This window comes from Mycobacterium asiaticum (genome assembly GCF_001673365.1).
Classification (GTDB): Bacteria; Actinomycetota; Actinomycetes; order Mycobacteriales; family Mycobacteriaceae; genus Mycobacterium; species Mycobacterium asiaticum_A.
The window spans coordinates 1-93257 of sequence record NZ_LZLS01000220.1 but is presented as its reverse complement, the minus strand read 5'-3'; the positions used below and the strand labels follow the sequence as shown (position 1 = coordinate 93257).

85 protein-coding genes and 3 pseudogenes are annotated in these 93257 nt (G+C 65.9%); 30 read left to right on the top strand and 58 right to left on the bottom strand.

Annotated elements, in window-relative coordinates:
- Positions 1–548 (top strand): annotated as a pseudogene (locus A5634_RS27825) (AMP-binding enzyme); the annotation flags it as partial.
- A gap of 17 nt (positions 549–565) precedes the next feature.
- Here A5634_RS27825 and A5634_RS29760 read toward each other — a convergent pair.
- From A5634_RS29760 to A5634_RS26395, 5 genes and pseudogenes are all read right to left on the bottom strand, one after another.
- Positions 566–1573: pseudogene (locus A5634_RS29760) on the bottom strand (AMP-binding protein); the annotation flags it as partial.
- 64 nt (positions 1574–1637) lie between these two features.
- On the bottom strand, positions 1638–2645 hold the full coding sequence (locus tag A5634_RS26410) for a zinc-dependent alcohol dehydrogenase (RefSeq protein ID WP_065146971.1): 1008 nt from the start codon (positions 2643–2645) through the stop codon (positions 1638–1640).
- Positions 2642–3826 carry a sulfotransferase family protein gene (locus A5634_RS26405; protein ID WP_065146970.1) on the bottom strand — a complete coding sequence of 395 codons (1185 nt, stop codon included), beginning with the start codon at positions 3824–3826 and terminating at the stop codon, positions 2642–2644. The genes A5634_RS26410 and A5634_RS26405 overlap by 4 nt, the downstream gene beginning before the upstream one ends.
- A gap of 3 nt (positions 3827–3829) precedes the next feature.
- Positions 3830–4576 carry an SDR family NAD(P)-dependent oxidoreductase gene (locus tag A5634_RS26400; RefSeq protein ID WP_065146969.1) on the bottom strand — a complete coding sequence of 249 codons (747 nt, stop codon included), beginning with the start codon at positions 4574–4576 and terminating at the stop codon, positions 3830–3832.
- Complete coding sequence (locus A5634_RS26395) at positions 4573–5817, bottom strand: alkyl sulfatase dimerization domain-containing protein (protein WP_065146968.1); 1245 nt, start codon at positions 5815–5817, stop codon at positions 4573–4575. The genes A5634_RS26400 and A5634_RS26395 overlap by 4 nt, the downstream gene beginning before the upstream one ends.
- A gap of 91 nt (positions 5818–5908) precedes the next feature.
- Between A5634_RS26395 and A5634_RS26390 the strand changes: the two genes are divergently transcribed.
- Both A5634_RS26390 and A5634_RS26385 read left to right on the top strand, forming a co-directional pair.
- Entirely contained in the window at positions 5909–6523 is a 615-nt protein-coding gene (locus A5634_RS26390) for a TetR/AcrR family transcriptional regulator (protein ID WP_065146967.1), read from the top strand.
- Positions 6524–6611: 88 nt separating this feature from the next.
- Positions 6612–6860: a hypothetical protein gene (locus A5634_RS26385; RefSeq protein ID WP_065146966.1), complete on the top strand. Its 249-nt coding sequence runs from the start codon at positions 6612–6614 to the stop codon at positions 6858–6860.
- A 9-nt stretch (positions 6861–6869) separates the two neighbouring features.
- On the opposite strand, the gene A5634_RS26380 is transcribed toward A5634_RS26385, so the two are convergent.
- A complete protein-coding gene (locus tag A5634_RS26380) occupies positions 6870–7745 on the bottom strand; it encodes a 3-hydroxyacyl-CoA dehydrogenase family protein (protein WP_065146965.1) in 876 nt (291 codons plus the stop codon).
- Between the two features lie 39 nt (positions 7746–7784).
- Entirely contained in the window at positions 7785–8543 is a 759-nt protein-coding gene (locus A5634_RS26375; RefSeq protein ID WP_065146964.1) for an SOS response-associated peptidase, read from the bottom strand.
- Positions 8544–8606: 63 nt separating this feature from the next.
- Between A5634_RS26375 and aroA the strand changes: the two genes are divergently transcribed.
- Positions 8607–9884: a 3-phosphoshikimate 1-carboxyvinyltransferase gene (aroA, locus tag A5634_RS26370; protein WP_065146963.1), complete on the top strand. Its 1278-nt coding sequence runs from the start codon at positions 8607–8609 to the stop codon at positions 9882–9884.
- Positions 9881–10861 carry a ribosome small subunit-dependent GTPase A gene (rsgA, locus tag A5634_RS26365; RefSeq protein ID WP_065146983.1) on the top strand — a complete coding sequence of 327 codons (981 nt, stop codon included), beginning with the start codon at positions 9881–9883 and terminating at the stop codon, positions 10859–10861. The genes aroA and rsgA overlap by 4 nt, the downstream gene beginning before the upstream one ends.
- 130 nt (positions 10862–10991) lie before the next feature.
- On the opposite strand, the gene A5634_RS26360 is transcribed toward rsgA, so the two are convergent.
- On the bottom strand, positions 10992–11462 hold the full coding sequence (locus A5634_RS26360; RefSeq protein ID WP_065146982.1) for a winged helix-turn-helix transcriptional regulator: 471 nt from the start codon (positions 11460–11462) through the stop codon (positions 10992–10994).
- An 89-nt stretch (positions 11463–11551) separates the two neighbouring features.
- On the opposite strand from A5634_RS26360, the gene A5634_RS26355 reads away from it, so the two are divergent.
- Genes A5634_RS26355 through A5634_RS26345 form a run of 3 tightly spaced genes read left to right on the top strand, consistent with a single transcriptional unit; the run spans position 11552 to position 14219 of the window.
- The gene (locus A5634_RS26355; RefSeq protein ID WP_065146962.1) at positions 11552–12727 is read left to right on the top strand and encodes a thiolase family protein; all 1176 of its coding nucleotides are present in this window, start codon (positions 11552–11554) and stop codon (positions 12725–12727) included.
- 45 nt (positions 12728–12772) lie between these two features.
- Positions 12773–13735, top strand: a complete 963-nt coding sequence (locus A5634_RS26350; RefSeq protein ID WP_065146961.1) for a carbon-nitrogen hydrolase family protein — start codon at positions 12773–12775, stop codon at positions 13733–13735.
- A complete protein-coding gene (locus A5634_RS26345; protein WP_065146960.1) occupies positions 13722–14219 on the top strand; it encodes a DUF302 domain-containing protein in 498 nt (165 codons plus the stop codon). The genes A5634_RS26350 and A5634_RS26345 overlap by 14 nt, the downstream gene beginning before the upstream one ends.
- Before the next feature lie 22 nt (positions 14220–14241).
- Here A5634_RS26345 and A5634_RS28830 read toward each other — a convergent pair whose 3' ends face one another.
- The 11 genes from A5634_RS28830 to A5634_RS29005 form a co-directional block, all read right to left on the bottom strand.
- Positions 14242–14832 carry a hypothetical protein gene (locus A5634_RS28830; RefSeq protein WP_216638766.1) on the bottom strand — a complete coding sequence of 197 codons (591 nt, stop codon included), beginning with the start codon at positions 14830–14832 and terminating at the stop codon, positions 14242–14244.
- Positions 14829–15707: a 3-keto-5-aminohexanoate cleavage protein gene (locus A5634_RS26335; RefSeq protein ID WP_065146959.1), complete on the bottom strand. Its 879-nt coding sequence runs from the start codon at positions 15705–15707 to the stop codon at positions 14829–14831. Before A5634_RS26335 ends, A5634_RS28830 begins: the two co-directional genes overlap by 4 nt.
- 4 nt (positions 15708–15711) lie before the next feature.
- On the bottom strand, positions 15712–16248 hold the full coding sequence (locus A5634_RS26330; protein ID WP_065146958.1) for a hypothetical protein: 537 nt from the start codon (positions 16246–16248) through the stop codon (positions 15712–15714).
- A 1-nt stretch (position 16249) separates the two neighbouring features.
- Complete coding sequence (locus A5634_RS26325) at positions 16250–17983, bottom strand: GMC oxidoreductase (protein WP_065146957.1); 1734 nt, start codon at positions 17981–17983, stop codon at positions 16250–16252.
- A complete protein-coding gene (locus A5634_RS26320) occupies positions 17980–19497 on the bottom strand; it encodes a flavin-containing monooxygenase (RefSeq protein ID WP_065146956.1) in 1518 nt (505 codons plus the stop codon). Before A5634_RS26320 ends, A5634_RS26325 begins: the two co-directional genes overlap by 4 nt.
- A 71-nt stretch (positions 19498–19568) precedes the next feature.
- Positions 19569–20642, bottom strand: a complete 1074-nt coding sequence (locus A5634_RS26315) for an AraC family transcriptional regulator (protein WP_081290674.1) — start codon at positions 20640–20642, stop codon at positions 19569–19571.
- Between the two features lie 29 nt (positions 20643–20671).
- A complete protein-coding gene (locus A5634_RS26310; RefSeq protein ID WP_065146955.1) occupies positions 20672–21958 on the bottom strand; it encodes a fatty acid desaturase family protein in 1287 nt (428 codons plus the stop codon).
- An 89-nt stretch (positions 21959–22047) separates the two neighbouring features.
- Positions 22048–23196: a ferredoxin reductase gene (locus tag A5634_RS26305; RefSeq protein ID WP_065146954.1), complete on the bottom strand. Its 1149-nt coding sequence runs from the start codon at positions 23194–23196 to the stop codon at positions 22048–22050.
- An 83-nt stretch (positions 23197–23279) separates the two neighbouring features.
- A complete protein-coding gene (locus tag A5634_RS26300; RefSeq protein WP_065146953.1) occupies positions 23280–23801 on the bottom strand; it encodes a DUF6912 family protein in 522 nt (173 codons plus the stop codon).
- A complete protein-coding gene (gene ppk2 / locus A5634_RS26295) occupies positions 23798–24625 on the bottom strand; it encodes a polyphosphate kinase 2 (protein WP_216638765.1) in 828 nt (275 codons plus the stop codon). Before ppk2 ends, A5634_RS26300 begins: the two co-directional genes overlap by 4 nt.
- A 31-nt stretch (positions 24626–24656) precedes the next feature.
- On the bottom strand, positions 24657–26066 hold the full coding sequence (locus tag A5634_RS29005; protein WP_065146951.1) for a WS/DGAT/MGAT family O-acyltransferase: 1410 nt from the start codon (positions 26064–26066) through the stop codon (positions 24657–24659).
- Between the two features lie 118 nt (positions 26067–26184).
- Between A5634_RS29005 and A5634_RS26285 the strand changes: the two genes are divergently transcribed.
- Positions 26185–26721: an Rv3235 family protein gene (locus A5634_RS26285; protein ID WP_437340014.1), complete on the top strand. Its 537-nt coding sequence runs from the start codon at positions 26185–26187 to the stop codon at positions 26719–26721.
- 66 nt (positions 26722–26787) lie between these two features.
- On the opposite strand, the gene mddA is transcribed toward A5634_RS26285, so the two are convergent.
- The 6 genes from mddA to A5634_RS26255 form a co-directional block, all read right to left on the bottom strand.
- Entirely contained in the window at positions 26788–27555 is a 768-nt protein-coding gene (gene mddA, locus A5634_RS26280) for a methanethiol S-methyltransferase (protein WP_065146979.1), read from the bottom strand.
- Between the two features lie 74 nt (positions 27556–27629).
- Complete coding sequence (locus A5634_RS26275; protein WP_065146978.1) at positions 27630–29192, bottom strand: HD domain-containing phosphohydrolase; 1563 nt, start codon at positions 29190–29192, stop codon at positions 27630–27632.
- 32 nt (positions 29193–29224) lie between these two features.
- Positions 29225–29971 (bottom strand): hypothetical protein, encoded by a 747-nt coding sequence (locus A5634_RS26270; RefSeq protein ID WP_065146949.1) that lies wholly within the window; start codon positions 29969–29971, stop codon positions 29225–29227.
- Between the two features lie 117 nt (positions 29972–30088).
- Positions 30089–32947, bottom strand: a complete 2859-nt coding sequence (gene secA / locus A5634_RS26265; protein ID WP_065146948.1) for a preprotein translocase subunit SecA — start codon at positions 32945–32947, stop codon at positions 30089–30091.
- A gap of 80 nt (positions 32948–33027) precedes the next feature.
- On the bottom strand, positions 33028–33675 hold the full coding sequence (gene hpf / locus A5634_RS26260) for a ribosome hibernation-promoting factor, HPF/YfiA family (protein WP_253861920.1): 648 nt from the start codon (positions 33673–33675) through the stop codon (positions 33028–33030).
- A 405-nt stretch (positions 33676–34080) separates the two neighbouring features.
- Positions 34081–34713, bottom strand: coding sequence for a ComF family protein (locus A5634_RS26255; protein WP_065146946.1), 633 nt, complete (start codon positions 34711–34713; stop codon positions 34081–34083).
- 163 nt (positions 34714–34876) lie between these two features.
- Here A5634_RS26255 and A5634_RS26250 point away from each other — a divergent pair, with 163 nt between their 5' ends.
- Positions 34877–35767 (top strand): L,D-transpeptidase, encoded by an 891-nt coding sequence (locus tag A5634_RS26250; protein ID WP_081290673.1) that lies wholly within the window; start codon positions 34877–34879, stop codon positions 35765–35767.
- Between the two features lie 26 nt (positions 35768–35793).
- Here the strand turns inward: A5634_RS26250 and A5634_RS26245 are convergent, their stop codons facing one another.
- The 12 genes from A5634_RS26245 to A5634_RS26195 all read right to left on the bottom strand — a co-directional run bounded on the left by A5634_RS26245 (position 35794) and on the right by A5634_RS26195 (position 48047).
- The gene (locus A5634_RS26245) at positions 35794–36198 is read right to left on the bottom strand and encodes a hypothetical protein (protein ID WP_253861917.1); all 405 of its coding nucleotides are present in this window, start codon (positions 36196–36198) and stop codon (positions 35794–35796) included.
- A gap of 439 nt (positions 36199–36637) precedes the next feature.
- Positions 36638–37480, bottom strand: coding sequence for a hypothetical protein (locus A5634_RS26240; protein WP_065146944.1), 843 nt, complete (start codon positions 37478–37480; stop codon positions 36638–36640).
- 79 nt (positions 37481–37559) lie between these two features.
- Positions 37560–39320 (bottom strand): MtrAB system accessory lipoprotein LpqB, encoded by a 1761-nt coding sequence (lpqB, locus tag A5634_RS26235; protein WP_065146943.1) that lies wholly within the window; start codon positions 39318–39320, stop codon positions 37560–37562.
- Positions 39320–41050: an MtrAB system histidine kinase MtrB gene (gene mtrB, locus A5634_RS26230; protein WP_065146942.1), complete on the bottom strand. Its 1731-nt coding sequence runs from the start codon at positions 41048–41050 to the stop codon at positions 39320–39322. The genes lpqB and mtrB overlap by 1 nt, the downstream gene beginning before the upstream one ends.
- 28 nt (positions 41051–41078) lie before the next feature.
- Positions 41079–41765, bottom strand: coding sequence for a two-component system response regulator MtrA (gene mtrA, locus A5634_RS26225; protein ID WP_065146941.1), 687 nt, complete (start codon positions 41763–41765; stop codon positions 41079–41081).
- An 80-nt stretch (positions 41766–41845) separates the two neighbouring features.
- Positions 41846–42478: a dTMP kinase gene (locus tag A5634_RS26220; protein ID WP_065146940.1), complete on the bottom strand. Its 633-nt coding sequence runs from the start codon at positions 42476–42478 to the stop codon at positions 41846–41848.
- A 97-nt stretch (positions 42479–42575) separates the two neighbouring features.
- Positions 42576–44048 carry an adenosylhomocysteinase gene (gene ahcY, locus A5634_RS26215; RefSeq protein ID WP_065146939.1) on the bottom strand — a complete coding sequence of 491 codons (1473 nt, stop codon included), beginning with the start codon at positions 44046–44048 and terminating at the stop codon, positions 42576–42578.
- A gap of 104 nt (positions 44049–44152) precedes the next feature.
- The gene (alkX, locus tag A5634_RS26210) at positions 44153–44758 is read right to left on the bottom strand and encodes a TetR family transcriptional regulator AlkX (protein ID WP_065146977.1); all 606 of its coding nucleotides are present in this window, start codon (positions 44756–44758) and stop codon (positions 44153–44155) included.
- 41 nt (positions 44759–44799) lie between these two features.
- Complete coding sequence (locus A5634_RS26205; RefSeq protein WP_036353246.1) at positions 44800–44982, bottom strand: rubredoxin; 183 nt, start codon at positions 44980–44982, stop codon at positions 44800–44802.
- A gap of 20 nt (positions 44983–45002) precedes the next feature.
- Positions 45003–45167, bottom strand: a complete 165-nt coding sequence (locus tag A5634_RS27820) for a rubredoxin (RefSeq protein WP_081290670.1) — start codon at positions 45165–45167, stop codon at positions 45003–45005.
- Entirely contained in the window at positions 45164–46423 is a 1260-nt protein-coding gene (locus tag A5634_RS26200; RefSeq protein WP_065146938.1) for an alkane 1-monooxygenase, read from the bottom strand. The genes A5634_RS27820 and A5634_RS26200 overlap by 4 nt, the downstream gene beginning before the upstream one ends.
- Before the next feature lie 112 nt (positions 46424–46535).
- Complete coding sequence (locus A5634_RS26195) at positions 46536–48047, bottom strand: APC family permease (protein WP_065146937.1); 1512 nt, start codon at positions 48045–48047, stop codon at positions 46536–46538.
- A gap of 67 nt (positions 48048–48114) precedes the next feature.
- Between A5634_RS26195 and A5634_RS26190 the strand changes: the two genes are divergently transcribed.
- Positions 48115–49539: an FAD-dependent oxidoreductase gene (locus A5634_RS26190; RefSeq protein WP_065146936.1), complete on the top strand. Its 1425-nt coding sequence runs from the start codon at positions 48115–48117 to the stop codon at positions 49537–49539.
- On the opposite strand, the gene manA is transcribed toward A5634_RS26190, so the two are convergent.
- From manA to A5634_RS26170, 4 genes are read right to left on the bottom strand one after another with little or no spacing between them, the layout of a single operon-like run.
- Positions 49523–50770, bottom strand: a complete 1248-nt coding sequence (gene manA, locus A5634_RS26185) for a mannose-6-phosphate isomerase, class I (protein ID WP_065146935.1) — start codon at positions 50768–50770, stop codon at positions 49523–49525. The genes A5634_RS26190 and manA overlap by 17 nt on opposite strands.
- A gap of 7 nt (positions 50771–50777) precedes the next feature.
- The gene (locus tag A5634_RS26180) at positions 50778–51848 is read right to left on the bottom strand and encodes a TobH protein (RefSeq protein ID WP_065146934.1); all 1071 of its coding nucleotides are present in this window, start codon (positions 51846–51848) and stop codon (positions 50778–50780) included.
- A complete protein-coding gene (locus tag A5634_RS26175) occupies positions 51845–53242 on the bottom strand; it encodes a phosphomannomutase/phosphoglucomutase (RefSeq protein WP_065146933.1) in 1398 nt (465 codons plus the stop codon). The genes A5634_RS26180 and A5634_RS26175 overlap by 4 nt, the downstream gene beginning before the upstream one ends.
- Before the next feature lie 57 nt (positions 53243–53299).
- The gene (locus tag A5634_RS26170; RefSeq protein ID WP_216638764.1) at positions 53300–53788 is read right to left on the bottom strand and encodes a DUF3499 domain-containing protein; all 489 of its coding nucleotides are present in this window, start codon (positions 53786–53788) and stop codon (positions 53300–53302) included.
- Between the two features lie 146 nt (positions 53789–53934).
- On the opposite strand from A5634_RS26170, the gene A5634_RS26165 reads away from it, so the two are divergent.
- A complete protein-coding gene (locus A5634_RS26165) occupies positions 53935–54354 on the top strand; it encodes a metallopeptidase family protein (protein WP_065146931.1) in 420 nt (139 codons plus the stop codon).
- Between the two features lie 14 nt (positions 54355–54368).
- Here the strand turns inward: A5634_RS26165 and A5634_RS26160 are convergent, their stop codons facing one another.
- Positions 54369–54716, bottom strand: a complete 348-nt coding sequence (locus tag A5634_RS26160; RefSeq protein WP_065146976.1) for a WhiB family transcriptional regulator — start codon at positions 54714–54716, stop codon at positions 54369–54371.
- Between the two features lie 369 nt (positions 54717–55085).
- On the opposite strand from A5634_RS26160, the gene cofD reads away from it, so the two are divergent.
- The 4 genes from cofD to A5634_RS26140 are packed head-to-tail and all read left to right on the top strand — an operon-like array spanning position 55086 to position 59552.
- Positions 55086–56078, top strand: a complete 993-nt coding sequence (gene cofD, locus A5634_RS26155) for a 2-phospho-L-lactate transferase (RefSeq protein ID WP_065146930.1) — start codon at positions 55086–55088, stop codon at positions 56076–56078.
- A gap of 11 nt (positions 56079–56089) precedes the next feature.
- A complete protein-coding gene (locus tag A5634_RS26150; RefSeq protein WP_172831799.1) occupies positions 56090–57439 on the top strand; it encodes a coenzyme F420-0:L-glutamate ligase in 1350 nt (449 codons plus the stop codon).
- Complete coding sequence (locus tag A5634_RS26145; protein WP_065146928.1) at positions 57436–59016, top strand: class I SAM-dependent methyltransferase; 1581 nt, start codon at positions 57436–57438, stop codon at positions 59014–59016. Before A5634_RS26150 ends, A5634_RS26145 begins: the two co-directional genes overlap by 4 nt.
- Positions 59013–59552 carry an NUDIX hydrolase gene (locus A5634_RS26140; RefSeq protein ID WP_065146927.1) on the top strand — a complete coding sequence of 180 codons (540 nt, stop codon included), beginning with the start codon at positions 59013–59015 and terminating at the stop codon, positions 59550–59552. The genes A5634_RS26145 and A5634_RS26140 overlap by 4 nt, the downstream gene beginning before the upstream one ends.
- Here A5634_RS26140 and A5634_RS26135 read toward each other — a convergent pair.
- The 3 genes from A5634_RS26135 to rfbD are packed head-to-tail and all read right to left on the bottom strand — an operon-like array spanning position 59549 to position 62460.
- Positions 59549–60628 (bottom strand): sugar phosphate nucleotidyltransferase, encoded by a 1080-nt coding sequence (locus A5634_RS26135; protein WP_065146926.1) that lies wholly within the window; start codon positions 60626–60628, stop codon positions 59549–59551. The genes A5634_RS26140 and A5634_RS26135 overlap by 4 nt on opposite strands.
- A gap of 1 nt (position 60629) precedes the next feature.
- Complete coding sequence (locus A5634_RS26130; protein ID WP_065146925.1) at positions 60630–61559, bottom strand: glycosyltransferase family 2 protein; 930 nt, start codon at positions 61557–61559, stop codon at positions 60630–60632.
- Entirely contained in the window at positions 61552–62460 is a 909-nt protein-coding gene (gene rfbD, locus A5634_RS26125; protein ID WP_065146924.1) for a dTDP-4-dehydrorhamnose reductase, read from the bottom strand. The genes A5634_RS26130 and rfbD overlap by 8 nt, the downstream gene beginning before the upstream one ends.
- 64 nt (positions 62461–62524) lie before the next feature.
- On the opposite strand from rfbD, the gene A5634_RS26120 reads away from it, so the two are divergent.
- Positions 62525–64003, top strand: coding sequence for an LCP family protein (locus A5634_RS26120; protein ID WP_437340013.1), 1479 nt, complete (start codon positions 62525–62527; stop codon positions 64001–64003).
- Positions 63991–64707, top strand: coding sequence for a TIGR03089 family protein (locus A5634_RS26115; RefSeq protein WP_216638763.1), 717 nt, complete (start codon positions 63991–63993; stop codon positions 64705–64707). Before A5634_RS26120 ends, A5634_RS26115 begins: the two co-directional genes overlap by 13 nt.
- 23 nt (positions 64708–64730) lie before the next feature.
- Here the strand turns inward: A5634_RS26115 and A5634_RS26110 are convergent, their stop codons facing one another.
- Together A5634_RS26110 and A5634_RS26105 are read right to left on the bottom strand one after the other, a co-directional pair.
- Entirely contained in the window at positions 64731–66092 is a 1362-nt protein-coding gene (locus tag A5634_RS26110; protein ID WP_065146922.1) for a PPE family protein, read from the bottom strand.
- A gap of 49 nt (positions 66093–66141) precedes the next feature.
- A complete protein-coding gene (locus tag A5634_RS26105; protein WP_065146921.1) occupies positions 66142–67518 on the bottom strand; it encodes a PPE family protein, SVP subgroup in 1377 nt (458 codons plus the stop codon).
- Positions 67519–67880: 362 nt separating this feature from the next.
- Between A5634_RS26105 and A5634_RS26100 the strand changes: the two genes are divergently transcribed.
- Complete coding sequence (locus A5634_RS26100) at positions 67881–68162, top strand: DUF1490 family protein (RefSeq protein WP_065146973.1); 282 nt, start codon at positions 67881–67883, stop codon at positions 68160–68162.
- Between the two features lie 4 nt (positions 68163–68166).
- Entirely contained in the window at positions 68167–70317 is a 2151-nt protein-coding gene (ctpC, locus tag A5634_RS26095; RefSeq protein ID WP_065146974.1) for a manganese-exporting P-type ATPase CtpC, read from the top strand.
- Here ctpC and A5634_RS26090 read toward each other — a convergent pair.
- On the bottom strand, positions 70314–70976 hold the full coding sequence (locus A5634_RS26090; RefSeq protein ID WP_065146920.1) for a cation transporter: 663 nt from the start codon (positions 70974–70976) through the stop codon (positions 70314–70316). The genes ctpC and A5634_RS26090 overlap by 4 nt on opposite strands.
- A 115-nt stretch (positions 70977–71091) precedes the next feature.
- On the opposite strand from A5634_RS26090, the gene A5634_RS26085 reads away from it, so the two are divergent.
- The 3 genes from A5634_RS26085 to A5634_RS26075 all read left to right on the top strand — a co-directional run bounded on the left by A5634_RS26085 (position 71092) and on the right by A5634_RS26075 (position 75745).
- The gene (locus A5634_RS26085; RefSeq protein ID WP_065146919.1) at positions 71092–72018 is read left to right on the top strand and encodes an SAM-dependent methyltransferase; all 927 of its coding nucleotides are present in this window, start codon (positions 71092–71094) and stop codon (positions 72016–72018) included.
- 13 nt (positions 72019–72031) lie between these two features.
- Positions 72032–73213: a CoA transferase gene (locus A5634_RS26080; protein WP_065146918.1), complete on the top strand. Its 1182-nt coding sequence runs from the start codon at positions 72032–72034 to the stop codon at positions 73211–73213.
- A 237-nt stretch (positions 73214–73450) separates the two neighbouring features.
- Positions 73451–75745 carry a SulP family inorganic anion transporter gene (locus A5634_RS26075; protein WP_065146917.1) on the top strand — a complete coding sequence of 765 codons (2295 nt, stop codon included), beginning with the start codon at positions 73451–73453 and terminating at the stop codon, positions 75743–75745.
- A gap of 11 nt (positions 75746–75756) precedes the next feature.
- Here A5634_RS26075 and A5634_RS26070 read toward each other — a convergent pair whose 3' ends face one another.
- The 6 genes from A5634_RS26070 to A5634_RS26045 all read right to left on the bottom strand — a co-directional run bounded on the left by A5634_RS26070 (position 75757) and on the right by A5634_RS26045 (position 82215).
- A complete protein-coding gene (locus tag A5634_RS26070; RefSeq protein WP_065146916.1) occupies positions 75757–76197 on the bottom strand; it encodes a response regulator in 441 nt (146 codons plus the stop codon).
- Positions 76181–77725 (bottom strand): sensor histidine kinase, encoded by a 1545-nt coding sequence (locus A5634_RS26065; RefSeq protein ID WP_081290680.1) that lies wholly within the window; start codon positions 77723–77725, stop codon positions 76181–76183. Before A5634_RS26065 ends, A5634_RS26070 begins: the two co-directional genes overlap by 17 nt.
- Positions 77726–77799: 74 nt before the next feature.
- A complete protein-coding gene (locus tag A5634_RS26060; protein WP_081290679.1) occupies positions 77800–78957 on the bottom strand; it encodes a PP2C family protein-serine/threonine phosphatase in 1158 nt (385 codons plus the stop codon).
- Between the two features lie 301 nt (positions 78958–79258).
- Entirely contained in the window at positions 79259–80428 is a 1170-nt protein-coding gene (locus A5634_RS26055; RefSeq protein WP_065146914.1) for an acyl-CoA dehydrogenase, read from the bottom strand.
- A 13-nt stretch (positions 80429–80441) separates the two neighbouring features.
- Positions 80442–80966 carry a 5-(carboxyamino)imidazole ribonucleotide mutase gene (gene purE, locus A5634_RS26050; protein ID WP_065146913.1) on the bottom strand — a complete coding sequence of 175 codons (525 nt, stop codon included), beginning with the start codon at positions 80964–80966 and terminating at the stop codon, positions 80442–80444.
- Between the two features lie 34 nt (positions 80967–81000).
- Complete coding sequence (locus A5634_RS26045) at positions 81001–82215, bottom strand: 5-(carboxyamino)imidazole ribonucleotide synthase (RefSeq protein ID WP_065146972.1); 1215 nt, start codon at positions 82213–82215, stop codon at positions 81001–81003.
- A 99-nt stretch (positions 82216–82314) separates the two neighbouring features.
- Here A5634_RS26045 and A5634_RS26040 point away from each other — a divergent pair, with 99 nt between their 5' ends.
- Positions 82315–82980, top strand: coding sequence for a GtrA family protein (locus A5634_RS26040; protein WP_065146912.1), 666 nt, complete (start codon positions 82315–82317; stop codon positions 82978–82980).
- Here A5634_RS26040 and A5634_RS26035 read toward each other — a convergent pair.
- From A5634_RS26035 to A5634_RS26025, 3 genes are all read right to left on the bottom strand, one after another.
- Entirely contained in the window at positions 82935–83453 is a 519-nt protein-coding gene (locus A5634_RS26035; protein ID WP_065146911.1) for a PH domain-containing protein, read from the bottom strand. The two genes, A5634_RS26040 and A5634_RS26035, sit on opposite strands and share 46 nt — an antisense overlap.
- 32 nt (positions 83454–83485) lie before the next feature.
- Positions 83486–84304 carry a biotin--[acetyl-CoA-carboxylase] ligase gene (locus A5634_RS26030; RefSeq protein WP_065146910.1) on the bottom strand — a complete coding sequence of 273 codons (819 nt, stop codon included), beginning with the start codon at positions 84302–84304 and terminating at the stop codon, positions 83486–83488.
- A 205-nt stretch (positions 84305–84509) separates the two neighbouring features.
- Complete coding sequence (locus tag A5634_RS26025) at positions 84510–86072, bottom strand: FAD-binding protein (RefSeq protein ID WP_065146909.1); 1563 nt, start codon at positions 86070–86072, stop codon at positions 84510–84512.
- Between the two features lie 64 nt (positions 86073–86136).
- On the opposite strand from A5634_RS26025, the gene A5634_RS26020 reads away from it, so the two are divergent.
- The 6 genes and pseudogenes from A5634_RS26020 (at position 86137) to A5634_RS25995 (ending at position 92003) form a co-directional block, all read left to right on the top strand.
- The gene (locus tag A5634_RS26020; RefSeq protein ID WP_065146908.1) at positions 86137–87777 is read left to right on the top strand and encodes an acyl-CoA carboxylase subunit beta; all 1641 of its coding nucleotides are present in this window, start codon (positions 86137–86139) and stop codon (positions 87775–87777) included.
- Positions 87778–87800: 23 nt separating this feature from the next.
- Positions 87801–88025, top strand: a pseudogene (locus A5634_RS26015) (acyl-CoA carboxylase subunit epsilon); the annotation flags it as partial.
- Positions 88022–88678, top strand: coding sequence for a Maf family protein (locus A5634_RS26010; protein ID WP_065146906.1), 657 nt, complete (start codon positions 88022–88024; stop codon positions 88676–88678). The pseudogene A5634_RS26015 and the gene A5634_RS26010, both read left to right, overlap by 4 nt.
- 101 nt (positions 88679–88779) lie before the next feature.
- Positions 88780–89670: a sulfurtransferase gene (locus A5634_RS26005; RefSeq protein WP_065146905.1), complete on the top strand. Its 891-nt coding sequence runs from the start codon at positions 88780–88782 to the stop codon at positions 89668–89670.
- Positions 89670–90089, top strand: a complete 420-nt coding sequence (locus A5634_RS26000; RefSeq protein WP_065146904.1) for a SufE family protein — start codon at positions 89670–89672, stop codon at positions 90087–90089. Before A5634_RS26005 ends, A5634_RS26000 begins: the two co-directional genes overlap by 1 nt.
- A gap of 120 nt (positions 90090–90209) precedes the next feature.
- Positions 90210–92003: an acetyl-CoA carboxylase biotin carboxylase subunit gene (locus A5634_RS25995; RefSeq protein ID WP_065146903.1), complete on the top strand. Its 1794-nt coding sequence runs from the start codon at positions 90210–90212 to the stop codon at positions 92001–92003.
- A 680-nt stretch (positions 92004–92683) separates the two neighbouring features.
- Here A5634_RS25995 and A5634_RS25990 read toward each other — a convergent pair.
- A partial coding sequence (locus A5634_RS25990) for a SigB/SigF/SigG family RNA polymerase sigma factor (RefSeq protein ID WP_065144203.1) occupies positions 92684–93257 on the bottom strand: 574 nt, incomplete at its 5' end.

Sequence of the window (93257 nt, the reverse complement as noted above, 5' to 3'; positions counted from 1 at the left end):
TCCATCCTGACCGGCCGCGTAAGGCGGGCTCTATCGGCACCCCGGTCGAGGGCGTCGAAATGCGCGTAGTCGATGGCAACGGCGCCGAGGTGGCCCAGGGTGAGCCGGGTGAGATTCAGATCCGAGGCCACAATGTCATGAAGGGTTACTGGAATCTGCCCGATGCCACCAAAGCCACCGTCTCCGAGGACGGTTGGCTGTCGACCGGCGATGTCGGACGCGTTGACGAGGACGGCTACTTCTTCATCGTCGACCGCACCAAGGACATGATCATCCGCGGCGGCTACAACGTCTATCCCCGTGAGATCGAGGAAGTGCTCTACGAGCATCCGGCGGTGGCCGAAGCCGCGGTCGTCGGTGTGCCGCACGACGAACTCGGCGAAGAGGTGGGTGCCGCCGTCGCACTCAAGAAGGGCGCGAGCGTCGGTACCGACGAGCTTCGCGACTACGTCAAGGCCCGTGTGGCCGCCTACAAGTACCCGCGTCGAATCTGGTTCGTCGATGCCCTGCCGAAAGGCCCGACCGGCAAGGTGCTCAAGCGGGAAATCAAACCTTCCGACCAGCCATCGACTACGCGCATTTCGACGCCCTCGACCGGGGTGCCGATAGAGCCCGCCTTACGCGGCCGGTCAGGATGGTTGAACGACGCAACCGGTGAGGTCTCCGATAGGCCGTACCCCTCCAAAATCACACAGCCATAAGCCTTTTCGAAGTCACTCAGCACCTGCACGGGCAGCGAAGCGCCACCGGAGGTGCAGGCCCGCAGACTGTCCGTGGCACCAGGGTTGGCTTCATCGGCCAGGGCGAGTATCGCCGCATACATCGTGGGCACGCCCTGAAATACCGTGACGGCATCGCGTTCGATCACTTCCAGCGCTTTGCGCGGATCGAACCGGGGAATCAACGTCAGCGTCGCACCGGCCAGGATCGAACTGTTGAGGCCGCAGGTCAGGCCGAAGACGTGGAACAACGGCAGACAGCCCATCACCACGTCGTCGGGGCCGGTGTGCATCAGCGTCTGGACGCAGACATCGGCGTTGCGCCGCAAATTGCCATGAGTCAGCATGGCGCCCTTGGGCTTTCCGGTCGTCCCGGAGGTGTGCAGGATGACGGCGACATCGTCGTCGGCACGGTCCATTGGTGCGTCCTGGGCGGGCAGGCCGTCGATCAAATCGTCTAATCCGGCATCGTCTACCAGCCAGCACTGAGCACCCACCTCCTCGGCGCCCGCGTTGGCCTCGTCGGCGAACAACGGTGTGGCGAACAACGCTTTGGCGCCGCTGTTGGACAGGTAGTAGGCGACTTCGCGCGATTTGAGCAGCGGGTTCATCGGGACCGCGACCGCGCCGCGGTAGATGATGCCGAAATAGGCGATGACGAAGGCGGGCGTGTTCGGCAACATGATTCCCACCCGGTCGCCGGGCTCGATACCGGCCCGCTCCAGCAACGTCGCGACCCGGGCGGCGGCGAGGTGCAATTCGGTGAAGGTCAGCTGCAGATCGTCGCAGCGCAACGCAACTCGGTCGGCATGGCGGTCTTTGGAGTCGATGAGGTTGGCGCTCAGAGCGGTCACTGTCTGCTCCAAATCGTGGGGTGATGTTGCGCCCAGCCTAACGCCACCGCCGAGGCCCGCGAGCCTAGAAGGTGACCACGACCTTGTCGGCGGCACCGGGAGTGCCGGCCAGCTCCAACGCCTCGTCGACTCTGTCGAACGGAACGGTGTGGCTGACGATCAGCGCGTACTTCTCCCAATTCGCCACGAGATCCTTTGTCACTTCGAAGAACTCGTCGGGGTAACCGATGGATCCGACAATGGTGATCTCGTTGCTCATCACGTTGACGAACTCGACCGGTACCGGTTCTTTGTGCACGCCGACGATGGCCAGCGTGGCGCCCTTCTTCGCCGCCGCGAGCGCGGTATTGACCACGGCCGCAACGCCGGCAGCATCGAGGTAGATGTCGGTGCCGGCCTTGCCGGGAAACAAGCTCTCGCCTTGGCCGTGCAACTGGACAAGCCGCTCGATCACGTCCTCTTCCGCGGAGTTGATTACGGCATCGGCGCCGATCTGCAAGGCCTTATCCAGCCGGCTCGAAATCACGTCCACCACAACCACATGCCCCACACCAGCGGACTTGAACGCCAACGTGGCGCCTAGGCCGATCGGTCCGGCACCGAAAACCACCACCTTGTCTGAGGGTTTCGGCCGGCACTGGTTTACGCCGTGACGCGCCACCGCCATCGGTTCGTTGAGGGCAGCCACCTGCCAGGGGATGTGCTGTGGAATGACTTCCAAATTCGTTGCACGCACCGCATTTTCGATCAATAGATAGTCGGCCAACGCCCCAGCCGGCCCGCCGTTGCCGATGATGCCGCTCGGGCTTGCCATCGGGTTGATGACGACGTGGTCGCCGACCGTGATACCCGATACGTCGACGCCCACATCGACCACTTCGCCCGCAGGTTCGTGCCCCAGCGGGGTGCAGCCCTGCCGCGGCGGCACACCGCCGATGGCGATGTAGAACGCGTCGGAACCGCATATCCCGCAGGCACGCATCCGCACCAGCACGTCAGCGGGCCCTGCCGTCGGTCGTTCGGTGTCCACCACTTCCGCTTTGCCCGGCGCGGTCACCATCGTCGCCTTCACGGCGTGCCCTCTGGTTCGATCGCAAAGGTATCGAGATATTCGGCGAAGACTGGTTGGAGTTGCTCCACGGTGAGGTTGTACTCATCGAGGCGGTAAGCGTTGGGTGCGAACCGGTCTTGGGGATTCTCGGCGAGCCAATTGCGCATCCGCACTTCGGTTTCGGGGGTCAGCGGGTCGCCCGCCCAGTCGTAGAGACGGCGCATCACATCCATCGGGTCACGCATCATCTCGTGGTAGTACATGTGGAAGAACCGGTCATCGCCGATGCGCTCCCGGGCGCGCAGCGGGCGCTCTACGTGATAGCTCATCTGCCACATGGCATCTCGGCCCATCGCCGCCAAGTCGATGGCGTCGGGAACATGAGTCATGCCCTTCGGCAACTTCCAGAGGTTGGCCAGTGATCCGGTGGCCTTGTAGGGGTCACGGTGCGCCCACACCAGTCGGGCATCGGGGAAGACGTCCAGCAACGCCTCGATATGCACCGAATGCGACGGCATTTTCAGGCTCCAGGCGCCCGGCGCGGTGGACTGGAGCACTTGCAGGTACCGCTTCTGGTACTCGTATGTGCTGCGCATGTCGGCTTCGTCGAACAGCCACTCGGCATAGCGCCGCGTCGACAGGAACGAGTCCCAGGACAAGCCCTTGAAGTCCTGGTTATGGATGAACATGTCCTCGGTGGGACCGTCGGCGTCCTCCCAGTGCGGCAGCGCAACATTGGCCGCCTTGACCATCTGCAAAATATTGCTCTGCTCGGCCAGCAGAGCCAGGCACCGCGGATCGGTGCGCAGCGTCTCGGCACTGGCCGGGGGAATCGGGTGCACGCACTGCCAGTGCAGCAGCGAGCGCCGGGCCGGATCCTGGTCGAGCAGGTAGCTGATCACCGTGGTCCCGGTGCGGGGCATGCCAAGCACGATCAGCGGTCGCTCGATCGGTGCGTCCAGCACCTCGGGATGGGCCTGGATGTAGTCGTGGATCTGCAAGCGACGGCCCAGCGCGTTCGTGGCGTCATTGAGGATGCGGTCGCGACCAAACGGGCTGAAGGCCGACGAGGTGTTCAGCTCATCGATCATGATCGCCAAACCCGGTCGCCACGAATCGGATTCGACTTCCGCGAGCCCGGTGCGCTGGGCGGCCAGTTTCAGAACGTCGTCGGGGCCGGTGACGTTGTCGTAGTCGCCCATTGTTCAGACCGTCAGGTATCCGCCGTCGACGGCGATGGTGCTGCCGGTGATATATGACGCCGCATCGGTACACAGGAACAGTGCCGCACCCGCACAGTCCTGCGGAGTGCCGGGCCTGCCCAGCGGTGTGTGGAAGCCGATTTCGACGTCCGTGATCGCCGGGATGCTCATGGCCGGATGTGTCATCGGGGTGTCGATCAGCCCGGGAGCGATGGCGTTGACCCGGATTCCGTCAGCTGCCCAGCGTCGGGAGAGGTTCATGGTCAAAGAGAGCAACCCCATTTTCGACGAGCCATACCCCGGCACGAATACCGCCGAGCGGAACGCGGACATCGACACGACGTTGACCACGCTCGCCCCGCCGGCCGCCGCGCTCGACTTGAGGCGCTCGTAGCAGTGCATGGTGAGCCGCATCGGGCCGAACATGTTCTGCGCCACCGACGCGACGTATCCGTCGGGATCGTATTCGTCGCCGGCGGGGTAGGGTCCGCCCGCGTTGTTGATCAGGATGTCCAGCTCGCCCAGTGAGTTCACCAGGGCGTCAACGGAATCGGCATCCTGAATCAGACACTGCCGGTAAGCGAGCCCCGTGAGGTCGATGTCGTAATCACTTGCCGCCGAGCGGGTTCCGGTGATGGTCACATCAGCTCCGGCATCGGCGAAGGCGGTGGCGATACCGTTGCCGATGCCGCTGGTGCCCCCGGTTACCAGCACGTTGGCGCCGGTGAAGTCGAAACGCAACGTGTTCATTGGGCCGTCCTCAATTCGTTGATTTCCTTGGTGAGCCAGGCCTTTTCCCAGAAATTGTCGGCGTCGCCCAACAGCAGTTCATGCGCTTCGGCGGCCAGGGCGCGCGCCTGCGGGTGGCCCGGGTCGGCGGTCAGGACCAGATCGGTCAGATGCAATGCCTGTACCGGCCGGCCGAACGCGATGTGCGACCGAGCCGCCTCGACGAGCGCATCGGCTCCGGCGGCTGCGACCACATCGCTTGCCACGGATTCTGGTGGCACGCCGTAGAGTTCGGTGGTGGAACGATGCCGGAACCAACCGGTGTACATCTCCCAGATGGCGCGCACGTTCCACGCTGTCTTGCCGTAACCTTCGCCGATATCCAGCTGCTCGGGCACCTTCACTTCACGCATGGCGGTGTGCAGATCGGTGCCGGCATTCATGAACTCGAGAGTGCGGTCATGTACGGCCCGCATCGCGTCGCGCATCGCGGTGACCTCTTCGGCGATGAGTTCCGCGCCCTCGATCGGAGCGAAGTGGCCGGTGATGAGTTTGTCGGGCCGGTACGCCAACACCACGTCCAACGCCTCGATGTAGTGGATCGGGTCGCGATACCGGTCACCGCGGATCGTCATCAGGTTTGGCACGTGCCCGAACAGTGGCCCAAACAGGTTGCCGGTGAATAGGATCCGATCCTCCGGCAGCCATACCACCAGCGCGTCGGTGGTCTCCCCGCCTGGCGTCCAGGTCAGTTCGAAGGCGCGTCCCCCGGCGGTGAACTGGTGCTGCCGGTCAAAGGTGGTGGTGGGTTCGGGAAAGGACAAGTCGATGGTGGCGGGGTCGACCGTCTTGAAATGTTCGAGCATCGCCTGAGTGAATTTTTCGAATGCGAACGACGTTTTGGGTACCCGGTAGCCCATCAAGCGCTCGTTGTCGTCGCGCCAGTACCGGTAGTTGCGATGCATGATGACGTCTGTTTGGTCATCACGCAGCGAGTTGACGCCACCCCAGTGGTCGGCATGCCCCTGGGTGATGACGACGGCGCGCGTCGGCCCCGGCACCTCCTCGAATGCTTTCTTGTGCAGTGCCCCCTCGAACACCACGCCGGTGTTGACGATGACCCGCCCGTCGTCGGTGGCGATCGCGTAGGAGTTGGATACCCCGGGTGACATCCAGATGTCGTCTCCAAGCGGTGTCGCGGGAGCGCCCGTCGCCGCCGCGAGGTCGGCAGCGCCTGGACGCTCGCGATGAATCCCAGCCATGGCAAGTGATCCTCTATATTTCTAGAGTTAAAGTCAATGCTTTCTGGCCGGCACAAGGGAGCGCGGATGGTACGGCGCGGGTGGACCGTCAATGACGGCTAACCAATCCCGCAAACGCGACGGCGATGAGCGGCGCCGCGAATTGTGCGACGCCGCAATCGAAGTGCTGGCCGAACTCGGATCGCGCGGACTCACCCACGGCCAGGTTGACCGCTGCGCCGGAGTCCCCGACGGCACTACGTCGTACTACTACCGAACCCGAGCCGCGCTGCTGCGCGGCGTCGGCAAGCGGGTCGCCCAGATCGACGAGGCCAACCTGCGATCGGTAATCGAACGACCGCTCGACCCCGACTCCCCCTTCGCGCACCTCGCCGAACTCACTCTGCTGCAGGCCGAGGGCGCCGGGTTGATGCTCAACCGGGCCCGCCACGAACTGCTGTTGGCAGCTGCGCGCGACCCCGAACTGGCCGCGATGTCCCAGGAGTTCGGCACCCGCGTGATCCTGTTGGCCCGCGAGGCGCTGGCTCACCTGCAACCGGACACCGACGACGCCGAACTGCTCGCCGCGCAGACTACGGCCGTCACGACCTTTATCGCCGGAGTGTTTACCCGACAGGTCAATGGCGACCGCGCGATCAACGATGCCGATCAACTCGCCCGTTTGCTCGAGGTCATAGCCCGGGCAGTTTCGCTGCACCGCGTTTAGTTTCTCGAAAAAAGCTCTGTTGAGTCGACCAAAGAGAAACTAACGTCATTGCCGGAACTCCACGCAGGAGCACCAAGGATTGGAGAAAATGATGCGCTCGATTGTGAAATCTGTTTTCGCGGGTGTGCTGGCTTTTGCGGCGTTGATGACCACCGGTGTGGGCATCAGCAGCGCCGGGACACTGCAGACCGAGGGAACGTACCCGACTCGAGACGCTTGTCAGAATGCCGGGCCGGGCGTGAAAGCAACCACCCCGCCATTTGACTGGAACAACTTCTGGTGTGTTCCCGATCCGCAGAATCCGGGTAACTGGCGCTTAGTTTTGAGCAACGGTTAAGTCCACGGCTCAGGTCCCCGAGTACTTATAGAAGCCTTCGCCGGACTTGAGCCCGAGCTTGCCCGCATCGACATAGGACTGCAATAAATCCCGTACGCTCGCCGGTAGGTACGGAAACTCTTGCGCGTAATGGTTTTCGATGTCGAGCACCACGTCCAGACCGACAATGTCCATCATTTGAAACGGGCCGGCCGGAACCCCCCAATTCACCTTGAACATGCCGTCCACATCCTCCGGACGGGCCACGCCTTCGGCGACGACGGCCAGCGACTCACGTTTGATCGCGGCCCATACCCGATTGAAAATGAACCCTGTGCACTCCTTGCGAGCTTCGAAAGGGTGCACCCCGAACTCGGGCAGCACGGCCAGCAGCGTATCGAGTAGGGCGCGGTCGGTCTGCCCGTCCGACATCAGGTCGAGGGCATTGAACTGCGGCGGCATATAGAAGTGCGTGTTGCACAACCGCGTTTTGTCCCAGACGTTTTCGGCCATCAAGCGGGACGGGAAAGACGACGAGTTGGTGGCGAAGATGGTGTCCGGCGGTGCGGCTTGGTCGATTTCACCCCACAGCGGGATTTTGACGTCGAGCCGTTCCGGGACGGATTCAATGGCAAGCCAGGCGCCGTCCAGTGCCTCCTCGAGCGACGCCGCACCGATTACGGTGCCCACTTCGCCAAATCCTCTGCCCTGGATCAGGTTTGGCAGATTTTCGGTTACGTACTTGACGGCTTCGGTGCGTTGTTCGGCGCGCCGCGCGTAGATCCGCACGGTGCCCCCTCGGCTGGCGAGCATCAGCGCGATCCGCGGGCCCAGCGTTCCCGCACCGATCACCGCGACGGGGCGGTCTTGGATGTCTTCGAAGGTGTAGCTGTACTTGCCGGTCACCCCTGGCATGCTAGGCGGCGCCGGCACTGGCAGCCCGCGTTAGAGCAGGGTGATCTGCTCGGGCTCCGGCTTGGCCGGCTCGAGTAACTCGGGTCCGTTGTTGCGGATGCTGTTGACCAGTTTCGATACCTCGCGCACTTCGATGTCGCGCACGTCCGGCGGCCGGGACAGCAGCTCTTCATTCAACGCGGCATCCGGGTTCAGCCAGGCATCCCAGTCGCCTTCGCCCAGCATCAGCGGCATCCGGTCGTGGATCTCGGCCAATTCGCCGACCGCGTCGGTGGTGATGATGGTGCAACTCAGCAGCGGATCGGCCTCTTTGTCCGCTTTCCATACCGACCACAGACCTGCGGCGAACAACGGCTCACCGTCACCGCGGTACATGAAGAACGGTGTCTTGCCCGCCTTCTTAGCCGAGCCGGGCTCGGAGTTCACGCGCCACTCGTAGTAACCATCCATCGGAACCAGGCAGCGCTTGGACTTCGCGCTGCCGCGGAAGGCCGGAGACGTGGCCACCTTGTCCGCTCGCGCGTTGATCAACAACGGGCCCTTGTTGTCCGGAGTGCCGTCCTTGCTCGCCTTCACCCAAGGTGGGATCAGGCCCCACCGCATCAGCCGCACCCGCCGCGTGGCCTCGTCGTCAGGCTCACTATGGCGCGTCACCACGGTTGCGATGGTGGTGGTGGGAGCCACGTTGTAATTGGGTTCGGATGTTGAAGTGCTGGTGGCCTCGTCGATTGCCTTGATTTTCTCGGCCAACAAGGCCGGATCCGTCGTCACCGCAAAACGTCCACACATCTCTCCATGTTGGCATCTCGAGTTAGATGTGGCCGTCAGGGCGGGACAAGGAATGATGGACCGGTGAGCGCATGGCAGGCCCCGTCCACTCCGACACCGGTGCATGCGACCGTGACCGTCCCCGGCTCGAAGTCGCAGACCAACCGCACCCTGGTATTAGCCGCATTGGCGGCCGCGCAGGGGACCTCGACGATCACCGGTGCGCTGCGCAGCCGCGACACCGATCTCATGATTGGCGCCCTGCGCACACTTGGCCTCGACGTGGACGGCGAGGGTTCCGAGTTGACTGTCAGCGGGCGCATCGCACCGGTGGCTGACGCCCGGGTCGACTGCGGCTTGGCCGGCACGGTCCTGCGGTTCGTCCCGCCCTTGGCCGCGCTGAGTGCCACGCCGGTGAGTTTCGACGGCGACGAACAGGCACGCGCCCGACCGATCGCACCGCTGTTGGATGCGCTGCGCGGGCTCGGGGTGCCGGTCGACGGGACCGGGCTGCCGTTTCGCGTGCACGGCAGCGGATCGGTGGCCGGCGGCACCGTGGCCGTCGATGCGTCCGCGTCCTCACAGTTCGTCTCCGGCCTGCTGCTGGCCGGGGCGTCGTTCACCCAGGGGCTTACCGTGCAGCACACGGGCGCCTCACTGCCATCGGCTCCCCACATCGAGATGACGGTGGCGATGCTGCGTCAGGCGGGTGTCGAAGTCGACGACTCGGTCGCCAACCGCTGGCGCGTGGCCACCGGCATCGTGCAGGCGCGGCACTGGGAGGTCGAACCCGATCTGACCAACGCCGTCGCGTTCCTGGCCGCGGCAGTCGTCACCGGCGGCACGGTACGCATCACCGGCTGGCCCGCGGTAAGCGTGCAACCCGCCGAGCACATCCTCGACGTGCTGCGAAAATTGAATGCGGTTGTCTCCCAATCCGATTCATCGCTTGAGTTACGGGGATCGGACGGGTACGAGGGGTTCGATGTCGATCTGCGCGATGTCGGCGAACTCACCCCGACGGTCGCCGCGCTGGCGGCGTTGGCCACGCCAGGCTCAGTGTCACAGCTGACCGGGATCGCCCACCTGCGCGGCCACGAAACCGACCGGCTCGCGGCGCTGAGCACCGAGATCAACCGGCTCGGTGGTGACTGCCGGGAAACCGCGGACGGACTGGTAATCACCGCCGTCCCACTACGGCCCGGACTGTGGCGCGCCTACGCCGATCATCGAATGGCGATGGCAGGCGCGATCGTCGGGCTTCGGGTCCCCGGCGTCGAAGTCGACGACATCGGCGCTACCACTAAGACGCTGCCGGAATTTCCGCAACTGTGGGCCGAGATGGTGGGTTCCAGCGCTTGAGGCCTGGCGACTACGACGAGTCCGACGTCAAGGTCCGATCCGGTAAGGGATCGCGGCCCCGGACCAAGACTCGTCCGCAGCACGCCGACGCCGAGGCCGCCATGGTGGTCAGCGTCGACCGTGGTCGCTGGGGCTGTGTGCTGGGCGGGCTCCCCGACCGGCGGGTCACTGCGATGCGCGCCCGCGAACTCGGACGCACCCCGATCGTCGTCGGCGACGACGTGGATATCGTCGGCGACCTGTCCGGCCGCACCGACACCCTGGCCCGCATCGTGCGGCGCGGCCCGCGGCGAACAGTGTTGCGCCGCACCGCCGATGACACCGATCCCACCGAACGGGTAGTGGTAGCCAACGCCGATCAACTGCTGATGGTGGTGGCCCTTGCCGATCCCCCGCCGCGCACCGGGCTGGTCGACCGCGCGCTGATCGCCGCCTACGCCGGCGGGCTGCGGCCGATTCTGTGCCTGACCAAGACCGACCTCGCCCCGCCCGAACCGTTCGCCGAGCAGTTTGTCGACCTGGACCTTCAGGTGGTGGCCGCCGGCGTCGACGATCCCCTGCTGGCGGTGGCCGACCTACTCGACGACCGGATCACCGTGCTGCTGGGGCATTCCGGGGTGGGCAAGTCGACATTGGTGAATCGCCTTGTGCCCGAAGCGGATCGGGCCGTCGGTGAGGTCACCGACATCGGTCGCGGGCGGCACACCTCGACACAGTCGGTGGCGCTGCCGCTGGACAACGGTGGTTGGGTGATTGACACCCCGGGCATCCGCTCGTTCGGGTTGGCCCACATTCAGCCCGACGACGTGCTCCTGGCGTTCTCGGATTTGGCCGAGACCGTCGAGGAGTGCCCGCGCGGATGCGGGCATATGGGCCCGCCGGCGGATCCGGAATGCGCTCTGGACGAGCTGACCGGTAGCGCGGTGCGCCGCGTCGTCGCGGCGCGGCGGCTGTTGGCCACGCTTCGGGAGGCGTGACCGGGGTCTGTTCGGGCCTGTTTGAGGCCCGCTTTCTTCGCCCGCTTCTGCGCGAGCGTGCAGAGATGCGCGGCGACACGCCGCTGCGGGTGGCACTCTCCGCACGGTCGGTACCGGGGCCGACTAGCGTTCAGGACCGAACCAGTCGCATGCCGAGCTCATCGGGGGTCACCAGATGCCCTTCCCCGCAGCGCATTTCAACCTCGGCGTCCGCACCGCAGCCCAAGTGCGTCAGCCGCAGCCGATGCCGTCCCGGCAGGTGACGCTGACCCCACTGAAACATCGACCACACCACCGGCATGAAGTCGACACCGGCTTCGGTGAGCACGTACTCGTCGCGACTGCGCTGACCCGGTTCCCGGTAGGGCCGCCGCGCCAGTAGGCCCAGGTCGACCAGTTCGGCCAACCTGGCCGAGGTCGCGGCCTTGGTGATACCCACCCGTCGGGCGAAGTCGTCGAATCGGGTGGTGCCGTAGTACGCCTCCCGCATGATCAGCATCGCGGACTTGGTGCCGACGACGGTCATGGTCTTCTCGATCGCACACTCACCGACCGCCGACCAGGAATCTCGATCGGCCAAGGCGCCCTGCAACATTGTCACGCAAATCACTCCTCGATCTGGGTTGCTTTCACTATACCTAGGTGTTATAGCTGAGTACAGAGATGAATACCCAGCCTCGAGGAGGAGCCATGTCCCGTGACGCCGTTATCGTCGGCGCTGTCCGCACGCCCGTCGGCAAAGGCAAGGCCAACGGCGCGCTGCACGACGTGCTGCCCGCCGACCTGTTGGCCCACAGCCTGCGCGAGGTGGTGGCACGCACCGGTGTAGACCCGCTGCAGATCGACGACGTCATCGCCGGCGCAGTCACCCAGGTCGGCGACCAGGCTGTAAACATCGCCCGTAATGCGTTGCTGGGAGCCGGTTTTCCGGAGTCGGTGCCCGGCACCACGGTCGACCGGCAGTGCGGCAGCAGCCAGCAGGCCATCAGCTTCGCCGCTCAGGGCGTGATCGCCGGTGCCTACGACATCGTGGTTGCCGGTGGCGTGGAATCGATGAGTCGCGTCCCGATGGGCACCTCGGTACTGCCGGGCAGCAACCCGTTCGGCGCGGACATGACCGCGCGCTACCCAGAAGGCCTGGTGCCGCAGGGCATCAGCGCCGAACTCATCGCCGCGAAGTGGGGGTTCTCGCGCGCCCAACTGGACGAGTTCTCTGCAGCCAGCCACGAAAAGGCCGCCGCCGCAACCAAGGACGGACGCTTTGAGAACGAGCTCATACCGATCGCGGGGCTATCCACCGACGAGATCATCCGTCCCGGAACCACGGTCGACACGCTGGCCGCGCTCAAGCCGGCGTTCTACAGCGAGGCCATGGCGGCAAGATTCCCGCAGATCAATTGGCACATCACACCGGGCAATTCGTCTCCGCTGTCCGACGGCAGTGCCGCGGTGATGATCACCAGCAGCGAAGTGGCCAAGAAGCTCGGCCTGCGCCCACTGGCCCGCATCCACACCTCAACGGTGGTGGGTTCGGACCCGCTCTACATGCTGACCGGCGTCATCCCCGCGACCAAGAAGGTGCTGCGCCGCGCCGGGCTCAAACTGTCGGATATCGACCTGTTTGAGGTCAACGAGGCATTCGCACCGGTGGTGTTGGCATGGGCTCATGACACGGGAGCCGATCTGGCCAACACGAACGTCAACGGCGGGGCCATTGCGATCGGACATCCGTTGGGCGCCAGTGGTGCCCGCATCATGACGACACTGGTCAACGCGCTCGAGCAGCGCGACCGACGGTACGGACTGCAGACCATGTGCGAGGGCGGTGGCATGGCCAACGCCACCATCATCGAACGACTCGGCTAGCGGGAATCGCGCTCTTCATAAGAGCCCGAAGAGAAGGGCAATCCAATGACCACTATTCGAGCCGCCGCCGTGCAACTCAGTCCGGTGCTCTACAGCCGCGAGGGCACCGTCGAACGGGTGGTCGCAAAAGTCGATGAGTTGGCCCTGCGGGATGTCCAGTTCGCGACCTTCCCCGAGACGGTGATCCCCTACTACCCGTATTTCTCGTTCGTCATGCGGCCGTACGAAATGCGTTCGGAACACTTGAGATTGATGGATCAGGCGGTGACGATACCCTCGCTTGAGGTCGACGCGATCGGGGCTGCGGCGCGCGCGGCCAATATGGTGGTTTCCATTGGTGTCACCGAACGCGACGGCGGCTCGCTGTACAACACGCAACTGTTGTTCGATGCCGACGGCAGGCTGATCCAACGCCGGCGCAAGATCTCACCGACATACCACGAGCGGATGGTGTGGGGCCAGGGCGACGGCAGCGGTCTGCGGGCAGTAGACAGTGCGGTCGGTCGGATCGGGCAGTTGGCCTGCTTCGAGCACTTCAATCCGCTGGCGCGCTACGCATTGATCGACGATGGTGAGCAGATCCACTCCAGCATGTTTCCCGGCTCGTTCGGTGGTGATCTGTTTGCCCAGCAGACCGAAACCAGCGTTCGCAACCACGCGCTGGAGTCGGGGGCCTTCGTGGTCAACGCCACCGGTTGGCTAGACGCGGACCAGCAGGCCCGAATCATTGCCGACACCGGAGCAACGATTGCACCGATCTCGGGCGGAAGTTTCACGGCGATCATCTCACCGCAGGGTGAATACCTCGGTGAACCGCTGCGGTCCGGCGAGGGCGAGGTTATCGCTGACCTCGATCTCGCATTGATCAACACTCGCAAGGTACTGATGGATGCCGCCGGGCACTACAGCCGGCCGGACCTGCTCCATCTGACCGTGGATCGCACCCCACGCACATCAGTGCATGAGCACGTGGAATCAACCGAGGAGGCCGACCATGTCCGCAGCTGAAATCCCTTTCGACGGAGTGCGGTTGCGCTACGAGAGCACCAAGAGTTACGACGGCCTCGTTGCGGCGTTGCTCGCCGACATCGGCGAGCGACCAGTCCCGATCGACGAAGTCGCCCAGCGGTTCGAAAGCTGGGACGCATATCAAGAGAAGGTCGAAACACACGTCGGAACAAGCGGATTCATGTTGTTCGGCCTGTTCGACCACGGTGCCTGGATCGGCAAAGCCGGCATAAAACGCAAGGCGTTGCGGGTAATCCTGGGCAACCCGTTGATCGCTATCACCATGTTGCGTCACGACGTCACCGCCGGCTTGTTCGCCCCGGTCGAGTTGCTGATCCTCGACGAACCGAACGGTAGCAGCCTGACTTACGTCAAGCCGTCGTCACTGATGGTCGTCGAGCCTAATCCCGAGTTACTCAGTGCCGCAAGAGAACTCGACGCCAAGTTGGCGGCGCTGGCGGCTAAGGTCACCGCCGCGGCATAAGGCCTTGTTCTGTCGATGCGACTTAGAACGCCTGGTGCCCCGGCGGGGTTGCATCCTGGTCGAGGGTGACTCGCCGCGCGCGCCCTTGGAGATCGGGGTGGCGCAGAAAGGCGTCGACCAGCTCATTCGGTCCGCCCAGGCAGGTCCAGTCGTCGTCCCACAGCGTGGAGACCAACCAGGATCGATCCGCGGGAAAGATCAGGTCCGGCAGACGGCTTGTCCCGAAGGGCTCAGCCCGGCGCCAGTGGGCGGCCTGCTCGGCCCCGGCTTGCACCAACACATAAGACCAGTCCGCGTACAGCGTGACTTTCGGGGCGTCGGGAAACACGATGTCAGCGCTACCGGTGTCAAGATAGCCCAGCCACCACCGCTGATCGGGCGAGTGCTGGTGCACTAGGGCGATCAGCGCTTGGTCGTGCCGCCGTTGTTCCTCAGGGTTGCCGGTGTCGGCGGCCACCACTGTGGCGTAACTGTCGAACACTGGGGGGATCGCCGAAGAGATCTTCAAGCCGACCGACGTTGCCGCGGTGATCCATTCGACTTCACCAGCGGTCCCGACCAGCCAGCAAGATCCGTCCCGCTCGACCCAAAGTCCTTCGGGATCGATGCTCACGGCCGACGCTTGGGCAGCCCGAGAATTTCCGCGGCCTGATCAGGTGTCGCAACCTCACGGCCGAGCCGTTCGCAGAGACTGACCGCCTCAGTAACCAACTCGACGTTGGCCGGAGTGCGGTCGCCGCGATAGAACTCCAGCCCCAGGTGTAAATGTCCGCCGCGTTGCAGCGCGAGTTCGGCTATCGGACTGGCGCACAAGTCGCCACCGACGACGGAGACTGCCCACGGAAGGTCGCATCCGTCCAGCAATTCCAGGTAGGCATCCAGCGCGCGGTCGGTGGGCGGCAGCCCGAACGGCGCTCCCAAATAGCCGTGTTCGGTGGCGAAGTAGAGCTTGAGCATCGCCCCTTGGGGCAGCTGGCCCGCGCGCCACCAGGCCAGTGCGGTCCGCAGGAATCCGGGCTCATAGATGGCCAGACTGGGGCCAAGACGTGCTTGGCGGCAGATGTCGAATGCCCGGCCGACCGTTTGAAATGAGTTGCTGTAGACGAAATTTCCGAGGGGCAGGCCGTCGGCCCCCACACCGCCCAGGTTCACCGATCCAGGGTCGGTGAGCCCGACGCGCAGGCCGGCGGCGGCAATCGGGACGAGGTGTTCATAGGAAATGGCGAAACCCTCGCCGAAGTGGATCGTCGGGTACAGCAAAGCATCGGGCCGGGCTGCGAGGATCGGCCGCCAAGCTTCCAAGTAGCGCTCGGCAGCCCGCTCCACGCTGACGCCGTGAAGGTCGATGTGATTGTGGATGATCGCCGCGCCCGCCGCTATGCAGGCAAGCGCATCAGCCGTGATCTCCGAAGGCTCAATCGGCACATGAGGATTGGACGCCTTCGAGGTGACGCCGTTGACGGCGCATTCGATGATGACGGGTCCCACGAACTCACAGCCAGCCGGTGCGTGCGGCGGCGACCGGCTCGGCAGGTGCTGGAGCCAGCTGCCCGTCGCGCACGCCGTCGAGCATCCGCTTGACCGCCGCGACGATCTCCGGGGCCGCCGCGGCTAGGCCTGCCACGTCGGCTTGGGTGAACTCATCGGGCCCGACGCCCGCGCGCGCCAGCACGGCGGGCGGGTCGGCCAGTTGATCGGTCAGCCAGCCCACCGGATCGGCAGACAACTCGGGGACGAAGTGCCGCCGCCCGGGCTCCCAACCGTCGAAGCGCGGATGGTGGTGAGCCCGATCCAGCGTGCCGGGCGGGCTCTCGGTGGATCCGAAAAGGTCCACCCGCCATACCGGACGCGCGAATGCGATCGGGATGCCGGCGTAGATAGAACCCTGGGGCTCGGCCTTGTCGACGAGGCGCAGTTCCAGCCGCACGCCCGGTTCCGGGGTTTCCTGACCGGTATGCGGGTTCGGGTCGACAAAGAACATGTCCCCCACGACCACGCCCAGGGATTCGAAACCGAAAGCTGCAAGCACGTTATGAAGCGTAGTCCCGGTCGGAGCACAGTGCGCCCGGCGCACTGGCCGGGACGGCGGGCCGAACCGGAGCCACCGGCGCAACCCGTGCGTAGCAAGAACCCAGCGGCGGGCGCGGGTCCGGCTCGCCCTTGTTCGGCCACAGCGACGTGGCGCGCTCGGCGAGCGCCGTGATGGTCAGCGACGGGTTCACGCCCAGGTTCGCGGTGATGGTCGAGCCGTCGATGACGTGCAGCCCCGGGTGGCCATGCATGCGGTGATACGGGTCGACCACACCGTCGGCCGGGGTCTCGCCGATCACGCAGCCGCCGATGAAGTGCCCGGTCATCGGGATGTCGGCTAGGTCGGCCCAGGCGCCGCCGGCGATGCCATCGAGGTGCTCGGCCGCGCGACGGGCCACCTCGTGGCCGACCGGAATCCAAGTCGGGTTCGGATCGCCCACGCCTTGGCGGGTCACCATCCGCCGCCCGAACAGCCAAGGCCGGGTGTAGGTGGTGAGCGAATTGTCGTGGGTCTGCATCACCAGCAGCGGAATGGTCTGCTGCGACCAACGCTTCGGGTTGAGCAGCCGACGTAGGTCACGGCGTTGTCGCACAAGCTCTTTCAGGCCGGTCCGCCATCTACCCCGCTTTCCAGGTCCACCCTCGAGCCCGTCGACCAACACAGTGCCCATCAGCCCCATCAGATTGGAATCGTGGCCGTAGCGGCAAGGCTCCACATGGGTGTGGCTGTCCGGGTGAATGGAGGAGGTGATGGCTACTCCCTCGGAGGAGTCCACATCGTCGCGTCGCGCCCGCACGGCCAGAATCGCCTCGGAATTTGTGCGGGACAGCTCCCCGAGTCGGGGCGAAACGTGCGGCAGACTGCCGCCGTCGCGCAACCGATGCAGCAACCGCTGAGTACCGAGGGCGGCGGCCGAGAACACCACGTGCTCGGCGGTGAAGGTGCGACGGCCCCGCCGGATCTTGCCACCGGTGCGCCGGGTGATGACGTCGTAGCCGCCGTCGGAGCGAGGCCGGACGTCGACGACGGTGGTCATCGGATGGATTGTCGCGCCGAGCTTTTCGGCCAGGTACAGGTAGTTCTTGACCAGAGTGTTCTTGGCGTTGTGCCGACACCCGGTCATGCACTCGCCGCAATGCCGGCACGCGTTGCGGTCCGGTCCGGCGCCGCCGAAATACGGGTCGCCGACCGGCGCGCCCGGGGCGGCCCGTTCGCCTTGGGCATCCGAGCCGCCGGTGAAGCACACCCCGACGGGCGTGGCATGAAAGGAGTCGGCGACGCCGAGGTCGGTGGCGATCTGCAGCATGACCTTGTCCGACGGCGTCGTCCGCGGGTAGGTCTCGACGCCGAGCATCCGCTTGGCCTGGTCGTACCAGGGCGCGAGCTCGTCTTTCCAGTCGGTGATGCCGCTCCAGCGCCGGTCGGCGTAGAAGTCGTCGCCGGGTTGGTACAGGGTGTTCGCATAGACCAGCGACCCACCACCCACCCCGGCACCACTGAGCACCACGGCGTCCGAAAGCGCATCGATCCGCTGGATGCCGTAGCAACCTACCGACGGTTTGAACAGGTAATCGCGGACGTGCCAACTGTTTTTGGCGAAGTCCTGATCGCGGAACCGTCGACCAGCCTCGAGAACGCCCACCCGGTAACCCTTTTCGGATAGGCGCAATGCGGTGACGCTGCCACCGAAGCCCGAACCGATGACGAGCACGTCATAGTCGAACCCGCTCACGCACGCACCCCTTCGCTCTCTTTGACCGGCAGCACTTCGTGGTAGTCCTCGATCATGGCGATGCGGGTGCGGTTCTGATACTCGTGCACCAACCCAGGCCAGTTCGTGGTGACGCGGCCATTGGAGGTGCGGTACCAGGAGTCGCAGGTGGTCCACACCCCGCTGTCCAAGCGGGACTGGATAGCCGCGTCGTAGGCCTCCTCGACATCGCGCCGCACCTCAAACGCACGGGGCGCACCGCTGCGGGCGAGTTCCTCGACGATCTGGCGGATGTAGCCGGCCTGCTGCTCCATCATCAGGATGATCGAGCTGCTACCGAGATTGGTATTCGGTCCGTAGATCAGGAACATGTTCGGAAAACCCGGCACCGCCATACCTAGGTGGGCGCGCGCACCGTCGGCCCACTCGGTTTGCAGGTCGCGTCCCCCACGTCCGGTGATCGTCATCGGCGCAAGGAATTCGGTTGCCTTGAATCCGGTGCCGTAGATAATCACATCCACCTCATGAAAGACCTCGTGACCCTGAGCGTCAGCGGTACGCACACCCGTTGGCGTTACCTCGGTGATCTTGTCGGTCTCCACCGAGACGTTGTCGCAGGCCAGGGCCGGGTACCACTCACTGCTGAACAGCACACGCTTGCACCCGATCGGATAGTCGGGGGTTAACTTTGCCCGCAGCACCGGATCCTTGATGTGACGCTTGAGATTTGCGGTGGCGAGGCGCTGCAGCACCCGAGCGAGCGGGGCGGCTCTGGTCAACGCGAACCCCAGCAGCTCGGTGGTCTCCCAGATTGCGTTGCGCATCGCGGTCGCGAAACCGGGAACCTTCTTGAAGGCGGCGTGATGCCGGTCGGTGTAGGCGCGATCCACCTTGGGCACGACGTAGGGCGCCGAACGCTGGAAAACCGTTACGTGCCCGGCGGTTTCGCGGATGCGGGGGACGAACTGAATCGCCGACGCGCCGGTGCCCAGCACCGCGACGCGCTTGCCGGTCAGGTCGACATCGTGGCGCCACTGCGCCGAGTGAAACGAGGGACCGCCGAAGGTCTCGAGCCCGGCAATGTCCGGCAGCGCGGGGCGCGACAGCTGCCCGACCGCCGGCACCAGCACGTCGGCCTCGAGAGTCTCGCCCGACTGGCCGCGATTCGACGTCGCCACCCGCCACGTCGCGGTGCTCTCGTCGAACTCTGCCGCGGTGACCTCGACGCCGGTCCGTACCAGATCACGAATCCCAAATCGGTCGGCGGTGTCGTGGATGTAGCCGAGGATGTCGGGCTGTTCGGCGTACCGCCGTCCCCAGTCGGTCTTGCGTGCGAAGGAGTAGGAGTACAGGTTCGACGGCACGTCGCATGCGGCACCGGGGTAGGTGTTCTCCCGCCAGACGCCGCCGATGTCGTCGGCTTTCTCCAGCACCGTCACATCGGCAAGGCCGTCCTTGGACAACTCGTGAGCGGCACCGAGGCCACCGAAGCCGGCGCCGATCACCAGTACGCGAGGACGAGGTGTGGGAGTCATACCTCGAAGTTACGTGCGCGTGGCGCTCCGTCGGCAGCCGATCGCGGACGGAAAATCCATAATTCCGGCCATCACACTGTCAGCAGGCGCGCACGCGGCGCCACCGAACGCTGATAGCGGGCCGGCGTGGTGCCCGTCCATCGTTTGAACGCGGCAATGAAACTGGTTGCCTCGGCGTACCCCAGTCGCAAAGCGACGTCGTCAACCGAGAGCGCGCCCGTCGCCAACAGCTCCTCGGCAAGAACCCGGTGGACCTCCTCGGCCAGTTCCCGGAACGTGGTGTTCTCCTCGGCGAGCCGGCGGCGCAGGGTGCGTTCACTCATCGCCAATTGCCGAGCGACGCTGGCGATCGTGTGCGCCTTCCCGTCGATCGAGGCCAGTCGCTCCCGAACCCGCAGGGCGACACCAGTCCGCTGACGACGCCGCTCCAGCAGGTCGTAGCACTGCTGCTCGCACATGGCCACGCTCATCTCACTCGCCTGCGGCAACCGGCTTTCCAGTAGCGCGGCCGGCAACCCAGCCACGTTGGCCGGCGCGCCGTAATGCGGTGCGACGCCGAATGTTTCGCGGGCGGCCGCGTCACCCCTCGGCGGGGCCGGGGCGGCGAACTCGATCGAGCTGAACGGAACAGGGCTGCCCAGCAATTCGGACATGACCTGGGCGATCGCCGCCAAATCCCGTCGCACCAAAAAGTCCGCGATCGGCCCGGTCAGGTCCGGCAGGTCTAGCTGTAACGCGGCCACGGGCCCGTTCACGGTGACGCTCGGCAAACAGAACCCGTAGCTGAGCTCGTAGAACCGAGCCGCGAACCGGACGGCGTGGCCCAGCGTCGAACTGGTCAGGCACGCGAAACCGAAGATGCCGAATGCTCCAACGTGATAACCACGGCCGACCCGCACCCCCAGGTCGGCCGCACCGGCCTGGCTGTCCAGCAGATTGACGAGGTTCGTCGCGACCGTCAGCTCCTGCCGGCCGACGATCATCCGATCGTGGTCACTCAGGTCGGCCCCGGCCAGTCCCGAGCCCATCAGCACATCCGAGACGGCAAGCCCGTTGCGGCAACCGAATTCGGTCATCAGCGCGACGCTGCCGATGTTCCTCGGGAAGTCCCAGTGCGACACCTGCCGTCCGGCGAACACTTCCACGTGTTCAAGTATGGCCAATTAATGGCCGGTCAGGCCGCCAAGTCGTCGTCAGACGGTCCGGATACGGGTGCGTGGCGCTTGCTGCGTCGCCACCCGCGCACGGTGGCGATTGCCGTCTTGAGCCCGCGGCGACGGCCGGTCGCCGGGTCGGTGCCCGCGAAATCAGCCTCCAACTCCACGAACATTCGCTCGCTGCGGGTCTCCGGAGCGTTGTCGGCGTTGTCACGCAGATACTTGTCCGGCAGCGAGAGCTTGGCCAGGGTGCGCCACGTCTTGCCGTACTGCATCAGGAAAGATCCAGTGGTGTAAGGCAAGTCGTACTTCTCGCACACCTGACGCACCCGCAGCGAGATTTCGTGCAATCGGTTGCTCGGCAGGTCCGGGTACAGATGGTGCTCGATCTGATGGCACAGGTTGCCGCTCATGAACCGCAGCGCGGGCCCGCCCTCGAAGTTGGCACTGCCCAGCATCTGTCGCAGGTACCACTGGCCCTTGGTTTCGCCGATCATGTCCGTCTTGGTGAATTTCTCTGCGCCGTCGGGAAAGTGGCCGCAGAAGATGACGGCGTTGGCCCACACGTTGCGGATCACGTTGGCTAGGGCGTTGGCCTTCAGCGTCGATTTGTAGGTCGCCCCTGGCGACAAGGAGGTGAGCGCCGGGAACGCCACGTAGTCCTTGACCACCTGGCGGCCGGCCTTGGTCAGGAACTCGTCGATCCGCTGGCGGGCCTCTTCGTGATCCATCCGCTTCTTGACGATCTTGCCGAGTTCGATGTGCTGCAGGCCGACGCCCCACTCAAAGAGCAGCGCGAGCAGTGTGTTGTACACCAGGTTGAAGAGGTTGAAGCGCTTCCAGCGCTGGTCGCGGGTGACACGTAGCAAGCCGTAGCCGACGTCGTCGTCAATGCCCAAGATGTTGGTGTACTTGTGATGCACGAAGTTGTGGGTGTAGCGCCAATGCTTGGACGAGCCGCTCATGTCCCACTCCCACGACGAGGAGTGAATCTCGGGGTCGTTCATCCAGTCCCACTGGCCGTGCATTACGTTGTGGCCGATCTCCATGTTCTCGATGATCTTGGCCACGGCCAGTGTGGCGGTGCCTGCCCACCATGCCGAACGTCGCGAACTGGCGGCCAATATCAGCCGGCCGGACAACTCCAAAGCGCGTTGCGCGGCGATGGTGCGGTGAATGTAGCGGGCATCCCGTTCGCCACGCGAGTCTTCGACATCCTGGCGGATTGCGTCGAGTTCGATGGCCAGATTTTCGACATCGGCGTCAGTCAAGTGCGCGAATACTTCGACGTCCGTGATCGCCATGTTCTCCCCACGGGTCGGTTGCGTTTGTCGAGAATACCCAGACCTACGACATCGTAACCTACGAATCCGTAGGTTACCTGCTGGTAACTCTAGATGTCGATCACACAATCCCCGGACGCGGCACTGACGCACGTCTGCACGCGCGAACCGGGATCATGCTCGCGCCCGGTTCGCAGATCACGAACATGGCCGTCCACCAGATCCACGACACAGGACTGGCAGATACCCATCCGGCAGCCGAACGGCATCAACACGCCCGCGGCTTCGCCGGCGTCCATCACCGATGTCGCTGCGTCAACGGTCGCCTGCTTTCCGCTGCGGGCGAAGGTGACGGTCCCGCCCGCGCCTACCGGCGCGGCTTTGGTTACGGCGAACCGCTCCAGATGCAACCGATCGCCGATACCTGCCGCCGTCCACACCCGCTGAGCTTCGTCGAGCATGCCCTCCGGCCCGCACGCCCAGGTCTGTCGCTCACGCCAGTCAGGCACTTCGGTGCCCAGCTCGGACAAATCGAGCCGACCCCGCACGCGAGTCGCGCGCACCGACAGGCGATATCCGGGATGGTCATGGCTAAGCGCGGCCAGTTCGGCGCCGAACATCACGTCGGACTCCGTGGGCGCCGAGTGCAAGTGGGCGATGTCGCTAATTTGGTTGCGGCGCACCAACGTTCGCAGCATGGACATCACCGGCGTGATTCCGGACCCGGCGGTGAGAAACAAGATCGACGACGGAGCGGGGTTCGGTAGCACGAAGTTGCCCTGGGGTGCCGCGAGTCGCACGATGGTTCCCGGTTCGACGCCGGCCACCAAGTGGGTAGACAGGAAACCCTCGGGCATCGCCTTGACGGTGATGGTGATGGTGCGGCCTGACCGAGAACTTGTAGCCGCCGGGCTCGAGGTGAGCGAGTACGACCGCCAACGCCAGGAACCGTCGACCAACAGCCCGATCCCGACGTATTGGCCGGGCTGGTAATCGAAGCTGAATCCCCAACCCGGTTTGATTACCAGAGTCGCGGAGTCTTCGGTCTCACGGCGCACATCCAGGATCCGGCCCCGCAGTTCGCGGGCAGACCACAGCGGGTTGGCCAGGTGCAGATAGTCATCAGGCAGCAGTGGCGTGGTGATGCGCGCGGCGATCTGACGCAGCGCGTGCCAGCCGGGATTCCGCTCGGCCCCCACCACACTCGGGTCTCTGGTGCTGACGACTTTGGCGTTGAGCGCCGTGTGTTTCGTGCTCATGAAAACTCCTGCCGAGTCCGCCCGATGAAAGCTACGGTACCGTAAGTTACGGTTCCGTAGCCAGAGCAGCCAGGCCTTCACCTTCACAGCAGTTCGAGCAAAAACGGTAGTTCCTGCGTGGCATACCAGGCCAGATCGTGGTCCTGGGCGTCGCCGACGATCAGGTCGGCATCCTCATCGCCAAGGTCGGCGGCATCGATCGCCTCGATCGCCGCTTCCACGGCTGTCTCGGCGTCGGCGTTGTCCACATAAGCCGCGACAACCTGATTCATGGCAACCGCGCCACCCAGCCTGACCACCGCGTCGTCCAGATCCGGACGGAAGGTCACATCAGGGACTTCGGCGGCAAGTACCGCACGTCGCGGCGGCAGCGATTCCTGTTGGCCGGCCTCTTGATCGCTCACGGTGGCCGCGAGCAACCGCAACGACGCCAACGCGGCCTCGCGCAGTGCCACCTCGGCGAGCTCCTCGTCGTCGCCCTCGGCATAGGACTCCCGCAATTTCGGCGTCACGGCGAAGGCCGTGCCGTTGAGCGGACGGACCGACCCATCGGCGACCAGTTGTTGCAGCATCGCCAAAGTGGCGGGTATGTACACCTGGATCATGCGTCGCGCATCAAAGTCGCGACGTGATCGTCGACGTATTTCGACAACTCCCGCGGCGGCCGCTGGTAATTGCCCGTCAGGACGGGGCGTTCGGGCAGATGCACCTTCGGCTTCTCCACATCTCCGTACTCGATGGTCGACAACAGATGCGCCATCATATTCAGCCGGGCGTGCTTCTTGATGTCGGATTCCACCACGTACCAAGGGCTGCTCGGGGTATCGGTATGCACCATCATCTCGTCTTTGGCACGCGAATAGTCCTCCCACCGATAAACCGATTCCAGGTCCATCGGGCTGAGCTTCCACTGCCGAACCGGGTCGTTCTGTCTCGCCTTGAACCGACGCAACTGTTCGGCCTCGGAGACCGAGAACCAGTACTTGCGCAACAGAATTCCGTCATCGATGAGCATCTGCTCGAAGATCGGCGTCTGCCGCAAGAACAACACATATTCCTGCGGCGTACAAAAGCCCATCACCTTCTCGATACCGGCGCGGTTGTACCACGACCGGTCGAACAGGACGATCTCTCCTTTGGTCGGCAAGTGCGCGATGTAGCGCTGGTAGTACCACTGCCCGCGCTCACGACTGGTCGGCACCGGCAGTGCCGCGACATGCGCCACCCGAGGACTCAGATACTCGGTGATCCGCTTGATGGCGCCGCCCTTGCCCGCGGCGTCACGTCCTTCGAAGATCACCACCAGCCGGGCACCGGCGTCTCGGACCCACTCCTGCAACTTCACGAATTCTGTTTGCAGCCTGAATAATTCGGCCTCATACAGATCGTCGGCAATCTTGGGCGGCCGGGCCGGCTTCTTCTTGCTCACAGCAACGGATGTTATCGCGCCACAGTGGATTTCACCGTGACGCTCCCAGCAGCTCTTCCAGCGACTGGTTCAGCAGACCAGGCAGCAGGTCGACATCGCTCATCGCGTCGCGGTCGGCGTTGATCCCGAAGTACAACATGCCGTTGTAGGAAGTGACGCTGATGGCCAGCGCCTGATTGTGCAACAACGGCGGCACGGCGTATGTCTCCAGCAACTTGGTGCCGGCGATGTACATCTGCGACTGCGCGCCGGGGGCATTGGTGATCAGCAGGTTGAACAGCCGCGCGGAAAACGTGGTGGCCACCCGGATTCCCATGGCGTGCAACGTCGGTGGCGCAAATCCCGACAAGGTGACGATGGTCCTGGCGTCGACCAGACTGGACGCGCCCGGATTCGATTCGGTGGCATGGGCTATCTGCGACAGGCGAACTACGGCGTTGCCCTCCCCGACCGGCAGGTCCACCAGAAACGGTGTCACCTCGCTCATCGCCTGGCCCGGACCGGTCGAGTCAAGTTGCTCGTCGGCATAGACCGACAGCGGCGCCAGCGCGCGCACCGTCGTGCTCGATCCCACGGCTTCACCGCGCGACATCAACCAGTTACTCAGCGCCCCGGTCACCACCGCCAACACCACGTCGTTGATGTCGCAGTCGTAACGGGCGCGAACGCTCCGGTAGTCCTCGAGTTTGCCGCGGGCGACGGTGAACCGCCGGTTGCGTGACACGGTGGCATTGAGCGGGCTACTGGGTGCGGTGCCACGCGCGACCGTACGCACGACATCGAATATCCGCCTACCGGCATCCAGGAGCTGGGAAGAGTTGGTCACCGCCCCGGCGACCGCGGACCCGACGGCGCGCAACTGCGTCCCCGGCCCCACGACCCAGTCGCCGATCGCACCCAACACCAGCCGGGTGTTGCCGGGATCGCGCTCCGGAATCCAGATGTCCTCGGGGAACGGCGGCGGCTTGCGTGTCCGATCGGCGATGACGTGGTTGATCTCCAGCGCACCCATCCCGTTGATCAACGCTTGGTGGGACTTCGTGTAGAGCGCGATTCGGTTCTTGGCCAGACCCTCGACGAGGTACATCTCCCACAACGGCCGCGACTTTCCCAGCGGGCGTGCGGCCAGCCGTGCGATCAACTCGTGCAGCTGCTCGTCGCTGCCCGGTGATGGCAGCGCCGAACGCCTGACGTGATAGGTGATGTCGAATTCAGGGTCGTCAACCCACACCGGCCTGGCCATACCGACCTTGATTTCGCGCACCTTCTGCCGGTAGCGCGGAATCTGTGGCAACCGCTGCTCGACCGTGGCCAGCAGCGTCTCATAACTCAGCCCGGAGCGTGGACGGCGCAGTATCGACAGCGAGCCGACATACATCGGTGTGGCGGTGTTCTCCAACCGATAGAAGGACGCGTCCGCGGTGGACAATCGAGTCACCATCGAGGCCTTGTCCTTCTCGTCAAGTCGTCCTCACTTCGTTTTCGGGCCATGCTGCCGCCCACCGTAACCGCATTCGCGGGTCCGCGACGGTTCGGGTTCACGCCGACTGGGGCTGTGGATGAACGCCGCGACTGAATACCGCAGACCAGCGATCGTCTGCCACTCTCCACGGGTGCCCGTTTCCGACACCGCCGTAACGCCGGTGATCGACTACGAACCGCCGACCCGCAATATCGCGCGGTGTCTGCCCGCCCGCCAGGCACTTCCGCAGGCGCCCCGGGTCCCCCGGCCCGGCCCGGCAGATACCACCGCCGTCGCAGTACCCAGTCCCCTCCCGCCTCAACTGCGCCAAGCCGTCGTGTTCGCCGACGTCGCGCTGCGCCGCGTGCTGGAAGTGATCGACCGCCGCCGTCCGGCAGTCCAACTGGGCTCTGTGCTGGCACCCGGTCTGGTCGAGTCCGTGCTCGCGGTCAGTCGGGCGGTCGCCCAACGATCCGGTGTCGCGGTCCTGCGCAGGATGCGGGCTCAGCCCGCAGGTGGCGATGCCGCCGAGGTGTTTGGCACGTACAGCCGCGGGGAGCGGGTCCACGCGATTGCCTGCCGGGTGGAATACGACTCCGGACGGTGGTTGGTGGTCGCCCTGCACATAGGTTGACTAGAAGGGCTGACTAGAGGGCTGACTAGAGGGCTGACTAGAGGGCTGACTAGGCGGGTTGACCGGCTAGACGGACCGCGGACGGTATGCGCTCGACCCCGGATCGGCCTGTCGCAACCGGGGAACGAACATCGGCACGCGGCGACGGTAGTCGCGGTACTCATCGCCCAGCGCTGCGACCAGGTCGCGCTCCTCCAATTGCAGGGCCAGCAGGATGTAACCCGTGGTGCCGATCGCAAACAGCAGGTGTCCGGCGGTCATCGTAGGTGTCGCCCAGAACGCGATGAGAAAGCCGAGCATGATCGGGTGCCGAACCAGCCGGTAAAGCAGATGAGTGCGGAAAGTCAGTTCGGTGTAAGGCTTTCCGCGCCAAGCCAGATACACCTGCCGCAGCCCGAACAGATCGAAATGGTTGATCATGAACGTCGACGCCAGCACCATCAGCCAACCCAGCCAGAACAACGCCCACAAGCCCCATCTGGCTGCCGGTTGCCCGACCTCCCAGATGACGCCCGACATCGTCCGCCACTGCCAATACAGCAGCAGCAGAACGGCACTGGCCAACAACACGTAAGTGCTGCGCTCGATAGAGGGCGGCACGAACCGCGTCCACCAACGTTTGAAGCCCGGCCGCGCCATCACGCTGTGCTGTACGCCGAACAGCGCGAGCAGCACCGTATTGACGACGAGCGCCTGCCACAATGGTGCAGTGATCCCGTGATCGACATTGCGCGGCACCAGGATTGCGCCGACGAAGAAGATGGCATACAAGAAGGCGACCAGGAACACCAGGTAGCTGGCCGCGCCGTAACCGATTGTCAGATAACGTTTCATGAGCTGAGTGTGCGCGCGATAGGGGTGTCCGGACATGAGGCTTCTGCCCCATCTATTTGCGTATGAGCCTCGAATCAGCACGCGTTGACCAAGCCGTGGCGCAGCGCATACATGCTGGCGCCGATACGGTTCGACACTCCGATCTTGGCGTAGGTGCGCTCGACGTGATTCCGGGCGGTCTTCTCACTGATCACCAGCGTCGTCGCGATCTCTTTGTTGGAGGCGCCGCGGGCGACCAGGCAGAGCACTTCGACCTCACGCGGGGTGAGTCCGTCCGGGCGGGCGTTGGGCCGTTGGGCGCGATGTCCGGCAGCGTGCAGCACCGCCTCAACCGCTGCGGCATCCAATTCCCCGGCTTGCACCCGACTCTGGAGCCGCCGCTGGGCCGCCCCCGCGGTCATCTCCTTGCGGTAAGGCCTTGGCTCACAAGCGGATTGGTAGCTGACGGCAGCCGCCAGGATTCGATCCGGCAGGCCGAGACCACTTGCGGCGAGCCCGCGCGGGTATCCCGTGCCGTTGAGGCATTCATGATGATTGCCGGCCACCTCGGCCAGCTGACGAAGTCCCGGCACCTGGTTGAGGATTCGGACGGTGAAGTACGGGTGCAGCCGGACCCGCTCGAATTCCGCCGCGGTCAACGAGCCAGGCCGCGACCAAAGTTGGTTCGATACGCCGATTCGGCCAAGATCGTGCACATGGCCGGCCCGTCTGGTCAACGCCACCGCGTCGTCATCGAGCCCGACAGTAACGGCGGCATCGCGGGCCAGACGAGCCACGGCACGTGAATGACCAAGTGTGAAAGGGCATTTCAGGTCGACGAAGTCACCTAGCGCAACCAGCAGCGCATCCAGCGATTGGTCGTCGAGATGCTCGTGGCGGTCCGGCGCCGCCCGTAACGCCGCCGCCCATACGTCGCCGGTGCGCGGACCGGCCAGGACCTCCTCGGCATGGCTCAAAAACGCATCAGCCACCTGCGGGTCGAACTGGCCGCCGCGCCGGGCACGAACCATCGCCACTGCGCCGTCGACGCCGTAGGTACGGTGGTGCACCTCGGCCATTTCCGCGACCTGCGCGACCCGCATCTGAATCGGGATTGCATCGCCGCGGGCACCGGTCGGCAGTCCGCCCCCGTCGTAGCGCTCGAAGGCGCACGTGAGCGCCTGTCGCACGTCGCCGCCCAGACCCAGCCGGTCGGCCAGCAATGCCGCAGATGCGCAGTGCGAGTGGATCATTCGGGATACCTGGCCGCGGGCGTTGACCAACAGCGTGGCCATCATGGCGACCCGCTGCAGCAACGGCTGACCGCGACCGATGTTGCTCACCAAAAACCGCAGATACGGCAGCCCGGACCAGTCGACCAAATACGCGTCGTGGCGCACACCGATGTCATCGCCGAACCACTGCGCATATTCGTGCGAATCGGCGTGACACCCAATCCACATGATCAGCGTGCTGTAGTACGCGCTGTCGCGTTGCTGCTTGCTCAAGTCGAGCCGATCGGCGAGCCGGGTGGCGATCAGCGCCGCGCGCAGCATGTGTTCAGCCGGCTGACCCAGGCCGAGGTCGATCGCCACCGACAGTGCCGCCAACAACTCGGCACGGGTCGGCGGCGCCGACGGCTCGGCGGCAGGCACCATGGCCCCCATTGTGGCCCTTATCGCGACCACAATCAGTCAATCGAGATAGTGCGCTGCACGGCCCGGTGCCGGTCGGCGTCGAAGTTCTCGAAGTGCCCCGAGCCGACCACGAACAGTCCCCGCTGCGGCGCCCGGAAGCTGGCCAGCCGAGCTTGATTGGGCAGCGGACCCACTGGTCCGAGGTCCACGCCGGCCAAAACCGCGCGCGACTGCGACACCGCCCACAGCTGGCGCGGGGCGATCATGAACCGCTGGCCGTTGGGCGCGGTGCCGGCAAGCCGGACCTGTCCGGCACCGAGCGTCAACCCGGCCGCGCGACTCAACGCACCCAGCGCGGCCCGATTGGTCCACGTTCCGGCCGGCAGCCGCCCACCGACGGCGCTCATCAGCCGGGTCGACATCGTCGAACGGAGGTCGAGCTGCCACTCGAGCAGTCCAGCGATGCCTATGTAGAGCGACCAAGGGGTGATCCACTCGACGGTGATGTCGCACTGGACCGCGTCCTGCGGCGTTGCCGAACTGAAGTAACGGGCGCAGCTCTGGGCACCCGGCGTCGTCGCGTAGAAGGTCCAGATGCCGTCGGGTCCGCGGTGCCACACCGACTTGTATGCGGGCGCGAAGGTGGCTTTCGGGAAGTTCCGCAGCGCCAGGTAGTGGCCGCTGGCGAAGGGTAAGCCCATCACGCCGAAACCGACGAAGCGTTCGTCGTCCCCCGCGGGCAGGGTCGGATTCTGCAGGATCTCCGTCGCGGCGTCGTAAGGGGTGGGTGTCGTTGTCATGGGTGCCAGCGTGCGCTCGGCCGATATGCCCCCGCATGGGGCGACTGCCTCATTTTGGGTCTGGCCGCTTCGTCGAGCGTGAAACTAGCTTCACGTTCGGCGCGGGGAGGCGCTGGGCTAGCGCTTCTTGACCGATTTCGGTGGCTTGGCGCCGCGGCCCTGCTGCCGGGCGGCGGCCCGGCGTTCACGGCGCGTACCGCCCACCGCCGCACCCGCCGGAGTCTTGGCCGCTTTACCGCCATTGCGCTGCACCTGCGCCGAACCGTCCTCGGACGGTCCGCTGTAGGTCAGCGCAGGAGCGGCGTCGTTGTCGATACCCTTGGCGCGCAACGTGCTGACCGGTTCCTTCAGTGCCGGTGCCGGTGCCGGCGCCGGCGCCGGCTCGTCCGCGCCGTCTGAGCCGCCCAGTTCCGCAAGACCCTCCGGCGTCTCGACCGGAGCCAGTTCGACCTGCGGTGGCGGGACCGCCTCCACGCTCACGTTGAACAGGAAGCCGACCGACTCCTCTTTCATCCCGTCGAGCATGGCCATGAACATGTCGTAACCCTCGCGCTGGTATTCGACCAGTGGGTCGCGCTGGGCCATCGCACGCAGGCCGATGCCCTCCTTGAGGTAGTCCATCTCGTAGAGGTGCTCGCGCCACTTACGGTCGATCACGTTGAGCAGCACGTTGCGTTCCAACTGCCGCATCGCACCTTCGCCGGCGATCTCTTCGAGCTCGGCTTCCCTTGCGGCATAAGCCTTGTCGGCGTCTGTGAGTAGCGCCTCGAGCAGTTCTTCGCGGGTCAGGTCGTCACGATCGGACTCCGCGTCGGGATGCATCAGGGTCTCGTGTTCGATGCCCACTGGGTAGAGCGTCTTGAGTGCCGTCCACAACGCGTCCAGGTCCCAGTCTTCGGCGTAGCCGTCACTGGTCGCGCCGTTGACGTAGGCGGTGATGACATCGGTCAGCATGTCCTTGGCCTGATCGCGCAGGTTCTCACCCTCGAGGATGCGGCGGCGCTCGGCGTAGATCACCTTGCGCTGCTGGTTCATCACCTCGTCGTACTTCAGGACGTTCTTGCGCATCTCGAAGTTCTGCTGCTCGACTTGGGTCTGAGCACTCTTGATCGCCCGAGTGACCATCTTGGCTTCGATCGGCACGTCGTCGGGCAGGTTCAGCCGGGTCAGCAGGCTCTCCAGCGCGGCCCCGTTGAACCGGCGCATGAGCTCATCACCCAATGACAGATAGAAGCGGGACTCCCCCGGGTCACCCTGACGGCCGGAGCGGCCGCGCAGCTGGTTGTCGATGCGCCGCGACTCGTGCCGTTCGGTGCCCAGCACGTAGAGCCCGCCCGCCTCGATCACTTCGGCGGCTTCCGCACTGGCTTCCTCTTTGACCTTGGGCAACTCCTCGTGCCACGCCTCTTCGTACTCGTCGACGGTCTCCACCGGGTCCAGCCCGCGCTCCCGCAACCGCTTGTCGGTGAGGAAGTCGACGTTGCCGCCGAGCACGATGTCGGTACCACGACCGGCCATGTTGGTGGCCACCGTGATGGCCCCGCGCCGACCCGCTTCGGCGATGATGCCGGCCTCCTGCTCGTGGTACTTCGCATTGAGCACGTTGTGCGGGATCCGGCGCTTGGTGAACTGGCGCGACAGGTACTCGGAGCGCTCCACGCTGGTGGTGCCGATCAGTACCGGCTGACCCTTCTCGTAGCGCTCGGATACGTCGTCGACCACCGCGATGTACTTGGCCTCTTCGGTCTTGTAGATCAAATCGGACTGGTCGGCGCGGATCATCTCTTTGTTGGTCGGGATGGAGACCACGCCGAGCTTGTAGATTTCGTGCAGCTCGGCCGCTTCGGTCTGGGCGGTGCCCGTCATGCCGGAGAGCTTGTCGTAGAGCCTGAAGTAGTTCTGCAGCGTGATGGTGGCCAGCGTCTGGTTCTCCGCCTTGATCTCCACGTGCTCTTTGGCCTCAATGGCCTGGTGCATGCCCTCGTTGTAGCGGCGGCCGAGCAGGACGCGGCCGGTGAACTCGTCGACGATCAGCACCTCGCCGTCGCGCACGATGTAGTCCTTGTCGCGGTTGAACAGCTCCTTGGCCTTCAACGCGTTGTTCAGGTAGCTGACCAGCGGGGAGTTGGCCGCCTCGTACAGGTTGTCGATGCCAAGCTGGTCCTCGACGAACTCCACACCCTTCTCGTGCACGCCGACGGTACGTTTGCGCAGGTCCACCTCGTAGTGGGTATCCTTTTCCATCAGCGGGGCGATCCGGGCGAACTCGGTGTACCAGTTGGAGGCGCCATCGGCCGGGCCGGAAATGATCAACGGGGTGCGGGCTTCGTCGATCAGGATCGAGTCGACCTCGTCGACAACCGCGAAGTTGTGCCCGCGCTGGACCAGGTCGTCCAGGGAGTGGGCCATGTTGTCGCGCAGGTAGTCGAAGCCGAACTCGTTGTTGGTGCCGTAGGTGATGTCGGCGTTGTAGGCGACGCGGCGTTCCTCCGGCGTCATCTGGGCCAGGATGACGCCGACCTCCAGGCCGAGGAAGCGGTGCACCCGCCCCATCCATTCGCTGTCACGTTTGGCCAGGTAGTCGTTGACCGTGACGACGTGCACGCCCTTGCCGGCCAGCGCGTTGAGGTAGGCGGGCAGCACACAGGTCAGCGTCTTGCCTTCACCGGTCTTCATCTCGGCGACGTTGCCCAGGTGCAGGGCGGCCGCCCCCATCACCTGGACATCGAACGGGCGTTGGTCGAGCACGCGCCAAGCTGCCTCGCGGGCCACCGCGAAGGCTTCGGGCAGCAGATCTTCGAGGGTCTCGGGGTTCTTCTTGTCCGCGAGGCGCTTCTTGAACTCGTCGGTCTTGGCCTTCAGCTCCGCGTCGGTGAGCTTTTCGACGTCGTCAGAAAGCGTATTGACATAGTCGGCCACCTTCTTGAGGCGCTTGACCATGCGACCTTCGCCAAGGCGCAGCATTCTCGACAGCACAGCTTTGTCCCCTGTTGGGTAGGAGTCGTTCCTCTTAAGCGACCACCATCCTAGGTGAAGGGGCGATCAGGCCAATCTCATCAGGCCAATCGGATCAAGCCATAGTCGTAGGCGTGCCGGCGGTAAACCACCGACGGCCGTTCGCTTTCCTTGTCGAGGAACATGAAGAAATCGTGCCCGACGAGTTCCATCTCGTAGAGCGCGTCGTCGACGGACATCGGCTTGGCCGGGTGCTCCTTGACGCGAACGACCCGCCCGGGCTGGTGGTCGACCACGTCGCCGTAGTGGTCGTGCGGCTCGGCTGGTTCGTCCTTGAAGGCGTCTTTAAAACCATCCTTGTAACCGTCGCCGAGTCCATCGTCGGCAGGCAAGACGGCGGTGGCCTCGGCCAGTGATACCGGCGTCTTGTCGCCGTAGTGCACCTTGCGGCGGTCCTTGCCACGGCGCAGCCGGTTCTCCAGCTTGCCGACGGCGGCTTCCAGCGCGGCGTAGAAACTGTCGGCGCACGCCTCGCCGCGGACTACCGGCCCGCGACCGCGAGCGGTGATCTCTACACGCTGACAGGCTTTGCGTTGACGCCGGTTGCGTTCATGGTCGAGTTCGACGTCGAACAGGTAGATAGTTCGGTCGAACCGTTCGAGACGGGCGAGTTTCTGCGAAACGTAGACGCGATAGTGGTCGGGGATTTCGACGTTGCGGCCCTTGAACACGATTTCGGCGTTGGCCATCGTTTCGGACTGATCTTGGGTCACAGGTGGAGCTTCCTGAAGGACCTGCTCGGAATCCGCGCTAAGCCTTGACATTCGTGACAACTCGTTTCTCTTTTCACGTCACACGCACTCTGCGTGCCCGGCATTCAAGTACGCGCCGACGAGGGGTAGAGCGGTCTGAGAGAAATGACCGCCGCAGGCTGCCCGCCGGAGCAAGAAGTCGAATTTTCACCTCCTACTGCGGGTGCTGCTCAACCTGGCATTTCGGGACCGTAAGTCGAGAGTCTGCTGTCGACGTTAGCCCGTGTTCGCCTCACCTTGCCACCCAATTCGCAGACCTGTTGTGAGTTCTTCACGTTCTCTTGCCGACTGCATAGCCAATAGTGTTCGAAGCCGATTTCCAGTTGTGCTAGGGGATTCCAATCACGCGGCGGCGATCACCAGCACGGCGACCACCGACACATCGGCGGCCCGCAACACCCGAACCGATTCGCGCGCCGTCGCTCCGGTGGTGACGATGTCATCGACGATCAGCACTTCGGTGCGCGGCGGCCGACCCCGCAACCGCACCCGCCCGGCGATGTTGCGCTCGCGGGCCGAAATGTCCAGTCCCACCGAGTCGCGGGCCATGGCACGCATGCGCAGCGCGGCGGTGACCTCGATGTCGGGATGGCCCGCGACGGCCGTCGATGCGATGCGGGTGACGGGATCGCCGCCGCGCCGGCGTGCCGCGGCACGGCGCGTCGGTGCGGGCACCACGGTCAGCGGCGTGTCCACCATGCCCCAGGACAGCAGTCGATCCACTCCGGCAGCCAGAGCGTGTGCCAGCGGTGCGACGAGGTCGCGACGGCCACGTTCCTTGCAGGCGAGGATCGCCTGACGGCGGGCGCCGGTGTAGCGGCCTAGGGCGAACACCGGGACCCCTGGGTCGACGCGGGGGCTCACCACCAGGGGCTCGCCGGCGCGGACGGAAAGTTCGGTCTTGCACGCCGGACACCACCGTGTTGCCGAAGCCCCGCAACCGCCGCACTGCAGCGGAAGGACTAGATCGAGCACGGTGTGAGTGTGCTCGCCGGGGGTGACATCCGCTTAGCAGAGACCGAGTTGTAACCAAACACTGACCGATATGTGCACGCGCACTTCAGGATTCGCCCTGGTAGCGGCCCTACCATCGGTCAGCGACAGGTTATTACCCATCCGACTAATTACCCGAGGTGCCATGCGGGCGGCAATACGTTCTCTGCTTGTGGTTGTCACGATCGCCGCCACGGTGGTCGCGGGGCAGGCTGGCGTCATGCTGACGGCGTCCACTACCTCGGATGGGTACTTCGACATCGCATCGGTGCTCCCGGTGCGAGATGCGGTGGTGGGTGTGGCACACCCGGTGGTGGTGACTTTCCGCCATCCCGTCACGTCCCCGCGGGACCGTGGGGCGCTCGAGCGCGCCATCGAAGTGAAATCCGTGCCGGCCATGACGGGGCGATTCGAATGGCAGGACGACACGGTTGTGCACTGGGTTCCCGACCGCTTCTGGCCAGCCCACACCACGATTGCGCTGTCGGTGGGCGGTCTGCGCACGGACTTCAAGACAGGTCCGGCCGTGGTCGGCATCGCCGATACGGTCAATCACACGTTCACTGTCAGCATCGACGGCGTCGAGGCCGAGACACCTCCTCTCCCAGCGCCCCACCACCGCCCGCACTTCGGCGAACCGGGCGTATTGCCGGCCACAATGGGCAGACCGGAGTACGAGACGCCGGTGGGCACCTACAGCGTGCTCGCCAAAGACCGTTCGGTAACCATGGATTCGAGCAGCGTCGGCATTCCCGTCAACGATTCCGACGGCTACCTACTCAAAGTCGACTATGCCGTTCGCATCACCAACCGTGGCCTCTACGTGCACTCGGCGCCGTGGGCGGTGGCGGCCATGGGTGCTGAGAATGTCAGTCACGGCTGCATCAGCCTCACACCCACCGACGCCGAGTGGTACTTCGACACGGTGCACGTGGGCGACCCGGTGATCGTCCGGGAAGGCGTTCCCGCCGTGAACGACGACAAGGAGGCCGACCAACAACCGTCGACCCTCAACACCGAACGGCCGCCCAGTTAATTGACGGAGAGCTCGCGAAGCGCCTCCTAGTTGACTCCGGCGACCGCACACGCAGGCAGAGCCGTCGTCGACCCGGCCAGAACCGCGGGAATGGGGGCCTGGGGTTGCGCGGGAACCGCTGGGCCAGGCAGCACGACGGGATCGGCCGCCTTGGTGGGCGGCGGCGCTACCGGTGCGCCCTTGCCGGTGCCCGAGTTCATCGTTATCGGCGCGGCAGGCGGCGCGCCATCTGCGACACCGGCACCGGCGCCCGCGCCCGCGATCGGCACCACCGGCACCGCGGGTGGGACCGGTGGAACCACGGCCGGAGCCGGTGGCACGAGAGGCACCGGTGGCACGACAGGTACGACCGGCGCAACAGGAATCGGTCCGGGCAGAACGACCGGGGCCGCGCCCAACGGCGCGGCACCGAAGCCGGCCTGCTGCTCCATGCAGGCAGCACCGCCAGTCGCAAACGGAGTGGCCACCGCACCCGGGCTCAAAGCAAGCGCAGCTCCACACAACCCTGCGCCTGCAGCTACCGCGACGCAGAATCGATCGATCATCCGCACGGCCAAACTCCGTTCATGTTCCCCATAACCCCCGCAATAAATTGACAATGGGGAACCGTATAGGCGCGCCGAATTCTTGCCTATACCAGTAATTATTGGTTGCCGAACCGATGCAAAGCGCCAGCCGTGCCGTGATCGCGTCTTGCCCGAATAGTTACGGGACAACGGGTTTGACGCCCAGAGGCACACTTATCGCCACTCCGGCGCCGCCGAGGCCGACCGACGATGAATCGCCGACGCGCATTTCTCCAGCAAATCAATTCAGCGAATAACAGCAGTGTAATTTACATTAATGTAATTCGCTACCAAGCGGCCCGGATCAGTCCGAGCCCCACCACAGCGAGGGCCAGCTGAACGTCAGCGCCCCCTGACTCAGCTGGGTGATGAGGTCTTCGAGCGCCCGCAGCGGCAACTCCATGCGCCACTCGGGCAGCAACCCGGACACATGCAGGGAATTGGGCACCAGCTCGACGTGGGTGATCATCAAGCCGTGCGGCAGCTCCGGCAGCGGGACCTGATACGCCGGCGTCCGCACCGGCAGCTTCCAGCGTCGCTGCTTGGTGACTATCGCGCGCGGGCGCAGCCACAACGTCGACCCCACCACGTCGGCGTCCACCTCCAGACCGCCCCAACCCGGCCGACGAGCCCAACGCAGTCGCGCCGTGCCGTCCTCGCCCGATTCGCTGCGAAGCTGCGGTGCCGCCTGCTCCAGCACGTCGTCGAAGATGTCCTTGGGCAACTCCGTCGTCAACTCCGTGGGAGCCGCCACCACCAGCGGCGGCACGCCGGGCCGAATGTGCACGTTGCGCAGCACGGCGACCGCACTCTGCAGGCGTTGCTCGGAACCCCTGTCGTCCCAGCGGATGTCGCGAGCGGCCACCCGCACCTCACCGAGCTGGCCGACCGGCAGCCCCTGCGGGTCCAGCTCGGACTCCAGCTCCGTCACGGTCAACTTCACGTCGTGATCGCCGATGCGTACCGTGACGTCCTTGCCGACGAGCAACTGCTGCAACGTCGCGAACAACGTCCGGTAAGGCACCGCAACCGCTTGCGCCGCGCCGGCTCCGACCGCCGGTAACCCCGACGACGACCACAACGAGGCCAGCATCTCCAGAGCGCGGAACGGATCGTCCCAACGCAGGAAAGGAACCTTCGGCGACATCGACAGCGGCCTCCTCAATCGCCTCCTGCAAGGCAGGCTAGCCGGTAGGGTCGGCCGCTCAAAAAGTAAGGCAGGCCGGTTATCCCGGCAAGACCGGGGCGGCGCCGGCGATCATCAGTCCGGCCACCTCTGACCAGCCCTGTTGATTCTCCGCGGCCGACGCCGAGTACATCAGCACGCCCTGCGGGCCAGCGACATACACCGTCGACGGGCTGGCTGCGATCGCGAACAACGGGATCTGCAAGCCACGCGCCGGCGCATCGGAGTTCACCCCGTCGAGGTTGACGTAGGAAACCGGGTGGGTGGCGTCGTTGCGGGTCACCACGATGTCGTCACCGGTGCGCCAGTACAACGACACCACCGAGGTGCCCAGGCCGAAGCCGAGCCGGCGCGGGTAGGTGAGCGCGAACTGGCCCGCCTGAGTCTGCTCGACGCCGGCCAGGATCACCTGTCCCCCGATCACCATCGCCGCGCGCGTCCCGTCGCGGGACAGCTGCAGATCGGTGATCGGGCCCGGGAAACGGCTGGACACCGCGGTGGAATCCACTGGGATCCGCGCCGGCTGACCCGAGGCGGGTTCCTGGATGGCCCGCAGGACGTTGTTGGTGTCGACCACCACCCAGACGGCATCGTCGAGCGACCAACTGGGCCGCGACAGATTGTGCCCGTCCGCGGACTGCACCGCCTCGCCACCGACTTCCCCGATCCACAAAGACGCGGCCATATCCGGGGCGCCGCGTCGAAGCGTCACCACCGAAGCCACCTGTCGGCCGTTGCGCGACAGCGCGGCCCCGGTCTGGTCTCCCATCCGACCAAACGCTCCGGGCACCGTGGTGATGTGCTGTCCGTCCAAGGACACCAACGATCCGCCGACGAGCGCGTGCAACCCCGCGCCCGCGCCGTCGGCAACGCCGGGATCGGTGGCCGCGACATCGGAGGTATTCCAGCCCTGCGCGAACCTGTCGTCCAACGGCGCGCCATCGGCAGTGATCACATACGGCCCGCGAATATCGGCGCGGGCCAACGTCCAAATGATCTGCGCGGCAAGTAATGCCCGGCTGTGCGGGTCGGTGGTGGCCAGCTTCTCCAGCTCGATGCGAGCGCCACCGTAGCCCTTGCCAACGCCGCTCTTGCCGCCGTCGGCACGGGTGACCGGACCGCGCAACCGCAGCGGCGGAGCCAACAGGTTGCGCACCGTGTGCGCCATCTCCGGACGCGGGCCGGCCAGCATCTTGGAGATCAGCTCGGTGGCGAGCTGGTCGTGGTCGGACACCGCGACGTAGCGCGGATCGGGCACCACGGTTTTGCCGGTGGGGTCGGCGAAGTAGAGCGTGTTGCGTTTGTAGGTCGCCTGGAACTGCTGCCAGTCCAGAAAAACCCCATTGGGCAGCCGGTCGATGCGCCAGCCGCCGGAGGTCTTGACCAACTCGATCGGGCCCGGGTCCGGCAGCTGGCCTTCCGCGGTTTCGAACACCCCGACATCGGACAATGAACCCAGGATGTCCGCCCGCATGGTTGCCGAAACCCGTTCGGCACCACGGGTTTCCACGAAGACCACATGGTCGATCAACAGGGCGCTACCGGCGTCGTCCCATGCGTTGGACGCCGATTGGGTGAGGAACTGCCGCGCCGCTAAATGCCGATTGGCGGGGTCGGCGGTGGCTTTGAGGAATTCGCGCAGCAGCACGTCGGGATCCATGCCCGGGGTGGGCTTGGGCAGATTCGAGGGCGCCGGGCGCTCGATGGTCCCGATGGCCTGGGGCGCCGACGAGCTCGGCACGCTCGCACATCCGGCTAGCACGGTGGCCGCCGCGAGCAGGGCCAGGATTGCGCGGGGCATCAGTTGCTCCAGTCCGCGTGCTCGCGCTGACGCTGCTGCTCGGCCGTGTATTCCGGTGCGGCGGGCTGTCCGCTCTGTTGCGGATTTGACTGCGGGGTTGGTTGCGGATTTGGCTGCGGGATTGGTTGCGGTATCGGCTTCATGGGCAGCGGGCTCGTGGTGACCTTATGACCCCGCACCAACGGCAGCGTCAGGCGGAAACACGCGCCCTGCCCTGGCTCGCCCCACGCTTCCAACCGGCCCTGGTGCAGCCGCGCGTCCTCGATGCTGATCGCCAAACCCAGCCCGGTACCACCGGAGCGGCGCACCCGGGACGGATCCGAGCGCCAGAACCGGCTGAATACCAGCTTCTCCTCGCCGGGCCGCAGGCCGACGCCGTAGTCGCGGACGGTGACGGCGACCGTGTCTTCGTCGGCGGCCATGCGGATCCGCACCGGCTTGTGCTCGGCGTGGTCGATGGCGTTGGCGATCAGGTTGCGCAGGATCCGTTCCACCCGGCGCGCGTCGACTTCGGCGATGACCTCGTCGGTGGGCATGTCCACCAGCAACTCGATGCCGGCCTCCTCGGCCAGGTGACCGACGTTGACCAGCGCGTTGTTCACAGTCGCGCGCAGATCGACGGCCTCCACCGAAAGCTCGGCCACACCGGCGTCGTGCCGGGAGATCTCCAGCAGGTCGTTGAGCAGCGTCTCGAAGCGGTCCAGTTCGTTGACCATCAGCTCGGTAGACCGGCGCAGCGCGGGATCCAGGTCGGAACTGTGATCGTAGATCAGGTCGGCAGCCATCCGCACCGTGGTCAGTGGGGTACGCAGTTCGTGGCTGACATCGGAGGTGAAGCGACGTTGCAGGTTGCCGAACTCCTCGAGTTGGGTGATCTGGCGGGACAGGCTTTCGGCCATGTCGTTGAACGACATCGCGAGGCGGGCCATGTCGTCCTCACCGCGCACCGGCATGCGTTCGGAGAGGTGCCCCTCGGCGAACCGTTCGGCGATGCGCGATGCGGACCGCACCGGGTTGACCACCTGACGCGACACCAGCAGCGCAATGCCGGCCAGCAGCAGCAACAACACCAGGCCGCCGGTAGCCATCGTGCTGCGCACCAGGGTGATGGTGGTCTGCTCATTGGCCAGCGGGAAGATCAGGTACAGCTCCAGGTTGGCCACCCGCGACGTCGTGGGCGTGCCGACTATCAGCGCGGGCCCGGAGAAGCCCTCGGTATGCACGGTGGCGTACTGGTAGGCAGCCTGCCCGGCCTTGACGAAGCCGCGCAACGCGTTGGGTACCTGGTCGACGGGGCCGGCGGTGGAGGCGGCGCGCGGCCCGTCCCCCGGCACCATCAGCACCGCTTCGTAGACATTGGCGAGGCTGGAACCGGAGGCGGGGTCCGTCTTCGACGTCAGCGTGTTGCGCGCCAGTTGCAGGCTGCTGTCCAGCGAGCGCGTCTCCTCACCGTTGACGATTCCGCTCACGGTGCTGCGCGCGCGTTCGATCTGGTCGATCGCGGCTTTCACCTTGACGTCGAGCACCCGGTTGGTGACCTGGCTGGTCAGCACGAAGCCCAACGCGAGAATGACCGCCAGCGAAAGTCCGAGCGTCAACGCCACGACTCGCAATTGCAGAGACCGGCGCCAGATGACGACCACGGCCCGACTCAGCGCGCTCAGGCCACGCGGTAAAGGGCCGGAACGACCCCAACGACCTCGACTACGTCGCGGAGAGCGCCAGATCACCGGCGCTTCTCTGCGCTACCGCCGGGGATCACGGAGGTCCGGCCTTGTAACCCACTCCTCGAACGGTGAGAACCACAGTCGGGTTCTCCGGGTCTTTCTCGACCTTCGCGCGCAGGCGCTGGACGTGCACGTTCACCAGGCGCGTGTCCGCCGGGTGTCGGTATCCCCAGACCTGTTCGAGCAGCACATCACGAGTAAACACCTGGCGGGGTTTACGCGCCAATGCGACCAACAGGTCGAACTCCAGCGGCGTCAGTGAGATCTGCTCGCCATTGCGGGTGACCTTGTGCGCCGGCACATCGATGTCGACATCGGCGATGGACAGCATCTCGGCCGGCTCGTCGTCGTTGCGGCGCAACCTCGCGCGTACCCGCGCGACCAGCTCCTTGGGCTTGAACGGCTTCATGATGTAGTCGTCGGCGCCCGACTCGAGGCCGAGCACCACATCGACGGTGTCGGTCTTGGCCGTCAGCATGACGATCGGCACACCCGAATCGGCGCGCAGCACCCGACATACATCGATGCCGTTCATACCGGGCAGCATCAAGTCCAACAGCACCAAATCGGGGCGCAACTCGCGCACCGCCGTCAGCGCCTGCGTGCCATCGCCGATGACCGCGGTGTCGAAACCCTCCCCACGCAACACGATGGTGAGCATCTCGGCCAGCGAAGCGTCGTCATCGACGACCAAAATCCTTTGCCTCATGGACACCATGGTGTCACCAGATCAGGACAAAACTCGGACATCACACGGGCGTTTCTTCATTGATAAGGCCAAATCGGGGTAAAAGCGTGCTATTTACCCGTCACCTTGGCGGCCAGAGCACCCGAATCGACGTCTGCGTCGACCACGAGCCAGGGTCCACCCCACCCCGCGGCGGCCAGCTCGGCGTACACCGAACCGGTGCGCCGCTGCAGTCCGTCGTCTCGCTCGTAGCTGTCACGTGCTCGGCTCGGATCGCTTTGCGCCCGACTGTGGGCACGCTGCCCGGCCAGTTCGGCCGGCACCGCGAGCAGAATCTGCCAGTCGGGTGCCGGCAGCGCGAACCGTCCGTATTCCAGCCCGTGCACCCACGCCACCGATTCCCCGCTCGCGTCCTGGTGCAAGCGCGCCGCGCTGTAGGCGGCGTTGGAGGCCACGTAGCGATCCAGGATCAGCACGTCGTGCTCATCGGTTAGTCGCTCGATCTCTTCGACGGCCCCGGCCCGGTCGAGCGCGAACAACGTCGCCATCGCATATACCGAGTCGGCCAGGTCGCCATGCTGACCATGCAGTGCCTCGGCCGCTAGGTCGGCGGTTACCGACCGCCCGTAACGGGGGAACGCCAGCGTCGCCACCGACTTGCCGGCGGCGTTGAAAGCGACCTTCAACCCTTCGGTTAACGTCCGTTTGCCGGCGCCGTCGACGCCCTCGATCACGATCAGCACGGTGCCGCCCGTCGGCTAGCAGTCACGCGTGCGTGACGCTCGATGTCGACTGCCACGCTGGCGTGACGCTCGGCGACAGAGAGTGCGACCGACGGCGTCAGTAGCGGTAGTGGTCGGGCTTGTAGGGGCCCTCGACGTCGACGCCCAGGTACTCGGCCTGATCCTTGGTCAGCTTGGTCAGCTTGCCGCCGAGCGCCTCGACGTGGATGCGGGCCACCTTCTCATCAAGGTGCTTGGGCAGCCGGTACACCTCGTTGTCGTACTCGTCGTTCTTGGTCCACAGCTCGATCTGCGCGATCGTCTGGTTGGCGAAGCTGTTGCTCATCACGAACGAGGGGTGGCCAGTGGCGTTGCCCAGGTTCAGCAACCGGCCCTCGGAGAGCACGATGACCGAGCGACCGGTTTCACCGAAGGTCCACAGGTCGACCTGCGGCTTGATGTTGGTCCGCGTCGCGCCGGAGCGCTCCAGCCCGGCAATGTCGATCTCGTTGTCGAAGTGGCCGATGTTGCCCAGGATCGAGTGGTCCTTCATCGCCTTGATGTGGTCGAGCATGATGATGTCTTTGTTGCCGGTCGAGGTCACCACGATGTCGGCGTCGCCGATGGCGTCCTCGACGGTCACGACGTCGAAGCCCTCCATCATCGCCTGCAGCGCGTTGATCGGGTCGATCTCGGTGACCTGCACCCGGGCGCCCTGGCCCTTCATCGCCTCCGCGCAGCCCTTGCCGACGTCGCCGTAACCGCAGATCAGGACCTTCTTGCCACCGATCAGCGCATCGGTGCCGCGGTTGATGCCGTCGATCAGCGAGTGCCGGGTGCCGTACTTGTTGTCGAACTTGGACTTGGTGACCGAGTCGTTGACGTTGATGGCCGGGAAGGCCAGGTCACCGGCGGCGGCGAACTGGTACAACCGCAGCACACCGGTGGTTGTCTCTTCGGTGACACCCTTGACCGACTCGGCGATCTTGGTCCACTTGCCCTTGTCGGTCTCGAAGCGCCTGCGCAGCACGCCCAGGAAGACCTTCCACTCCGCGGGGTCGTCGTCCTCGGCGGGCGGCACCACGCCGGCCTTCTCGTACTGCATGCCACGCAGCACCATCATGGTGGCGTCACCGCCGTCATCGAGGATCATGTTGGCGGGCTCGTCCGGCCATGTAAGCATCTGCTCAGCCGCCCACCAGTACTCCTCGAGCGTCTCGCCCTTCCAGGCGAACACCGGAACACCCTTGGGCTCCTCGGGCGTCCCATGCGGGCCGACAACGACGGCGGCCGCAGCATGGTCCTGGGTCGAGAAAATGTTGCATGAGGCCCAACGAACTTCGGCACCCAGCGCGGTGAGGGTTTCAATCAGCACCGCGGTCTGGACGGTCATGTGCAGCGAACCCGAGATACGGGCTCCCTTCAACGGCTGCACCTCGGCGTACTCGCGGCGCAGTGACATCAGGCCGGGCATCTCGTGCTCGGCGATCCGGAGTTCTTTGCGGCCGAAATCCGCTAGCGACAGGTCGGCAACCTTGTAATCGATGCCGTTGAGGACGTCGGGGGTCAGCGAGATTTCGGACGTGGTCATAGGGTTGTCTCATCCTTCTTCGGGGACTCTGGCGAATCTGAGCAGGCGCGTGGGCCTAGATACTCTCTCGAGTCACTGTAGCGCCCGGTCGTATGCCGTCCTGGTCAGGGCACGTTGATGACGCCGTGACGCTCCGCGAACGGGGTCATCATCCTGGCCAGGTCCGCTGCCACGTCGTGGTCGGCCTCGGGCGGCATGGACACGTAGCTCAAGCACAACCGCACAATCGCCCGCGACAGGACATTGGCGTCGTCGTCGCTCGTGGCAAGCCACGTCTGGGTGAACGCCGTTGCCAGCCGCGCCGAGGCCCGGGTGATGATGGGCGCGCTGTCAGTGGTGATGAGTTGCAGCAGGTCGGGCTTGGCAACACCGCTCAACAGCGAGATGACCAGCGGGTCGGCCGCCGTCTCGGCGAAGAACGAGCGGAACCCTTGCAGGAACGACTCGTAGATGTTGCCGATGTTCGCGTCCAGTGCGGCCTTGACGGTGTCGACCAGTCGGTCGGCCAGGCGCAGCGCGTAACCCTGCGCCAAACCCTGCCGGGAGCCGAACTCGTTGTAGATGGTCTGGCGGCTGATGCCGGCCGCGCGGGCCACGTCGGACAAGGTGATGGCGGACCAGTCGCGGGTCAACAGGAGGTCCCGCATCGCGTCCAGCACCGAGTCCCGCAGTAGGGCCCGGGACGCTTCGGCGTAAGGAATCCGCTTCACAGGCGCGACAATATCTGTTTTCGTGGCGTAGTTGGTTCCGATCACGACCGTGCCACCTCGACCATCACGAAGTCCGACTTGGCCGCCCCGCAGTCCGGGCAACTCCAATCCTCGGGGATGTCGTCCCAGCGGGTGCCGGGCTCGATGCCGTCCTCCGGCCAGCCCAGCGCCTCGTCGTACTCGAAGCCGCATTGCACGCATTGGTAGAGCTTGTAGTCATTCATGGTTTTGCCTCTAACCTTTCTCAGACGGGTTCGAAATCGGGCTTTTCTCGGACGGCGCAGTCCGGGCAGCACCAGTCATCGGGGATCTGGTCCCAGCCGGTGCCGGCTGGAAAACCTTCTCGGGGATCTCCTGTTGCCTCGTCGTAGCGGTAGTCGCAGACGGGACACTTGTAGCTAGCCGTCACGCCGCCATCCCCTCCGGCGTGCCGTACTTGGCCAGCAGCTTCTCGCGCAGCCGGGGCTGCAGGTTGACCCTGGTGATGTCGCCGTCGTAGTGCTCGAGCACCCGGTGGTCCATCACCTTGCGCCACAGCGGCGGGAAGTAGGTCAGCGAGATCATCGACGCGTACCCGCTGGGCAGGTTGGGTGAGCCCTCCATGCTGCGCAGCGTCTGGTAGCGCCGCGTCGGGTTGGCGTGGTGGTCGCTGTGCCGCTGCAGGTGGTACAGGAACAGGTTGGTGACGATGTGGTCGGAGTTCCAGCTGTGCACCGGCGCGCACCGCTCGTAGCGGCCGTTCGCCTTCTTTTGCCGTAGCAGCCCGTAGTGCTCGAGGTAGTTCACGGCTTCGAGCAGCGAGAAGCCGAAGACCGCCTGGATGAGGATGAACGGGATCACTCCGACACCGAAGGCCGCGATCAGCGCGCCGAACAGCACCACCGACATCGCCCATGCGTTCAGCACGTCGTTGGACAGGTAGGTCCTGGGGTCCCACGGGCTCCTGCCGAGCCGGCGGATGCGCTGTGCTTCCAGGTGCACCGACGAGCGCGCGCTGCCGATGACGCTGCGGGGCAGGAATTCCCAGAACGTCTCGCCGAAGCGGGCCGAAGCGGGGTCCTCGGGGGTTGAGACGCGTACGTGGTGGCCGCGGTTGTGCTCGATGTAGAAGTGGCCGTAGCCGGTCTGGGCCAGGGTGATCTTGGACAACCAGCGCTCCAGCGAGTCCTTCTTGTGGCCCATTTCGTGCGCGGTGTTGATGCCGACGCCGCCGAGCACGCCGACCGAGAGCGCCACGCCGATCTTGCCCAGCCAGCCCAGTCCGCCCTCAGCGGCCGGGAAGCCGAGCCAGCTCAGGTTCGGGGTGGTGAACAGGTAGGCGCCCAGCACCACGCTGGCGTATTGGAACGGGATGTAGATGTAGGTGCAGTAGCGGTAGTACTTGTCGTTCTCGAGCCGCTCCATCACCTCGTCGGGGGGGTTCTGGCCGTCCGGACCGAACCGCAGGTCCAGCAGCGGCAGCAGGATGTAGACGAGCAGCGGCCCGATCCACAACGGAACCTGCGCGCCGGTGTGCCAGCCGAGCTGGTTAAGACCCCAGACGACGGGCAGCATCACGAACAACGCCGTCGGGGCGATGAGTCCCATGAGCCACAGGTAGCGCTTCTTGTCGCGCCACTCGGTTGCTGGTACGCCCGCGTTCTCCGGGCTGATTTGTGTGGTCATACGCCAAACCTCCTTGTGTGAGTCTTACCACTTGAGGTTGGACATTACGGCAGTCCGCGTCTCATGTCTAGACACAATACGCTATTTTGTAAACGGATTATCCAAAAACGCCTTACGTGTCTACTTTGGCGCTGAAGTCTTCCGGGGCGTCCGGAGTCTGCGGATGCTGCGCCCGCCGGCCCTGCACCGAGTGCCGCCGGCCGTACCCGAAGTAGATCGCCACGCCGATCACCAGCCAGACCGCGAACCGAACCCAGGTCAGCGCGGTCAGGTTGAGCATCAGCCACAGGCACGCACACACCGAGGCAATCGGCAGCAACGGAACCCAAGGCGCCTTGAAGCCGCGCTCCAAATCGGGGCGCGTCCGGCGCAGGACGATCACACCGGCCGACACCAGCACGAACGCAAAGAGCGTGCCCACGTTGACCATCTCTTCGAGCTTGTCGATCGGGAACACCGAGGCTGTCAGCGCTATCGCGACCGCGACCAGCACGGTGATGCGCACCGGCGTGCCCCGCTGTCCGGTCTTGGCCAAAGTGCGCGGCAACAGCCCGTCGCGCGCCATCGCGAACAGCACCCGGCACTGTCCCAACATCAGCACCATCACCACGGTGGTCAGGCCGGCCAGGGCTCCCACCGAGATGACGCCGCTGGCCCAATGAATCCCGTTCGCCCTGAACGCGGTGGCCAGGTTCGTCGAATGCGAACCCACGGTCTTGAGTTCGGTGTAGGACACCATGCCCGAGAGCACGATCGACACGGCGACGTAGAGCACCGTGACGACCCCCAGCGAGGCCAGGATCCCGCGCGGCACGTTGCGCTGCGGGTCCTTGGTCTCCTCAGCCATCGTGGCCACGATGTCAAAGCCAATGAACGCGAAGAACACGATCGAGGCGCCCGCGAGTACGCCGTACCAGCCGTAGTGACTGCTGCCGGCGCCGGTGAGCATCGACAACACCGACTGGTCCAGTCCGTTGCCGCCGTGTTGGGTCTCCGGTTCGGGAATGAAGGGGTGGTAGTTCTCCGCCTTGATATAGAAGGAACCCACGATCACGACCAGGATGACCACCGCGACCTTGATAGCGGTCACCACCGCGGAGAACCTCGACGACAACTTGGTACCCAACACCAGCAGAACCGCCACCGACGCGACGATCAGCAGGGCACCCCAGTCCAGGTTGAAACCTTGCAGATGCACGATGCCGCCGGCGAAGCCGAATACCGTGCCCAGATAGCTCGACCACCCTTTGGCGACGACGGCCGCCCCGATCGCCAGTTCCAGGACCAGGTTCCAGCCGATGATCCAGGCCAGGAACTCACCGAAGGTCGCATAAGAGAAGGTGTATGCGCTCCCGGCAACCGGCAGGGTCGAGGCGAATTCGGCGTAGCACAGCGCCGCCAGGGCGCAGGTGGCCGCCGCAATCAGAAACGAGATCCAGATGGCCGGGCCGGTGATGTCGCCGGTGGTCGACGCGGTCACCGTGAAGATCCCGGCCCCGATCACCACCGAGACACCGAAGACCACCAGATCCACCCAGGTCAGGTCTTTGCGGAGCCGGGTACTCGGCTCGTCGGTATCGGCAATCGATTGTTCGACCGATTTCATCCGCCAGCGACCGGTCATGGACCCGCCCCTTTCCCGCCGTGAGTCGGCACCCTTGTGACGGCACAGTACTGGGTACTCTGCGTGGATGGTGGGGAGCGCAGCGAGCAAAAATCATGCGGTAGTGATAGGGGCGAGCATCGCCGGGTTGTGCGCGGCCCGGGTGCTGTCCGACTTCTATTCCAAGGTGACGATCTTCGAGCGGGACACCCTGCCGAGCACCCCGGCCAACCGCGCCACCGTCCCGCAGGACCGGCATTTACACATGTTGATGGCCCGCGGCGCCAACGAGTTCGAGAGCCTCTTCCCCGGCCTGCTCGACGACATGGTCGCCGCCGGCGTGCCCAGACTGGAGAACCGGCCGGACTGCATCCACCTGGGTGCCGCCGGACACGTCCTGGGCACCGGCCACACGCTGCGCGACGAGTTCACCGCCTACGTGCCCAGCCGACCACACCTCGAGTGGCAGATCCGGCGCCGTGTCCTGGACATCGACAATGTGCAGATCGTGCAACGGCCCGTCGCCGAGCCACGATTCGAGCCGGCGCTGGAACGGGTGACCGGGGTGCTGTTAAACCCCGAGCCGGGCGCAACGCCCGACCAGGCCAGCCCCGAGTTCGTTGCCGCCGATCTGGTGGTCGACGCCGCCGGTCGCGGCACGCGGTTGCCGGTGTGGTTGACCCAGTGGGGATATCACCGCGCACCCGAGGCGACGGTGGACATCGGGATCAACTACGCCACCCACCAATTCCGCATACCCGAAGGCTTGATCCGGGAGAAGGTGGTGGTCGCCGGCGCCTCCCACGACCAGTCACTGGGCATGGGCATGCTGTTCTACGAGGACGGCACCTGGGTGCTGACCACCTTCGGCGTCGCGAACGCCAAGCCGCCGCGCACCTTCCCGGAGATGATCGCACTCGCCAAACAATTGCTGCCGGAACATTTTCATGCCGCGCTGAGCCGCGCCGAGCCCGTCGGCGAGCCCTCCTACCATGCCTTCCCGGTCAGCAGATGGCGCCGCTACCACAAACTGGATCGCTTCCCGGCCGGCATCATCCCGATCGGCGACGCGGTGGCCAGCTTCAACCCGACCTTCGGGCAAGGCATGACGATGACATCACTGCAAGCCGGCAACCTGCGCCGAGCGCTCGAGGCTCCGGACGGAGATCTGGCCGCCACGCTCAACCGGTTCACCGCCAAGACCACCTTCCCGGTTTGGATGATGAACGCCATCGGGGACGTCGCCCTGCACCACGCCACCGGCCACCCCGAACCACGTTGGTGGCGACCCGTCGGCTCGTTGTTCGACCAGTTCCTCGGGGCCGCCGAAACCGAACCCGTTCTCGCTGAATGGTTTTTGCGCCGGTTCTCGTTGTTGGACAGTCTCTATATGGTTCCGCCGGCGAAGTTGGTCGGCCGCACGATCGCGCACAACATGCGACTGTGGATGCAGGAGCGCAGGGAACTGCGCGGACGCAGTAAGGAAAACCAGCCGGTTACAAGCCCACGGTAGCCCGGAACAGCTTGGCCGGTTGCTGCGCGGACAGCCGGATCGGGCCGTCGTCGGCGCCCACCCAGGCGGCAGCACCGCGCTCGAGATAGACCGACTCCGATTTGCCGTGCACGGTCAGTGCCCCTTCCGCACACAACAGAATTTGCGGACCTTGGCCATCGGTGACGCGCGAGTCGTGGCTTGATGACGCGTCGACCTCGTGGCCGAGGTGGTCGCCATCTAGAACGAAGAGGGTGACCGCGAATTCGTCGGCCGGGGTGTCATAAACCAGGGCCAGCCCGTCGCGACGGACTGCCGGTCGCAGTTCGGATTCGGCGGTGGGCCGGAAATCCAGCACCCGTAGAAGTTCCGGTACGTCGACGTGCTTCGGCGTGAGGCCGCCGCGTAATACGTTGTCGGAGTTGGCCATGACTTCCAGTGCAAAGCCGCGCAGGTAGGTGTGCAGGTTGCCGGCGGGCAGGAAGATCGCCTCGCCGGGGGCCAGCGTGATCCGGTTGAGCAACAGCGCCGCCAGCACCCCGGCATCACCGGGGTAACGCTCACCGAGCTCCAGCACCGTTTTCACCTCGGCCGCGAATTCCGTTGCCCCCGAACTGATGTAGTGGATGGCGCCATCGAGCACGGCAGGCACCAACACGTCGATGTCGGGCTGGGGCGCGGTGATCCAGGTGGTGAACAGCGCACGCAGGCCATCCGCATCGGAGCCGCCGCTCAGCAAATCGATGAACGGGTCGAGGTCGGACACCGCGAGTGCCTGCAACAGCTCGGTGGTACGAGATGCCTGACGAAAACCCGCCAACGCCTCGAAGGGCTGCAACGCCACCAGCAGCTCGGGCTTGTGACGGGTGTCGCGATAGTTGCGAACCGGCGAATTGACCGGAATGCCCAGTCGCTCTTCACGTTGAAACCCCTCGACCGCCTGCATGGCACTCGGGTGGGCCTGCAGTGACAGCGGCTCATCGGCGGCCAGCACCTTGACCAAGAACGGCAGGACATCGCCGAAGCGGGCGCGCGATGCCGGACCGAGCTGCCCTTCCGGATCGTCGGTCAGCGCGGTCAGCAACGACGTTTCGCCGTCGGGGGTCTCCAGCCACGCAGGGTCGCCGGGGTGCGCGCCGAACCAGAGTTCGGCTTCGGGATGCGCCGCCGGTACCGGCCGCCCGGTGAACTCGGCGATGTCGGTGCGGGATCCCCAGGCGTACGTCCTTAACGCTCCGCGTAGCAATTCCACCGTCTATCTATCCCCGTGTCAGTCGCAGGTAAACCGCGGCCATTTCCAGCCGAACGGCCAATACTGCCAGTTGCTGCTCGGCGCGTGCCCCGGCGGTCTGCGCCGCCGGTACATCCGGCACATCCTCGGCCCCCACCAGGTAAACGTCGTCGAGACCGGCTACCCGGGCGGCCACCACAGTGCGCTCGTCGGCCAGCGTCAGGGCCAGCACCCGCAGCCGCTGCGGCAGCGGCCCGTCGATCTGCTCGTCGTGGAACAGCGCCTCGGTGGGATCGGCAAACCCGGTCGGGCCGGCCCGCAGAGCCGCCACCGCGTCGGTTAACCAGGCCGCCGCGACGGCCTGCTGGGCGATCCGCAACAGCACCGAGCTGCCGTGCCGGGCCAGTGCCAGCGTCGCCGCGCAGTCGCCGGCCAGCGCGCTTTCGCTATCGGTCATGCGGGTGGCCAAGGTCTTGGCCGGGTTGGTGAACAGATCTCGCGCGGCGCTGTTGCGCAATGCCTCGGCGTCCAGCTCGTCGGCCAGTGCCGCCAGATCGATACGCAGCCGAGGGTCCACGGCTTGCAGGATCGCCAGGCCCGCCGCCAAATACCGGCACAGTCCGAACTCTTCGGGCACCCACAGCCGCGGCGGCAAAGCGGCCACGCGACCGGCGGTGGAGTCACGCAGTGGACCCTCGTACGGCGCCACCACGACCACCCGCGCTCCCCTGCGCACTCCCGTCGCGGCCGCGCCCACCAACGCGGGATCGCCCGGGTCGTCGCCGGCGACGACCAGCACGTCGAGCGGACCGACCCAGGGGGGCGCCTCGGTGACCAGGGCGATCGGTTCGGCGACCGCCGTGGCCAGCGTCGAAGCCAGCAGGCTGCCGGCGGTTTCGGCGGTGCCACGCCCGGCCACCCAGATCACGCTGCGCACCCGGTCCTCACCGCGCAGCGAATCCAGTTCGCCTTCGTCGGATGCGGCGGCCACGGTACGCACTTGCGCGCCGGCCATCGACGCGGCCCGCAGCAGGCCGTCCCGGTCGGCGGCGATCAGGCCGTCAGCGTCTTCGAGATCGACGGCCCCGACGGTATTCACGGCGGCCCGCCCCCGGATTGATGCGCCGCGATTTCGGCGCTGACTTGCGCCACGATCGCGTCCACATCCTCGATGCTGCGCCCCTCCACATTCAGGCGCAACAACGGCTCGGTGTTGGAGCTGCGCAGATTGAACCAACTGTCATCGCCGAGGTTTGCCGTGACCCCGTCCAGATGGTCGATGGACTGGATACGGCCGGCGAACGTCTTCAATACCGCGTCCACGCACGCCGTCGCATCGTCGACGGTGAAGTTGATTTCGCCCGACGATTCGTAGCGTTGGTAGTCGGCGGTCAACTCCGAGAGCGGTCGGTCCTGCTCACCGAGTGCGGCCAACACGTACAGCGCGGCCAGCATGCCGGAGTCGGCGCCCCAAAAGTCTCGGAAGTAGTAGTGCGCCGAATGTTCCCCGCCGAAGATCGCCCCGGTCTCGGCCATCAGCGCCTTGATATAGGAGTGCCCGACCCGCGAGCGCAGCGGTGTGCCGCCACGCTCGGTCACCAGCTCGGGCACCGCTCGCGAGGTGATCACGTTGTGGATCACGGTGGCACCGATCTCCCGGCTCAGCTCCCGTGCGGCTACCAGGCTGGTCACCGTCGACGGCGAGACGGGCTCACCGCGCTCGTCGACGACGAAGCACCGGTCGGCGTCGCCGTCAAAGGCCAGGCCGATATCGGCGCCGGTTTCGCGCACGTAGTTCTGCAGATCCACCAGGTTCGCCGGGTCCAGCGGGTTGGCCTCGTGATTGGGGAATGTCCCGTCCAACTCAAAGTACAACGGCAGCAACGTGATCGAGTCGATCACGCCGAGCACGGCCGGGGTGGTGTGCCCGGCCATGCCGTTGCCGGCGTCCACTGCCACCCGCAGCGGACGCAAATCGGCGGTGTTCACCAGCGAGCGCAAATAGACCCCGTAGTCGGCCAGCACGTCCTGGTCGGTGACGGAGCCGGGCGACCCGGTGTGGCCATTGGGAACCCCGGCAATCAGATCCTCGCTGATGATCGTCAGCCCGGTGTCCTTGCCGACCGGTTTGGCACCTGCCCGGCACAGTTTGATGCCGTTATACGCAGCCGGGTTGTGGCTGGCGGTGAACATCGCCCCGGGGCATTCCAATAGGCCTGAGGCGAAATACAACTGGTCGGTGGAGGCCAACCCGATGCGCACCACGTCCAGACCCTCACCATTGACGCCGTCGGCGAACGCGGCCGCCAGCGACGGTGAGCTGTCACGCATGTCGTGACCGATCACCACCCGGCGGGCGCCCTCGTCTCGCATCAGTCGGGCGAAGGCGGCGCCGACGTCGGCGACCAGCGCTTCGTTGATCTCTTCGCCAACCAGACCGCGTACGTCGTAGGCCTTGATGACACGGTGGACAGCCTCAGCGGGCCACGACATTCTTCGGCGCTCCTGACGACCTGGATGTTCGACTCTTGGCCGCCAGCCTATCGAGGTCTACTCAGCAGGATCGGGCAATACCCGCAGATGCCCACGGCGGCGTCCAGAGCGATGCTCGGGCGGGGCCAGCAACCCGCCGCTGGGCGCGGTGGCGTGGGCACCCGCCGGCTGCAAGTGAGCGTCGGCGGCGCCGCCGGCGCGCGGGACGTCGTCGAAGCCGTCGGTGGTAACGAAGCCGTTGACCATCGCGCCGAGTCCGCCGGCCCGCGCGATGCCCGACCCGCCCTCGCGCACGGCGTCAGCTAACGCCACAAGTTCGTCGTCCTCGTCGGGATGGCTGGGCAACGGCCCGGCGTGGCGCACCAGCTCCCAACCGCGCGGCGCGGTGATGCGTCCGGCGTGGTTGACACACAGATCCCACGAGTGCGGTTCCCGCACGGTAGCCAGCGGGCCGACCACCGCCGTCGAGTCCGAATAGACGAACGTCAACGTTGCCACGGCATAGTGCGGACACCCGGGCCGGCAGCAGCGTCGGGGTACGTTCACGTTCGAAAGGCTATCGTGCGCAAACGCCGTCCAAGCGCCGGACACGCGCATCGGTGGGCGCGATGTGTAACCGTTACCATCGGCGCGTGAGCGGGGACAGATCGGCAGCGACACCCGGTCGGCCGGGACGCCGCCGGGGCCGCGATATGCGCGGTCCGTTGCTGCCGCCGACGGTCCCCGGCTGGCGCACCCGCGCCGAGCGGTTCGACATGGCGGTCCTCGAGGCCTACGAACCCATCGAGCGGCGTTGGCAGGAGCGGGTGTCGGAACTCGACGTCGCGGTCGACGAGATCCCGCGCATCGCGGCGCGCGACCCGGACAGTGTGCAGTGGCCGCCAGAGGTGATTGCCGACGGGCCGATCGCGCTGGCCCGGTTGATCCCGGCCGGAGTCGACGTCCGCGGCAACGCCACCCGGGCGCGAATTGTCTTGTTCCGTAAGCCAATCGAGCGACGGGCTAAGGACACCGTCGAACTCGGCGATTTGTTGCATGAGATCCTGGTGGCCCAAGTGGCCATCTATCTGGATGTGGAGCCTTCGGTCATCGACCCGACGATCGACGACTGATCAGAGCTGATTGCTCAGATAATCCCGCGCTTGAGGCGCCGACGCTCCCGCTCGGACAGGCCGCCCCAGATGCCGAACCGCTCGTCGTGCGCCAAGGCGTACTCGAGGCACTCGTGCCGAACCTCGCAGCCCAGGCAGATCTTCTTGGCCTCACGAGTGGAGCCACCCTTCTCAGGGAAGAAGGCTTCGGGGTCGGTCTGTGCGCACAGCGCCTTGTCCTGCCACTGATCGGCCGGAACTTCTTCCGGCAGCAGCGGCTCGGGCTCAAAGGCGGGCACATCGGGGACCACGCTCAAATGGGGACGGACGTGCGCCGTCGGTGTCACATCCGACCCGGCAACGGTGTGCGGTGTGCTTCCCATTACGCCCCGAAGGTACTCATAGGACATGCCTCCGCCTCCTCACTAATAGAGAGTGAAATGGTTTCCCACTGTTCTGATGTACAGATGCCCAATTCGAACAAGTGATCGAATCTCGGTCTGCGACACCGGAACCGGCCGGCCAACCGGGAAATGACACTGATGTGATTAGACACGTGCCGGGGACCCTGGTCAAGCACTTCGGCGCATTTCCATACCATCTCGTGATCGAATTTCGGCGGTTCTGTTGTCCGGGGTGCCCGGCGTGTCGGCCACGAATTGATCACAAGTCCCTTGCGCCACACTGGTTACCGAGAATCATCCCACCATAGCCCGGTCTAAGGATGACCTCCGGGCGGGTACGTTCTTCGTGTGAAGGTCACCGTTCTGGTCGGCGGCGTCGGCGGCGCCCGCTTCCTGCTCGGGGTGCAGCAACTGCTCGGATTAGGCCAGTTTGCTCGATCCGATGACGGCGGCCACGAACTGAACGCCGTCGTGAACATCGGTGACGACGCATGGATCCACGGAGTGCGCGTCTGCCCGGATCTGGACACCTGCATGTACACCCTGGGCGGCGGGGTCGACCCGGAGCGCGGCTGGGGCCATCGCGACGAAACCTGGCATGCCAAAGAGGAACTCGCGCGCTACGGTGTTCAGCCCGACTGGTTCATGCTCGGCGACCGCGACCTGGCCACTCATCTGGTGCGCACCCAGATGCTCAACGCCGGCTATCCGCTGTCGCAGATCACCGCGGCACTGTGCGACCGTTGGCAGCCGGGCGCACAGTTGCTGCCGGCCAGCGACGACCGTTGCGAAACGCACGTGGTGATCAGCGACCCGGATTCGGATCCAGCCACCCGGCGGGCAATCCACTTCCAGGAGTGGTGGGTCCGTTATCGCGCCCAGGTGCCCACCCACAGCTTCGCCTTCGTCGGCGCCGAAAAGGCAGGCGCCACAACCGAAGCCGTTACGGCCATCGGCGAAGCCGATGTGATCATGCTGGCCCCGTCGAACCCGGTCGTGAGCGTCGGAGCGATCCTCGCGGTACCGGGCATCCGCGCCGCCCTGCGTGCATCCACCGCGCCGGTGGTCGGCTACTCCCCCATCATCGGCGGAAAGCCATTGCGCGGCATGGCCGATGCCTGCCTGTCGGTTATCGGTGTGGATTCCACCGCACAAGCGGTGGGCCGCCACTACGGCGCCCGAAGCGCTACCGGAATATTGGACTGCTGGTTGGTGCACGACGGTGATCACGCCGAAATCGACGGTGTCACGGTACGATCCATACCGCTGCTGATGACCGACCCCGCGGCGACGGCCGAAATGGTTCGCGCCGGGCTGGACTTTGCGGGCGTGACGGTGTGACCGGTTCCAGCCTGCCTCCGGCCGGCGAGCACGGCAGCGCCGCGGTGCTCGAAATCCTGCCCGTGCAAGGACTTCCCGAGTTCCGCCCCGGCGACGATCTCGGTGCCACCCTCAGCTCCGCCGCGCCCTGGTTGCGCGACGGCGACGTCGTGGTGGTGACCAGCAAGGTGATTTCCAAATGCGAGGGCAGGCTGGTTCCCGCCCCCGAAGACGAAGAGGCGCGAGACCAATTGCGCCGCAAACTGATCGACGACGAGGCGGTGCGCGTGCTCGCACGCAAGGGGCGGACGTTGATCACCGAGAATCGGATCGGGCTGGTTCAGGCTGCGGCCGGTGTCGACGGATCCAACGTCGGGCGTAGCGAATTGGCGTTGCTGCCCGTCGACCCGGACGCGAGCGCACAGCGGTTACGCGCCGCGCTGCGCGAGCGACTCGGGGTCGAGGTCGCTGTGGTCATCACCGACACCATGGGCCGCGCCTGGCGCAACGGACAGCTGGACGCCGCCATCGGAAGCTCGGGCGTTCCTGTGCTGCACAACTATTCGGGCGCGGTCGACCGGCATGGCAACGAGTTGGTGGTGACCGAGATCGCCGTCGCCGACGAGATCGCGGCCGCAGCCGATCTGGTCAAGGGCAAGCTGACCGCGATGCCGGTAGCTGTCGTGCGGGGGCTGCACCCGGTGGACGACGGTTCGACGGCCCGGCAGCTGGTGCGTGCCGGCACCGAAGATCTGTTCTGGCTCGGTGCCGCCGAGGCCATCGAGCTGGGCCGCGGTCAGGCCCAGCTGTTGCGCCGATCGGTCCGCCAGTTCAGTGCCGATCCGGTGCCGGCGGAGCTTATCGAGTCGGCCGTCGCCGAGGCGCTGACCGCACCGGCCCCGCACCACACCCGGCCGGTGCGCTTCGTCTGGTTACAGAATCACTCCGCGCGGATCGGGTTGCTGGACCGGATGAAAGACAAGTGGCGCCGCGATCTGGCCTGCGACGGCAGGCCCGCCGACTCCATCGAGCGCCGGCTGGCTCGCGGCCAGATCCTCTACGACGCACCCGAAGTCATCATCCCGTTCCTGGTTCCCGACGGCGCCCACAGCTACCCCGACGCCGCCCGTACCCAGGCCGAGCACACCATGTTCACCGTGGCGGTCGGTGCGGCGGTGCAGGCGCTGCTGGTCGCCTTGGCGGTGCGCGGAGTGGGTAGCTGCTGGATCGGGTCGACGATCTTCGCCGCCGAGCTGGTTCGCCAAGAGCTCGGGCTGCCGGCCGACTGGGAACCGTTGGGTGCCATCGCCATCGGTTACGCGGCCCAGCCAGCCGCAGTGCGCGATCCGGTTCCCGTCGCGGACTTGCTGATCCGCAAATGAAGACGTTCGCGGGCAAAGCCGCCGTGTCGGCCGACAAGGTGCGCGGCGGCTACTACACCCCGCGACCCATCGCCCGATTCCTGGCCGACTGGGTAGCCCAAGCCGGGCCGAAGGTACTAGAACCGTCCTGTGGCGACGGGCGGATCCTGCGCGAATTGGCCGGCGTTACTGACCAGGCTCACGGCGTGGAACTCGTCGACGCCGAGGCGGCCAAGGCGCGCGAGTTCGCGCCGGTGGACACCGCGAATCTGTTCACCTGGGCCGGCGGTGTCGGATGGGACGGCGTGGCGGGCAACCCGCCCTACATCCGGTTCGGGAACTGGGCCGCCGAACAGCGCGACCCGGCTCTGGCGCTGTTACGCCGGGAAGGGTTGGCGCCCAACAAGTTGACCAATGCCTGGGTGCCGTTCGTCGTGGCCGCCACCACGTTGGTCCGCGAGGGCGGCCGGGTGGGTCTGGTGCTGCCCGCCGAGTTGCTCCAAGTCGGTTACGCCGCGCAACTGCGTGACTTCCTGGTGAGCCGCTACCGCGAGATCACGCTGATGAGTTTCCGGCGGTTGGTGTTCGACGGTGTGCTGCAGGAGGTGGTGTTGTTCTGCGGCGTCGTGGGCGGTGCGACGGACGGCCCGGCGCATATCCGCACCATCGCGATCGATGACGCCGCTGCGCTCGACGAAGCCGATCTCGACGTGCCCGCGGCCCCGGCGCTGCGCCACGAGAACGAGAAGTGGACCAAGTACTTCCTGAGCCCCGTTCAGATCCAGACGCTGCGCACGCTGGCGGCCGACGACGTCATGACCCGACTGGGCCGCGTGGCCGAGGTGGACGTGGGCATCGTGACGGGGCGCAACAGCTTCTTCACCTTCACCGATTCCCAAGTGCGACAACTCGATCTAGCCGCGCACTGCGTGCCGCTGGTCTCGCGCAGCGCACAGCTGTCCGGCCTGTTCTACGACGTCGATTGCCGTGCCGCCGATCTCGCCGCCGGGCACCGCACCTGGTTGCTCAACGCCTCGGCGGCGGCGTCACCCGGCCCGGCACTCGCCGCGCACATCGAAGCAGGCGAAGCCGCCGGCGTGCACCTGGGCTACAAATGCTCGCTGCGCAAGCCGTGGTGGATTACGCCGTCACCGTGGATCCCAGATCTGTTCATGCTGCGCCAAATTCACCGGGCCCCGCGGCTGACGGTCAACGCCGCGGCAGCCACCAGCACCGACACCGTGCACCGGGTGCGGACCGGGGGCGGCACCGACGCGGCAGCGCTGGCCACGGTGTTCCACAACAGCGTCACGTTCGCGTTCGCCGAGATCATGGGCCGCAGCTATGGCGGCGGGATCCTGGAACTGGAACCACGTGAAGCCGAAGCGTTGCCCATTCCGCACCCGGACCACGCCGACTCCGAGCTGGCCGCGGATGTCGATCTGTTGTTGCGGGCCAACGAGATCGAGAAGGCGCTCGACATGGTGGACCGGCGGGTGCTGATCGAGCGATTGGGCTTGCCGCCACAGCTCGTGGCGGACTGCCGCGCGGCCCATGTCACGCTGCGGGATCGCCGTGCGAGGCGGAAAGCCCAGTGAGTCTTCGGGATTCGGTGATCAGGTTGCTCACCGACTGGCAGGCACCCAACCCGGCACAGGATTCGTTGCGCCAGGCGGTGCTGGGTTTCGTGCTCGCTCGCGAGGACGCCTGCCTGCGCGAGTGCGAGCCCGGCCACATCACCGCGTCCACGCTGGTGCTCGACGATTCCGGCGGGCGCGTGCTGCTCACCCTGCACCCGCGGCTGGGTCGTTGGGTGCAGTTGGGCGGGCATTGCGAGGACGACGACCCCGACATCCTCGCCGCCGCATTGCGGGAAGCCACCGAGGAATCCGGCATCGCCGGACTGCGTCTGCAGCCGAATCTGGTTGCGGTGCATGTCCATCCGGTTACCTGCTCGCTGGGTGTGCCGACACGGCACCTCGACTTGCAGTTCGTCGCGCACGCGCCCGCCGGGGCGCAGATCGTGCTCAGCGACGAGTCGGACGACTTGCGGTGGTGGCCCGCCGACGCGCTACCTCCCGACACCGATCACGCGCTGGCCTACCTGGTGAGTTGCACACGCAACGCCAACTAGACGTCGGACGAGTAGCGGATCCCACCGTCAGGGATCGCGACCCCGGGCCATACCCGCGCGCCGCGCAACAACTCACAGCGCGCGCCGATGTCGGCGCCGTCGCCGATCACCCCGTCGCGGACCAGCGCGCGCGGGCCGATGCGAACACCGAAGCCGATGATCGAACGTTCGATCACGCTGCCGGCCTCCACCTTGACGCCGTCGAAGATCACCGCGCCGTCCAACCGGACGCCGGCCCCAATCTCGGCGCCCCGCCCGACGACCGTCCCGCCGATCAACAGCGCCCCGGGTGCCACGGCCGCGCCGTCGTGCACCAGTTTCTCGCCGCGCTGGCCGTGCAGCGCCGGTGACGGCGCGATGCCGCGAACCAGGTCGGCAGATCCGCGCACGAAGTCCTCCGGAGTGCCCATGTCGCGCCAATAGGTGGCATCGACGTAACCGCAGACCTTGACGTCGTCGGCCGAGAGCAGCGCCGGGAACACCTCGCGTTCCACCGAAACCTCGCGGCCGCGTGGAATCCGGTCGATGATGTCGCGCTGGAAGACGTAGCAGCCGGCGTTGATCTGGTCGGTCGGCGGATCCTGCGTCTTCTCCAGGAATGCGGTGACCCGTCCGTCGCTATCGGTGGGCACGCACCCGAATGCCCGCGGATCGCTCACCCGCACCAGGTGCAGCGTGACGTCGGCCTGATGATCGCGATGGAACTGCAGCAACTGGCCGAGGTCCGCACCGGACAGCACGTCCCCGTTGAAGACCATGACTGTGTCGTGGCGCAACTTGCCCGCGACGTTGGCGATGCCGCCACCGGTGCCGAGCGCGTTCTCCTCGGTCACATACTCGATCTGCAGCCCGAGCTTGGAGCCGTCACCGAACTCCGCTTCGAACACCTCGGCCCGGTAAGAGGTGCCCAGCACCACGTGCTCGATGCCCGCCGCGGCAATCCGCGACAACAGGTGGGTCAAAAACGGCAGCCCAGCCGTCGGCAACATCGGTTTCGGCGCGGACAACGTCAACGGCCGTAACCGGGTGCCCTTGCCACCTACCAGAACCACCGCGTCGACTTGATGGGTTGCCACCTCAGTGCCGCCCTTCTGCCAGATCCAACGCACCCGAAGACTTCCGCGACCGGCGCAGCGCATTGCGCACCATGACCCGCGAGCGCACTGCCAACGATCCCCGCAGCGTCCAGCGCAGCGGGGCCCGCCACCACCCGGAGTGCCGGTCGGCAAGGAAGATATACGTACTGCGGTGATGGGCGGCCAGATGGCTGGCCGGGTCGCGTCCGGTGGAGTGCCCCTTGTGGTGCAGCACCTCGGCCGAGGGCACATAGACCGACAACCAGCCAGCCTTGCCGAGCCGGTCACCGAGGTCGACGTCTTCCATGTACATGAAGTAGCGCTCGTCGAACCCGCCGATCTGGTCGAACGCCGAACGCCGCACCAGCAGGCAGGACCCCGACAGCCAGCCCACCGGTCGCTCGCTGGGTTCGAGGTGCTCCTGGCGATAGGCCCGGGTCCACCGATTCCGCGGCCAGACCGGCCCTAGCACCGCGTGCATGCCGCCGCGGATCAGACTCGGCAGATGGCGTGCTGACGGATACACCGAACCGTCGGGATCGCGGATCAGGGGGCCCAACGCACCGGCGCGCGGCCAGCGGCTGGCGGCGTCCAGCAGCGCGTCGATGCTGCCCGGGCCCCATTGCACGTCTGGGTTGGCCACGATCACCCACTCCTGAACAAACTGACCCCAGCGCTCGTCGCCGTCCTGATCGAGCTTGGCGACGGTGCGATTGACCGCCGTGCCGTAGCCGAGGTTCGAACCGGTCGGCAGCAGCCGCACGTTGGGATAGCGCTCTACGGCCGCCTCGGGTGTGCCGTCGGTGGATCCGTTGTCGGCCAGCAGCACGCTGACTGGCCGCTCGGTAGCCAGCGACAACGACGCCAGGAACCGCTCCAGGTGCGGGCCCGGCGAATAGGTCACCGCTACGACCGGCAGAACGTCAGTCACGCGTAGAGGGTATCGGTCGATCGATCGAGCATGCGGCCAGTGCTGCGACAAGTGCACTGCGCCAGGGCCGTAACGGTGTCAGGCCGGCCGCCGCCCACTGCCGTCCCGACAGCGCGGAATACGCCGGCCGAGTTGCCGGACGCGGAAATTCGTCGCTGCTGCAGGGCTGCACTCGATCCGGGTCGGCGCCGCTTTCCTCAAAGACCGCGCGGGCCTGCTCGAACCGCGATACGACGCCCTCGTTCGCGGCGTGCAGCACCCGCCCGCGCACGTCGGTGCCGGCCAGTTCCAGCAGTGCGGCGGCCAGGTCGGCGGCGTAGGTGGGTGAGCCGGTCTGGTCATCGACCACGTTGATCGGTCCATCACCAGCGGCCAATCGCTGCATGACGGCGACAAAATCGCTCCCGTCGATCCCGCCGGTGTAGACCCAGGCGGTGCGCACCACCACGCTCTCCGGCAGTTCACCCGATACCGCGTGTTCCCCAGCGAGCTTGCTGGCCGCGTACACGCTCTGCGGGCCGGTCGGGTCATCCGGTTCGTAGGGACGGGGCTGGGCACCGCCCGCCAAACCAGTGAAGTCGCCGTCGAACACGTAATCGGTGGACACGTGGATGAGGCGGGCACCTGCCTGCGCGCAGGCGCGGGCCAGGATTTGCGGCCCGGTTGCGTTGACCGCATAGGCGCGCGCTTCGTCGCTCTCGGCACCGTCGACATCGGTGTAGGCCGCGCAGTTGACGACGACGTCGCCGCGCTCGATGAGCCCTCGGGCCGCGGACGCGTCGGTAATGTCCCATTCCGATGACGTTCTGGCCAGCACTTTGCGGCCGGCACGGGTGGCCTGCGCGGTCAGCAGACGGCCCAGCTGCCCGCCCGCACCGGTGATCACAAGCCTGTCTGACATGTGTTCGAGTCTGGCACGCCGGGCTCGGCTACCCGGAAAGCGGCTGTTGCACAAGTAGCCTACAGTGATGCCTGCGCAAAGTGTGGCTCGTGTTACTCGTGTGGTTTGTACGGCACTGGCCGTGGTGGTCGTGCTCGGCACCGGGGTGGCGTGGAGCAACGTTCGCTCGTTCGAGGACGGCATCTTCCACATGTCCTCGCCCTCGCTCGGTCGCGGCGCCGACGACGGTGCGATCGACATTCTGCTGGTCGGGTTGGACAGTCGCACCGATGCGCACGGCAACCCGCTGACGGCCGAAGAACTGGCCACGCTGCGGGCCGGCGACGAGGAAGCCACCAACACCGACACCATCATCCTGATCCGCATTCCCAACAACGGGAAGTCGGCAACCGCGATCTCGATCCCCCGCGACTCCTACGTCGCGGCCCCCGGGTTGGGCAAAACCAAGATCAACGGCGTCTACGGCCAAACCCGCGAGATCAAGAGAACGAGCTTGGTCCAGGCCGGCGCCTCAGCCGCCGAAGCCGCGACAGCCGGAACGCAGGCCGGTCGCGAAGCGCTGATCAAGACCGTGGCCGACCTGACCGGCGTCACCGTCGACCACTATGCCGAGATCGGCCTACTCGGCTTCGCGTTGATCGCCGACGCACTCGGTGGCGTCGAGGTCTGCCTCAAAGATGCTGTCTACGAACCTCTTTCGGGCGCAGACTTCCCAGCCGGCCGACAACGACTCAACGGCCCGCAGGCGCTGAGCTTCGTGCGCCAGCGCCACGAGCTGCCGCGCGGCGACCTCGACCGGGTGGTCCGTCAGCAGGCGGTGATGGCTTCGCTGGCCCACCGGGTCATCTCCGGCAGGACGCTGTCCAGTCCCGCCACACTCAAGCGACTCGAAGCCGCCGTGCAACGGTCGGTGGTGCTGTCCGCGGGTTGGGACATCATGGATTTCGTCCGGCAGCTGCAGAAGCTCGCCGGCGGCAACGTTGCGTTCGCCACCATCCCGGTGCTCGATGGCGCGGGCTGGAGCGACGACGGCATGCAGAGTGTGGTGCGCGTGGACGCACACGCGGTTGCCGAATGGGTCGGCGGATTGCTGCACGAACAGGACCAAGGCAAGACCGAGCAACTGGCCTACACACCCGCCAAGACCACCGCCAACGTGGTCAACGACACCGACATCAACGGACTGGCGTCGGCGGTGTTGGATGTGTTGAGCGCCAAGGGCTTTACCGCGGGTTCGGTGGGCAACAACGACGGCGGCCACGTCAAGAGCAGTCAGGTCCGTGTCGCCAAGACCGACGACCTCGGCGCCCAGGAGATCGCGCGGCAACTCGGCGGCCTGCAGGTCGTCGCCGACTCCTCGATTCCGGCCGGGACTGTTCGTGTGGTGCTGGCCAACGACTACACCGGACCGGGCTCGGGCCTCGACGGCGGCGGCACGGTGACGCCCGCCCGCGCGTCGACCGCCGGGTCCAGTAGCAGCACCGTGCCGGCGCCCTCACCGATCCTGACCGCGGGCTCGGATAATCCGGAGTGCATCAACTGAGCACCCTGTCCGGGGCCATCTTGGACCCGATGCTGCGTACCGACCCGGTCGGTCCGCGCATCACCTACTACGACGACGCCACCGGCGAACGCATCGAACTGTCCGCGGTGACGCTGGCCAACTGGGCCGCCAAGACCGCCAACCTGTTGCGCGACGAGTTGGGCTGCGGTCCCGACAGCCGGATTGCGGTGTTGCTGCCAGCGCATTGGCAGACCGCGGCGGTGCTGTTCGGAGTGTGGTGGATCGGTGCTGAGGCAGTGCTGGACGGCCCGGCCGACGTTGCGTTGTGCACTGCCGACCGACTTGACGAGGCAGACGACGCCGTTGCCGGCGGTGAGGTCGCGGTACTGTCGCTGGACCCGTTCGGACGGCCGGTCCCCGATCTGCCGATCGGCGTGACCGACTACGCCACGGCGGTGCGAGTGCACGGGGACCAGATCGTCCCCGAGGCTCGCCCCGGGCCGGCACTGGCCGCCCGCTCCGTCGAACAGCTACTGGCCGACTGTGCACAATCCGCGGCCGGGCAGGGTGTAACGGCTTCGGATCGGGTGCTGTCGACCGCATCATGGACCACTCCCGAGGACTTGGTGGACGGCCTGTTGGCGGTGTTGTCGGTCGGCGGTTCGTTGGTGCAGGTCGCCAACCCCGATCCGGCGGCCTTGCCACGACGCATCGAGACCGAGAAAGTCACCCGCGTCCTCTAATTTTGGAACTACCGCCGACTGACCTACTGGCCGAACGAGATGTCGAGCAGACTTTTCTTCTGCTCGGTGTATTCCTGTTCGCTGAGCAGTCCAGCGGCACGCTGTACGGCTATCTCGCGAATCGCGACGGCGACACCGGTCATCACGGTCCGCGGAGCGGGCACTACCTCGACGTCCTCGTCCGGTGCATCCTGCGTGCTGCCGGTGCGCCGTACCGCCGCGCCATTCTTCTGGCCGTCCGCGACAACCTGCGGGCCGGCCATCGCCTGCCCGGCCATTGCGCCAATTCCCAGCTGGTTCCAGGTGTTTGCCATGTCGAATTTTGTTGCCGCGTTCGCATTCTCCAGCGCGATGGTCAGTGCGGTCGGGCGCACTTCGGCTGCGGCGACGTGGGTCCAGGTCGGCGGTACCGTCAATCTCCCGATCGTGTTCGCCTGGCCGAAGGCCGCTGAGATCGTCGGCGCAGAAATCCCGCCAGGGGGTAATCCCGCAAGGGGCGCCAGAAACGGCTGCACGGGTGCCGGTCCGGTACCCGGAAAGGCTTCCGTCCCGTTCCAGCCGCTGAAAGTCTCATCGTCATCGACACTCGAAATAGCGGTGAACGCGGCGAAAGGAGTATCCCCGAATGAACCGATTATCTCCGCCGGTATGACCCCGACAAGGGCGATTGCGTCGGTTGGTGTACCCAAAAGGAGCGCAACCAGGGCGAGGAGTTCGAGCTGTTCGGCCTGGGCCGGTACCGCCATTGCCGACAACGCCTGCGGCACAACCGATATGGCCTCTTGCGCAGTGCCGGTGAGGTTGCCGGCCAAGGTGCCGATCTGGCTGATCGCGGCAGCTTGGTCGGCCGTCCCGCCCGGGTCGGTGTTCTGGCGCGGAGGGGTGAACGGAGTCAGCACCGCCGCGGCTGCCGACGACGCTGCGTAGTTGTACATCGCCACGGCATCCTGCACCCACATTTCGGCGTACAGCGCCTCGGTGGCCGCGATCGCCGGTGTGTTCTGTCCCAAAAAATTAGTCGCCACCAGCGCTGCCAGCAGGCTGCGGTTGGCGGCGATCTCCGGTGGCGGGACCGTCGCTGCGAACGCCGCCTCGTAAGCGGCCACCGCGGTCCATGCTTGAGCGGCGGTCTGCTCCGCCCGTGCCGCGGTGGAGCTCAGCCATTCCCCGTACGACCCGGCCGCTGCGCTCATCGCCGCGGATGACGGACCCGACCAAGTCCCGTCGGTGAGTTCGGACACGACCGACTGGTATCCGGCGATCGCCGTATAGAGTTCGTCGGTCACGCTTCCCCAGGCCTGCGCAGCTGAGAGCATCGGCCCCGGTCCCGGTCCGGTATACATCCGGCCGGAGTTGATCTCCGGCGGATAAATGCCGAAATCCACTGCTGCACATACCTCTTCTCGATGACCACCGCATTCGCCCCCGGGTGGTTCAGCGACCGAGCAGTCGGTTCTTCTGCTCGGTGTATTCCTCGTCGGTCAAAATCCCCTCGTCGCGGAGCTTGGTGAATTCGCGTAGCTCGGCCGCAACTCCGGTGACCACAGCCCGAGGCTTGTCGTCGGGCACCTCGCTGTTTTCGCCAGGGGCCGCGGTGTCACCGGCGGTTCTGGCGCGAGCGGGCCCAGCCGCCTTCCTGGCATCCTTGCCGCCGCGCCGTCCGGCGCCGACGGTTCCGGCCATTGCTCGTCCCGCCATGCCGGCCAGTGCCATCTGGGCGAGCGTGCTGGCCGAGCCAGAGCCCGCCACCGGTACCGCGGCGGCGGGAGCCGCGGATCCACCCAGCGCCGGGAGCGTGTACGCGACTGGGCGCACCGACGGGGTGGCAACGGTCCACGCGGGCGGCACGGACAATGCGCCTACGGTGTTCGCCTCACCCAGACCGGCCGACAGCTTCGGCGACGGCACCGTGCCCGCTGGCAAGTTGAGCAGCGGCGCCGGGAACGGCTTCACCGGTGCCGGCTCAGTGCTCGGAAAGGGTTCCACGCCGTTCCAGCCGCTGAGGATTTCGTCGCTGTGAAGACCCACCAGGGTGCCGTAGACGGCCACCGGAAAATTCACCACTCCGAGCGCACCGGCAGGCACACCGAGACCCAAGGTAGCGATGGCCGCTGTTACGGCGGACAGGTCGGCCACCAAGGCCAGCAGGACCAATGGGTCCTCCGCGGCCGCTGCCGGGGTCGCCGCGCTCTGCAGCGCACTGGGCACCGCGGAGAAGGCCCGCTGGGCACTCTCCACGATGCCGGTGGCTTGGACGGCGGCGGCTTGGTTGGCCACACCGCCCGGGTTAGTGGTCTGCTCGGGCGGGTGGAACGGCGTCAGCGCCGTCGTCGAGGCTGACGAGGCTGCGTAGCTGTACATCGCCGCCGTGTCCTGGGCCCACATCTCCCCGTACTGTGCCTCGGTGGCGGCGATCGCCTGGGTGTTGATTCCGAACAGGTTGGTCGCGACCAGGGTCATCAGCTGACTGCGGTTGGCCGCCACCATCGGCGGTGGAACCGTCGCCGAAAACGCGGCTTGATAGGCGGCCGCCGCGGCCTTGGCCTGGCCGGAGGTTTCCTCGGCCTGTGCAGCGGTGACTCGCAACCACGCCGCATACGACGCGGCCGCGGCGCTCATCGACGCCGACGACGGCCCCAGCCAGGGACCAGCGGTCAATGCCGACACCACGGCTTGGTGCGAATTCGCCGCCGAATTCAGTCCGGCGGCGAGCGCAGCCCACGCCTCGGCCGCGGCCAACAACGGTCCTGACCCAGCACCGGTGAACATGAGAGCCGAGTTGACCTCCGGGGGATAGCTCCCGAAATCCATGACTCGTTGCTCCTCGAGGCACTGTGGCCGGGGTGAACTCATCGCGCCGCTCGTGGTGCTGGGACCCGAGGACGGAAATCAGCGGACAAGCCACGGTATATCGGCCGCCGCACACCGTGCCCCCCAATGCGGTCAGCACATATCCCGCACATATATTTCGCAGACTTCCGCTGATCCGGCGACGTGGGGCGATGTGCTGTAGTCCGGCGCGAGCGTGCGCAAAATGTACGGCGACACGCTGGTCAGGCTGGCGTTCTATGGACGTGGCAGCACCCAACACGCGCTGACGCAAATACATGTTGATATTGCGATATTTCGATGTTAACGTCGGCAACGGCGACGACTACCTGGGAGGGTGCGCGATGGCGGTGCAAGTGCTTTTGGCGAAAGCGGCTTCGACGGTGATCACCGGTTTGGCCGGGGTGACCGCCTACGAGGTGCTCAAAAAGGCCGCCAAGAAAGCACCGCTGCACGAGACCGCGGTCAAGAGCGCCGAACTGGGTCTGCGCGGCACCCGCAGGGCCGAAGTGGCCGCGGAGTCGGCCAGACTCAAGATCGCCGACGTCATGGCCGAGGCTCGCGAACGCATCGGCGAGGAGGCGCCCACCCCCGCCGTCGGTGAAGTTCACGACCACGATCACTGAGCACATGACGCTCGCGACAACCGAAGACCCGGCGGTGGTTTCGGATGCCGCCGGCCGGATGCGGGTGATCATCGACTGGGTCCGCTCCGACTCGCGGCGCGCCGTGGCCGTAGAGGAAGCCGTAGCCAAGTGCAACGGCGTGCGGGTCGTGCACGCCTACCCGCGCACCGGTTCCGTCGTCGTCTGGTACTCCCCCCGCCGCTGCGATCGCACCGCGGTGTTGGCCGCGATCGCCGGTGCCGCACAGGTGTCCGCCGAGCTGATCCCCGCGCGCGCACCGCATTCGGAGGAGATCCGCAACGCCGACGTGCTGCGGATGGTCATCGGCGGCGCGGCACTGGCCCTGCTGGGCGTGCGGCGCTACGTGTTCGCGCGACCGCCGCTGCTCGGGCCGAGCGGGCGGGTGGTGGCCACCGGTGTCACCATCTTCACCGGCTACCCATTCCTGCGCGGCGCGTTGCGCTCGGTGGGCTCGGGCAAACTCGGCACCGACGCCCTGGTCTCGGCTGCGACGGTCGCCAGCCTGATTCTGCGGGAGAACGTCGTCGCCCTCACCGTGCTGTGGCTGCTCAACATCGGTGAGTATTTGCAAGACCTGACGCTGCGTCGGACCCGGCGAGCGATCTCGGAGTTGCTGCGCGGCAACCAGGACACGGCCTGGATCCGCCTGGCCGACGGCACCGAGGTTCAGGTGGCGATCGACACCGTCGAGATCGGCGACGAGGTCGTCATCCACGACCACGTCGCGATTCCGGTGGACGGCGAGGTCGTCGAGGGCGAGGCCGTCGTCAACCAGTCCGCTATCACCGGGGAGAACCTGCCGGTCAGCGTCACCACCGGAACCCACGTGCATGCCGGCTCGGTCGTGGTGCGAGGACGCCTCGTGGTGCGTGCCGAGGCCGTCGGCAACCAGACCACCATCGGTCGCATCATCACCAGAGTCGAAGAGGCACAACACGATCGGGCCCCGATCCAGACCGTCGGCGAGAACTTCTCCCGGCGCTTCGTGCCCACTTCGTTCATCGTCTCGGCGATCACGCTGTTGATCACCGGCGATGTCCGCCGTGCGATGACCATGCTGTTGATCGCCTGCCCGTGCGCGGTGGGGCTGTCCACTCCGACGGCCATCAGCGCCGCCATCGGCAACGGTGCCCGACGCGGCATCCTGATCAAGGGCGGATCCCACCTCGAGCAGGCCGGTCGGGTGGACGCGATCGTGTTCGACAAGACCGGCACGCTGACTGTGGGTCGCCCCGTCGTCACCAATATCGTTGCCATGCACAAAGATTGGACCCCCGAGCAGGTGCTGGCCTATGCGGCCAGTTCAGAGATCCACTCCCGGCACCCGCTGGCCGAGGCCGTCATCCGCTCCACCGAGGAACGGCACATCAGCATCCCGCCGCACGAGGAGTGCGAGGTGCTGGTCGGGCTGGGCATGCGGACCTGGGCCGACGGACGCACGCTGCTGCTGGGCAGTCCGGGACTACTGCGGGCCGAGAAGGTCAGGGTTTCCAAGAAGGCCTCGGAATGGGTTGCCAAGCTGCGGGCCCAAGCCGAGACTCCGTTGCTGCTGGCCGTCGACGGCAAGTTGGTGGGTCTGATCAGTCTGCGCGACGAGGTGCGGACCGAGGCGGTCGAAGTGCTGGACCGGTTGCGCGCGAACGGAATTCGCCGGATCGTGATGCTCACCGGGGACCACCCGGACATTGCCCAGGTGGTCGCGGACGAGCTAGGCATAGCCGAATGGCGCGCAGAAGTCATGCCCGAGGACAAGCTCGAGGTGGTGCGCTCACTGCAGGAGGATGGCTACGTCGTCGGCATGGTCGGCGACGGCATCAACGACGCGCCCGCGCTGGCCGCCGCCGACATCGGCATCGCGATGGGGCTGGCGGGCACCGACGTCGCAGTGGAGACGGCCGACGTCGCGCTGGCCAACGACAACCTGCACCGCCTGCTCGACGTCCGCGATCTGGGTGCGCGCGCGGTGGACGTCATTCGGGAGAACTACGGAATGTCCATCGCCGTCAACGCGGCCGGTCTGCTCATCGGGGCCGGGGGCGCACTCTCGCCGGTGTTGGCCGCGATCCTGCACAACGCGTCATCGGTGGCTGTCGTCGCCAACAGTTCGCGGCTGATCCGTTACCGCCTGGACTAGCAACAATCCTTGCCGCGCCAGGCGAGCACACCCTGCCACGCCGCCACGGCCGCTACCGCCAGGCCGATCACCGGATCGATCCACCACCCGGCGGGCCAGGCGGCGGTGACGGCTAGGCCGACCAACACGCCGGCGGCCTGAGCGGCGCACAGATAGTTCTGCGTGCCCTCGCCCTCGGTGGCGCCCGAATGCAGCCGTGCCCCCAACCGGTGATTGGCCCAGCCGAGAATCGGCATCAGCACCAGGGCCAACGCCGTCAGCCCGATCCCGATCAGCGAGGTCTCGGCATGTTCGCGGTCAATCAGGTGTCGGACGGATTCGGCCGCAACATACGGCGACACCAGCCAGAACGACAGCGCGACACCACGCTGAGCGCGTCGTTCGGCAGTATCGGAAAGCGTGCGCGAGCCGGTGAATCGCCACAGCACCATCGCGCTGGCCAGACCCTCGGACGCACCACCCAATGCCCACCCGGTCAGCGCAACAGAGCCGACCAGCAGCCCCTGCCACAGCCCCACGCCGCCCTCGATGAGCAGCACCGCCAGGCTGACCCAGGCCAGTCGGCGCGCCCAAACTACGTTGCGCTGCCAGTCGTCGTCATGAACTACCGGCTTCGCGGCCGCGTGGGCAGGCGCGTGAGAGTGGGCGGCGGTCTCCATCCCGACGATGTTAATGCCGGTTAATGCCGTTGCTCGACGACGAGCCGCAACAGTTCCCGCCGCAGCGTCTCGTTAATCTGTCTAAGCAGTAGCTCGCGGCGGAAGAAAGACCTCGATGGCGCGCACCGACAATGACACCTGGGACCTGGCATGCAGTGTGGGTGCCACGGCCACCATGGTGGCTGCGGGGCGTGCGCGGGCCAGCCGGGCCGCGCTGATCGACGATCGTTTCGCCGAGCCGCTGGTACGCGCAGTCGGCATCGACTTCTTCACCCGGTGGGCCAGCGGTGAGTTGCACTCGGCCGACGTCGACTTCCCCGACGCCCCGTGGGGCATGCAGCGCATGACCGACCAACAGGTCGCACGCACCCGCTACATCGACGCATTTTTCGCCGCTGCCGGAGCCGCCGGCATCCGCCAAGCGGTGATCCTGGCGTCCGGCCTGGACGCCCGCGGGTACCGGCTGCCGTGGGCCGCGGGAACCTCCGTCTATGAGATCGATGTTCCGCAGGTCATCGAGTTCAAGACCGCCACGCTGGCCGCCCTCGGCGCCACGGCGACCGCCGACGTGCGGACAGTTCCGGTCGATCTGCGCCACGATTGGCCGGCGGCGCTGCGACAGGCGGGGTTCGATCCCGCTCGGCCGACCGCATGGGCCGCGGAGGGACTGTTCGGCTACCTACCGCCGACGGGCCAGGACCTGCTGCTGGACAACGTCGGCACGCTGAGCGCCGACGGCAGCGCCCTGGTGGCCGAGGTGTTCTTCAGCGCCCCGGCCAGCCGGGAGCTGTACGACGCCATCTTCGGCAGGTGGTACGAGCACGGTCTCGATGTGGAGATGGACCGGCTGGGGTTTCCCGGTGACCGCAACGACGTCGGGACCTACCTGGAGCAACACCGCTGGACCGTGACGCGCACGAAGCTGAACGAACTGTTGGTCGCCAACGGATTTCGGCCGCACGCCGCCGACCGCTCGGGCGACGAAACGTTGTTCACCGAGAACTACTACTGCACCGCCGTACTCAACCGGCAGCAACAATGAGAAAGGCTCGCTGATGCCGAACGACACTCCGGCCAAACCCCTGGACGGCTACCGGGTGCTCGATTTCACCCAGAACGTCGCCGGTCCGCTGGCCGGACAAATCTTGGCCGACCTGGGCGCCGAGGTCGTCAAGATCGAGGCGCCCGGCGGCGAGCAGTCCCGGCGCCTTACCTCGGTGCTGCCCGGACGCCCCCCGCTGGCCACCTATTTCCTGCCCAACAACCGGGGCAAGAAATCGGTGACGGTCGACCTGACCACCGACGAGGCCAAGCAGCAGATCCTGCGGCTGGCCAACACCGCCGACGTCGTCTTGGAAGGGTTTCGTCCCGGTGTGATGGAGCGACTGGGTCTGGGCCCCGAGGAGTTGCGGGCACGCAACCCGCAGCTGATCTATGCGCGGCTGAGTGCGTTCGGCGGCAACGGCCCCAACGGCACCCGCCCGGGCGTCGACCTCATGGTGGCCGCCGAAGCGGGCATGAGTACCGGAATGCCCACACCCAGCGGAAAGCCGCAGATCATCCCTTTCCAGCTGGTGGACAACGCCAGCGGTCACGTGCTGGCACAAGCGGTGCTGGCCGCGCTGCTCAACCGCGAGCGGCACGGCGTGGGCGATCTGATCCAGGTCGCCATGTATGACGTCGCAGTCAGCCTGCAGGCCAATCAGCTGACCATCCACCTGAACAAACCCACCGACGGCCCTCCGGCCCCGAAGCCCCCGGCGAAGAAGCGCAAGGGCGTCGGATTTGCCACCCAACCCTCAGACGCCTACAAGGCCTCAGACGGGTACCTCGTGATCAGTGCTTATGTGCCCAAACACTGGACCAAGCTGTGCCAGATCATCGGCAGGCCGGAGCTGATCGACGACGAGCGGTTCGCCGACCAGCGGTCCCGCGCGATCAACTATCCCGAGCTGACCGACGAATTGGAGTCGGCGCTGGCGGCCAAGACCGCTGCCGAGTGGGTGCAGCTGCTCCAAGAAGGCGGCCTGATGGCTTGTCTGGCCTACACCTGGAAGCAGGTGGTCGACACCCCGCTGTTCGCCGAGAACGACCTGGCGCTCGAGGTGGGCAGCGGCGACGACACGGTCACGGTGATCCGCACCCCGGCACGCTATTCGAGCTTCGACGCCCGGGTGACCGATCTGCCGCCCGCTGCTGGTCAGCACAACGACCTGTTCCTCACCGAACCTTCCTAGAGACAACTCGTCCGTACATGGCTTTTCTTTGAATTGGCGATGAATCGCCATTAATCAGTCGAATCCCTGGGGCCGCCCGGGTGCATTTGGTCATACGCTGATAAGTCGGATTCAAATATTTGGCGCTCGTACATGACGCATGCCGCTTCGACGCGCGGTCGACAGGTAATTGACGCAACCCGTTCACGCCGGTCCGATGCCGAAGCCAGATTTGGCAGACCCGGCTTGAGGAGTTTTATGAGCAGCAACGGTTCCGCCACAGGACCCCAGTCGCAAAGCATCGTGGCCAACCTCCGCTACGACATACCCGCTTCATTGGTCGTCTTCCTAGTGGCGTTGCCGCTTTCTCTTGGGATCGCGATCGCCTCCGGGGCGCCGCTCGTCGCGGGTTTGATCGCCGCGGTGGTAGGCGGCATCGTCGCCGGGACTCTGGGCGGTTCGGCGGTTCAGGTCAGCGGCCCGGCCGCGGGTCTAACGGTGGTGGTCGCCGAGCTGATCCACGACCTCGGCTGGCCGATGTTGTGTGTGATGACCATCGGGGCAGGCGTGCTGCAGATTCTGTTCGGCGTGAGTCGTATGGCACGCGCCGCGCTCGCGATCGCCCCCGTCGTGGTGCACGCCATGCTGGCGGGCATCGGAATCACCATCGTGCTGCAGCAGATCCACGTCCTGGTGGGCGGTACCTCGTACAGCTCTGCGTGGCAGAACCTGGTGGCCCTGCCCAACGGCATCCTCCATCACGAATTGCACGAAGTGATCGTCGGCGGCATGGTTATCGGCATTCTGCTGCTGTGGTCGAAGCTGCCGGCCAAGCTGAGAATGGTCCCCGGCGCCCTGGTCGCCATCGTGGCCGCGGCGGCGCTGGCCAAGGCTGTCGGACTCGATGTCGAGCGAATCAACTTGCAGGGCAGCTTCTTCGACGTCATCGGCTTCCCCGAGTTGACGGGGCAAACTCCGGGCGGCCAGCCCTGGACGCACGAGATCAGCGCCATCCTGCTGGGCGTACTGACGATTTTTCTGATCGCCAGTGTCGAATCGCTGCTCTGTGCGGTCGGCGTCGACAAGCTGCACAACGGCCCGCGCACCAACTTCAACCGGGAAATGGTCGGGCAGGGCAGCGCCAACGTGGTCTCGGGAATGCTTGGGGGCCTGCCCATCACCGGGGTCATCGTGCGCAGCTCGGCGAACGTGGCCGCGGGTGGGCGCACCCGCATGTCGGCGATCCTGCACGGCGTATGGGTGTTGCTGTTCGCCTCGCTGTTCACTAACCTGGTGGAGCTCATTCCCAAGGCCGCACTCGCCGGCCTGCTCATCGTTATCGGCGCCCAGTTGGTCAAGCTGGCGCACGTCCAATTGGCTTGGCGTACCGGAAATTTCGTGATCTACGTGATCACCATTGTGTGCGTGGTATTCCTCAACCTGCTGGAGGGGGTAGCCATCGGCCTCGCCGTCGCGATCCTCTTCCTGCTTATCCGCGTGGTGCGGGCACCCATCGAGGCCCGACCCATAGGCGACGAGCCGCACAAGTGGCGGGTCGACATCGACGGCACGCTGAGCTTTTTGCTGATGCCGCGCCTCACCGGCGTGCTGTCCACCTTGCCGCAGGGGTCCGACGTGACCCTGAATCTCAACGCGGACTACATCGACCACTCCATCTCCGAGGCCATCTCGGACTGGAAGCAAGGCCACGAAGCGGCCGGGGGGAAGGTGACAATCGTCGAGATCTCCCCTGCCAACATGTCCACCGCCCAACAAAAGCCGCCCAAGCGTCACTTCAATTCTCGGTCGCTCCGGGAAGCGCCGTGGCCGTCGCGGCGCGACAGCAACGGCGACCAACCCGACTCGTCGATCCTGGACGGCGTCAAGGAATACCACCGCAGCGGCATTTCCAACCTGCACCACCACGTTCCGGAGTTGGTCGGTTCGCCCAACCCGGACACGCTGTTCCTCACCTGCGCCGACTCCCGGATCCTGCCGGACACCATCACCGCTAGCCGACCCGGCGATCTCTACATCGTCCGCAACGTCGGCAACCTGGTGCCAACCGATCCGGCGGAACGCTCGGTCGACGCCGCGCTCGACTTCGCCATCAACCAGCTAGGTGTGAGTTCGGTTGTGGTTTGCGGACATTCGTCGTGCCGAGCGCTGCAAGCGTTGCTGGACAACACAATCGACGACGCGCAAAGCCCGGTGGGACACTGGCTCGAGCATGCCAACGACAGCCTGGCGGCCTACCGCGAAAACCATCCAGCACGCGTCAGCAGCACCTCGAACGGTTTCAACTTCAGTGAACTAGACCAGTTGGCGATCGTGAACGTGGCGGTCCAGGTGGAACGGCTCACCAGAAATCCGATTGTTGCGCCCCGGGTGGCTGCCGGAGAGGTGCAAATCGTGGGCATATTCTTCGATTTCGCCACCGTGCATGTGCATGAGGTGAATCAGCATGGCATCGTGCACGCCACCGAGAAGGATCCGGAAGGCGCTTCAAAATCCGCTTCGAAATCCGCTTCGAAATCCGCTGAAGTGCACTAGATCTCGCAGTATCAGCTTTGCGGCAGGCGTACCACCTGGAGGAAGAACTCGTCGATCTGGCGCACCGCGTTCATGAACTGGTCGAGGTCCACCGGCTTAGTGACGTAGGCATTGGCGTGCAGTTTGTAGCTGCGCAGAATGTCCTCTTCGGCAGATGAGGTGGTCAGTACCACAACTGGGATGCGGCACAGTTCTGGATCGGACTTGATCTTCTCCAACAGTTGGCGGCCATCGTATTTCGGCAGGTTCAGATCGAGCAGGATCAGATCGGGCCGCGGCGCATGCTCGTATAAGCCACGTTTGTACAGGTAGTTCAAACCTTCTTCACCGTCGTGCGCGACATGCAGACGGTTCTTTAACTTGTTGTGCTCGAAGGCTTCCCGCGTTATCAACTCGTCGCCTGGATCATCTTCGATGAGAAGGACGTCGATTGCTCTACCGGCCGGTACCATTGCTTGCTCCCTCTGAAGTGACTGAATATCTCATTGCCGCACCTCCGAGAGCGGCGGTTGGCAGGGTGAATTCGAACCGGGTGCCCCCGGTGTAGGACGTGTCGATCCTGATCGTGCCGCCGTGGTATTCGACGATCTTCTTACACAGCGCAAGACCGAGCCCAGTTCCGGTATACACGTCGCGACCGTGTAGCCGTTGGAAGATCACGAATACTTTGTCGGAGAATTCCGCTGGAATACCGATGCCGTTGTCGGTGACGCTCAGACACCAGTAGCCTTCGTGGTCACCCGTGCCCTCTTGGCAGTCGATGACGATGCGCGGTGGCTCGTCTTCACTGCGGAATTTCATGGCGTTACCAATCAGGTTCTGCCACAACTGAGTCAGCAGTGTGGAATCTCCGACGACCTGCGGCAGCTGTCCCGGACGTACGATCTCGGCACCCGATTCCTCGCTGGCCGCGGCGAGATTGCCCAACGCCATATCCAACGCGGTATCCAGCGCGACGTCGCCGTGTTTGATGTTCAGCCGCCCGACGCGGGAGAAGCTGAGCAGATCGTTGATGAGCACCTGCATACGCTTGGCTCCGTCGACCGCGAAGTTGATGTACTCCACGCCTCTTTCGTCGAGCTTGTCGCCGTAGCGCCGCTCCAGTAGCTGACAGAACGACGCCACTTTGCGCAGTGGCTCCTGCAGGTCGTGGGAGGCAACGTAGGCGAATTGCTCGAGCTCGGCGTTCGACCGTCGCAGATCCTCGGTCTGCTCGTCCAATTGCTCCCGCGCCGAACGTGATTCGTCCAGCGCGTGGGTAATTTGCTGCCGCATGTACTCCACGTCGACGGCGATACCGCGGATGTCCGCCGGCCGGCGCGGGAGGGTGATGCTTTCCTCGAAGTGCCCTTCCCCGATTCGACGGCACGCGGCGGCAAGCGTGGCCAGCGGCTGGCTGACCGCACGCCGGACCAGCAGGCCCAGCAGAGCCGCCGTGACGACGAACACCAGCACCATGGCGCCAAGCACTCGGTCACGCCAGTTGTTCATGCGCTCGAGTTGAGCGGCACCCCGATCCCGGGCTTCGGTCAGGTGCGAGTTCTGAGCGTTGAAAAGTGCACGCAGATAGTCGAAATCGGCTTTGCCCAGCGCCGCGGCCGGGGCGGGCACGACGGTCGGGACGTTCGGTATGACACTCGCGATGAGGGGCTCGGCATAGTCTCTGCGCCAGGCCGCGGCGGCGGTTTCGATGGCGTCCAAGTCGGCGAGCAGGTCGGCGCGCCGGCCCACCCGCTGGCGCATGTCCGCAGCCGCCTCCTGTTCGGCTTGGACCCCGTCGTAGTACGGATTGAGGAACTGTCGATCGGCCGATATCAGATAACCGCGTAAACCGGTTTCCTGATCGCGCAATGCCGACTGCAGCCGCGCCGCCGACACCCGCGACGGTTGGATGTCATCGCGCAGCGAGCGCGACACCTCGTCGGTGCGATCGAGCAACACCGCACCCACCACCGCACCGAGCAGAACCAACAGCCCCATCACGGACAGCACTAACGCCAACCACCCACGCACGGTGAGTTGCTGCTTCGGCAGCGAGCCCGACGCGTCGGCTCTCACGACCCGACGGTCCGTTCCAGACGCACCACGGCGATGTCGTCGGTGAGCCCACCCTGGTCCTGAGCAAGCTGCTCGGCCCCGTCGATCAGCGCGTCGACGAACTCCGGCCCGGGCAGGTTCGCCTTGCCCCGAGCCAACTCGAGCAACCCGTCTTCGCCGAGCCGTCGACTGCCGCGTCCCGCGTAGCCTTCGAACAGTCCGTCGGTGAGGAGCAGCAGTCCGGCCCCGGTCGGCAAATCGAGCTCGGCCTGCGGCCAGTTCTTGCCATGCAGGCCCAGCGCCGGACCGTGCGCCGGCTCGATCCACTCCACGGCGCCGGCGTGATGCAGCAGCATCCCGGGATGGCCCGCGCGGACCGCGCGGATCGGATTGCCGGCGGCGGGTCCAGGCGGAATGGCAAGGCTGAGCACGGTGGTGAAGACACCGTTATCGGCACGTTCGGCGTGCAACACCCGCTCCAGCAGCGGCATCTGCGCGGCGCCGTGGATGCCGGCGAACGTCAACGTCCGCCAGGCGATCCGCAGCGCAGCGCCCAGGGCCGCTTCGTCCGGCCCGTGCCCGGCGACATCGCCGATCAGCACATGGGTGACCCGGTCGGGCGTTTGCACGACGTCATAGAAGTCGCCGCACAGCAGGGCGTTCTCACGGCTCGGCCGGTACCGGGCGACGATGTCGACCCCCGGATCGTCCAGCAGCAGCGGGGACGGCAACAGGCCGCGTTCGAGCAGCGCGTTCTCTCGTGCGCGGATCTGGCTGGCATGCAGGTCCGCCGAAATCAGCTCGGCCCGTTTGCGTTCGATCGCATAAAGCAGTGCCCGTCGCAGCATCTCCGGCTCTACCCGACCCTTGACCAGGTAATCCTGAGCCCCCGCCGCGACCGCGGAGGCCCCAAAATACTCGTCGTTGAGGCCGGTCAAAACGACGATCGGGACGGTGGCATCGCTTTTGAGAATGCGGTCCAGCGCGTCGATCCCGTTGGCGTCGGGCAGGTTGAGGTCTAACAGCACGCAGTCGGGACGGGCTGATGCCAGCTCGCGCTCGGCATGGGCCATCGACTGCGCCCATACCACCTCGATATCGGCGACGGCGTCGGCGATCAGATCTTCGACCAGCACGGCGTCCGCTCGATCGTCCTCGACCAGCAGCAACGACAACGACTGCCAACTGGGCGCCGGCACTACGGAGCCGTCCACCGACGTCAAGTTCCCATCACAAGCGGATTTGCGCGCGAACGAGCAGTCTTCACCTCATACCCTCCTGGGCAGTGAAAATAGGCGGCAGTGAAATAGGTACGAAGACGCACGGCCAGCGAGCCGATGCGTCGACACATACCCGTTGTGGCCACCCCGACTGGCTGCTCAATCGCGGGACATGGTCGTCAGCTGGATCCTAAGCGGTGGCGCGGTGCTTTTTTCCCAGTTGGCGAAACTGCTCGAAGACTTAACACATCCGTATTCAGCGCAGCAGCGCCCGCGACATCACCACGCGCTGAATCTGGTTGGTGCCCTCGTAGATCTGGGTGATCTTGGCATCGCGCATCATCCGCTCGACCGGGAAGTCGACGGTGTAGCCGGCGCCGCCGAACAGCTGCACCGCATCGGTGGTGACCTCCATGGCCACATCCGAGGCCAGACACTTCGAGGCCGCGGAGATGAATCCGAGATTGCCTTCACCGCGCTCGGCACGGGCTGCCGCGGTGTAGACCATCAAACGAGCCGACTCCACCTTCATCGCCATGTCGGCGAGCATGAACTGCACCGCCTGGAACGAACTGATCGACTGAGCGAACTGCTTGCGGTCCTTGGTGTAGGCGATCGCCGCGTCCAGGGCGCCCTGAGCGATGCCAACGGCCTGCGCACCAATGGTGGGACGGGTGTGATCCAGCGTCGCCAGTGCCGTCTTGAATCCGGTCCCGGGCTCCCCGACGATCCGGTCGCCCGGGATACGACAGTCCTCGAAGTACAACTCGGTGGTGGGCGAGCCCTTGATGCCCAGTTTGCGTTCCTTGGGACCGATGGTGAAGCCCTCGTCGTCAACGTGCACCATGAACGCCGAGATACCATTGGCCCCCTTGTCGGGGTCCGAGACCGCCATCACCGTGTACCAGGAAGACTTGCCGCCGTTGGTAATCCACGCCTTGGCGCCGTTGAGCACCCAGTCGTCGCCGTCGGCTTTGGCCCGGGTCCGCATCGACGCGGCGTCGGAGCCCGCCTCCCGCTCGCTCAACGCGTAGGAAGCCATCGCCTGACCCTCGGCGATCGACGGCAGCACTTGCTTCTTCAGGTCATCGGAACCGCGCAGGATCAAGCCCATGGTGCCCAGCTTGTTGACTGCGGGAATCAGCGAAGCTGAAGCGTCGACGCGGGCGACCTCCTCGATCACGATGCACGCCGCCACCGAATCCGCGCCCTGACCGCCGTATTCCTCGGGCACGTGCACGGCGTTGAAACCGGACGCATTCAGCGCGTCGAGCGCCTCCTGGGGGAAGCGAGAATTCTCGTCCACATCGGCGGCGTGCGGGGCGATTTCCTTTTCCGCCAACGCCCGAATCGCGGCCCGCAACTCCTGGTGCTCGTCGGGCAACTGGAACAAATCAAACGAGGGGTTTCCGGCCCATCCAGCCATTTCGATCTCCTTGCTACTCGCGGGTTAACTTACCCGCAAGCCTCTGCACTTCCGCATCCTTGCCCCGCACGGTGGCAGCCAGCTCATCCTGAAACGCGACGATCCGGGCGCGTAGTTCCGGATCCGCCGATCCCAGCATCCGCACCGCCAAGAGACCGGCATTGCGGGCACCGCCGATAGACACCGTGGCCACCGGGACACCGGCCGGCATCTGCACGATCGACAGCAGCGAATCCAGCCCGTCGAGCCGGGCCAGCGGCACCGGTACGCCGATCACCGGCAGCGGGGTCGCCGAGGCGACCATACCCGGCAGGTGCGCCGCGCCACCCGCTCCGGCGATGATGACCTCGATGCCCCGCCCCGCCGCTTCCCGCGCGTAATCGAACATGACCGACGGAGTGCGGTGCGCCGAAACCACCCGCACTTCGAACGGGACGTCGAACTCAGCCAACGCCAGCGCGGCCTCCTCCATCACCGTCCAGTCGCTGTCGCTGCCCATGATCACCCCGACGCGCGGCGGATTCGTCATCTGCGCCATTCCTCCTCGTCACTCATCCGCGTGCCATCCCTCATCACGCGTGCGGATCCCATCCGTCCGCCCACTGACCGTGAGACAAGAAGTGTGCCGCCAACTCGGCGCGCTCGCGCAACTCGGTCAAGCCGGCAGCGTCGGTGCCGAGAAAGTTGATATGCCCCACCTTGCGGCCGGGACGCTCGGCTTTCCCGTACAGGTGGACCTTGGCGTCGGGCAACCGCGCGAAGAGGTGGTGTAGCCGCTCGTCGAGCGCCATCGCGGGCGTCGTATCGGCACCCAACACGTTGGCCATCACAGTCACGGGCACGATCGCATCGGTGTCGCCGAGGGGGTAGTCCAGTACCGCGCGCAAATGCTGCTCGAACTGGCTGGTGTGTGACCCGTCCATGGTCCAGTGCCCGGAATTGTGTGGGCGCATCGCGAACTCGTTGATCAGCAGCGCACCATCGGTGGTCTCGAACAACTCCACGGCGAGCACCCCGACAACACCCAGTTCCCCGGCCAACCGCAACGCCAACTGCTGCGCCTGGGCTGCCGCGTCTTCGGGCAGGTCCGGGGCGGGCGCAATCACCTGCACGCAGATGCCGTCGCGCTGCACAGTCTGGACGACCGGCCATGCCGCGCCCTGGCCGAACGGCGAGCGCGCAACCAGCGCCGACAGCTCCCGGCTCAACTCGACGCGTTCCTCGATCAGCGCCGGGACCCCGTCGGCCAGATAGTGCTCGGTGATTTCCCGGGCGTGAGCAAGATCACGCGCCATTTCCACGCCGCGGCCGTCGTATCCACCGCGGGCCGCCTTCACCACCAGCGGGCACCCCACCCGCGCCGCGAACGCGTCCAGATCACCAAGGCGATCCAAGCTCTCGATGCCGATGTAGCGCGGTGCCGGAGCGTCCAACGCCTCCAACCTGCGCCGCATCACCAGCTTGTCCTGGGCGTGCACCAGAGCTTGGGGCGACGGGAGCACGTTGACCCCCTCGGCGACCAGCTTTTCCAGCAGCTCAGTGGGCACGTGCTCGTGGTCGAACGTCAACGCATCGACGCCGGCGGCCACTCGTCGCAGGTCCTCCAGGTCGGTGTGTGAGCCGATAACCACGTCGGAGCAGACCTGCGCAGCCGGCTCGTCGGCGGAGTTAGCCAACACCCGCAATGTTTGCCCGAGGGCAATTGCGGCCTGATGGGTCATGCGGGCTAGCTGTCCACCGCCGACCATTGCTACCTGGGGGGTGCGGGAACTCGGCACGGCCATCATGTTGTCACGCCGGTTGACCGGCGTGTTTACCGGCCGTGCCGCCAAATCGTTATGTACCATTTTGCGTCGAATTCGAGATCGTCCGTAGACTGGCGTGCTGTGTCCTTTGCCGATGCCACAATTGCGCGCCTTCCCGGGGTAGTCCAGCCCTTTGCGATGCGCCACCACGAGCTGATCAAATTTGCCATCGTCGGCGGCACCACATTCATCATCGACTCGGCAATTTTTTACACGCTGAAGCTAACCATTCTCGAGCCCAAGCCGGTCACCGCGAAGGTGATCGCCGGCATCGTCGCCGTCATCGCGTCCTACGTGCTGAACCGGGAATGGAGCTTCCGCGACCGGGGCGGACGTGAGCGTCATCACGAGGCGTTGCTGTTCTTCGCGTTCAGCGGGGTCGGCGTGCTGCTCAGCATGGCTCCGCTGTATTTCTCCAGCTACGTCCTGCAGTTGCGGGTACCGAACGTTTCGCTGACCGTAGAAAACCTCGCCGACTTCCTGTCCGCCTACATCATCGGCAACCTGCTGCAGATGGCGTTCCGGTTCTGGGCGTTCCGGCGTTGGGTGTTCCCGGACCAGTTCGCCCGCAACCCGGACAAGGCGCTCGAGTCGGCGCTGACGGCAGGCGGGATCGCCGAGGTCTTCGAGGACGCTTTGGAGGAGAACGACAACGTCACCGTGCTGCGGTCGTGGCGAAACCGGCGCGGCAACGGGCGGGCTCAGCTGGGCGATTCTTCGGAGCCCAGCGTGTCGAAAACTTCGTGATACAGCAGCGCATGCACTTCACGCAGGCGCGGAATGTTGTAAAACTCCAACGGATCTTGTGACGCCGATTCGATAATCAGCGTCCCGGTCCGAAATATCCGCTCGGAAAGCCTGTCCCGGAACTCCACACTGTTGATCCGGGCCACCGGGATGTCGATGCCGCTGCGGGTCAGGACGCCGTGCCGGTACATCACCCGACGGTTGGTGACGACGAAGTGAGTAGTTAGCCAGGTCAGGAACGGCCACAGGGTCAGCCAGCCGATGATGATCAGCCAGATGCCCCACACGACGCCGATGACCACGTTCTTGGTGGTTTGCCCCCACTGCGCGGAGTCGACGTAACCGGAACCCAACGCGGCCAGTGCGGTCACCAGGAGCAGCGCCAGCACCGGCAGGATCAAGCGCTTCCAGTGTGGGTGACGATGCAAGACCACCCGCTCACCGGCGGCCAGGGCGTTCTCCGGATAGCTCATGAGAGCTGACCTTACGTCGCCGAAGTCACGGGTCAGCGCAAATGAACGACGTCTCCGGCCGACACGACCACGGTCTGGCCCGACTTGGACTCCTCGTTCGGATCCCAGAGTTCGACGCACAATCGGCCCTGCTCGTCGATGTCCCGCGCGATCCCGATGACGTCGCGCCCGCCGGGCAGTTCGGCACGCACGCGCGATCCCAGGGTCAGGCTGCGGGCCCGGTAGTCGTTGGCCAGCTGAGTATCTGCGCCGTTGGCGGCACGCCATGCCACGATCCGATCCCCGAGTCCGCGCAGCAGCCGACGGACCAGCAGATCGCGGTCGGGTTGCGCGACGCCTTCAGCCAGCAGGGAGGTCGCGCCGACGTCCGGCGGCGCGTCGGTCACGTTGACGCCGATGCCGATCACCGCGAACGGCTGGGCCACTTCGGCCAGGATGCCGGCCAACTTGCCGCCACCGGCCAGCACATCGTTCGGCCATTTCAGGCCCGCTTCGACGGGGCTGACCGAGGCCACCGCATCGACCACCGCCAGACCGGTCACCAGCGACAACCAACCCCAGCCGGCGGTGGGCACGTCGTCCACCCGAACGCCGACCGACAGGGCGATCTGTCCCCGCGGCGCGGCCGACCATTCCCTGCCATGGCGCCCCCGTCCGGCCGTCTGATGCTCGGCGATCAACGCGTGGCCGTCGATATCGGCGCCGGACGCGGCCCGCGCCACCAGGTCGGCATTGGTGGAGCCGGTTTGGGCGACGACGTCGAGTTGCCGCCAGTAAGACGAGTCGCCGAGCGCCTCGGCGCGCAGCGCGGCCTCGTCGAGCGGCGGACTCAGCTCATCGCGGTCGGTCATCCGGCCAGCTTAAGGACACGGCCGGGCGGTTGAGTCCGGCGCGCCGCAGTGTCCCGCTCTTCGCCTCGGGTTAGGCGTTGAGTGTGAATCGACGGCTTTGCGAGTGAATCCTGGGCGGGATTTCCGCGAAATTGCCGCCCAGGGTTAACACTCGGCGCCAAGGGCTCACACTCGGCGCCAAGGGCTCACACCGGGCGCCAAGGGCTCACGCTCGACGCCGCAGCATGTCCCGCACCGCCAGGTGGCTGAACAACATGCTGGTCCCGATCGGGTTGCCGCCACCGGGATAGGCGGTGCCACTCGGCGCGGCCATCGTGTTGCCCGCCGCATACAGCCCCGGGATCGCATTGCCCGCCATGTCGAGCACCCGCGCCGCGGCATCGGTACGCAGTCCGCCCTTGGTGCCCAGGTCCGAGATGCCGAACGCCGCGGCGTGAAACGGCGGAGAGTCGATGGGGACCAACGGTGAGGCGCCGCCGGAAAACGCGCGATCGAACGCCTCATCGCCGCGGCCGAAGTCCTCGTCGACGCCGGACGCAGCAAACTCGTTGAACCGTGCGACGGTGGCCGTCAACCGATCGGCGGGCACACCGATCTTGTCGGCCAGTCCGGCCAGCGTGTCGGCGGTGTGCCACAGCCCGGCGTCCACATACTTGCGCGTTTCGACGATAGACACGTTGGCGGCCTTGACCGGCGGTACCTCGCCCTCGCGGTTGTCGTAGATCATCCAGTACGGCAACGTGAGTGAGCCGTCTTGCAGCTGCGCGATGATCTCCCGCCCAGCTCGGTCATAGGCCCGCGACTCGTTGACAAACCGGTCGCCGTCCTGGTTGACGAAGATGCCGCCGGTGAACCACAGCGCGAACGCGGACCGCCCGTCCGGATGCGTCATCCCCGGCGACCACCACGCCTGGTCCAGCAAATCGGTGTCGGCGCCTGCCGCGATGCCGGCCGTCAGCGCCTGGCCGAGACTGCCCGGGCCGCCCATGGTGTCTTGCGCGTGACCGGGCACGCCGTAGCGCCGACGTAACTCGTCGTTGCCCTCGAAGCCGCCGGCTGCCAGCAGCACGCCAAGGCGGGTGCGGATCGCCGAGCGTTTGCCCCAGCTGTCCACGATGGCCCCCACAACCCGACCGTCGGAGACCACCAACTCGACCAGCGCGGTGTCGCGCCGCAGCGAAGCGTTCGGGTATTGCCCGATGGCTTTGAGGAACCGCGCGATCAACGCTCTGCCGCCGACGTAATAGTCGGCCGGGGTGGGCGCGCCGAGCCGGTCGGTGTCCAGCGGTCCACGGATCGCGTCGCGCAGTTCCGGCGCGGCGGCCACCTTCAACGGCTTGGCCGCGATGTGACGCTGTCCGTCCAGCCGCGCCTTGGGCGCCTTGCCGTAGTAGTCGGGCCACGGCAACAGCACGAATTTGATGTCGGGATCCCGCTCCAAGTATTCGATCAAAGGCGCGCCGCCGCGCACGAACGTTTCCTGCAGCTCGCGGGGAGTGCGGTCGCCGACGACCGCCCGGTAGTAAGTGAGGGCGTCCTCGATCGTGTCGTCAGTGCCGGCGCGCTGCAGCACCGGGTTGCACGGGAACCACACCCCACCGCCGCCTGAGTATGCGGTGGTGCCGCCGAACTTGTCGGTCGACTCGATGAGCAGCACGTTCAGGCCCTCCCGGGCGGCGGTATACGCTCCCGTGACCCCCCCGCCACCGGATCCGGCGACCAGCACGTCGCACTCGTCTGTCCAGTCCATTCCCGAATGGCCGTCCATGCGCGGAGACTACTTAAGGGCTGGTTAAGGACAGCTGCTGGGGCTGCCGATAACATCGACTCCCATGACAAGCGTCGCCGACCACACCGCAGAGCCCGCAGCCGAGCACACCATCGATATCCACACCACCGCCGGCAAGCTCGCGGAGCTCCACAAGCGCCGGGAGGAGTCGCTGCATCCGGTCGGCGAGGCGGCCGTCGACAAGGTACACGCCAAGGGCAAGCTGACGGCCCGGGAGCGCATCACCGCGCTCTTGGACGAGGATTCGTTCGTCGAACTCGACGCGCTGGCCAAGCACCGCAGCACCAACTTCGGCCTGGAAAAGAACCGCCCGGTCGGCGATGGAGTCGTGACCGGCTACGGCACCATCGAGGGCCGCGACGTCTGCATCTTCAGCCAGGACGCCACCGTGTTCGGCGGCAGCCTCGGCGAGGTTTACGGGGAGAAGATCGTCAAGGTCCAAGAGCTCGCCATCAAGACGGGCCGCCCGCTGATCGGCATCAACGACGGCGCCGGCGCCCGCATCCAGGAAGGCGTCGTCTCACTTGGCCTGTACAGCCGGATCTTCCGCAACAACATCCTGGCCTCCGGCGTCGTCCCGCAGATCTCGCTGATCATGGGCGCCGCAGCCGGCGGCCACGTGTACTCCCCCGCCCTGACCGACTTCGTCATCATGGTCGACCAGACCAGCCAGATGTTCATCACCGGACCCGACGTCATCAAGACCGTCACCGGCGAGGACGTCACCATGGAGGAACTCGGCGGCGCCCACACCCACATGGCCAAATCGGGCACCTTGCACTACGTCGCCTCCGGCGAGCAGGACGCCTTCGAATACGTGCGTGACCTGCTCAGCTATCTGCCGCCCAACAATGCCTCCGACGCGCCGCGGGAGCCGGCACCGCTGCCGGTCGGTCCGATCGAAGAAAACCTCACCGACGAGGACATCGAACTCGACACCCTGATCCCAGACTCGCCCAACCAGCCCTACGACATGCACGAGGTGATCGTCCGGATCCTCGACGACGACGAGTTCCTCGAGGTCCAGGCGGGCTACGCGCAGAACATCATCGTCGGGTTCGGCCGCATCGAGGGCCGGCCGGTGGGGATCGTGGCCAACCAGCCCACCCAGTTCGCCGGCTGCCTGGACATCAACGCCTCGGAGAAGGCGGCCCGCTTCGTGCGGACCTGCGACTGCTTCAACATCCCGATCGTGATGTTGGTGGATGTCCCGGGCTTCCTGCCCGGCACCGGCCAGGAATACAACGGCATCATCCGCCGCGGCGCCAAGCTGCTCTATGCCTACGGCGAGGCCACCGTCCCCAAGATCACCGTCATCACCCGCAAGGCCTACGGCGGCGCGTACTGCGTCATGGGCTCCAAGGACATGGGTTGCGACGTCAACCTGGCCTGGCCGACTGCACAGATCGCGGTGATGGGTGCATCGGGCGCCGTGGGTTTTGTCTACCGCGGCAAGTTGGCCGAAGCGGCCAAGAACGGCGAGGACGTGGACGCGCTGCGGTTGGAGCTGCAGCAGGAGTACGAGGACACGCTGGTCAACCCCTATATCGCCGCCGAACGCGGGTATGTCGACGCGGTCATCCCGCCGTCGCACACCCGCGGCTACATCGGTACCGCCCTGCGGCTGTTGGAACGCAAGATCGCCCAACTGCCGCCCAAGAAGCATGGGAACATCCCCCTGTGAGCGACGTGACCGACGTGAGTGAAGTGACCGAGCCGCAACCCCACCAGGGCCACATCCAGATCCTCAAGGGCAGACCCACCGACCAGGAGCTGGCCGCGCTGATCGCCGTCCTGGGCTGCATCGGACACACGGCACCGCCCGCCCCGCCCGAACCCACCCGCTGGGGCCTGCCGGTGGACAAGCTGCGCTATCCCGTCTTCAGTTGGCAGCGCATCACCCTGCAGGAAATGACGCACATGCGTCGATGACCCGGCTGGTGCTCGGGTCCGCATCCACCGGCCGACTCAAAGTGCTCCGCCAGGCCGGCATCGATCCGCTGGTACGAATCGCCGACGTCGACGAGGACGGGCTCATTGCCGCACTCGGGCCGGCCGTCCCACCCCAGGAAGTGGTGCGCGCACTGGCCTGCACCAAGGCCGAACACGTCACGGCAGCGCTCTCCGATGCGGAACCCACCGCGGATTGCGTTGTGATCGGCTGTGATTCGATGCTCTACCTGGACGGGCAACTGTGCGGCAAGCCCGCCTCCACCAAAGACGCACGCCGACAATGGCATTCGATGGCCGGCCGCGCCGGCCAGCTACACACCGGGCACTGCCTGATCCGGCTGCGCGACCACGACGTCGTGCAGGTCGAAGCCGAAACATCAATCACCACAGTGCATTTCGGCACTCCGTCGGAAGCTGATCTGGAGGCATACCTGTCCAGCGGCGAACCGTTGCGGGTTGCCGGGTCATTCACGCTCGACGGCCTGGGCGGCTGGTTCGTCGATGGCGTCGACGGCGACCCGTCGACGGTGATCGGTTTGAGCTTGCCGCTGCTGCGTTCGCTGTTGCGGCGCTGCGGGCTGTCCGTCGCCGATCTATGGGCGGCCAACCCTCACCCGAACCGCGAGATATAAACCACGGCGACCTCGACGGGCGTGTCGAGTGCGCAGGTTATCTGTCGCGGGCCAAAGGCGGTGCGGACGGCCGCTTCTCAGCCCGGCGGTAGGCTTTGAACGTGCCGCTACCTCCTGATCCAAGCCCAACCCTGTCGGGTTACGCCCATCCGGAACGACTGGTGACCGCCGACTGGTTGTCCGCCCACCTCGGCTCTCCCGGCCTGGCGATCGTCGAGTCCGACGAGGACGTGCTGCTCTACGACGTCGGGCATATACCCGGAGCCGTCAAGGTCGACTGGCACACCGATCTCAACGACCCGCGCGTGCGCGACTACATCACCGGCGAGCAGTTCGCCGCCCTGATGGACAGCAAAGGTATCTCGCGCGACGACACCGTGGTGATCTACGGCGACAAGAGCAATTGGTGGGCCGCCTACGCGCTGTGGGTCTTCACCCTCTTCGGCCATGCTGACGTGCGGTTGCTCAACGGCGGTCGTGACCTGTGGCTCTCCGAACGTCGTGACACCACGCTGGAAGTGCCGACTAAAACCTCGAGCGGCTATCCCGTCGTGCAGCGAAACGACGCGCCCATCCGGGCTTTCAAAGAAGACGTGCTCGAGGCCCTGGGCAGTGAGCCGCTGATCGACGTGCGCTCGCCTGATGAGTACACCGGCAAGCGCACCCATATGCCCGACTACCCCGAAGAAGGGGCCTTGCGCGCCGGGCACATCCCCACTGCCCGCTCCATCCCGTGGGGCAAGGCTGCCGACGAGAGCGGACGCTTCCGCAGCCGCGAGGAACTCGACGAGCTGTACGGCTTCGTCACTCCCGAAGACAAGACGATCGTCTACTGCCGCATCGGCGAGCGCTCCAGCCACACCTGGTTCGTGCTGACCCATCTACTCGGCAAGCCCGGCGTGCGTAACTACGACGGCTCGTGGACCGAATGGGGCAACACCGTGCGGGTGCCGATCGTCGCCGGACCCGAACCGGGAGCCCTTCCCGCCTGATGAGCATGCCCGCGCCGTTGGCAGAGGTGGTGTCCGACTTCGCTGAGGTCTCGGGCCAGGACAAATTGCAACTGCTGTTGGAGTTCGCCAACGAGCTCCCGGCACTGCCGCCGCACCTGGCCGAGTCCGCAATGGAGCCGGTTCCCGAGTGTCAGTCGCCGTTGTTCCTGCACGTCGACGCCAGCGATCCGGGCCGGGTGCGTCTGCACTTCAGCGCACCCGCCGAAGCGCCGACCACCCGCGGATTCGCCTCCATCCTGGCCGCCGGGCTGGACGAACAGTCCGCGGACGCCATCCTCGCGGTGCCCGAGGATTTCTACACCGAGTTGGGTCTGGCGGCTCTGATCAGCCCACTTAGGCTCCGCGGTATGTCGGCGATGTTGGCCCGAATCAAGAGGCGGCTGCGCGAGGCCGCATAAATAGGGGAACCGCGTGACTGGGCTTACGGCGCGGCGCATAAACTTCCCCGGACAAGACTTGTAAGAAATTCTCTTAGAGACGAAGCAGCCAGAGACGTTCATCGACACAGGAGGCGCTAGGTGCCCAGTCACGCCAGCTCGAGGATCTCCAAGGTTCTCGTCGCCAACCGCGGCGAGATCGCAGTCCGGGTGATCCGGGCGGCCCGCGACGCGGGACTGTCCAGCGTGGCGGTGTACGCCGAACCGGACGCCGAAGCCCCGCACGTGGCCCTTGCCGACGAGGCGTTCGCGCTGGGCGGCCAGACCTCGGCCGAGTCCTATCTGGACTTCGGCAAGATTCTGGACGCGGCCGCCAAGTCCGGCGCCAACGCCATCCACCCCGGCTACGGCTTCCTGTCCGAGAACGCCGACTTCGCCCAGGCCGTGCTCGACGCCGACCTGATCTGGATCGGGCCCAGCCCGCAGTCCATCCGCGACCTCGGCGACAAGGTCACCGCCCGCCACATCGCCGCCCGCGCGCAGGCCCCGCTGGTGCCGGGTACCCCGGACCCGGTCAAGGACGCCGACGAGGTGGTGGCCTTCGCCAAGGAGTACGGCGTACCGATCGCGATCAAGGCGGCCTTCGGCGGCGGTGGCCGCGGCATGAAGGTGGCCCGCACGCTCGAGGAGATCCCCGAGCTGTTCGAGTCAGCCACCCGCGAGGCCGTCGCCGCGTTCGGCCGCGGCGAATGCTTCGTCGAGCGCTACCTGGACAAGCCGCGCCACGTCGAGGCCCAGGTCATCGCCGACCAGCACGGAAACGTCATCGTCGCCGGCACCCGGGACTGCTCGCTGCAGCGCCGCTTCCAGAAGCTTGTCGAAGAGGCGCCCGCGCCCTTCTTGACCGACGCGCAGCGCAAGGAAATCCACGAGTCGGCCAAGCGGATCTGCAAGGAAGCGCACTACTACGGCGCCGGCACCGTCGAATATTTGGTCGGCCAGGACGGGCTGATCTCGTTCCTGGAGGTCAACACGCGGCTGCAGGTCGAGCACCCGGTGACCGAGGAGACCGCTGGCATCGACCTGGTGCTACAGCAGTTCAAGATCGCCAACGGCGAGAAGCTCGACATCACCGAAGACCCCACACCACGCGGGCACGCCATCGAGTTCCGGATCAACGGCGAGGACGCCGGCCGCGGCTTCCTGCCCGCCCCGGGCCCGGTGACCCGCTATGACATCCCCACTGGCCCCGGCGTCCGGCTGGACTCCGGCGTCGAGGCCGGGTCGGTGATCGGCGGCCAGTTCGACTCGATGCTGTCGAAGCTGATCGTCTACGGCGCCACCCGCGAGGAGGCGTTGGCCCGCTCCCGCCGCGCCCTGGACGAATTCCACGTCGAGGGCCTGGCCACCGTCATTCCCTTCCACCGTGCCGTGGTCTCCGACCCGGCTTTCATCGGTGACGAGAACGGCTTCACCGTGCACACCCGCTGGATCGAGACCGAGTGGGACAACACCATCGAGCCCTTCACCGGCGGCGAACCGATCGACGAAGAGGAAAGCCGACCGCGCCACAAGGTGATCGTGGAGATCGACGGCCGCCGGGTCGAGGTCTCGCTGCCCGGTGATCTAGCTTTGTCCAGCGGCGCCCCCGACGCCGTCGGTGTGGTCCGTCGCAAGCCCAAGGCGCGTAAGCGGGGCGCCCACGCCGGCGCGGCCGCGTCCGGCGACGCGGTGACCGCGCCCATGCAGGGCACCGTGGTCAAGGTCGCCGTCGAGGAAGGCCAGGAGGTCGCCGCGGGTGACCTGGTGGTGGTCCTGGAGGCGATGAAAATGGAGAACCCCGTCACCGCGCACAAGGACGGTGTCATCACCGGCTTGGCGGTCGAGCCGGGTGCGGCCATCACTCAGGGCACGGTGCTCGCCGAAATCAAGTAGCGCTCGCGGCTGTGGGTGTGCGTTAGCGGCTACGCGTGTGCGTTAGCGGCTTAGCGTGTGCGCTCGCGGCTACGCGTGTGCGTTAGCGGCTTAGCGTGTGCGCTCGCGGCTTCGCGTGTGCATCAGCGGCTTCGCGTGTGCATCAGCGGCTTCGCGTGTGCGCTCACGGCGGACGACACGCCGAAGCGGCCGCCGTAGCTGCACACTGAAAGCCGTTGATGGACAGGGGCTTCGCGTGTGCGTTAGCGGCTTCGCGTGTGCGTTAGCGGCTTCGCGTGTGCGCTCACGGCGGACGACACGCCGAAGCGGCCGCCGTAGCTGCACACTCAGAGCCGTTAATGGACAGGGGCCTCGAGTGTGAACTCGCGGCTTCGCGTGTGCACTCGCGGCTTCGCGTGTGCACTCGCGGCTCCGAGTGTGCACTCGCGGCGTCGAGTGTGCGCTCACGGCGGGCGACACGCCGAAGCGGCCGCCGTAGCCGCACACTCAAAGCCGTTGATGGACAGGGGCCTCGAGTGTGCACTCGCGGCTCCGAGTGTGCATTAGCGGCGTCGAGTGTGCGCTCACGGCGGGCGACACGCCGAAGCGGCCGCCGTAGCTGCACACTCAACGCCGTCGAGCGCACAAACAAAGTCCAACTGGCTGGTCGTAGCGCGTCGTCGAGCGAGCCTGCGCGAGAGTTACTCGAGCTGGTCCCGAAGCCGGGCCAGGGACTTAGCCAGCAACCGGGACACGTGCATCTGTGAGATGCCGACCCGTTCGGCGATCTGCGTCTGCGTCATCGACTCAAAAAACCGCAGTACCAACACAGTTCGTTCGCGCTCGGGCAACGCCTCCAGTAACGGGCGCAGTGCCTCGCGGTTTTCGATCCGATCCAGACCCGCGTCCACGTCGCCCAGCGTGTCAGCGATGGCGCGGGCGTCGTCGTCTTCGTTGCCGCCACCGCTATCGATGGACAACGTGTTGTAGGAGCTGCCAGCCACCAGGCCCTCGACCACCTCGGCGCGGTCCATACCGAGTTCGACGGCGAGTTCGGTGGCGGTCGGCGCCCGACCCAGCCGCTGCGACAGTTCGGCCGTGGCGGTGCCCAGCCGCAGGTGCAGTTCCTTGAGCCGGCGCGGGACCTTGACCGACCAACTGTTGTCCCGGAAGTGGCGACGGACTTCACCCATGATGGTGGGCACCGCGAAAGAGACGAAATCCGAACCGGTTTCGACGTCGAAGCGGACGACAGCGTTGACCAGTCCAACCCGC

Coding starts and splice junctions, on each gene's coding strand:
- A5634_RS26405 (WP_065146970.1), bottom strand. CDS start 3,826: ATGGGCGACTACGACAACGTCACCGGCCCCGACGACGTTCTGAAACTG.
- A5634_RS26400 (WP_065146969.1), bottom strand. CDS start 4,576: ATGAACACGTTGCGTTTCGACTTCACCGGCGCCAACGTGCTGGTAACC.
- A5634_RS26395 (WP_065146968.1), bottom strand. CDS start 5,817: ATGGCTGGGATTCATCGCGAGCGTCCAGGCGCTGCCGACCTCGCGGCG.
- A5634_RS26390 (WP_065146967.1), top strand. CDS start 5,909: ATGACGGCTAACCAATCCCGCAAACGCGACGGCGATGAGCGGCGCCGC.
- A5634_RS26385 (WP_065146966.1), top strand. CDS start 6,612: ATGATGCGCTCGATTGTGAAATCTGTTTTCGCGGGTGTGCTGGCTTTT.
- A5634_RS26375 (WP_065146964.1), bottom strand. CDS start 8,543: ATGTGTGGACGTTTTGCGGTGACGACGGATCCGGCCTTGTTGGCCGAG.
- A5634_RS26355 (WP_065146962.1), top strand. CDS start 11,552: ATGTCCCGTGACGCCGTTATCGTCGGCGCTGTCCGCACGCCCGTCGGC.
- A5634_RS26350 (WP_065146961.1), top strand. CDS start 12,773: ATGACCACTATTCGAGCCGCCGCCGTGCAACTCAGTCCGGTGCTCTAC.
- A5634_RS26345 (WP_065146960.1), top strand. CDS start 13,722: ATGTCCGCAGCTGAAATCCCTTTCGACGGAGTGCGGTTGCGCTACGAG.
- A5634_RS26320 (WP_065146956.1), bottom strand. CDS start 19,497: ATGACTCCCACACCTCGTCCTCGCGTACTGGTGATCGGCGCCGGCTTC.
- A5634_RS26310 (WP_065146955.1), bottom strand. CDS start 21,958: ATGGCGATCACGGACGTCGAAGTATTCGCGCACTTGACTGACGCCGAT.
- A5634_RS26305 (WP_065146954.1), bottom strand. CDS start 23,196: ATGAGCACGAAACACACGGCGCTCAACGCCAAAGTCGTCAGCACCAGA.
- A5634_RS26300 (WP_065146953.1), bottom strand. CDS start 23,801: ATGATCCAGGTGTACATACCCGCCACTTTGGCGATGCTGCAACAACTG.
- A5634_RS29005 (WP_065146951.1), bottom strand. CDS start 26,066: ATGGTGACTCGATTGTCCACCGCGGACGCGTCCTTCTATCGGTTGGAG.
- A5634_RS26285 (WP_437340014.1), top strand. CDS start 26,185: ATGAACGCCGCGACTGAATACCGCAGACCAGCGATCGTCTGCCACTCT.
- mddA (WP_065146979.1), bottom strand. CDS start 27,555: ATGAAACGTTATCTGACAATCGGTTACGGCGCGGCCAGCTACCTGGTG.
- A5634_RS26275 (WP_065146978.1), bottom strand. CDS start 29,192: ATGGTGCCTGCCGCCGAGCCGTCGGCGCCGCCGACCCGTGCCGAGTTG.
- A5634_RS26270 (WP_065146949.1), bottom strand. CDS start 29,971: ATGACAACGACACCCACCCCTTACGACGCCGCGACGGAGATCCTGCAG.
- hpf (WP_253861920.1), bottom strand. CDS start 33,675: ATGGCCAACGCCGAAATCGTGTTCAAGGGCCGCAACGTCGAAATCCCC.
- A5634_RS26250 (WP_081290673.1), top strand. CDS start 34,877: ATGCGGGCGGCAATACGTTCTCTGCTTGTGGTTGTCACGATCGCCGCC.
- A5634_RS26245 (WP_253861917.1), bottom strand. CDS start 36,198: ATGGAGCAGCAGGCCGGCTTCGGTGCCGCGCCGTTGGGCGCGGCCCCG.
- A5634_RS26240 (WP_065146944.1), bottom strand. CDS start 37,480: ATGTCGCCGAAGGTTCCTTTCCTGCGTTGGGACGATCCGTTCCGCGCT.
- lpqB (WP_065146943.1), bottom strand. CDS start 39,320: ATGCCCCGCGCAATCCTGGCCCTGCTCGCGGCGGCCACCGTGCTAGCC.
- mtrA (WP_065146941.1), bottom strand. CDS start 41,765: ATGGTGTCCATGAGGCAAAGGATTTTGGTCGTCGATGACGACGCTTCG.
- ahcY (WP_065146939.1), bottom strand. CDS start 44,048: ATGACCACGTCCGAAATCTCGCTGACCCCCGACGTCCTCAACGGCATC.
- A5634_RS26205 (WP_036353246.1), bottom strand. CDS start 44,982: ATGAATGACTACAAGCTCTACCAATGCGTGCAATGCGGCTTCGAGTAC.
- A5634_RS26200 (WP_065146938.1), bottom strand. CDS start 46,423: ATGACCACACAAATCAGCCCGGAGAACGCGGGCGTACCAGCAACCGAG.
- A5634_RS26195 (WP_065146937.1), bottom strand. CDS start 48,047: ATGACCGGTCGCTGGCGGATGAAATCGGTCGAACAATCGATTGCCGAT.
- A5634_RS26190 (WP_065146936.1), top strand. CDS start 48,115: ATGGTGGGGAGCGCAGCGAGCAAAAATCATGCGGTAGTGATAGGGGCG.
- A5634_RS26175 (WP_065146933.1), bottom strand. CDS start 53,242: ATGTCGTGGCCCGCTGAGGCTGTCCACCGTGTCATCAAGGCCTACGAC.
- A5634_RS26165 (WP_065146931.1), top strand. CDS start 53,935: ATGCGCGGTCCGTTGCTGCCGCCGACGGTCCCCGGCTGGCGCACCCGC.
- A5634_RS26160 (WP_065146976.1), bottom strand. CDS start 54,716: ATGGGAAGCACACCGCACACCGTTGCCGGGTCGGATGTGACACCGACG.
- A5634_RS26145 (WP_065146928.1), top strand. CDS start 57,436: ATGAAGACGTTCGCGGGCAAAGCCGCCGTGTCGGCCGACAAGGTGCGC.
- rfbD (WP_065146924.1), bottom strand. CDS start 62,460: ATGTCAGACAGGCTTGTGATCACCGGTGCGGGCGGGCAGCTGGGCCGT.
- A5634_RS26105 (WP_065146921.1), bottom strand. CDS start 67,518: ATGGATTTCGGGAGCTATCCCCCGGAGGTCAACTCGGCTCTCATGTTC.
- A5634_RS26100 (WP_065146973.1), top strand. CDS start 67,881: ATGGCGGTGCAAGTGCTTTTGGCGAAAGCGGCTTCGACGGTGATCACC.
- ctpC (WP_065146974.1), top strand. CDS start 68,167: ATGACGCTCGCGACAACCGAAGACCCGGCGGTGGTTTCGGATGCCGCC.
- A5634_RS26090 (WP_065146920.1), bottom strand. CDS start 70,976: ATGGAGACCGCCGCCCACTCTCACGCGCCTGCCCACGCGGCCGCGAAG.
- A5634_RS26085 (WP_065146919.1), top strand. CDS start 71,092: ATGGCGCGCACCGACAATGACACCTGGGACCTGGCATGCAGTGTGGGT.
- A5634_RS26080 (WP_065146918.1), top strand. CDS start 72,032: ATGCCGAACGACACTCCGGCCAAACCCCTGGACGGCTACCGGGTGCTC.
- A5634_RS26075 (WP_065146917.1), top strand. CDS start 73,451: ATGAGCAGCAACGGTTCCGCCACAGGACCCCAGTCGCAAAGCATCGTG.
- A5634_RS26070 (WP_065146916.1), bottom strand. CDS start 76,197: ATGGTACCGGCCGGTAGAGCAATCGACGTCCTTCTCATCGAAGATGAT.
- A5634_RS26065 (WP_081290680.1), bottom strand. CDS start 77,725: ATGGGGCTGTTGGTTCTGCTCGGTGCGGTGGTGGGTGCGGTGTTGCTC.
- A5634_RS26055 (WP_065146914.1), bottom strand. CDS start 80,428: ATGGCTGGATGGGCCGGAAACCCCTCGTTTGATTTGTTCCAGTTGCCC.
- purE (WP_065146913.1), bottom strand. CDS start 80,966: ATGGCGCAGATGACGAATCCGCCGCGCGTCGGGGTGATCATGGGCAGC.
- A5634_RS26045 (WP_065146972.1), bottom strand. CDS start 82,215: ATGATGGCCGTGCCGAGTTCCCGCACCCCCCAGGTAGCAATGGTCGGC.
- A5634_RS26035 (WP_065146911.1), bottom strand. CDS start 83,453: ATGAGCTATCCGGAGAACGCCCTGGCCGCCGGTGAGCGGGTGGTCTTG.
- A5634_RS26030 (WP_065146910.1), bottom strand. CDS start 84,304: ATGACCGACCGCGATGAGCTGAGTCCGCCGCTCGACGAGGCCGCGCTG.
- A5634_RS26025 (WP_065146909.1), bottom strand. CDS start 86,072: ATGGACGGCCATTCGGGAATGGACTGGACAGACGAGTGCGACGTGCTG.
- A5634_RS26020 (WP_065146908.1), top strand. CDS start 86,137: ATGACAAGCGTCGCCGACCACACCGCAGAGCCCGCAGCCGAGCACACC.
- A5634_RS26010 (WP_065146906.1), top strand. CDS start 88,022: ATGACCCGGCTGGTGCTCGGGTCCGCATCCACCGGCCGACTCAAAGTG.
- A5634_RS26000 (WP_065146904.1), top strand. CDS start 89,670: ATGAGCATGCCCGCGCCGTTGGCAGAGGTGGTGTCCGACTTCGCTGAG.